92 protein-coding genes, 1 tRNA gene and 1 pseudogene (2 of these 94 cut by a window edge) are annotated in these 115,343 nt (G+C 50.5%); 38 read left to right on the top strand and 56 right to left on the bottom strand.

All coding sequences use genetic code 11. The annotated features are described in order from the left end of the window. From HWI92_RS10235 to HWI92_RS10220, 4 genes are all read right to left on the bottom strand, one after another. Positions 1-907 carry the 5' end (the start) of a SusC/RagA family TonB-linked outer membrane protein gene (locus HWI92_RS10235; protein ID WP_204663380.1) on the bottom strand. 2,171 nt of this gene lie to the left of the window's left edge, so 907 of the gene's 3,078 nt are visible here — the first part of the coding sequence; it begins with the start codon at positions 905-907; the stop codon falls past the left edge of the window. Next, entirely contained in the window at positions 900-1,769 is an 870-nt protein-coding gene (locus HWI92_RS10230) for a carbohydrate kinase family protein (protein WP_229249275.1), read from the bottom strand. The genes HWI92_RS10235 and HWI92_RS10230 overlap by 8 nt, the downstream gene beginning before the upstream one ends. A 127-nt stretch (positions 1,770-1,896) precedes the next feature. Next, on the bottom strand, positions 1,897-3,219 hold the full coding sequence (locus HWI92_RS10225) for a sugar porter family MFS transporter (RefSeq protein ID WP_204663376.1): 1,323 nt from the start codon (positions 3,217-3,219) through the stop codon (positions 1,897-1,899). 268 nt (positions 3,220-3,487) lie between these two features. Continuing rightward, positions 3,488-6,223: a substrate-binding domain-containing protein gene (locus HWI92_RS10220; protein WP_204663374.1), complete on the bottom strand. Its 2,736-nt coding sequence runs from the start codon at positions 6,221-6,223 to the stop codon at positions 3,488-3,490. 342 nt (positions 6,224-6,565) lie between these two features. Here HWI92_RS10220 and HWI92_RS10215 point away from each other — a divergent pair, with 342 nt between their 5' ends. Further along, positions 6,566-7,495 carry an alpha/beta hydrolase family protein gene (locus HWI92_RS10215; protein WP_204663372.1) on the top strand — a complete coding sequence of 310 codons (930 nt, stop codon included), beginning with the start codon at positions 6,566-6,568 and terminating at the stop codon, positions 7,493-7,495. Between the two features lie 23 nt (positions 7,496-7,518). After that, on the top strand, positions 7,519-8,421 hold the full coding sequence (locus tag HWI92_RS10210; RefSeq protein WP_229249266.1) for a helix-turn-helix domain-containing protein: 903 nt from the start codon (positions 7,519-7,521) through the stop codon (positions 8,419-8,421). Between the two features lie 123 nt (positions 8,422-8,544). Here the strand turns inward: HWI92_RS10210 and HWI92_RS10205 are convergent. Then, a tRNA-Leu gene (locus HWI92_RS10205) sits at positions 8,545-8,628 on the bottom strand. Positions 8,629-8,727: 99 nt separating this feature from the next. Then, the gene (locus HWI92_RS10200) at positions 8,728-9,972 is read right to left on the bottom strand and encodes an ABC transporter permease (protein WP_204663368.1); all 1,245 of its coding nucleotides are present in this window, start codon (positions 9,970-9,972) and stop codon (positions 8,728-8,730) included. A gap of 125 nt (positions 9,973-10,097) precedes the next feature. Between HWI92_RS10200 and HWI92_RS10195 the strand changes: the two genes are divergently transcribed. From HWI92_RS10195 to HWI92_RS10160, 8 genes are all read left to right on the top strand, one after another. After that, positions 10,098-11,360, top strand: coding sequence for an asparagine synthetase B (locus HWI92_RS10195; protein WP_204664450.1), 1,263 nt, complete (start codon positions 10,098-10,100; stop codon positions 11,358-11,360). A 171-nt stretch (positions 11,361-11,531) separates the two neighbouring features. Continuing rightward, positions 11,532-12,776: an efflux RND transporter periplasmic adaptor subunit gene (locus tag HWI92_RS10190; RefSeq protein ID WP_204663366.1), complete on the top strand. Its 1,245-nt coding sequence runs from the start codon at positions 11,532-11,534 to the stop codon at positions 12,774-12,776. Continuing rightward, positions 12,773-14,218 (top strand): TolC family protein, encoded by a 1,446-nt coding sequence (locus HWI92_RS10185; RefSeq protein ID WP_204663364.1) that lies wholly within the window; start codon positions 12,773-12,775, stop codon positions 14,216-14,218. The genes HWI92_RS10190 and HWI92_RS10185 overlap by 4 nt, the downstream gene beginning before the upstream one ends. Positions 14,219-14,420: 202 nt before the next feature. Next, on the top strand, positions 14,421-15,083 hold the full coding sequence (locus HWI92_RS10180) for an ABC transporter ATP-binding protein (protein WP_204663362.1): 663 nt from the start codon (positions 14,421-14,423) through the stop codon (positions 15,081-15,083). Positions 15,084-15,575: 492 nt separating this feature from the next. Next, positions 15,576-16,817 carry an ABC transporter permease gene (locus tag HWI92_RS10175; RefSeq protein ID WP_204663360.1) on the top strand — a complete coding sequence of 414 codons (1,242 nt, stop codon included), beginning with the start codon at positions 15,576-15,578 and terminating at the stop codon, positions 16,815-16,817. A 32-nt stretch (positions 16,818-16,849) separates the two neighbouring features. Continuing rightward, positions 16,850-18,016, top strand: a complete 1,167-nt coding sequence (locus tag HWI92_RS10170) for an ABC transporter permease (protein WP_204663358.1) — start codon at positions 16,850-16,852, stop codon at positions 18,014-18,016. Between the two features lie 35 nt (positions 18,017-18,051). After that, entirely contained in the window at positions 18,052-19,425 is a 1,374-nt protein-coding gene (locus HWI92_RS10165; protein WP_204663356.1) for a sigma-54-dependent transcriptional regulator, read from the top strand. Beyond that, positions 19,422-20,720, top strand: a complete 1,299-nt coding sequence (locus HWI92_RS10160) for a sensor histidine kinase (RefSeq protein WP_204663354.1) — start codon at positions 19,422-19,424, stop codon at positions 20,718-20,720. The genes HWI92_RS10165 and HWI92_RS10160 overlap by 4 nt, the downstream gene beginning before the upstream one ends. Here the strand turns inward: HWI92_RS10160 and HWI92_RS10155 are convergent. From HWI92_RS10155 to HWI92_RS10135, 5 genes are read right to left on the bottom strand one after another with little or no spacing between them, the layout of a single operon-like run. Beyond that, positions 20,717-21,751, bottom strand: a complete 1,035-nt coding sequence (locus HWI92_RS10155; protein ID WP_204663352.1) for a phosphotriesterase family protein — start codon at positions 21,749-21,751, stop codon at positions 20,717-20,719. The genes HWI92_RS10160 and HWI92_RS10155 overlap by 4 nt on opposite strands. Before the next feature lie 10 nt (positions 21,752-21,761). Beyond that, on the bottom strand, positions 21,762-22,898 hold the full coding sequence (locus HWI92_RS10150) for a site-2 protease family protein (protein WP_204663350.1): 1,137 nt from the start codon (positions 22,896-22,898) through the stop codon (positions 21,762-21,764). Next, positions 22,888-23,523 (bottom strand): HAD family hydrolase, encoded by a 636-nt coding sequence (locus tag HWI92_RS10145; RefSeq protein WP_204663348.1) that lies wholly within the window; start codon positions 23,521-23,523, stop codon positions 22,888-22,890. The genes HWI92_RS10150 and HWI92_RS10145 overlap by 11 nt, the downstream gene beginning before the upstream one ends. A gap of 33 nt (positions 23,524-23,556) precedes the next feature. Next, positions 23,557-24,513, bottom strand: coding sequence for an acetyl-CoA carboxylase carboxyltransferase subunit alpha (locus HWI92_RS10140; protein ID WP_204663346.1), 957 nt, complete (start codon positions 24,511-24,513; stop codon positions 23,557-23,559). 23 nt (positions 24,514-24,536) lie between these two features. After that, positions 24,537-25,961 carry an MBL fold metallo-hydrolase RNA specificity domain-containing protein gene (locus HWI92_RS10135; protein ID WP_204663344.1) on the bottom strand — a complete coding sequence of 475 codons (1,425 nt, stop codon included), beginning with the start codon at positions 25,959-25,961 and terminating at the stop codon, positions 24,537-24,539. A gap of 188 nt (positions 25,962-26,149) precedes the next feature. On the opposite strand from HWI92_RS10135, the gene dacB reads away from it, so the two are divergent. Further along, positions 26,150-27,610 (top strand): D-alanyl-D-alanine carboxypeptidase/D-alanyl-D-alanine endopeptidase, encoded by a 1,461-nt coding sequence (gene dacB / locus HWI92_RS10130; protein ID WP_204663342.1) that lies wholly within the window; start codon positions 26,150-26,152, stop codon positions 27,608-27,610. A gap of 47 nt (positions 27,611-27,657) precedes the next feature. On the opposite strand, the gene hslV is transcribed toward dacB, so the two are convergent. The 7 genes from hslV to HWI92_RS10095 all read right to left on the bottom strand — a co-directional run bounded on the left by hslV (position 27,658) and on the right by HWI92_RS10095 (position 36,031). Beyond that, positions 27,658-28,206, bottom strand: coding sequence for an ATP-dependent protease subunit HslV (gene hslV / locus HWI92_RS10125; RefSeq protein WP_310589529.1), 549 nt, complete (start codon positions 28,204-28,206; stop codon positions 27,658-27,660). 100 nt (positions 28,207-28,306) lie between these two features. Continuing rightward, entirely contained in the window at positions 28,307-30,019 is a 1,713-nt protein-coding gene (locus HWI92_RS10120) for a pyruvate dehydrogenase complex dihydrolipoamide acetyltransferase (RefSeq protein WP_204663340.1), read from the bottom strand. Positions 30,020-30,133: 114 nt separating this feature from the next. Then, on the bottom strand, positions 30,134-31,921 hold the full coding sequence (gene lepA, locus HWI92_RS10115; protein ID WP_204663338.1) for a translation elongation factor 4: 1,788 nt from the start codon (positions 31,919-31,921) through the stop codon (positions 30,134-30,136). Positions 31,922-32,069: 148 nt separating this feature from the next. Then, positions 32,070-33,092, bottom strand: a complete 1,023-nt coding sequence (locus HWI92_RS10110) for a zinc-binding alcohol dehydrogenase family protein (protein WP_204663335.1) — start codon at positions 33,090-33,092, stop codon at positions 32,070-32,072. A 4-nt stretch (positions 33,093-33,096) separates the two neighbouring features. Beyond that, the gene (locus HWI92_RS10105; RefSeq protein ID WP_204663333.1) at positions 33,097-33,885 is read right to left on the bottom strand and encodes an SDR family oxidoreductase; all 789 of its coding nucleotides are present in this window, start codon (positions 33,883-33,885) and stop codon (positions 33,097-33,099) included. A gap of 57 nt (positions 33,886-33,942) precedes the next feature. Continuing rightward, positions 33,943-35,196 (bottom strand): L-fucose:H+ symporter permease, encoded by a 1,254-nt coding sequence (gene fucP, locus HWI92_RS10100; protein WP_204663330.1) that lies wholly within the window; start codon positions 35,194-35,196, stop codon positions 33,943-33,945. Positions 35,197-35,281: 85 nt separating this feature from the next. Beyond that, on the bottom strand, positions 35,282-36,031 hold the full coding sequence (locus tag HWI92_RS10095) for a LytR/AlgR family response regulator transcription factor (protein WP_204663328.1): 750 nt from the start codon (positions 36,029-36,031) through the stop codon (positions 35,282-35,284). A gap of 288 nt (positions 36,032-36,319) precedes the next feature. Between HWI92_RS10095 and HWI92_RS10090 the strand changes: the two genes are divergently transcribed. Then, complete coding sequence (locus tag HWI92_RS10090; protein WP_204663326.1) at positions 36,320-36,610, top strand: hypothetical protein; 291 nt, start codon at positions 36,320-36,322, stop codon at positions 36,608-36,610. 2 nt (positions 36,611-36,612) lie between these two features. On the opposite strand, the gene HWI92_RS10085 is transcribed toward HWI92_RS10090, so the two are convergent. From HWI92_RS10085 to HWI92_RS10060, 6 genes are all read right to left on the bottom strand, one after another. Beyond that, on the bottom strand, positions 36,613-37,632 hold the full coding sequence (locus HWI92_RS10085) for a cytochrome d ubiquinol oxidase subunit II (protein ID WP_204663324.1): 1,020 nt from the start codon (positions 37,630-37,632) through the stop codon (positions 36,613-36,615). A gap of 548 nt (positions 37,633-38,180) precedes the next feature. Then, on the bottom strand, positions 38,181-39,506 hold the full coding sequence (locus tag HWI92_RS10080; RefSeq protein ID WP_204663322.1) for a cytochrome ubiquinol oxidase subunit I: 1,326 nt from the start codon (positions 39,504-39,506) through the stop codon (positions 38,181-38,183). 124 nt (positions 39,507-39,630) lie between these two features. After that, positions 39,631-40,620, bottom strand: a complete 990-nt coding sequence (locus HWI92_RS10075) for a 3-hydroxyacyl-CoA dehydrogenase family protein (protein WP_204663320.1) — start codon at positions 40,618-40,620, stop codon at positions 39,631-39,633. Positions 40,621-40,739: 119 nt separating this feature from the next. Then, positions 40,740-40,937, bottom strand: coding sequence for a CsbD family protein (locus HWI92_RS10070; RefSeq protein ID WP_204663318.1), 198 nt, complete (start codon positions 40,935-40,937; stop codon positions 40,740-40,742). A 181-nt stretch (positions 40,938-41,118) separates the two neighbouring features. Then, positions 41,119-42,387: a beta-1,2-mannosidase gene (locus HWI92_RS10065; protein WP_204664446.1), complete on the bottom strand. Its 1,269-nt coding sequence runs from the start codon at positions 42,385-42,387 to the stop codon at positions 41,119-41,121. Positions 42,388-42,428: 41 nt separating this feature from the next. Beyond that, positions 42,429-43,526 carry a Gfo/Idh/MocA family protein gene (locus HWI92_RS10060; protein ID WP_204663316.1) on the bottom strand — a complete coding sequence of 366 codons (1,098 nt, stop codon included), beginning with the start codon at positions 43,524-43,526 and terminating at the stop codon, positions 42,429-42,431. Between the two features lie 123 nt (positions 43,527-43,649). Here HWI92_RS10060 and HWI92_RS10055 point away from each other — a divergent pair, with 123 nt between their 5' ends. Continuing rightward, the gene (locus tag HWI92_RS10055) at positions 43,650-45,377 is read left to right on the top strand and encodes a DNA polymerase/3'-5' exonuclease PolX (RefSeq protein WP_204663314.1); all 1,728 of its coding nucleotides are present in this window, start codon (positions 43,650-43,652) and stop codon (positions 45,375-45,377) included. A 66-nt stretch (positions 45,378-45,443) separates the two neighbouring features. Here the strand turns inward: HWI92_RS10055 and HWI92_RS10050 are convergent, their stop codons facing one another. Further along, positions 45,444-46,376, bottom strand: a complete 933-nt coding sequence (locus HWI92_RS10050; protein ID WP_204663312.1) for a hydrogen peroxide-inducible genes activator — start codon at positions 46,374-46,376, stop codon at positions 45,444-45,446. A gap of 175 nt (positions 46,377-46,551) precedes the next feature. Between HWI92_RS10050 and HWI92_RS10045 the strand changes: the two genes are divergently transcribed. Then, positions 46,552-48,045: a catalase gene (locus tag HWI92_RS10045; protein WP_204663310.1), complete on the top strand. Its 1,494-nt coding sequence runs from the start codon at positions 46,552-46,554 to the stop codon at positions 48,043-48,045. Positions 48,046-48,213: 168 nt separating this feature from the next. Further along, positions 48,214-49,995: an STN and carboxypeptidase regulatory-like domain-containing protein gene (locus HWI92_RS10040; protein ID WP_229249264.1), complete on the top strand. Its 1,782-nt coding sequence runs from the start codon at positions 48,214-48,216 to the stop codon at positions 49,993-49,995. A 34-nt stretch (positions 49,996-50,029) separates the two neighbouring features. Here HWI92_RS10040 and alaS read toward each other — a convergent pair whose 3' ends face one another. From alaS to HWI92_RS10020, 5 genes and pseudogenes are all read right to left on the bottom strand, one after another. After that, the gene (alaS, locus tag HWI92_RS10035; protein WP_204663308.1) at positions 50,030-52,684 is read right to left on the bottom strand and encodes an alanine--tRNA ligase; all 2,655 of its coding nucleotides are present in this window, start codon (positions 52,682-52,684) and stop codon (positions 50,030-50,032) included. 231 nt (positions 52,685-52,915) lie between these two features. Then, positions 52,916-53,233 (bottom strand): hypothetical protein, encoded by a 318-nt coding sequence (locus tag HWI92_RS10030; protein WP_204663306.1) that lies wholly within the window; start codon positions 53,231-53,233, stop codon positions 52,916-52,918. Positions 53,234-53,288: 55 nt separating this feature from the next. Next, entirely contained in the window at positions 53,289-53,846 is a 558-nt protein-coding gene (locus HWI92_RS10025; protein WP_204663304.1) for an RNA polymerase sigma factor, read from the bottom strand. Between the two features lie 133 nt (positions 53,847-53,979). After that, positions 53,980-54,207, bottom strand: coding sequence for a T9SS type A sorting domain-containing protein (locus HWI92_RS25595; RefSeq protein ID WP_374757898.1), 228 nt, complete (start codon positions 54,205-54,207; stop codon positions 53,980-53,982). 357 nt (positions 54,208-54,564) lie between these two features. Further along, positions 54,565-56,589 (bottom strand): annotated as a pseudogene (locus tag HWI92_RS10020) (glycoside hydrolase family 9 protein); the annotation flags it as partial. Positions 56,590-57,331: 742 nt separating this feature from the next. Between HWI92_RS10020 and HWI92_RS10015 the strand changes: the two are divergent. From HWI92_RS10015 to HWI92_RS09970, 10 genes are all read left to right on the top strand, one after another. Next, positions 57,332-57,742, top strand: a complete 411-nt coding sequence (locus HWI92_RS10015; RefSeq protein WP_229249261.1) for a hypothetical protein — start codon at positions 57,332-57,334, stop codon at positions 57,740-57,742. A gap of 459 nt (positions 57,743-58,201) precedes the next feature. Continuing rightward, on the top strand, positions 58,202-61,339 hold the full coding sequence (locus HWI92_RS10010) for a SusC/RagA family TonB-linked outer membrane protein (protein WP_204663300.1): 3,138 nt from the start codon (positions 58,202-58,204) through the stop codon (positions 61,337-61,339). A 27-nt stretch (positions 61,340-61,366) separates the two neighbouring features. Further along, entirely contained in the window at positions 61,367-63,046 is a 1,680-nt protein-coding gene (locus tag HWI92_RS10005; RefSeq protein WP_204663298.1) for a RagB/SusD family nutrient uptake outer membrane protein, read from the top strand. Between the two features lie 145 nt (positions 63,047-63,191). Continuing rightward, a complete protein-coding gene (locus HWI92_RS10000) occupies positions 63,192-64,100 on the top strand; it encodes a sugar phosphate isomerase/epimerase family protein (protein ID WP_204663296.1) in 909 nt (302 codons plus the stop codon). Positions 64,101-64,207: 107 nt separating this feature from the next. After that, entirely contained in the window at positions 64,208-65,575 is a 1,368-nt protein-coding gene (locus HWI92_RS09995) for a 3-keto-disaccharide hydrolase (protein ID WP_204663294.1), read from the top strand. 28 nt (positions 65,576-65,603) lie between these two features. After that, positions 65,604-66,944 (top strand): Gfo/Idh/MocA family protein, encoded by a 1,341-nt coding sequence (locus HWI92_RS09990; RefSeq protein WP_204663292.1) that lies wholly within the window; start codon positions 65,604-65,606, stop codon positions 66,942-66,944. Positions 66,945-66,952: 8 nt separating this feature from the next. Then, a complete protein-coding gene (locus HWI92_RS09985; RefSeq protein ID WP_204663290.1) occupies positions 66,953-67,996 on the top strand; it encodes a DUF6807 domain-containing protein in 1,044 nt (347 codons plus the stop codon). 224 nt (positions 67,997-68,220) lie between these two features. Continuing rightward, positions 68,221-68,781: a DUF1697 domain-containing protein gene (locus HWI92_RS09980; RefSeq protein ID WP_204663288.1), complete on the top strand. Its 561-nt coding sequence runs from the start codon at positions 68,221-68,223 to the stop codon at positions 68,779-68,781. 9 nt (positions 68,782-68,790) lie between these two features. Beyond that, positions 68,791-69,210: a Dabb family protein gene (locus tag HWI92_RS09975; RefSeq protein ID WP_204663286.1), complete on the top strand. Its 420-nt coding sequence runs from the start codon at positions 68,791-68,793 to the stop codon at positions 69,208-69,210. 20 nt (positions 69,211-69,230) lie between these two features. Continuing rightward, positions 69,231-70,961: a glycoside hydrolase family 9 protein gene (locus HWI92_RS09970; protein WP_204663284.1), complete on the top strand. Its 1,731-nt coding sequence runs from the start codon at positions 69,231-69,233 to the stop codon at positions 70,959-70,961. A gap of 1 nt (position 70,962) precedes the next feature. On the opposite strand, the gene HWI92_RS09965 is transcribed toward HWI92_RS09970, so the two are convergent. Next, complete coding sequence (locus HWI92_RS09965) at positions 70,963-71,175, bottom strand: hypothetical protein (protein ID WP_204663282.1); 213 nt, start codon at positions 71,173-71,175, stop codon at positions 70,963-70,965. An 85-nt stretch (positions 71,176-71,260) separates the two neighbouring features. Between HWI92_RS09965 and HWI92_RS09960 the strand changes: the two genes are divergently transcribed. Further along, complete coding sequence (locus HWI92_RS09960; protein WP_204663280.1) at positions 71,261-71,707, top strand: GNAT family N-acetyltransferase; 447 nt, start codon at positions 71,261-71,263, stop codon at positions 71,705-71,707. A 65-nt stretch (positions 71,708-71,772) separates the two neighbouring features. On the opposite strand, the gene HWI92_RS09955 is transcribed toward HWI92_RS09960, so the two are convergent. Both HWI92_RS09955 and HWI92_RS09950 read right to left on the bottom strand, forming a co-directional pair. Next, a complete protein-coding gene (locus tag HWI92_RS09955; protein WP_204663278.1) occupies positions 71,773-72,165 on the bottom strand; it encodes a hypothetical protein in 393 nt (130 codons plus the stop codon). Positions 72,166-72,327: 162 nt separating this feature from the next. Continuing rightward, positions 72,328-73,071: a lysophospholipid acyltransferase family protein gene (locus HWI92_RS09950; protein ID WP_204663276.1), complete on the bottom strand. Its 744-nt coding sequence runs from the start codon at positions 73,069-73,071 to the stop codon at positions 72,328-72,330. A 138-nt stretch (positions 73,072-73,209) separates the two neighbouring features. Between HWI92_RS09950 and HWI92_RS09945 the strand changes: the two genes are divergently transcribed. After that, positions 73,210-74,196, top strand: a complete 987-nt coding sequence (locus tag HWI92_RS09945) for an acyl-ACP desaturase (RefSeq protein WP_204663274.1) — start codon at positions 73,210-73,212, stop codon at positions 74,194-74,196. Positions 74,197-74,277: 81 nt separating this feature from the next. Here the strand turns inward: HWI92_RS09945 and HWI92_RS09940 are convergent, their stop codons facing one another. From HWI92_RS09940 to iolB, 10 genes are all read right to left on the bottom strand, one after another. Further along, positions 74,278-76,263: a T9SS type B sorting domain-containing protein gene (locus HWI92_RS09940; RefSeq protein ID WP_204663271.1), complete on the bottom strand. Its 1,986-nt coding sequence runs from the start codon at positions 76,261-76,263 to the stop codon at positions 74,278-74,280. A gap of 167 nt (positions 76,264-76,430) precedes the next feature. Continuing rightward, a complete protein-coding gene (locus tag HWI92_RS09935) occupies positions 76,431-77,888 on the bottom strand; it encodes a S41 family peptidase (protein ID WP_229249259.1) in 1,458 nt (485 codons plus the stop codon). Positions 77,889-78,083: 195 nt separating this feature from the next. Then, a complete protein-coding gene (gene iolE / locus HWI92_RS09930) occupies positions 78,084-78,986 on the bottom strand; it encodes a myo-inosose-2 dehydratase (protein ID WP_204663269.1) in 903 nt (300 codons plus the stop codon). Between the two features lie 179 nt (positions 78,987-79,165). Beyond that, positions 79,166-81,031, bottom strand: coding sequence for a 3D-(3,5/4)-trihydroxycyclohexane-1,2-dione acylhydrolase (decyclizing) (gene iolD / locus HWI92_RS09925; protein ID WP_204663267.1), 1,866 nt, complete (start codon positions 81,029-81,031; stop codon positions 79,166-79,168). 15 nt (positions 81,032-81,046) lie between these two features. Further along, positions 81,047-81,985, bottom strand: a complete 939-nt coding sequence (locus HWI92_RS09920) for a class II fructose-bisphosphate aldolase (RefSeq protein WP_204663265.1) — start codon at positions 81,983-81,985, stop codon at positions 81,047-81,049. 21 nt (positions 81,986-82,006) lie between these two features. Then, positions 82,007-83,620 (bottom strand): sodium/sugar symporter, encoded by a 1,614-nt coding sequence (locus tag HWI92_RS09915; protein ID WP_204663263.1) that lies wholly within the window; start codon positions 83,618-83,620, stop codon positions 82,007-82,009. Positions 83,621-83,782: 162 nt separating this feature from the next. After that, complete coding sequence (iolG, locus tag HWI92_RS09910; protein WP_204663261.1) at positions 83,783-84,844, bottom strand: inositol 2-dehydrogenase; 1,062 nt, start codon at positions 84,842-84,844, stop codon at positions 83,783-83,785. A 256-nt stretch (positions 84,845-85,100) separates the two neighbouring features. Beyond that, complete coding sequence (locus HWI92_RS09905; protein WP_229249251.1) at positions 85,101-86,588, bottom strand: CoA-acylating methylmalonate-semialdehyde dehydrogenase; 1,488 nt, start codon at positions 86,586-86,588, stop codon at positions 85,101-85,103. 30 nt (positions 86,589-86,618) lie between these two features. After that, entirely contained in the window at positions 86,619-87,644 is a 1,026-nt protein-coding gene (gene iolC, locus HWI92_RS09900; protein ID WP_204663259.1) for a 5-dehydro-2-deoxygluconokinase, read from the bottom strand. Positions 87,645-87,896: 252 nt separating this feature from the next. After that, positions 87,897-88,760 carry a 5-deoxy-glucuronate isomerase gene (gene iolB / locus HWI92_RS09895; protein WP_204663257.1) on the bottom strand — a complete coding sequence of 288 codons (864 nt, stop codon included), beginning with the start codon at positions 88,758-88,760 and terminating at the stop codon, positions 87,897-87,899. A 127-nt stretch (positions 88,761-88,887) separates the two neighbouring features. Here iolB and HWI92_RS09890 point away from each other — a divergent pair, with 127 nt between their 5' ends. From HWI92_RS09890 to HWI92_RS09870, 5 genes are all read left to right on the top strand, one after another. Next, positions 88,888-89,919 (top strand): LacI family DNA-binding transcriptional regulator, encoded by a 1,032-nt coding sequence (locus HWI92_RS09890; RefSeq protein WP_204663255.1) that lies wholly within the window; start codon positions 88,888-88,890, stop codon positions 89,917-89,919. An 86-nt stretch (positions 89,920-90,005) separates the two neighbouring features. Then, positions 90,006-90,362, top strand: a complete 357-nt coding sequence (locus tag HWI92_RS09885; protein ID WP_204663253.1) for a type II toxin-antitoxin system RelE/ParE family toxin — start codon at positions 90,006-90,008, stop codon at positions 90,360-90,362. Continuing rightward, positions 90,353-90,643 carry a helix-turn-helix domain-containing protein gene (locus HWI92_RS09880; RefSeq protein ID WP_204663251.1) on the top strand — a complete coding sequence of 97 codons (291 nt, stop codon included), beginning with the start codon at positions 90,353-90,355 and terminating at the stop codon, positions 90,641-90,643. The genes HWI92_RS09885 and HWI92_RS09880 overlap by 10 nt, the downstream gene beginning before the upstream one ends. Positions 90,644-90,682: 39 nt before the next feature. Next, positions 90,683-91,570, top strand: coding sequence for a helix-turn-helix domain-containing protein (locus tag HWI92_RS09875; RefSeq protein WP_204663250.1), 888 nt, complete (start codon positions 90,683-90,685; stop codon positions 91,568-91,570). A gap of 87 nt (positions 91,571-91,657) precedes the next feature. Beyond that, the gene (locus HWI92_RS09870) at positions 91,658-92,671 is read left to right on the top strand and encodes an aldo/keto reductase (RefSeq protein WP_204663248.1); all 1,014 of its coding nucleotides are present in this window, start codon (positions 91,658-91,660) and stop codon (positions 92,669-92,671) included. 68 nt (positions 92,672-92,739) lie between these two features. Here the strand turns inward: HWI92_RS09870 and HWI92_RS09865 are convergent, their stop codons facing one another. The 6 genes from HWI92_RS09865 to HWI92_RS09840 form a co-directional block, all read right to left on the bottom strand. After that, positions 92,740-94,434: a RagB/SusD family nutrient uptake outer membrane protein gene (locus HWI92_RS09865; protein WP_204663246.1), complete on the bottom strand. Its 1,695-nt coding sequence runs from the start codon at positions 94,432-94,434 to the stop codon at positions 92,740-92,742. Positions 94,435-94,445: 11 nt separating this feature from the next. Beyond that, positions 94,446-97,388: a SusC/RagA family TonB-linked outer membrane protein gene (locus HWI92_RS09860; RefSeq protein WP_229249387.1), complete on the bottom strand. Its 2,943-nt coding sequence runs from the start codon at positions 97,386-97,388 to the stop codon at positions 94,446-94,448. Between the two features lie 548 nt (positions 97,389-97,936). Beyond that, on the bottom strand, positions 97,937-98,170 hold the full coding sequence (locus HWI92_RS09855) for a hypothetical protein (RefSeq protein WP_204663244.1): 234 nt from the start codon (positions 98,168-98,170) through the stop codon (positions 97,937-97,939). Between the two features lie 3 nt (positions 98,171-98,173). Then, entirely contained in the window at positions 98,174-98,635 is a 462-nt protein-coding gene (locus tag HWI92_RS09850; RefSeq protein WP_204663242.1) for a DUF6932 family protein, read from the bottom strand. A gap of 49 nt (positions 98,636-98,684) precedes the next feature. Next, the gene (locus HWI92_RS09845) at positions 98,685-101,228 is read right to left on the bottom strand and encodes an ABC transporter permease (RefSeq protein ID WP_229249249.1); all 2,544 of its coding nucleotides are present in this window, start codon (positions 101,226-101,228) and stop codon (positions 98,685-98,687) included. A gap of 8 nt (positions 101,229-101,236) precedes the next feature. Then, positions 101,237-101,923 carry an ABC transporter ATP-binding protein gene (locus HWI92_RS09840; RefSeq protein WP_204663240.1) on the bottom strand — a complete coding sequence of 229 codons (687 nt, stop codon included), beginning with the start codon at positions 101,921-101,923 and terminating at the stop codon, positions 101,237-101,239. Positions 101,924-102,090: 167 nt separating this feature from the next. On the opposite strand from HWI92_RS09840, the gene HWI92_RS09835 reads away from it, so the two are divergent. After that, entirely contained in the window at positions 102,091-102,774 is a 684-nt protein-coding gene (locus HWI92_RS09835; protein WP_204663238.1) for an arylesterase, read from the top strand. A 1-nt stretch (position 102,775) separates the two neighbouring features. Here HWI92_RS09835 and HWI92_RS09830 read toward each other — a convergent pair whose 3' ends face one another. The 3 genes from HWI92_RS09830 to HWI92_RS09820 form a co-directional block, all read right to left on the bottom strand. Next, positions 102,776-103,060 (bottom strand): serpin family protein, encoded by a 285-nt coding sequence (locus tag HWI92_RS09830; RefSeq protein ID WP_204663236.1) that lies wholly within the window; start codon positions 103,058-103,060, stop codon positions 102,776-102,778. 26 nt (positions 103,061-103,086) lie between these two features. Beyond that, positions 103,087-103,344, bottom strand: coding sequence for a hypothetical protein (locus tag HWI92_RS09825; protein WP_204663234.1), 258 nt, complete (start codon positions 103,342-103,344; stop codon positions 103,087-103,089). A 164-nt stretch (positions 103,345-103,508) separates the two neighbouring features. Beyond that, complete coding sequence (locus HWI92_RS09820) at positions 103,509-103,673, bottom strand: lmo0937 family membrane protein (protein ID WP_204663232.1); 165 nt, start codon at positions 103,671-103,673, stop codon at positions 103,509-103,511. Between the two features lie 213 nt (positions 103,674-103,886). Here HWI92_RS09820 and HWI92_RS09815 point away from each other — a divergent pair, with 213 nt between their 5' ends. The 5 genes from HWI92_RS09815 to HWI92_RS09795 all read left to right on the top strand — a co-directional run bounded on the left by HWI92_RS09815 (position 103,887) and on the right by HWI92_RS09795 (position 109,575). Further along, a complete protein-coding gene (locus HWI92_RS09815; RefSeq protein ID WP_204663230.1) occupies positions 103,887-104,702 on the top strand; it encodes an alpha/beta hydrolase in 816 nt (271 codons plus the stop codon). A 120-nt stretch (positions 104,703-104,822) separates the two neighbouring features. Beyond that, positions 104,823-106,067, top strand: coding sequence for an L-fucose:H+ symporter permease (gene fucP, locus HWI92_RS09810; protein WP_204663227.1), 1,245 nt, complete (start codon positions 104,823-104,825; stop codon positions 106,065-106,067). A 62-nt stretch (positions 106,068-106,129) separates the two neighbouring features. Beyond that, positions 106,130-107,029: an ROK family protein gene (locus tag HWI92_RS09805; protein ID WP_204663225.1), complete on the top strand. Its 900-nt coding sequence runs from the start codon at positions 106,130-106,132 to the stop codon at positions 107,027-107,029. Positions 107,030-107,185: 156 nt separating this feature from the next. Next, the gene (locus tag HWI92_RS09800; protein WP_204663223.1) at positions 107,186-108,376 is read left to right on the top strand and encodes an acetyltransferase domain-containing protein; all 1,191 of its coding nucleotides are present in this window, start codon (positions 107,186-107,188) and stop codon (positions 108,374-108,376) included. Positions 108,377-108,462: 86 nt separating this feature from the next. Continuing rightward, positions 108,463-109,575 carry a BamA/TamA family outer membrane protein gene (locus tag HWI92_RS09795; RefSeq protein ID WP_204663221.1) on the top strand — a complete coding sequence of 371 codons (1,113 nt, stop codon included), beginning with the start codon at positions 108,463-108,465 and terminating at the stop codon, positions 109,573-109,575. On the opposite strand, the gene HWI92_RS09790 is transcribed toward HWI92_RS09795, so the two are convergent. From HWI92_RS09790 to HWI92_RS09775, 4 genes are all read right to left on the bottom strand, one after another. After that, complete coding sequence (locus HWI92_RS09790) at positions 109,572-110,708, bottom strand: MFS transporter (protein ID WP_204663219.1); 1,137 nt, start codon at positions 110,706-110,708, stop codon at positions 109,572-109,574. The genes HWI92_RS09795 and HWI92_RS09790 overlap by 4 nt on opposite strands. Before the next feature lie 380 nt (positions 110,709-111,088). After that, positions 111,089-112,822: a GMC oxidoreductase gene (locus HWI92_RS09785; protein WP_204663217.1), complete on the bottom strand. Its 1,734-nt coding sequence runs from the start codon at positions 112,820-112,822 to the stop codon at positions 111,089-111,091. 35 nt (positions 112,823-112,857) lie between these two features. Beyond that, the gene (locus tag HWI92_RS09780; RefSeq protein WP_204663215.1) at positions 112,858-113,388 is read right to left on the bottom strand and encodes a gluconate 2-dehydrogenase subunit 3 family protein; all 531 of its coding nucleotides are present in this window, start codon (positions 113,386-113,388) and stop codon (positions 112,858-112,860) included. A gap of 537 nt (positions 113,389-113,925) precedes the next feature. Continuing rightward, positions 113,926-115,343: the 3' portion of a hypothetical protein gene (locus HWI92_RS09775; RefSeq protein WP_204663213.1), read on the bottom strand. The gene runs 295 nt beyond the window's last position; the window shows 1,418 of its 1,713 coding nt (coding positions 296-1,713); its start codon lies beyond the right edge, outside the window; its stop codon occupies positions 113,926-113,928.

Here is a 115,343-nt window from a genome sequence, read left to right as displayed (position 1 = left end):
TTGCCGCGTCGATGAAATCCGGATATTTAACCTGATTCAATGCCGGGCTGTTGAAGTCGTTATTCCAGTCGTATTGATAAATCTGGTTCGCATTCGGATCCGCTTTGTCATTGACTGCCGCCTGCCAGTAAGCCCGGCCGCGGCCGTCTGCATTCAAGGTTTTCAGCTTAGAAGCATAATCCTGAATGGAAGTGGAAATGTTTACATTCAACTTGGATTGACCGTTTTTCGCCTTTTTGGTTGTCACAATCACAACTCCATTTGCAGCCCGTGAACCGTAAATGGTTGCCGATGAAGCGTCTTTTAAAACTTGGATGGATTCAACATCGGCCGGATTAATTTCATTCAAACCTCTTTTTGTCGGAATGCCATCGATAATGTAAAGCGGATCATTGTTGCCCAATGTACTGCCGCCTCTGATCCTTACCGTGGCACCGCCGCCCGGCGCTCCATCCGTGGTGATCAACACGCCCGGCACTCTTCCCTGCAATGCTTTTGCCGGATTACCTACCTGGCTGTCCTTAATGTCTTTAATGCTCACCACACTTACCGCACCCGTGATATCTTTTTTTCGCTCAGACTGATAGCCGGTAACAACCACTTCGTTCAGGCTTTTTGAATCATATTGAAGTGTAACATCCATGACACTATTGGTGCCTGGAACTACTTCACTAGGGACCATGCCCACGTAAGAAAATACAAGTGTAGCGCCACTGTTAATGCTGATGCTATACTTTCCATCAGCATCGGATAATGTGCCATTGGTTGTGTTCTTTTCCAGAATACTTACACCGGGGAGCGTCACGCCGGCGCCATCTTTCACGGTTCCGGTAATGTTGGATTGCGCAACCGCAGTTTGCACCCAACAGAGTATGGCAAAAGCCAGAAGCGGTAGTCGTTTAAACATGATTGATTTGATTATTTGTTAAAAAATCAGCAATTTCTTTTTCGGCAATCACTGGTGTAGCGCCAGAATAGGAGGCAACCAATGCACCCACCGCGCAGGCTTTTTTTAGGGCTGAGGGAATAGACGAGCCGCTTATATATTCTTTGAGGAACATGGCCAGGAAGGAATCGCCGCTGCCAATCGTGTCCTGCACTTCCACTGCATATCCGCCTTGAGAATGAAATCCGTCAGCCGAAAGAACGACCGCGCCATCGGCACCGAGCGTTACGCAAACCAGTTTGAGGTTGAAGCGTTCGTAGAGGAATTTCATCTGCGTTTCCACTTCGGGCTGTATGCCAAACCAGGTGCAGACGGTGTGAAGCTCGTGCTCGTTTACTTTAACAATGTCAGCTTGTTCCAGCAAATATTCAGTTGTGGCTCTATCCAGATGCGGAGGACGAATGTTGACGTCGAACACTTTCAGTTTTGCGTCTTTTAGTAATTCAAAAAGCGTGTCGCGCGACTGCTGGCTTCGAACGGAAAGCGTGCCGTAAACAAACACATCTGAGTCCTTTACCAATTGCTTGTTCTCAGGTGTCGTCATAATGTAATCCCAAGCGACGGGCTGCACGATTTTATAGGTTACTTCGGTCTTGTCAGTCAGGTTTACCTTTACAATTCCGGTCAGGTGCGTGATGCCGGTTTGGATATAATCTGTATTAAAATCCTGATTATTAAGGTAATCCATAAGTTCAACGCCGAGGTCGTCATCGCCGACGCGGCTGATGAAAGCCGGGTTCATGCCAAAGTTTTTCAGGTGAATGGCCACATTCATGGGCGCTCCGCCGGGTTGCTTGCCGGAAGGCAGCATGTCCCAAAGCATTTCGCCGAAAACGGTTATTTTAGGTGTCATATAAATGGGTGTAAGTAGTAAGGAAAATCAGATTTGATATTATAGTCAGCAGCTAACAGGAAAGCCGACTGCCGACCGCCGAAAGCCGACAGCCATTTCAATGCAAAACCAGCGTCTTATCCGTTCTTTCCAGCGAGGTCCCTTTGGTTTCCGGCATAATGCGCCAAACGAAAATCAGCTGCAAAATCATCATGATAGCGAAGAAGGAGAAGGTGATCCCGCCGCCCAGATATTCGGAAATGATAGGGAAAGAGAATGCGATTACGGCAGCCATGAACCAGTGGGTAAAGCTTCCCAGTGCCTGGCCGTTTGCGCGCACTTCGTTTGGGAAAATTTCAGATATAAAAACCCAGATGACCGCGCCTTGTGAGAATGCGAAAAAGGCAATGTAGACGAACAGAAACACCGGAACGCCGGTAAAATCCTGGATAAAAAATGCCCTGGCAACCAATCCAAGTGTAATAATGACGCCCACCGAGCCAATCGCCATTAAGGTGCGTCGGCCAAACCGATCTATAAAGTTGATAGCCAGAAGTGTGAAGGCAAAGTTGACAAAACCAATCCCCGCAGATGATAGGAACGCAGCTTTTGCTCCCAAACCCGTCATTTCAAAAATGCGCGGACTGTAATAAATGATGGCGTTAATGCCGGAAACCTGATTGAAAACAGCAAACAAAATGGCCAGCATCACAGGTGTTTTGTATTTGGCAGAAAACAGCCGGGCAGAAGGTTTGTCTTTGGTTTCTTCGTTCGCGTTCATAATCGCAAACAATGTTTCTTCGCTGGTTTCGGTGTCGATAATGTTCAGGATCTCCCTGGCCTGCTGCACATCACCTTTTTTCATGATCAGCCAGCGCGGACTTTCAGGAACGTAAAGAATGGCCAGTAGGAAAATCAGCGAAGGCAGAGCCTGCACGCCCAGCATCCAGCGCCACGCATTGTCGCCCATATCCTGCATGAAGTAATTGGAGAAGTAGGCAATAAGAATTCCGAACACCACATTGAACTGGAACAGCCCAACCATTTTTCCGCGTGATTTGGCGGGAGAGATTTCGGAAATGTACATGGGTGCAGCCACGGAGGAAGCACCTACACCTAGGCCGCCCAGGAAGCGGAAGAATATGAACACATACCAGTCAGTAGCAAGCGCTGAGCCGAGGGAGGAAACCAGGTATAAAACAGCTATCCAGAATAAGGTGGTTTTTCTTCCCAGCCTGTCTGCGGGAATGCCGCCTAACATGGCGCCGAGCACGGTCCCGATCAATGCAATGGAAACGGTGAACCCGTGCTCGACGGCGGATAGATCCCATAAATGCTGAATGGCTTTTTCCGCTCCCGAGATAACGGCCGTATCGAATCCGAAGAGAAAACCGCCAAGCGCAACGACGATCGACCAAACTAATACCTTACTGTTTTTCATTAGTAGTTCTGATTTTTTTGTCAAAACTACCGCCACTCACCGCCCGGAATAACTAAATAATATCTCAAAAAAGTTAAACTTTGATACAGTGGTATTTCAGAAGTATATATTTTTGATAATCAGTGAATTAGCTTGATATTTAAAATTTGATACATTGGCGTTGTTTCAAATTTGATACATCGATTTTAAAAATTGTATCATTTGTTAAGCAGTCACCACATTAGAAATTGAATGATTGCGCGAAAATCTTGAATAAAATAACGCGCACTCATGATTTCTTATATTCCATAGGCGTTTGATTATATTTCCCTTTAAACGCCGTGGAGAAATAAGTAGGAGAGGAGAAGCCGACTTTATAGGCCACGTCCGCAATGGTCAGATCATCACGGCGGAGCAGAAACTTGGCTTTGTTAAGCCTGACCTGCTGAATGTATTCATTGACACTCATGCCCAGCAGCGCCTTCACTTTTCTGTACAGCTGCACCCGCGACATGCCCAGGTCCTTGCCAATGTCTTCCACGCTCAATTCCGAATTGTCGTAACGCTCCTCTATATATGCAGTGAACTGGGTGATGAACTTTTTATCCAGTTTGTTAGGGTTTGTCACGGAGGACGTTTCAATGGGCAGTTCACTGGTATAATGCTCCCGAAGCACTGACCGGTTTTTGAGCAATGTTTTAATGCTTTCCTGCACATATTGTAGATTGAACGGCTTGGTAATGTAAGCATCCACGCCCGTCTGAATGCCTTCGATCTGCTGCTCAATCGTCGTTCTGGCGGTCAGTAAAATCACCGGAATGTGCGAAGTCCTGAAATCTGCTTTCAGAATTGCGCTTACGCCCAGGCCATCTTTTTTAGGCAATGTCACGTCACAAACGATCAGGTCGGGAATGTGTTCAAATGCCAGTCTCAGGCCTTCCTCTCCATCATTGGCCACCAGGATCTGATAATTCACATTCAGTTTTTGTTCCAAAAGCCTTACCAGATCATTATTGTCTTCAATCAGCAGCACCGATTGCTCATGGATTGAAACCTCTTTTGCAGCATGGGCCGACGCCGGATCTTCCTCCTGAATTTCAAAATTCTGAACCATAGAAAAATCTTCCGCCTGCCCGGTTTGCAATTCGTCTTCCTGAAAATGTTTGTTACCCAGCGGCAGTTCAATGCTAAATGCTGTTTCTTTATTGGGCTGGCTGCGAACAGAAATTGTTCCTTTATGAAGCGAAATTAACTCTTTGGAAAGCGCCAGTCCGAGCCCGGTTCCCAATGCTTTATAACCGCTTTCGGCTTGGTAAAAAACTTCAAAAACGTGGGCAACCTCCGATTCGGTCATCCCTATTCCATTGTCTTCCACCGTGATCTGCGCCTGTCCGGAGGAAGTGGTTTTAATGTACAAATAAACCCTTCCTTTATCCGGTGTGAACTTGAATGCATTAGAAAGTAAATTGAAAATCACCTTGTCCAGCATCGTAGCATCGAACCACACCATTACTTCGGGATCGGAGGCGATCAATTGAAAATCAATTTTCCGTTTGGAAGCAATGCGTTCGAAAGCCACCATAATGTCCTTCACAAATGCCACCAGGTTGTGTTCGCCAGCTCGCACCTGCATTCTGTGACTTCCCAGTTTGCGGAAATCCATCAGCTGGCTTACCAGCCGGAGCAGTCGCAATGTGTTTTTGCGAATCAGGGAAAGTTCCTGTTTGATTAATGGATCACGGATTTTCTCACTGGCCAGCACATCCTCAATGGGTGCCAGGATCAGCGTGAGCGGGGTGCGGAATTCGTGTGAGATGTTGGTGAAAAATTTGAGTTTGGCCTCATTTTCGATTTCTGCGCTTTGGGCCAGCTGTTCGATCTGGTTTTTCTGGTCAGATATTTCGTGATTCTGCACTTCCAGCCGCTTGTTGATCTTACGGTTTTCACGTAAAGAATAAAAGGAAATGGCTCCGAAAATGAGCGCGAGGGCAAGCGTAATGGAAACCGTATAAATGACAATGCTTTGATTTTCAGAGATTGCGCGCTGCTCTTCAATTTTTTCCTGCCGCCGTTCAATGTCTTGCTGCTGGGCCACCAGCTTTTCGCTCTGCAATTTCATGATCCGGACATTGGTCGAGTCGATCATGGTGATTTGCAGGCGGTTTTCTCGTTTGAAAGCTTTTTTTTGTAAAATAGAAATGGCGGTCCGGATGGCTTCTTCTCCACCGGTTGGATAAAGAATGGTTGCATTCAGAATGTCCCTGTCAACAAGATCAATGCCGCCATTTGGCCCGGTCAGGCCGTCTACACCTATTAAACGGATCTTTTTTTCCAGACCTAAATTTTTACAAACCTTAAAAGCTGTGAGCGCGCGGCGATCATTCTGACAGAAAATAACATCAATGTCCGTATGCATTTCCAGCAGTTTTGTCAGCGGGGCTTCAAAGGAGTATTTGTCCCAATCACCATCCAGTTTCGCCGTCAGTCTGATGCCCGGAAAGCGGGTGATTGTTTCCATAAAACCTTTGTGGCGATCAATGTCAGCGGACGAGCCGGGCTTTTCACTGATCTCAATCACCTTTCCCTTCCCTTTCAAAAGCGTATTCGTATAAGCCCCGGCAACCTGCCCGACCTCCACATTATCCGCACCCACATAGGCCGTATATTGATCAGAATTCGTGCGGCGATCCAGAATAATGACCGGAATGCCACTTTGATAAGCTTTTTCTACAACGGGTGTAATGGGCTCGGCTTCATTGGGAGAAACGATCAGCAGGTCAATGTCTTGTTTGAGCAATTCTTCAATTTGCTTGATCTGTTTCTGGCTGTTTCCACCCGCGTCCTTCATCACAAAGTTGATCTCCGGATTGAAAGAAAGCTCGCGATACATGCTCTCCTGCATGGTTTTACGCCAGTTATCACTGCCCGTGCACTGCGAAAAGCCGATGGTATACTGCTTCGATTCCTTTTTGGAACAGGCAGTTACAAGCAAACAAACCAGAACGATGAGGTTACAGTATTTCAATTTTTTGTAGCATTTAAATCAGCGTTTAGCGTGTGGTAAATGTATCACAAATATGATTCTTCGTGCTGGCTTTTATAAGACCAGCACGCTCCGCTTAACTATTGTCGACCCGCCCGGGCTCGTTGTGTTAACTAGATCATTGTCGAACGCGCAATGGTCTAAATTCCTTGCAAACCGCGGTCAGGCGTGAATTTGGTCATGTGCTTTACCTTCCTCTGATACCCTCCATTCAATGATAAATTCCTTTTCCTGAGTTTGGCTATGCAATGCCCCGATTTGACTAAGCCGCGGAGGTGTAGGCTGATGACCTTTGCATATATCAAATTTAAAATCAATCACAAGATGAATCAGTCAAAAACACCCATCATGAGTTTTAGTCCGGTTGTATTAGAAGTTCCCGGACGTCACGTAGCCCTTGAAATGAAAGTTTCTGCGCCTGCCAGCGGAAACAACCTGCCGGTCATTCTACTTTCGCACGGACATGGCGGCTCCAACTTTTTGTCTTCGTACAGAGGATATGGTCCGGTTGTTGATTTTTTTGCGGCAAACGGTTTTGTAGTTATCCAGCCTACGCATCAAAATTCCAAGGCACTCGCGCTTCCCGCATCGCTTCCCGAAGCACCCTTGTTTTGGAGTTCGCGCCCGGCGGACATGACATTTATCCTGGATCATCTGGATGAGATCATTGCCACCGTACCAGGGTTAACCGGAAGAGTTGATAAGGAAAACATTGCTGCGATCGGCCATTCCTTAGGCGGCCATACCGTTGCTATGCTCGCCGGCATGGAAGTGACGGATCCTGCAACCGGCAAAATCGTGAATGTGACAGAGCCACGGATCAAAGCGCCTGTAATGATCGGCTTACCGGGCGGTCCCGAGGGATTGAACGGCGCAGCGAGGCACCATTATCCCGTGATGGCGGCCTCCGATTTCAGTTCTATGATTTTGCCAGCGCTGATTGTGAATGGGGATAAAGACAAAAACCTCATGTTCTCTGATCTGGATAACTGGCGTGCCGACGCTTTTTACCAAAGTCCGGGTCCGAAGGATCTGCTGACCGTATTTGGTGCGGAACACATCTTCGGTGGCATATCCGGTTACGATGCGCTTGAAACAAGTGATGAAGATCCGGAGCGTGTTGCTTTCGTATGTGAAACCATTCTTGCGTACATTCGGAGTACATTCGATCCGTCCGATTCAAGTTGGGAAGAAGCAAAGAAAAGCCTTAACAGCGTAGCGGGTGCATTGGGCAGCATTGAAAGCAAATCGTAAAAACAGACAATATGAAGGACGAAATGTCTAACCACAGATTCGATTCTTTATCAAGGTTGCATAAGGCGCTGGACATGCCGGCACCTATGCACCCGTTGGTAACTTTGATCAATAATGCCGGAGGGAACATTCCGCTGGAAAGGCTACCCAGTCCCCATATTCTGAATTTTTACAAAATTTCCTACAAGATGAACTTCCAGGGAAAGTTCAGATACGGGCAGCATTACTACGATTTCGACGAGGGCGGAATGTTTTATGTTTCACCCAATCAGATCACAGGAGGCCACCTGCCACTCAGTGATCAAACCGGTTATACACTACTTTTCCACCCCGACTTTTTACTGGGTTACGAGCTTGCCAGAAAAATCAAAGAGTATGGTTTTTTCTCCTATTCCACCAACGAAGCGCTGCACTTATCGGAAAAGGAAAAAACCATGATCATCTCTGTTTTTCAAAGCATTGAAGAAGAATTGAAAGACAGAATTGACAATTTTAGTCAGGATGTTGTTATTTCTCAGATCGAGTTGCTGCTGAACTATTCCAACCGATTCTACGCACGCCAGTTTATTACCCGCAAGGCGGTAAGCACCAATTTACTGCAAAGGGTAGAAGAAATTTTAAGCGACTGCTTCCAGTCAACCGACGTACAAAAGCAGGGGCTTCCAACGGTCCAGTTTCTTGCTGAGCAGTTGAATGTCAGTGCGAGTTATCTGAGTGATATGCTGCGATCCCTTACCGGGCAAAATGCACAGCAGCACATTCATAACCATCTGATTGAAAAGGCAAAGGAACAATTATCGACAACCCAGGCCTCGATCAGCGAGATAGCTTACGACTTGGGATTTGAACATCCGCCGTCGTTTAGCAAATTGTTTAAGCTCAAAACCAATATGTCGCCCCTGGATTTCAGGCGTTCTTTCAACTAGGCATATTTACCAAAAACCAAGTCGAACCCAAATTGTTGATTAATCGGGGAATTCCTACACTTAGTGATCATTGATTTCGATCAAAAAGCAAAAAGCCCATCAACTTTCGTTGAAGGGCCTTCGTACCCAGAGCCGGAGTCGAACCGGCACGAGTGTAACCTCATTGGTGTTTGAGACCAACGCGTCTACCGATTCCGCCATCTGGGCATTCTCGTATTTGTTGGGAGTGCAAAAGTAGACAGAAAATGGTATTAAGCAAGTCTGTTGCTAAAAAAACGATAATTATTCCGGCAGCTTTTTCATACTTTATTCATAACGAAGCGCTTCGATCGGATCCAGCCGGGAGGCTTTGATTGCAGGGTAAATGCCCGAAAGCACCCCCACCAGCACGCACACCAGAATTCCTATCGCCATCCAGAGCCAGGGTACCACAAAGGACAATTCAGAGCTGATCACTGCCGATATGACATTGCCCACTACAATGCCGAGTATAAGGCCCACAATTCCCCCGAGAATACAAACAACGATGGCTTCGATCAGGAACTGAAGACGGATCACCTGCGGCGTTGCGCCCAGCGACTTGCGGATGCCGATCTCCCGCGTACGTTCGGTTACGGAAACAAGCATGATGTTCATCAGCGCGATGGATGCGCCCAGCAGCGTGATGATGCCGATCCCAAAGCCGCCAATACGTAGGTAACCCGATATATCATCAAAATCTCTCGCCATGGCATCTGCCCGGTCGATGGTGAATGAATCTTCCTTGCCCAGTTCGTCCTTCCGGATCCTGCGCATAATGCCCCTGGCTTCTTCCACGATAAAATCCCCATCCGAAATGTTCGGGGCGGAAGCCGTCACGTTGTAAGTAAGTGCACGGTTGGCAGCCAGTCCGCGCCCGTTTGTAAGCGGGATGAGCAGCAGCCTGTCGGAATCATTGTTGCCGCCGAGAGATCCTTTTTTCTGCAATACGCCCACCACCTTGTACTTGCTGCCCATAAAGGTGATTTCGCGGTTCACAGGATTACGCCGCTCAAAAAGTTTCATGGCAATCTCCTGCCCGAGCACCACCACATTCAGCGACTTTTCCATATCATTCTTATCCAGGTTGCGTCCCTGGTCGATCTTGTAGCCATTGATTTGCAGGTACTGCTCGTCGGAGCCCACTACGCTGCTGTTCGGATTTGTTTTGCGCGAACCATAGTTTACCTGTACGGCCCCGCCTATATCTGCGGAGAGGGAGGCAGTAGCCTGGTACCCTTCCCGGAACTGATTTGCAAAGGAAAGTGCCTGCCGGAAGCTTACCGGCGGATATTGTTTGTTGCGCCGGCCTCCGTTCCGCCAGTTGTCGTCTTCACGGTTCTTCACGGTAAAAGTATTGGCACCCAGGTCTGCGAAGCTGGCATTGACCGAGTTACGGATTCCTTCAATCGCTGTAAGAATACCCACCAGCGATGTAATACCGATGGCAATGATGAGGGCCGTGAGGACGGTCCTGAGCAGGTTGGACTGGATCGAGCGGAGACCTTCCTCAACGTTTTCGCGGATGTTCATAGGGCGGGCAGCTTGCGTACGATAAACGGGATCGGGTCGTTTACCTTCGGGAATGTTTATTTATATTTATTGAATAATAAATGCCTTTTGTAAAGCTGCACATGAAAGAGGAAAGATTCAAACCGGTGAAGCGGCTGATTGTCCCGCTCGTCATTTTTTTGGGATTGTCATTGAACTGCATGGCAAACCGCCTGCTGATTCCCATGGACGAGAGCCAGAAGAACCACCTGAAAGCCTACGGAATCTCTTACTGGATCCTGAAAAACTTCGAAATGGAGATGGACTGGCTGCTCAACTACCGGGGTGGCAGCTTTATGGTACCTTATACCCAGCAGTTTGCATCCGAAATGACCGTGCGCGGCGTGAGCTTTGAAGTGATCTCCGAAGGTCAGGCAGGGCAAATCCTAAGCCAGATCAGTGCGCCGGATGTCAATATGGATGCCGTAAAATTGCAGAAAGCGCCTAAAATTGCCGTTTATTCCCCTAAGTCAAAGCTGCCTTGGGACGATGCCGTGACCCTCGTACTTACCTATGCCGAAATCCCTTACGATGTGGTGTACGACGATGAGGTGCTGACAGGCAAGCTGCCGGAGTACGACTGGCTGCATTTGCACCATGAAGATTTTACGGGTCAGTTCGGAAAGTTTATCCAGTATAAGGATTATCCCTGGTACCGCGAACAAAAGAGGGAAGCAGAAGAAACAGCCGGCAAGTTCCAGTTTAATAATGTACCTGCCATGAAACAGGCAGTCGCCAGGAAGATCGCCGATTTCGTGACCGGGGGTGGGTACATGTTTGCCATGTGCAATGCCACGGATACCTTCGACATTACGTTAGCAGCAGAGGGACTCGATATCGTGGAAACGCCCTATGACGGAACCCCGGCAGATCCTACCGCAAACAGTAAGCTCAACTTTGATAATACCTTTGCATTCAGAAACTTTAAAACCATTGCCACGCCGTACGATGTTGAGTTTTCTGATATCGATAACCAGCCAGAAGAACGGAATCTGCTTGAACCCAATGATTTCTTTTCCTTATTTCAGTTTTCGGCCAAATGGGACCCGGTACCCAGCATGCTTACCCAGAATCACCAGACCATCATCAAAGGTTTCCTGGGGCAGACGACGGCATTTAAAAATCACCTGATCAAGCCTGAGGTGATTATCCTGGCGGAAAATAAATCTGTGAAGGAAGCCCGGTACATTCACAGTACGCATGGAAAAGGCTTTTTTACTTTCTATGGCGGTCACGATCCCGAAGACTACCAGCACAGGGTAGGCGAGGAGCCCACGGACCTCAACCTGCACCCCAACTCCGCAGGGTACCGGCTGATCCTGAATAATGTACTTTTCCCGGCCGCCAAAAAGAAAAAGCTGAAAACATAAACAAGCCATTTCAAACAGTGCCATATCAAACGAACCGTGCGGAAACGCACGGTTTTTTGTTTGTCAAAAAACTGATAAAACTCTCTATTTCAGCTTGTTAACTACTGGCATAATATTCTAATAAACAGATGTAATATCAGCCATGAAAATCACCCGTTAACAAACACCTCCATGGATAGGGAAGTAGCCCCCGAATACGTGAAATCCGCCCGAAACAAACGATGGACTGCCGGCCTGCTCGCGCTGGCAGTCCTGGCAGCGGGCATTTTCTATTTTCGTAAATCACTCAGCGGCACCATTGAAAATGCACGCATACGTACTGCTGTGGTAGAAACTGGTGATGTCGAAAACACCTTAACTGCTTCCGGCGAGGTGATCCCCGCTTACGAGCAGGTTTTTACAAGTCCCATCCGTGCCAGCATCAGGCGCGTTCTGCTGACTCCCGGCAGCCGGGTAAAGCCTGGTCAGGCGATTGTGGAACTCGACAAATCATTGACACAGATTGAATTTGAAAAATACCAAGACCAGCTCGAACTGAAAAAGAACGGAATTGAGCAGCTGCGGATGAAGCTGAACAAGAACCTCTTTGATGCAGAGATCGTGGATAAAATCAAGCTGCTCAATATCAACAAGCTGCAAGCCGACTTTGAAGATGCCAAGCGACTTCAGAAAGTAGGAGGCGGCACAGCCGAAGATGTGACCAGGGCCGAAAACCAGCTGAAAATTGCCCAGTTAGAGAAAAAGCAGCTGGAAAATGACCTCAGCTACAACCGCGAGTCGATGAGTGCGAGCCTTAAAGAAACAGAACTTGGTGCACGCATCGAAGGGAAAAACCTGGAAGAAATGCAGCATAAGCTGAAAATGGCAGATATTGTTGCCGACCGCACCGGCGTACTGACCTGGGTAAACGAAAATATAGGTTCATCGGTAAACGAGGGTGAGATACTCGCGAAAGTGGCCGACCTGGGGAGCTTTCGTGTGGAGGGAAGTTGTTCGGACGTATATGCAGATCAGGTCAAGGCTGGACTGGCCGTAATCACCAGGCTCAATGACAATGATCTCCGGGGCGTGATTACGCAGGTGAAGCCGGCCGTGAAAGACGGAATCATCCAGTTTGTGATTCAGCTGGACAATGCAAAAAGCGAATTGCTGCGCCCAAACATGAAGGTTGAAGTGTATGTTGTCACCAGTAAAAGCACCCGTACGGTCCGCGTAGCGAATGGTCCTGCTTTTACAGGCAAGCGGAAACAGTATGTTTTTGTGGTTGAAAACGGGCGGGCGGTGCGCAGGGAGGTTGAAACCGGGCTCTCCAACTTTGATTTTGTTGAGATCAAAAGCGGGCTGCGGCCCGGTGACAAGGTGATCCTCACGGACATGAACAGTTACGAGCACCTTGAACAGCTTACGATCCAATGAAAAAACTTCTGCTCACCCTTTTGTTGCTGGCGGCTGTTTTCAAGATAAATGCGCAGCCGCTTACTTTGTCGGAAGTGGTACAGCTAGCACGCACCCAATCCATTGCATCCAAGCAGGCGAGTACCCAGAAGAAAACCAATTTTTGGCAGTACCGGTCTTTTCAGGCCAACTTCCGGCCTCAGCTGGCACTGAGCGGGACAGTGCCGGGATTTACGCGGTCGTACATTGAGGTGGTGCAGCCTGATGGGACGGTATCATTCCAGCCGGTTTCCAACAACAACTCGCTGCTCAACCTCGCACTCAGTCAGAGCGTTGCGGTAACCGGCGGTACTTTGTATGTGCAAAAACAACTGCAGCGGTTCGATGACTTTGTGCGCGATAATACCCGCTACAACGGCATTCCCGTAGAAATCGGATTCAGTCAGCCCTTGTTCCGGTTTAATCAGATGAAATGGGACCGCAAAATCCAGCCGCTGAAGTTCAGGGAAGGCAACCAGCAGTATGTTGCGGATATGGAGCAGGTTTCACTGGATGTTACTGCCTTGTACTTTGAGTTGCTTGTGGCGCAGGTTAACCTCGATATTGCCGAGAAAAACCGGAGCAACAATGATACGCTGTACAAGATCGCCGAACACAAGCTTGCATTGGGAAAAGTGTCCAAAAACGATCTTCTGCAATTGCAGATGGGATTACTTACCGCTCAGAAGGACTTGGCATCCGCTGACCAGGCTGCTGCGGTCGCTTCGCTGAAGTTGAAAATGTTCCTGAGTTCGAGGGACGGACGGGAGCTGGCACTCGCCATCCCCGCGGAAGCTGCCGAGTTTGAGATTGACCCGAAAGTGGCGCTCAGCGAAGCGTTTGAGAACCGGGCAGACGCCGTCGCATTTCAGCGCAAGCTCTTGGAAGCAGAGATGGATGTGCAGTTTGCCCACAAAGAAAACGGGCTGAATGCATCGCTGAATGCCACATTCGGTCTCTCCAATCAGGGGGTGCGACCTACGGATGTGTACAGGCACCCGCAGGACCGGGAGTTTGTAGAACTGAAATTTACCCTGCCCATCATGACCTGGGGACGTAACCGTGCGCGTACCGAAGTAGCCCGGGCCAATCAGGAACTCGCAGTACAGTCGGTGGAGCAGGAAAAGCTGACTTTTGAACAGGAAATATTTACGCAGGTTACCCTTTTACAAATGCTGCAGAAACAGGTCAGGCTCACGCGAACGGCAGATCTTATCGCGGCGGACCGATATCAGATTGCAAAAGAACGCTTTATACTGAGCGACCTCAGCGTTACCGACCTCGGGATTGCGACGCAGGAAAAAGACATTGCCCGGCGTGACTACATCATTGCCCTCCGCGATTACTGGCGATCCTATTACAGTCTCCGCCTGCTGACCTTATATGATTTTGAAGCCGGCAGGAAGTTATTGGCAGCGGAGTAGTTTTGAATGATTGAATGGGAGGAAGGAGGAAGGAGGATGGAGGATGGAGGAAGGAGAATGGAGGAAGGAGGATGGAAAATTTCACTCACACACCCACTCACTTAATCAAAAATTCACTAACCCAATAACTCACACATTCACTAACTCACTAACTCACACATTCAGTCATTCAGTCATTCAATCATTCAATCATTAAATTCCCATGATCAAACTTCAGAACGTCGAGAAAGTTTACCGCACAAGTGCTATTGAAACGCTGGCACTGAACAATATAAATCTGCATGTCAGAAAGGGAGAGTTCGTCTCCATTATGGGCCCCTCGGGCTGTGGTAAGAGTACACTGCTGAACATTATGGGCCTGCTGGATGCACCTTCGCAAGGGCAGGTTGAGATTGACGGCAGCCGGGTGGAGCGATACACCGACAAGGAACTCGCAAGCATGCGCAACCAGAAACTGGGTTTTATCTTCCAGAGCTTTCACCTGATCAATGATCTTTCGGTGATGGACAATGTTGAAATTCCCCTGCTTTACCGGAGCGGATCTGCCGCTGAGCGGAGACGGCTTTCCCAGGAGGCGCTTGAAAAAGTAGGGCTCAGCAACCGGATGAAGCATTTTCCCAAACAACTCTCCGGCGGGCAAAAGCAGCGTGTTGCCATCGCGCGGGCCATTGTAGGCAAGCCCGAGATCATCCTGGCCGACGAGCCGACGGGCAATCTCGACAGTGCCATGGGCAACGAAATCCTGAGTATTCTCCAGAATCTGAACCAGGAAGGCTCTACCATCGTCATGGTCACCCACGACGACGCCATGGCCAAAAAGACCCACCGGCTGGTGAGGCTGTTTGACGGGACGCAGGTTAGTTAGTTTTGAATGACTGAATGATTGAATGACTGAATGGGGAGGTGCGAGTTAGTGAGTGAGTGAGTGAGTGAGTGAGTGAGTGAGTGAGTGAGGGATCTAGTTAGCGAGTGAGTGAATTACTGAGTGAGTGAGTGACTGAGGAAGGTTGAGATAAGTTGAAAAAACAGATCTGCTTGACAAATCACCTTAATAAATTCAATAATCCAAACAGTTCCCAAACTCACCAATCCAACACTATAAAAACTCAATAATCCCAATCCAAAAAATCTCTCACCCCACCAATACTCCAAAAATCACTAACTCACTCCCTCACTAATTCATCCCCATTCAATCATTCAGTCATTCAATCATTCATCCCAACTCACTCACTCACTCACCCACTAACTTACAACTTCCCCCATTCATTCATCCCAACTCACTCACTAACTCACTAACTCACTAACTCCCAACTCCCCCATTCAGTCATTCAATCATTCACTCATTCAATCATTAAATATGCTCTCCAACTACCTGAAAATCGCCTGGAAAGTATTGCTGCGGCATCCTTTCTATACATTCATTACGTTGTTCGGGATCAGTCTTACACTGACCGTCCTGATGGTGCTGACCTCTTTTCTCGACCATCTTTTTGCGTCACATTATCCGGAGGGCAACCGTTTTCGCTCGCTGTATATTGCATTGGTGCTGCAAACTGATTCAAGCCAGACTACCATGTCGTCCGGACCGGCCAGCTTTGAGTTTTTGAAAAAATATGCCAAGTCGCTCAAAACGCCCGAGCGGGTATCGATTTTTTCAAACTTCAGTTTTTCAAATACCTATGTCCATGGGAAGCGCATCAAGCTGAACACCAAGTATACGGATGCTGATTTCTGGCGCGTAACCACATTCCGGTTCCTGGAAGGCAAACCCTACGATGAAAACCATATTGCCAATGCAGAACATGTAGTGGTGATTACCGATGCATTGCGCGACGAGTATTTTGAACCCGGCGCAGCAGTTACCGGCAAGTACATCAACATAGAAAGTATCCGGTACCGGGTAGTAGGTGTGATAAAAGGGAGCCCGCCGACACGCGTGTACACGTATTCGGACGTCTACTTTCCGTACACGGCGCCCAAGAGCAATTATGAAAACAAAGGCGTGCGCGGCCGGTATGTTGCGATGGTACTGGCGAAATCTGCCGCCGACCTGCCCGCCATACAGGCTGAATTTAACAATCATATCGCACGGATCCCGAAGGCAGAAATTCCCGACAGCAAGCAGTACCCGGTGCTGATCGTGCGGGCCGACAGCTTCTTCGACCATTTTCTCAATACGTTTGTACGGAGCGATGCGCAAAAGCTGATCTTTTATTCCGTTGCAGCCCTGGTTGTGCTGATGATCATGGGCCTGCCTGCCATTAATCTGGTAAATGTCAACGTCAGCCGCATTCTGGAACGCGCTTCTGAAATAGGTGTACGGAAAGCATTCGGGGCACCGGCAAAGGCATTGCTTTTTCAGTTTATCATCGAAAACATTTTTATCACTTTCATCGGAGGAACGTTCGCCCTGGCGCTCTCGGTACTGATCATTTACCTGATCAATTCCAGTGGCTGGATCGCTCATGCCGACCTCACGATCAACTTTACCGTTTTCCTCACAAGCATTGCCGTCTGTCTGGCTTTCGGACTTCTTTCCGGCGTGCTACCTGCATTGCGGATGTCCCGGCTCAAAGTAGTGGATGCCCTGAAAGCGTAAGTTATCTGACATTTTTTCAACTGAACATACCCATGATAAGGCATTTATTTAAATTGATCTGGAACAAAAAAGGCGCCCACTCGCTGCTGATCATTGAGATCTGGGCATCCTTTCTGGTGCTTTTCGGCGTGTTGGCTATGATTATTTTTAACCTGAAAAATTACCTGAGGCCCCTCGGGTTCCAATACGAAAACGTATGGAACATCGAACTCTCTGCCAATCAGGATACGGTGGCAGTGGGCGAAAAACTTGAAAGGGTGTTGAAGCGGGTGCGGTCCTACCAGGAAGTACAGCTGGCTTCCCAGTCCAGCGGTAATACCCCGTTTTCGGCTAATCAGATCGGTAATTCGGTGAGCTACAAGAATATTTCAACAGGGGGCGACTTTTACTATACCGATGATCAGTTTGCCAGAACGATTGCCATGCCGCTTACTTTGGGCAGATGGTTCAGCCACACGGACAGGGCGTCCAAGTACCAGCCTGTTGTCATCAATAAAGCATTGCAGGAAAAGCTTTTCGAGAATGAAAATCCATTGGGTAAACTGGTGAAAGTAAGCGACAATGCCACGGTACAGGTAGTAGGCGTCGTGGACATCTATAAATCGAGGGGTGAATTTATGTCGGACATTCCGGCGGTATTCCAGATGGTGGGCGAGAAAGATCCTTGGAATTCCAATATTCTTGTGCGCACCCGGCCGGGTACGGATGCAAACTTCGAAGCCCGAATGGTACGTGAAATTGCGGCCATGGTACCCGGCTGGGGTATTGAAGTAGGTTACCTGAAAGAGTCGAAAGCCAACCGGGTAAAGTTTACAGTGATCCCGGTGGTGATTTTTCTGGTGATCTGCGGCTTTTTGCTGGTGAATGTTGCCCTCGGGTTATTCGGTATCCTCAACCTGAACATCGCGCGCAGGAAAAGTGAAATCGGTCTGAGAAGGGCGATGGGGGCGACAGAAGGAAAAGTTACAGGTCAGTTCCTGGGTGAAATATGGGTTTTGGCTACATTTAGCCTGCTTTTGGGACTGATTTTCGCCATACAATTTCCAATCATGAACGTTTTTGATTTGAACAGTGACATTTACATCATGGCAATCGGGGCAGCAATCGTGGTGATTTACCTGATTGTTACGCTATGCGCCTGGTTTCCCAGCCGGCAAGCGTCCCGCATTCATCCAGCCACAGCCCTGCACGAAGAATAGAATTTAACAATTAACACCGAACAACCCGGTTGTCTATGCTCCTTCTTATCGACGACGATCCTGCCATCCGAACTTCTCTGACGCTGCTCCTGAAAAAAGAGGGCTATGCAACAAAAGGAGCCGGCTCGCCGCGTGAAGCGATGGAATTGCTGAAACTTGAAACGCCCGAATTGATCCTGCTGGACCTGAACTTTTCGATCGAAACATCGGGCGATGAGGGAATGCAGCTGCTGGGCAGGATTAGGAAAGCCGCGCCTGCCGTGCCTGTGATCCTGATTACGGGCTGGGGTACCATTGACCTGGCGGTACGCGGCATGAAGGAAGGGGCTGTCGATTTCATTACAAAGCCCTGGCAAAACGATTACCTGGTGCAGTCTGTACGTACCATCCTGAACCTTGCCGCACCCGCACCCGCTTCTGCCGGCCGCCGAAAGCTCGACCAGCAGTACCACTTTGAAAACATTGTAGGGCAGGATCCGAGGCTACTTGATATTTTACAAACCATTGGCAGAGTAGCACCCACCGATGCGCCCGTCCTGATCACAGGGGAGAGTGGTACCGGCAAAGAGCTGATCGCCGAAGCCATCCACCTCAACAGCAAGCGCAGGCAGTGCGCTTTTATCAAGGTGAATTTAGGAGGAATCTCGTCCACCTTATTTGAAAGCGAATTGTTCGGGCATGTGAGAGGTGCATTTACGGATGCCAAGACTGACCGTGCCGGCCGTTTTGAAATGGCGCATAAGGGTACCATTTTCCTGGACGAAATCGGAGAGCTCGACCTGGCCAGTCAGGTGAAGCTGCTGCGGGTTCTGCAGGAGCGTACGTTTGAGCCGCTGGGCAGCAGCAAAAGCCGGACCGTGGACGTCAGGGTCATTTGTGCTACCAACCGGAACCTCGAAGATATGGTGGCTCAGGGCACTTTCCGGGAAGACCTGTACTATCGTATTAACCTGATTACCGTTAAACTGCCTGCACTCCGCGAACGCCCGGAGGACATTCCGGTACTGTCTGAATTTTTTGTAAATAACCTGAAAACCATCTATCAGCGCCCCGGCCTGCAGCTTACCGGCGCCGCATTAAAGTGGCTCCGGACTTTGCCGCTGCAGGGGAACATCCGTCAGCTAAAAAACCTTGTCGAGCGTACCGTGCTGCTTTCGGGAAAGGATTTGCTGGACATTGCTGATTTTCAAAGCAACCTGCACGGCGGCCCGCAGGCATCTGTCCGGTCGCACTTTCCTGAGGTAGGAACGCTCACGCTGGAAGAAATGGAGTTTCAGATGATCAATAAAGCCATGCAGTTTCATCAAAATAAAGTAAGTAAGGTAGCCCGGTCGCTGGGAATTACGCGGTTTGCGCTTTATCGCAGGCTCGAAAAGTATGGTATCTCTTACGACGCTGAGGAAATATGAGCCTATCAACCCGCCTGAAGTACATCATCTACATCGTCACACTGCATGTAGTCCTGGTGTTTCTGGTTTATAAAATCCTTTTTCAGAACAAGGCCCTTTTTATTGGTTCCGAGGTGTTTTTGCTCTTGTCTGCCGTTGTTTCCATTCAGCTATACCGCAATTTTATGCAGCCCATTGAGTTCGTAAGGTCGGGGATCGAGGCGATCAAGGACCAGGATTTTTCAATCAAATTTGTGCCCACCGGAAAAGGGGAGGTAGATACCCTCATCGAGGTGTATAACCTCATGATCGACCAGCTGCGCGAGGAGCGTACACGCCTGCACGAGCAGCATTTCTTCCTCGAAAAGCTGATCGAAGCTTCTCCGATCTCCATTATAGTCCTCGATTTCGACGGACAAATTCAGTCCATGAACGAGAAAGCGCGGGTTCAGTTCGGGAAGGAACATTTGCTCGGTAAAAAGCTGGAAGATACGGGACATACCCTGCTGGCAGAGCTCGTTCATTTGCCCGATGGTGAATCGAGGGTGTTGAAAACCAATGGAATATCCACCTTTAAAGTACAGCGGTCGCACTTTATGGACCGCGGCTTTGCGCGCTCGTTTTTGCTTGTCGAGGAACTGACGAGCGAGCTTCTTGAGTCTGAAAAAAATGCATACGGAAAGGTGATTCGCATGATGGCACACGAAGTCAACAATACGCTGGGCGCTACCGACTCTATCTTGCAAACCGCACAGAGCTACTCCGGCACCGACGATTTTGACGACATCAGGGACGCACTGCAGGTAGCATCCGAGCGCAACCGGGAGCTGACACGTTTCATGCGCAACTTTGCTGACGTGGTCCGATTGCCGCTGCCTGTGAAAGCACCGGTAGAGGTGAATGGCTTCGTTTCGGATATGGGCCGGTTTATGGAGCCTATGTCAGCCCGCAAAGGCGTAAGTATCCAGTGCATGCTTGCCTCCGGCCGGGTAGTGGCCGCTATGGACAAGGGACAAATGGAACACGTGCTGGTAAATGTGATCAAAAATGCCGTGGAAGCCTGTGCGCCCGGCAATGAAGTGCAGATCCGGGTTTCGGAAGATGCCCTCGTGATCCGCAACAATGGCCGGCCCATTGATCCGAGTGCCGCCTCACAGCTTTTCAACCCGTTTTTTTCTACCAAACGCGATGGGCAGGGGATCGGTCTTACACTCACCCGGGAGATCCTCTTGCATCATGGTTTTGATTTTACATTGCAAACTGAGGCGGATGGCTGGACGGTCTTTTACATTGGTATTAAAACAAAGGTTGCCTAAACCTTCCTGATCCGTATTGAAAATGCTTCTGCCGGATTTTTGACGAGCAAACGGGTAATATCGCTGTCAGAAAACTTCTCTGCACGGAGGAGTGGAACAAGCTTGTCGGCGATGAACGTGTAGCCCCGGAATGTGCCGCCCTCCGGCTCTCCCGGCTTATACCATCCTGCATCATGCGAAAGCAGTACCTGCCCAAGCATGTTTTTTTCTTTCAAAAAAGCAATGCGGCGGACATCCTCTCTGATAGTCTGCTCACTGATGCCGTCCAGGCTGATCCAGCATCCCCTTTTTCCTGTTTTTAGAAAATCGTCGTCGGTACCGCTCGCATGTACCCAAACGAATGCGCTGGCAGCAACTCCGTTTTTCTCAAGAATCTCAATTTGTTCTCCGGCAGGCAGCGCCGGGCCGGTATGCGAGCAAATCGTTAAGCCAGTTTTCAAATGGGTCATCGCTGCCGCCGTAATCAGTTTTCGATGTATTTCCGACAGTCTGCCAGGATTTACACCCGTCTTGATAAAACCGGGTTTGATGGTGGTGTTGTCAATGCCATATTCGAATTCCCTGATCCAGCGCGCCGCAAGCTGGCCGGAACTTTCGGTAAAGGCGTGCCGGGGAAGATACTTATTATCGGAGGCGCCATAGTAGCCTGTGTTGGTCACAAGCTGTATGCCCGATTGTTCCGAAAGCTTTTGCAGCAGGCGCACGTCGCGACCCAGGTAGGCGGGCGTACATTCAAAGAGTGTGTTATAGCCACGATGCCTCAGTTCGGTCAGGTAAGGGAGCACTTTCCTGACAACTTCGTCTATATTCCAGCGGTCAGGATTGATTTTGTCGGCACCGGCAAAGTCAACCAGTACATGCTCGTGAATCAGTGTGGTCCCCAGCTGGCTGGCCGCAACCGGACCTTTTACCGTCTGGATCATACGCGGCGGATGCGGGATCAGGCAGGAAATTGTTGCCGCAGCAGCAGATTTAAGAAATTGTCTCCTCCCCGGATTGCTAGGGGTAAGATCACCTGCAAGCACCTCCATGCGATGGAATTTAATTCACGATAAAAGGCTGCGGACTGAAAGAAATGACGAAAATGATCAATGCGAAAATCCCCAGTATGATGCGCAGGGGATCCAGGGGCCGGTTGTCCTCCGTCTCGGGATGGCGGATTCCGAGGAAACGTCCGAGGATAAAGACAAAGGCCAGAAATCCTGGTGCTCCGTCGATCTGCGGGCGCACATAACACACGACAAACTGTGCAACCACGATGATCAGGGCTATCATCATGTTGGTAGGCTTGGCATCGGTGACTTTGTGAAGGCAAAGTGTGAGAAACCAGATGTAAATGGCAAGGTACAGGAGGCGTTTTCCGAACATCAGGTCGTCGGTCGTAGCAAAATACTCTGGTCTGAAAAGCCCCAGACCCGCATAAAACGCGAATATGCAGAAGAGCACCGGCGCTATCAGGTTAAACTTCTTTCTGCCGATCAGTCCGTACAAAATATGACCGCCATCTAGCTGGCCGATGGGAATGAGGTTCAAAGACGTAAAGAAAAGGGAAAGATACCCCGCAAAGATCCAGGGATAATGCACCAGCTCATTTGCGTGCGGCAGCCGCGCCGGATCGGCTATATAGGTTTTGAAAAACCAGAACAGAATATTGTCTCCCAGGGCAAGCGCACCTCCTGTATTTTCATAAACAAACTGCGGATAGCTCAGCCCGTACCGTGCGTATTCGGGATGAATTTTAAAAATATACTCTGCCGGGGGCAAATGTGTAAACCCGTACCAGAGTACGCCCAGTGCAGCAATAAAGCCTGCAAGCGGACCTGCAATACCGATATCAAAGAATTTAAGCCGCGACCGGACCACCGAGGTAATGCGGATAAATGCGCCCATTGTCCCAATGCTTTCTGCCAGACCAAACCAAAGGGGTATGTAGTAGGGGAGTGTGACACGTACCTGGTGAGCCCGGGCTACAAAATAATGACCGAACTCATGAATCGTCAGCACCGCCAGCAAGGGAATGGAAAACTGGAACCCATCGGTAAAGGCGCTCCAACCCAGAGGTTTGTCTGCAAAAAACTTGTTCCCATACATCCACTCGGCCCCGGCGAGTGTTGTGGTAATAATGGTCACCACAAAGAGCAGCGCCTGAATCAGGTAGGTCCGCGAATTAGGCTGCATAGTCTTTCAGGTATTCCAGGATGGTCAACGGTTTTTGTACATGGATTGTATCGATCCCCAGGGTAGCCGCACCTGCAATATTATCCGCATTGTCGTCCAGGAAAAGCGTTTCTTCGGCTATCAGACCTGCTTCATCCAGCACCTGCTGGTAAATCTGCGGATCTGGCTTCATCAGACCCATTTCGTAGGAGAGATATACTTTTTCAAAAAGGTCTTCCAGTCTTTCAATGCCCGTGGAAGCTTTCAGGATTTTGTTGACCTGCGTAATATGGATCGAGCTGGTGTTGCTGAGCAGGAACAGGCGGTAGCTTTTGCTCAGATTACGGATGAGCGAAACACGCTCAGGCGGGAGGTCGAGCAGGAGGCTGTTCCAGGCAGTATCTACGGCATCGTCGGAAAGGTCCGACAGGTGAATGATCTCGCGGATGTAATTCCGGAAGGAAGCCTCGTCGAGCAAGCCTGTTTCAAACTGCCTGAAAATTTCTTTTTCTTTAAAAATGGCAAGTACCTCCTGCTGCTCCTTACCGCTGAGCTTTGCGAATGATTGGGAAGCCAGGGGTACATCAATGTTCAGAATGACGTCACCCAGGTCAAAAATGATGTTTTTGATTTTATCGTTCTTCATCCGGCAAAGCTTGGTAAGAAAGTAGACAGTACGTTACGCTTCAATCACAACACCCATCGCGCAGAACTTCTCGATCCGCTCGTCGATTCGCTGCTGCGGCTCGATGGCTGTGAGCTCGGACACATTTTCCAGGATAATCCTTTTCAGCTCGGCTGCCATCCACTGGTGATCGAGGTGTGCACCGCCCAGAGGCTCCGAAATAATGCCGTCGATCAGCTGGTTGCGCTTCATGTCGCGGGCTGTGATCTTCATGGCTTCTGCCGCCTGCTCCTTGTAATCCCAGCTTCGCCAGAGAATTGCCGAGCAGTTTTCAGGAGAAATCACCGAATACCACGTATTTTCCAGCATCAGCACGCGATCACCGATGGCAATGCCCAGCGCACCTCCCGAAGCTCCTTCACCGATCACAATGCAGATCACGGGTACTTTCAGCATGAACATTTCTTTCAGGTTCCGCGCGATGGCCTCACCCTGTCCGCGCTCCTCAGCCTCCATACCCGGGAAAGCGCCCGGGGTGTCGATGAGGGTAACGATCGGTTTGTTAAACTTTTCAGCCAGCTTCATCAGACGCAGGGCTTTGCGGTACCCCTCAGGATTTGGCATCCCGAAGTTGCGGTGCTGACGCTGCTTGGTATTGCGTCCCTTTTGCTGCCCGATGAGCATCACCGACTGTCCACCAAGATTAGCCAGACCGCCGATAATAGCCGGATCATCCCTGACCTGCCGGTCTCCATGCAGCTCAATGAACTCGTCACAGATCAGCTCGATGTAATCCATTGTATAAGGCCGGTCGGGGTGGCGGGAAAGCTGCACACGCTGCCAGCGGGTAAGGTTCTCAAAGATTTCCTTCCGCAGATCCGTGATATTGCCTTCCAGCAAAGCAATGGCACCAGAAAAATCAACATTGTTTTCCTGCGCCAGGGCTTTCATTTCTTCGAGCTTACTTTCCAGCTCGGCCATAGGTTTTTCAAAATCGAGATATGTCCTCATGTTCAGTTCCGTGTTGATGGGGATTACAGTTCGTAGGTGCGGCCCCTCAATGGTATTTCCACCGTATTATAACCAAATTGTTGAATCTTGCTCTGGAACTCAGCCATGCTCTGTTGCTCTCCATGTACCAGAAAAAGCCCTTTCAGCTTTTCAGGATCCTGCGTTTTTACGAACCTGATCAGATCGTTCTGATCTCCATGGCCGCTAAATACGTCAATTTTTTCAATATTAGCCAAGACGGGCAATTGCTTTCCACGGATCGAGATCGTCTCCTGTCCATGCAGCAGCCGCCATCCCAATGTACCTTCCGAGGCATAGCCGATCATCAGGATCGTGGCGTAAGGATTACCGATGTTTGCCTCAACATGCTGCTCCACGCGCCCTCCCTGAACCATGCCGGAGGAGGAGATGATAATGCAGGGCTCATTGTAGTTGGACACCGAGCGGCTTGCATCCTGACTTTCCAGGTAAATCAGGTTTTCAAAATCAAAAAGCAGGTCATTATCCTCCTGGAAATCACGTGCCTCCTTGTTCAGCATACGTACAAAACGCTGGTAAACCTTGGTGCTGCTATGCGCCAGCGGACTGTCTGAAAACACCTTGATGTACGGGAAAGCATGTTTCAGGTACATTTTATTCAAAGTGAAAAGCAGCGCCTGCGTACGGCCCACACTGAAAGATGGAATAATCAGCCGGCCCGGTATGTCCACGCAGGTACGTTTGATCACGTCAGCCAGTGCGTCCATCGGGGCTACCGTATTCTCATGCAGGCGGTTTCCATAAGTCGATTCGCAGATCAGGTAGTCCACCTGCGGAATCGGCTGCGGGTCGGTAAGTAGCGGGTAATTAGCGCGCCCGATATCCCCCGAGAAGCCGATTTTTTTCTTCTCCCCGTTTTCAAATACCTCCACCACAATATGCGCAGCGCCCAGTAAATGGCCTGCCGGGTAGAAGATCACCGACATATTATCGGCAATACGGTACCGCTGCCCGAAAGTCACCGGAACAAAGTTCTCCATGGCTTCCTTTACGTTCTTTTCGACGTAGTAGTCCATGGGTACTTCCCGTTTCTTCTTTCCGCCCTTCTTTTTGCCGGAGCCGGTGCGCGCATTCAGGCGCTTCTGGTGAAGATTGGCCGCATCCTGCAATAGCAGCGATGTCAGCGCCATGGTAGGTTCTGTACAAACAACCCTTCCCTCAAAACCTTCTTTATACAGGTTCGGGATGTTTCCCGAGTGGTCGATGTGGGCATGTGTTAAAAGTACCGTGTTGATGAGGCTGGGGTCAAATGGAAAAACGCTTTTCTGTTCTTCATACCTCGTCTTCTTGCCGATCTCGTCCAGATCAAAGTCTGAACCGCAATCGATCAGCACACGGTAGTCGTCCGATTCGAGCAGGAACATGCTGCCTGTCACCTGCTGGGCGGCTCCCCAGAATGTCAATTTCATACTTCAAAAAAGGGGTGAAAATGCATATTACTATTTTTCTCTCAACGGGAAAAATCAATATCACTATGTGGTCTTTTAGATACCAATATCGGACAAAAGTATCAAAAAACAGGTTGACATTGCCTATAACTTCTTAGATTCGGTTCGAAATGATTTTTTAAAGGTTTGTAATTTCTGCTAAACTTTTTATGAAACTACCGGCGGTATTTGCGCTTCTGCTACTGTGCTCCTCATGCCCTGCCCAGGTAGTGGACAGCTTAGCGCTCAGCAACTTAAAAGACGCTGTTGCCGAGCTGGGCAACAGCGAGCTGTTAAGAAGCGGTACCCTTGCACTGAGTGTAAAATCGGTCAGGGAAAATCAGCCGGTAGCTGCGTTTAATTCCGAAAAGTCGCTTCCCTCAGCCTCTACCCTCAAACTGGTCTCTACCGCCACCGTGCTCTCCGTATTCGGAGGCGACTACCGCTTCCAGACTTTCCTGGAAAGTGACGGGCAGGTCAAAGGGGATAGTTTATTGGGTAACCTGTACATCCGCGGCACCGGCGATCCTTCCCTGGGAAGTGACCGCTTCAAAGGCTACCTGAGTACCAGTGCATTGCTGGACCGGTGGGTGGCGGCCGTCAAAAAAGCCGGTGTGCGGGTAATTACCGGCAGGGTCATTCCCGATGCATCTTACTTCGATGGTCTTACGGTCGCCAGTACGTGGATCTGGGGTGATATCGGCAACTATTATGGCGCAGGGGTAGAAGGGCTGAACATCAATGAAAACCTGTACCGGGCCAGGTTCAGGCCGGGAGCTGAGCCGGGCGATCCTGCTGCTTTTCTCGGTATTGAGCCCGACATTCCCTACCTGCAACTGACCAGCCAGGTAACCACCGGCGAGCGCGGGTCGGGGGATAAAACGATTTTTTACGGCAACCCGCTGAGCAATTCGGTCATATTTACCGGTACGATTCCGGCTGGTGTTCCGCTATTTACGGTCAAGGGATCCCTGCCCGGAGCCGCATTATATGCCGGATATGCATTGCAGCAAAAATTAACCACATCGGGCATTACTGTTCTTGAAACGCCAAAGTCGGGCAGCGTGCCCGCTGGTACACGCCGCAGCCTCGACGAATATCAGTCGCCCCCATTGCGGGAACTGTGCCAGCAGACCAACTTCTGGAGTATTAATCTTTATGCGGATGCATTTCTCAAAATGGCCGGCAAGCGACTTGGCGGCAGCTCCGACTACGACCATGCAGCGCAGGCGGTGACCGCATTCTGGCTCGGCCGCAATGCGGATGTCAGGGGATTTTACATCAAGGACGGAAGTGGTCTTTCTCCCTCAGGTTCTGTGACCACCAGCAGCCTGACCGACATCCTTAATGCGGCTTCCAGAGAAAAGAGCTTTGATGATTTTTATAAAAGCATTGGGATCCTGGGAGTTAATGGTACTGTCAGGAATCTGGGGAAAGGTTCGAGGGCAGCCGGCAATATGCGCGTGAAAAGTGGTTCCATCGAAGGTACCCGTGCGTATGCGGGTTACGTAACATCACGCTCCGGGGCGCTTCTGAGCTTTTCTGTCATCGCCCACAAGTACCTGCCCGGAAGCAACCGGCTCATCACGGACGAGCTTGTGCGCATGATGAAGCTGATAGGGGAGTTATAAAAAAAGCCGGTGCATGAGCACCGGCTTGCAGGTAATGATTGCCTTTTTCAGGCAACTACTTTCTCAATAACAAAGTTATGATTGGTATAAATACAAAGGTCTGCCGCTACCGTAAGTCCTTCACGCACCATTTCTTCTGCCGATAAATGCGGGGCATGTTTTTTCAATGCCTGTGCCGCCGACTGGGCGTAATTTCCACCCGAGCCAATTGCCGCAATGCCGTTTTCCGGTTCGAGCACGTCGCCGGTTCCGGAGATCACCAGCAGTTCGTCTTTGCTTGCGGTAATCATCATGGCTTCCAGTTTGCGTAAGTAGCGGTCGGTGCGCCAGTCTTTGGCGAGCTCAATGGCCGCCCGTTTCATGTTGCCGCCGTATGCATTCAGTTTTTCTTCAAATCTTTCGATCAGGGTAAATGCATCCGCCGTGGAGCCTGCGAAGCCAGCCAGGATTTTACCTCCCATCAATGCACGTACTTTCTTTACATTTCCTTTCGCAACCGTATTTCCCATCGTAGCCTGACCGTCGGCTCCCAGCGAGACAGTTCCGTTATGCAGTACGCCCAGTACGGTAGTTGCGTGTATTTTTTCAATAGCCATAAATATCCGATTGGTTTTTGGGTGTGTTTAAAACAAAAGTGCCAGGCTCTCGACCTGACACTTTGTTCACTTTTATCTTAAGTAATCACTGATGTTGTCATTAAACCAGCATGCTCATCGGCTCTTCCAGCAGTTTTTTCACAGTGAGCAGGAACTGGGCAGCCGTAGCGCCGTCTACCACACGGTGGTCCGCCGAAAGGGTTACTTTCATGATGTTCACCGGGTAAACCGTGCCATCTTCTTTGAAAGCAGCCACCTTTTTGATGCCGCCGACAGCGAGGATACAGGAATCAGGCGGGTTAATGATGGCAGTAAATTCATCTACACCAAACATGCCCAGGTTAGACACCGAGAAGGTATTTCCTTCCCAATCCTTCGGCTGCAGTTTTTTGTCTTTGGCTTTGCCGGCCAGGTCTTTTACTTCGCCGGAAATGGCTGAAAGCGTTTTCTTGTCTGCGTCGCGGATTACCGGAACCAGCAAACCTTCGTCTACTGCCACGGCTACACCTACGTTCACATAATTATATTTGCGGATCTTGTCGCCCAGCCACGCAGAGTTTACAGCAGGGTGCTGCTTCAATGCAACTGCACAGGCTTTGATCACCATATCATTGAAAGAGATCTTCGCAGAGCTCACTTCGTTCAGCTGCGGGCGCAACGCCATCGCTTTGTCCATGTTAATTTCCATGGTTACAAAGAAATGCGGCGCGGTGAACAAGCTTTCGCTCAGGCGACGCGCAATGGTCTTGCGCATCTGGCTGATCGGCGTATCCGTAAAGTCGCCCGTGGCTGGTACGCTTGGTGCGGGTGCAGGAGCAGCAGCTTCGGACTTCTGAGCCGCAGGTGCAGGTGCTTCCGCAGCCGGGGCAGCAGCAGCTTTTGCAGCCGGCTTAAACTCGTCTACATCGCGTTTAACAATGCGGCCATTATCGCCGGAACCTGCTACCTGGTTAAGGTTGATACCTTTTTCATCGGCCAGGCGTTTGGCGAGGGGCGACGCTTTGATGCGGTCGCCGGAGTCTGCTACCGAAGTTGCTTTATCTGCATTGTCAGCACTTGCCTCTTTGTTTTCAGATGGCTGAGGAGCAGCTGCTGACTCCGCAGGTGCTTCACCGTTTTCACGGGCGAGTAATGCTTCCACATTTGCACCTTCTTCTCCGATGACAGCGATAATACCATCAACAGGTACAGCTTCGCCTTCTTTGATACCCGTATAAAGCAGGGTACCATCTTCATATGCTTCGAGCTCCATCGTAGCCTTGTCTGTTTCGACTTCGGCCAGGATATCACCTGATTTTACCTGGTCACCCACTTTTTTCTGCCACGAGACGAGCGTACCTTCCTCCATGGTATCGCTCATTTTCGGCATGCGAACAACCGTGGCGTTGATTTTCTCTGTTGAAGCTGCGGGTTTTGCTGCCGCTACTGCCGGGGCAGGGGCCGGATTTTTGGCTTCCTGCTCGGGCGTTACCGTTTCCACGGGAGGAGCTGCCTCAGTGGATGCAGCCTTGGACTCTTCTTTCGGAGCTGCACCGTTGCCGGCACCGCCGCCAAGGAGCGCATTATAGTCTTCACCCTCTTCTCCAACCACTGCCATCACCCCATCTACCGGAACAGAGTCACCATTTTTTACGCCGATATATAGCAGTGTACCGTCATAGTAAGATTCCATTTCCATCGTAGCCTTGTCAGTTTCAACGTCAGCCAGGATATCTCCGGATTTGATTTTGTCACCTACTTTTTTGTGCCACTCCGCGATCACCCCTTCTTCCATGGTGTCGCTCATTTTCGGCATACGAATTACTTCCGCCATATCGCTTGTTCAGGTATTTTAGTTCTTGGGTCTAAAACTAGATTTCAGTCAAAATTACAATAAAAGGCCAATTGTGCACCCGGTTTTGAGATAAATCTGAAACCTGTCAGCCGATTAATTGATCTTCAAAACAGCCATAAATGCTTCCTGCGGAATCTCTACGCTGCCCACCTGGCGCATTCTTTTCTTACCTTTTTTCTGTTTTTCAAGGAGTTTGCGCTTCCGGGAGATGTCACCACCGTAGCACTTCGCGAGAACGTCCTTCCGCATGGCTTTCACCGTTTCGCGGGCGATGATCTTTTGTCCGATCGCAGCCTGGATCGCGATCTCGAACATTTGTCTCGGGATCAGCTCACGCAGTTTTTCGCAGAGTTTTTTACCCCACTCATACGACTTCGAACGGTGAACAATGGCGGATAATGCATCCACAGCCTCCCCATTGAGCATTACATCCAGCTTTACCATATCCGACTCCTGGTAGCCCGCCAGATCGTAATCCAGTGAAGCATAGCCTCTTGAAATTGTTTTCAGCTTATCAAAGAAATCAAAAACAACTTCTGCCAGCGGTATCAGGAATTGCAGCTCCACGCGGTCGGCCGTCAGGTACACCTGATTTTTCAAAATCCCGCGCTTGTCCATACAAAGGTTCAGGATAGGACCGATGTACTCTGCCTTGGAAATGATCTGGGCATTAATGTAAGGCTCCTCAATGATTTTGATCAAGTTCGGTTCCGGCATTTCGGAAGGCGCACTGATATTGAGAAGCTTGTCTTTTGTATTGATCACCCTGAACTGTACCGAGGGAACGGTGGTGATCACTGTCATGTCAAATTCACGTTCGAGGCGCTCCTGCACAATTTCCATGTGTAGCATACCCAGGAACCCGCAACGGAAACCAAAGCCCAATGCAGCCGATGTTTCAGGTTCCCATACAAGCGCCGCATCGTTCAACTGCAGCTTTTCCATCGCCTCGCGCAATTCCTCAAACTCGCTGGTATCCACCGGATAAATCCCCGCAAATACCATAGGCTTTACCTCCGAAAAACCGACGATGGCATCCTTGGCAGGGCGGTCTGTGTGCGTGACTGTATCTCCGACCTTTACCTCTTTGGCCACTTTAATACCTGAAATCAGGTAGCCTACGTCCCCGCATTCAACAATTTGCTTCGGTATCTGCTGCAAACCCAATGTACCGATTTCGTCGGCAATGTATTCCTTTCCGGTGGCCATAAACTTGACCTTATCACCTTTTCTGATGCTGCCGTTTTTAACCCGGAAAATTACTTCAATACCCCGGTACGAGTTGAAAACCGAGTCAAAGATCAGCGCCTGCAAAGGTCCGTCGGGCTCGCCGGCTGGCGCGGGAATGCGTTCTACAATTGCATTGAGAATGTCTTCTATACCAATACCTTCTTTACCGCTGGCAGGGATAATATCCTCCCGTTTGCAGTCCAGCAAGTCCACCATTTCATCTTTAATCTCCTCCGGCATGGCGCCCGGCAGGTCAATTTTGTTCAGAACCGGAATGATCACCAGATCATGGTTGATCGCCAGGTAAAGGTTTGAGATTGTTTGCGCCTCAGTTCCCTGTGATGCGTCTACCAGCAGCAATGCACCTTCGCAGGCTGCAATCGAGCGCGACACCTCGTATGAAAAGTCGACGTGGCCCGGCGTATCAATCAGGTTGAGAATGTATTCTTCGCCTTTATATAGGTAAGACATCTGGATTGCGTGGCTCTTGATCGTAATACCGCGCTCACGTTCCAAATCCATATTATCCAAAAGCTGCGCCTGCATTTCGCGCTGGGTCACTGTTTTGGTAAATTCCAGCAGACGGTCGGCCAGCGTACTTTTGCCGTGGTCAATGTGGGCAATAATGCAAAAATTGCGGATGTTCTTCATGTAGGAAGCTACTGTTCAAATGCTCTGGGTGTTTTTGTACAAAGCACCTGCAAAATTACGGAGGTAATTAATATTTCAACCAGGTTTTCTCGCCGAAGTTGGAAATGCGGGCTAGCAGACCCCTGGATAGCGATTGGATGCCGGACTATTAAGCCCCGCCCAGGCTAACCATTGCTTTGATCACGCCATTTGCAGGATCAAGCCAGCTGGCAAAATGCTCCTTCACTTCACCGAAAGTGACCCGGTGGGTAATATAGGTTTTGGGATCGACCTGGCCTTTTTTCATACAGGCAATCACATGCGTAAAATCTTCGCGCGTGGCATTGCGGCTGCTCATCAGGGTAGCTTCACGCTTGTGAAAATCGGGGTGACTGAAAGAAATTTCCCCTTTCTGCAAACCCACAAGCACATAGCGCGCACCGTGAGCGAGGTATGCAAATGCAGTATTAATCGCACGCAAGCTGCCGGTTGCATCAATCACGACCGTGGGCATGTCGCCGCCCGTTATTTCGGCGAGCCGCGCAGGTACATCATCGCTCAATGCATTGACGGTATATTCAACGCCCAGTTTTTGTCTACAGAAGTCCAGCCGGGAATCATTGATATCAAGTGCAATCACCTTTCCGCCTGCAATGCGGGCAAACTCCATTGTTCCCAAACCGATAGGCCCTGCACCAACCACGAGCACAAACTCGCCCGGCTGTACACCTGCGCGTCTCACCCCATGAGCGCCAATCGCGAGTGGCTCAACCAATGCAAGTTCGTCAAAGCTGAGCCCGTCGCCGTGTACCAGCGTATGGGAAGGCACCGAGTAGTACTCGCACATGCCACCGTCGATATGCACACCTGAAACTTTCAGGCTCGTGCAGCAGTTGGTTTTTCCATTGCGGCAGGCGATGCACTCGCCACAGTGGAAGTAGGGGAGGAAAGTAACGGCCTCACCAACTGAAAAACCGGGGGCATTGTCCATTTCAACAATTTCTCCCGCCAGCTCGTGGCCGAGGGTTCTTGGATAGTTGAAAAAAGGCTGGGTACCTTCAAAAGCATGCAGGTCGGTGCCGCAGATGCCTATTCTTCTGATCTTTAAAATGGTATGATCCTTTTGCAGGACAGGCTTCTCGGCCTGCTGGTATTCAAATGTACCGGGCGTAATGCAGGATAGTAGTTTCATAGCTTTATGAATTGGCCAGAGCGCGGTCAAGGTGTACATATCCGCCATCAACATAAATCAGCTGACCGGTTGTATGGCTGGATTTTTCTGAAAGGAGAAATGCGGTCATGTTCGCGATCTCTTCGGCGGTTGTCATGCGGTTTTCAAGAGGGATCTTCGAAACGATTTCTTCCAGCTTTTCTTTGGGGTTCGGAAGTGTTTCAATCCACTTTTCATACAGCGGAGTCCAGCATTCCGCCACGATCACAGAATTGACGCGTATGCCATATTTCAGAAGCTCAACGGCCCACTCACGCGTCAGTGCATTGCGTCCGCCATTTGCGGCAGCATAGGCGGAAGTACCTCCCTGGCCGGTATCAGCCGTTTTCGAACTGATATTGACGATTGATCCTTTCGACTTTTTCAGTGCCGGCAAAGCGTGCTGGGCCATGAGATAATAATGAACCACATTCTTGTGCAAGGAAGCGATAAACTGGTCATAGGTGCCATTTTCCAGCCCCACACCATCATTGACACCTGCATTGTTTACCAACCCGTCGATACGGCCATACTGCTCCAAAATAGCAGCAACTGCGATTTCGGATGCTTTTGGGTCCGTAAGTTCGGCTACAACGTGGGAGGCAGCCAAACCCTGGCTCGTCAGTGCCTCCACTACTTTAAGGTTATCACCTTCATTCCGGCCTACAATCACCGGAATAGCACCTTCCGACGCGAGAACCTGAACAATCCCCTCACCAATTCCCTTGGCTCCGCCGGTTACAACAATCACTTTATCTTTTAATCCCAAATCCATTTTAAAATCATTTATCTGAAACAACACAAAACCAAATTATGCCACCAAATTCCTTCATCAATGTGCGGTCCCCAGCTTCACCTGCTTCACGGAATTATTCCGGACGGCAAAATACAGCACTACCAGAAAGCAAACCGCCGGCACAACGTAGGAAGTCTGGATGGACGACATATCCGACACCTGGCCCATGATCACCGGGAAAAAAGCGCCGCCGACAATCGCCATAATCACCAGCGAGGAGCCTATTTTGGTCTTTTCACCCAGTCCGCGTATGCTCAGCGCAAAAATGGTAGGGAACATGATCGACATAAAAAACTCCACACCAACCAGTGCGTACACCGCGAACATACCCTGGGTCGTAACCGCAATGATCAGAAGGACTACATTGATGATGCTGTAAATGGCCAGCAGCCTGGGAGGTGCAACAAAGCGCATCAGGTAAGTGCCCACAAACCGCCCGATCATAAAGGCAAGCAGCGCCACTGCGAGGAAATAAGCGGCTGTCTTTTCTTCAATACCGGCTACTTTATCGGAAAAACGAATGAAAAAACTGCTGATACAAACCTGGGCGCCTACATAAAAAAACTGCGCGGCAGTACCCAGTATAAGGTTCTTTTCACCCCAGATAGATCCCCCGGCAGCTTCGCCGGATTCTTCTTCGTCCTTGATTTCCGGCAAGGTTGTGCGCCAGATCATCACGGCAACAAAAAGCACGACCAGACCAATGATAACAAACGGTAATTGTACCGAAGAGGCTTCTGCATCGAGATAGGCATCGAGCTGGGTCGGCGACATGGCTGCCTGCTCCTGAGCGGTCAGCGTTTTTCCTGAAAGTATAAAAGTGCCACCCATCAAAGGAGCCAGAAAGGCCGCCAATCCATTGAAGGACTGCGCGAAGTTGAGCCGCTGGGTTGCTGAATCCGGGTCGCCGAGCACGGTAATGTACGGGTTGGCGGCTGTTTCGAGCATGGTGAGTCCGCTGGCAATTACAAACAGGGCAAAGAGGAAAAAACCAAAGTGCCGCATTTCGGCAGCGGGATAGAACATGAAGGTGCCGATGGCAAAAAGCACCAGCCCAAGTGTAATGCCGGATTTGTAACCATACCGTTTCATAAAAAGTCCGGCGGGCAGTGCAATCAGGAAGTAGGCGATGTAGGAAGCAGAATCAATGAGTGCAGACTGGAAGTCGCTGAGCTGACACGCTTTTTTTAAATGGGGTATTAAAATCGGGTTCAGATTGAGGGCAAATCCCCAGAGAAAAAACAGGGAGGTAATCAAAATGACGGCCAGGCGCGTCTTGCGATCGGACATAAACCAGCGGGTTCAGGGTTCAGGATTAATTCGCCGGCAAATTAAACAAAGCCGGTGAATTATATTCCTTTTGCCTGAAATAGGCCTATCTCAAATATAAATGCAGCTGTACTTCGTCTTTTTTTCTTCTGGAAATCTCTACCTGCGACCCGTCGGAAAGCACAATGAACTCGTTGCTGTTACTGATGCGGACGATGTGTTCCGGGTTGACGAGGTGCGACTTGTGGGTACGGATAAATTTGAACTGGTCCAGCATTTCTTCAAAGTGTTTGAGCGTCTTGCTGGCTACAAACGGACGTTTGTCTTTCAAATGGATGACCGTGTAGTTGCGGTCGGCTTCCAGGCGCACAATTTCGGCGATGGTAAAAAAGAACACACCCTCGCTGGAAGGGACCGCCAGCCTGAACTCCTTAATTTCCTTTTTCTCAATGTTGGCGACCAGGTTTTCGTAGAGCTGCCGCTTGTGGCGGTAGGATTCGTGCTTGCTCATGTGGCGCTGCACAGCCTGGATCAGCTCATCGGGATCAACCGGTTTCAGCAGGTAATCCAAAGCACTGAAACGAATGGCCTGGATCGCGTAATGATTGTAGGCGGTGGTAAAAATGATGTCGAAGGATGGGGTGTCCAGGTCTTGCAGGAGGTCAAAGCCATTCTGATGCGGCATTTCAACGTCCAGGAATACAATCCCCGGATTGTAACCGACGAGGATACGACGGGCTTCCTCGACGGAAGCTGCACACCTCACTTCTGAAATTTCCGGAACAAAGCTTTCAATATAATGCTGAAGAACGTTCCTGGCTTTGAACTCGTCATCAATGATCAGAACCTTTACCATAATGTTGCTGGATTTTCACGTTAAAGTATTTGCCTACCGACTTGTGTAGTAAGTACAAAGTAGCCCAAATAGAAGACAGAGACGCTTCTTAATAATCCTCCGGCTGGTCACGATTATTTAAAGGTAAAAATATGGATATGCTCCTCCTTTCCGGTTGAAAATTCAGCTGGTACACAATGCTTTTTACACAGGATAATTCATTGCTGCCAGACGAAAAACGAGCCGTGCGGCCAAGCTGCAAACAAACTACTTTGAGGCCTGTTTTTTTTCGCTTTAAAATATGAAAATATGAACTGGTTTATTGCAGGTGTTGTGGTACATGTCTGTGGCATTATCCTGGTGGCAGCCAATGCATTGATCGACCATTTTAACGGTTCGTCGAGCGACAATGCGGCGGTTAATCTGCTTGGGTTGGCGATGGTCGTAATCCTTGGAATTGCATTTGCCCTGAAAAGCTCAGGCATGCTGGCAGCGGCCAATATCCTGCTCTGGATACCGGGTTTTCCGATGGCAATCCTTTTTCTGTTCTTCCTTTTTTACCTGATATTGTCGTATTGCTCAGGCACGGGTTGGCAGTAGGTTCAATAATGCTCTGCATCGAGCGGTTTTTGCTGGAAGCTGTAAATGAGGTAAATCAGCGCGGGTAATATCAGCACGCTGCCCAGCAGCAGCGCCATACCCAGCGCCTCAATCGTTTTTTCGTGTCCGCTGTGTTCGAGGAGTGAAAGGTAGCCACCGCCTCTCAGGATCACAATGTTCGGAAAGTGCCGGTACGTAGTGGTAAGCAGGATCATGGTCACCTGAAATCCGGCCAGAATGCGCAGCAGGCCGATCTGGCCCCGGTACAGCAACGACCACATCCAAACCAGTGACAAGGTGGCAAACAGGATTGCAAGCCTTCCCACCCAGTTGCCGAATACCCAGTCTATCAAAGGTATTTTTTCAAAATAGGCAGCCGCAAATACGAGTATGCCGCAAATCACCGCTGCAATGTTGAAAAACTGGGCTTTGTGCGCGAACCGCAGCCGTTCTTCATCGCTATCTGCCTCGCCGATGAGGTACACCGATGCCAGAAAGCCGCATATCGAAACCGTGAACAAGCCTACTGCAGCCGAAAACCAGTGCAGCCAGCTGAAAATGTAGGCTGAAAGAAAATCACGTGCATTGGGATCAATGTGCCCGGAAACCGCACTGCCTGCAATGATGCCGAGAAAAAAAGGCGTGGTGAAGCTTGAATAAACGAAAATGGTATTGTACAAACTTTGTGTGTCATCCTTGACAGCATCATAATGCCTGAAAGTGAAAGCCGTACCCCGGGCAATAATGCCGAGCAGCATGATCGTCAGCGGAATGTGCAGATTGACAGACATCGTAGCGTAGATCAGCGGAAAACCTACAAACAGGATCACAATGGCAATGATCAGCCACATATGGTTAGCCTCCCAGATCGGCCCGATGGCAGCATACAGGGTTTTCCGCGTGATCGCCTTGTTTTTTCGTGACGTAAAAAGTTCAAGAATCCCCGCCCCGAAATCCGCACCCCCCAGCAGCAGGTAAAGCAGAATAGACGCCCAGAGGAATGTGATGACAACGTAGAGCATGGGAGGGAGTTTTAGTTTTAAATGATTGAATGATTGAATGACTGAATGATTGAGTTGTGAGTTAGCGAATGTGTGAGTGAGTGAGTGAGTATATAATTTTGAATGATTGAATGACTGAATGACTGAATTGTGAGTTGGCGAATGAGTGAGTGAGTGAGTGAGTATTTAATTTTGAATGATTGAATGATTGAGTTGTGATTTAGTGAATGAGTGAGTGAGTGAGTATTTAATTTTGAATGATTGAATGATTGAGTTGTGATTTAGTGAATGAGTGAGTGAGTGAGTATTTAATTTTGAATGATTGGATTCTGAACGGCTGAATTAGGGATTTAAAATGATTGGGTATCCTGATCAAAGAATCTGCTTTAAAAGTCAATTGAAAACCCTTTGCCCCACTCGCTAACTCACTCCCTCACTAACTCACAACTCAGACCATCTGCTAGCTCACTCATTTACTAACTCAAACATTCAATCATTCAGTCATTCGGTCATTCAAAATTAAAACTTGCTCACTCACTCATTCACTAACTCAAAACTCCCCCATTCAATCATCTAAAACTCTCCCCCTCCTCATCGTACAACTTCCCGACCATCTTAATCTGCCGGTAGAGCATGAAAATCACAAAAAGTGCCAGGGAAACGTATACGGCCGTGAAGAGGTAAAATGAGTAGGCAATGCCCGGCATGGGGGTGACGGCGTCGGCAGTGCGCATGACGTTGTAAATGATCCAGGGTTGGCGGCCAACTTCGGTGACGGTCCAGCCTGCTTCCACTGCAATGAATCCCAGCGGGGTCGCCAGCGCAAAAAGCTTGAACAACCAACTTTTGGTCAGCCATTTTTTATGTTTAAACAAAGCCAGCAGGTACACCGCAGCGATGCCCATCATGATCATACCCATCCCCACCATCGTTTGGAATGCATAATGCGTGATAGCGACCGGCGGGTGGTTTTCTTTGGCAATACGATCCAACCCTGTTACTTCGGCCTCGAAGTTGCCGTGAGCCAGAAAACTCAGAAAGCCCGGCAGCCGCAGTGCATATTTTACCTCTCTCGCTTCCTCGTCGGGTATGCCGCCTACAATGAGCGAGGCAGACTTTTCGGTTTCGAAATGGGCTTCCATCGCGGCAAGCTTGGCAGGCTGGCGGGTAGCCACATCCTTGGCAGAAATGTCGCCGCTCAGTGGCTGAACAAGCGCGGCCACACATCCGAAAATAGCAGCGATTTTGAATGATCGGGTATGGAAAGCGATATGCTGTCCGCGGAGGATCATAAGGGCATGAATGCCCGCGACGGCAAAGCCTGTGGCGGCAAAAGCGGCGATGGTCATGTGCAAGGCCTGTGAAAACCAGGCTCTGTTGAACATAGCTGCAATGGGATCAATGTTCAAGTATTGTCCGTTTACAAAGTCAAAGCCCGCAGGGCTGTTCATCCAGGCATTGGCAGCCACCACGAGTATACCCGAGGCCAGCCCGCTTACGCCCACAATCACCCCGGTAAACCAGTGAAACCAGGGATTAAAGCGTTCCCAGCCATAAAGAAAAAAGCCAAGCGCGATCGCTTCAATAAAAAATGCAGTTCCTTCCAGCGAAAAAGGCATCCCGAAAATGGGACCCGCATGTTTCATAAACTCCGGCCACAAAAGTCCGAGCTCAAAGGATAGTACCGTACCGGAAACAGCGCCTGTTGCAAAGAAAATGGCAACTCCTTTGCTCCACGCCTTCGTAACGTTCCGGTAAACAACGTTATGGGTGGTGAGCCAGTAGTAGTGGGCCACGGCCATGAAAAAGGGCATGACCATCCCAATGCAGGAAAACACAATATGGAACCCCAGCGATAGGGCCATTTGCGACCTGGCGGCTATAAAATCATTCATGGCGTAGTGTCAACCAAGGGTGTAAACTGTCGGATCAAGTGCATGTGCGGTTCATTCAAAGCTAGTGAAGTCTGGTGAAAACCTGCACTAAAAACCCACATTTATGACCGCCAGCATTGGTTTTTCAGCCCTCGTTTCCTTCTTTCCCGTGCAACTTTCTCTTAACCAGATCCCCCGGATATTTCAGTGCGAGCTGACGCACATCGTAGGTGAACTCTTTGAATGTTTCCTCCCACATCTCGGGCTCGCCGGGCTCGTATTCGTAAAATCCATGACCATTGAGCACGCCCTTGCCGCCTTCCCGAACCACTTTGTCGATCAGTTCGGGTACTTCCTGACCGTTGAAGAGGGTAGGAAGGAGGTTTTTCATCACCGTATGGTAGGCCGGTACACCCGTCAGGTCCATCCATCTGAAAATGCCCACAAAGGTCATGAAGTAGCCCGCATTATTCCGGCATGAGCGGTCCACATCTTCAATGGTTGCATAGCCGTTCTCCACCAGGTTGATCGCCTCACGGTACATAGCGTACATAAGCCGGTTGGTGATGAATCCGGCAATGTCTTTCCGCACCAGGATCGGCTCTTTTTGCCACAAATGTGAAAGTTTGTACAGGTATTCGCCGTACTGCACATCCGACGCGTCGCCGCAGATGATTTCCAGAAAGCGCGTGGTGTGTGCGGGTTCTGTCCAGTGAAGTCCCAGAAAACGTTCGGGATGACGGGTCAGGTTTTGCAGTGTACTGATCGGGATGGCCGAGGTATTGCTGCTCAGGATCGCATCAGGCGCAATCACATCCTCTATTTTCTTGTAAACCGAAGCCTTGATGTCGACGTTTTCAATGGTGCATTCATTGACGATCCGGCAGGGCCGGAGCTGGCCGTAATCTTCGGAGATCACCAGATTTTGGAGGTAATGCTCCGGGTCAAACCCGATCAGGCCTTTGTCGCGGGCTGTTTGCAGGTGCTCGCGGATGCGGTTACCGGCAGTACCCATATCCGCGCTGATCGGTGCGATAGCTACGACCGGATGACCGGCAATAAGGAGGCAGGTAACAATGCTGCAGCCCATCAGTCCGAGGCCGACGATGCCCACGGGAATTTCATTGGTGTTCATATTTACAGGTCAGGATGTTGGTTCAATGCAATGGAAACCAAAGGAGCCATCCTGACTGATTTACTACCAAAAAAGCCCCGGAAACTGAATTCCGGGGCTTTTTTGATAAGCAATACTTGTTATTTCGACCAGTTGGAAACTTCTGTTTCTACCTCTTCCCTGGTTTTGCCGAGCTTCTGCTGCAGGCGGCCAAGAAGCTGATCTTCCTGTCCTTCTTCATACAGCAGGTCGTCGTCTGTAAGATCTGCATACTGGGCTTTCAGTTTTCCTTTCAACTCATTCCAGTTTCCTTTTACTTGTTGTGAGAACGCACTCATGATATGTGGATTTTAGTTTGAACAAAAATGCTCCCTTCAGAAGCACCTATTTGCCGGTAACTATCTCAATAATCGTTCCTGCATCTATTCCAAAGCATTCCAGGGTTGGCGCGCAAAGGATGAGCAAAATATTTCCCGGTTGCAGAAAAGGCCAATGATATGCAGCATTAATCCAGGATCGTCATGCATTCAGCAGTTTGTCCAGCCGCACAATTGCCTGCACCATGGAGCGTACCGAATGGTAATTCACTTTCCATGAGTGGCTCATATGTTTCCAGATCGGCTCGCCCTGCCGGGTAAGCAGCGGAAGCCACTCGCCGACTTCCGAGTGGATCATATGGTCAAACACAAAGCGGTGGGTGGCATGGTATGCTTCCAGGTATTTTTCATCCTTGTAAACGCGGTACGCATCGAGCATCCCGATAATCACTTCCGCTTGCTGCCAGAACTCTTTTTCCCGGTCGTAAACCTCGCCGGAATGTGAACCTTCCACATACACGCCTCCGTACTCCCAGTCTATCCCATAGGCTACCGCATGGTCAAACGAAGCGCGCAGCTGGTCTTCAAAGTGGCTGTATGGAATATCCAGGATATCCAGCGCATGCATCAGCAGCCAGGCAAACTCCACATTGTGCCCGTAACTGGTATTGTCCTCCGCCGCCGCCTTCATCCCGTCTTCCGAAAAACGGTCCCAGCCCCAGATGATGTCAAACTTGATCTGGGGTGCGACGGTCCAGTCGGCCCAGAACTGCGGAATGCCCGTCTTGTACTCGGGATGCATGATCCGGTGAATCAGTAATTCTATGATTTCGAGCAGCTTGCGGCGGTGTACCTGCTTTCCGCTGGCCTCGTACAAGGTTGTGAATGCCTCCATCAGGTGCATGTGCGCGTCCAGCGTTTTCCGGTCACCACCGGCCGCTCCCGGTCCTTTGAGCTCCCAATTGCGGTGGAACATTTCAAAATATCCGCCATAATAAGTATCTGCACCATGTTTTTGAAGCAAGTCAAAAACCTTCTCAGCATATTCAAGGCCGCGCGGATCGCCCGTAGCCAGTGTGTATTCTGCCAGGCTGTACATGGCGAAACTATGTCCGTATATGATCTTCTCGTCAATCTTCACATTCCCTTTCCGATCCATGAGCCAGTAAAATCCGCCATTTTCTTCATCCCACATTTTGCCGATCAGAAAGTCGACTCCATGCCGGGCAATGTCTGCATAGCGCCCCTCACCATATCCTGCCCGGTGAGCAGACGAGAATGTAAAAACCGTCCGCGTTTGTGCAATCAGAGATTTTTCATCCTCGCCCGAATCATTTCCGGCATTGTCAAAGTGCGTGATAAATCCGCCGTTTTCTTTATCTACACAACGATTTTCCCAAAATGGAAGGAGCTCTGTGGTCAAATGGTTGTAAATTTCCTTGCGGTAATCGTGAAGCTGTGCTGCATTCATGGAGGTGGACATGCTTTTGGTTTTGTTGGATAAATGATTGTTCAGGCAAGCTTTACGGTACCCCCCGATTTTGCCGCCTGATAAATGGCCTCTACAATGCGGATGTCGCGCATGCCTTCCTCGCCGGGTACCAGCTGCGGCTTGTTCTGCATAATTGAAAGTGCATCTTCGTCCATTTGCTTGGCTTGTTGATTGTCAACCGGGAAGTTGATCTCGCCCAGTGTACTTTGCCCTTTGTTGTTTTCGTAGGCTGAAAAGTTGTCCATGTGCAATGAGCCTTTATCGTAATTGACTTTCAGAAAGTTCGTGTTGATGCCGTGGCTTCCCGTGCAGCTGGCTACTGCCCCGCTGGGAAAGTGCAGCTGAAAATGCGTGATCTCATCGGCCTCCCTGAAAATCTCGGGTCGGTTCACCACGTGCTGGGCAGTAAGGCTTACGGGCTCCTCACCGGCAGCCAGCCTGGCTCCCTGCAATGCATATACGCCCATATCATACATGGCGCCGCCTCCCATGGATCGTCGTACTTTCCAGTTGTCGGCCCTGCTTTCCTTATAGCCGGCTGCGCAGGAGATCAGCTGGACCTTCCCGAGTGATTTCTCCCGCGCAATCCGCATAAATTCCTGCGTATTGGGGTCGTGCTGGCACCGGTACCCGATCGCCAGGCTCCGCCGGTTATCCTTGCAGGCCCTGATCATCTCTTCACATTCCCGTACGTTCAGGGCCATCGGTTTTTCACAAAAAACATGTTTCCCGGCTTTCGCTGCCCGGATGGTGTACTCCTTGTGCATGGACGGCGGAAGGACTACATACACAATATCAATGTCGGGGTTGTTGGCGATCTGGTCGAAATTGGCGTAGGTGTAAATGTTTTTATCAGGAATGCCGTACTTTTTCTTCCATACTTCAGCCTTGTCCGCAGTCCCCGAAACAATCCCTGCCAGGTAGCAATTTTTGGTTTTTTGAAGCGCAGGAGCCAGGAGATCGGTGCTGTAATAGCCCAGTCCCACAAGTGCGACCCCCAGTCTTTCCTTGGGTTTTTTAAATGCAAATACATGGGGTGAAAACGCTGCGGCAGCCAGTCCGGTACCCGCCGCCAGAAAGTCTCTCCGCGTAACCGGAGTGATGATTTTTGTCTGCATCGTTCAGTTTTTTCTAGTTAAGTCAATAAATTTCCAGAACTACTTGAAGCGGCAAAAAGGCTTAACATTTGCAAATAGGCCTGCATACGTCTTACTTCGCAAAGAATATTAACCGCTGTTTTTATGAGCAATCCCGAAATTGTCGAGATACTGGAACTCACTGCCAAGCTGATGGAGCTGCATGGCGCCGACCCTTTCAAGATCAAGGGCTACTCCATTGCCGCTTTTTACCTCGACAAATACAAGGAGGGCGAGTTGCAGCACATGACGGAAGCTGAGCTGGTGAAATTGCAGGGCATTGGCAAAAGTACTGCGGGCAAAATCATGCAGATCACTCAGACCGGCACCTTTCCTGAACTGGAACAGCTCCTTGCCAATACGCCGCTCGGCGTGATGGAAATGTTCAATATTAAGGGAATAGGTGCAAAAAAGATTGCTTTGCTCTGGAAAGAGCTCGGGATCGACAATCTGCACGAACTGGAACTGGCCTGCCTCAATGGAAGCGTGGCCAAGCTCAAAGGTTTTGGCGGAAACATACAGCAAAAAATCCTCGATTCACTGGCATTCCTCAAAGACCAGGCCGGAAAGTTAAGGATGGACAAGGCCGCGATAGTGACCGATATGATCTGTCATGAGCTGAAAAAAACATTTGAAATGGTGGAAGTAGCAGGGGATGTACGCCGCCGCACGGAAACCGCGGAAAGCATTGTGGTACTTGTGGGAACGGATTCGCCTGCGCTCCTGCAGACGATCATCGGAGAAACACCATTGCTGGTACAGGACGAGAAGCGCTCCTCGCCCTTTGTGTGGCGCGGACATGTGCAGGACTTTGCGATCGAGATCGAGATCTTGGCCGTGCAGCCTGACCGGATGGTAAATGAACTGTTTCTGGAAACGGCTGATGCGGAGCACCTCGGGTATGTCACAACAACGGGTAGTACCCTCTGGAAAAAAGCCTATTATGAGCCTGCCGAAAGTGAGCAGGCGATTTATATCAATGCAGGCCTGCCATACATTGTGCCCGAAATGCGCGAAGGAGCCGGGGAATTTGCCTGGGCCGAGCGTCATTCCCCCGACCAGCTTGTGACCTGGAACGATCTGCGCGGCATCCTGCACAACCATAGTACGTACTCGGACGGCCAGCATACGCTGGAACAAATGGCGCGGTATTGCCGGGATCTCGGATTTGAGTACTTAGGCATCGCCGACCATTCCCAGACAGCGACCTACGCGCAGGGATTGAAAATAGAAGATGTGCTTCGCCAGCATGCCGAGATTGATAAACTGAATGCCCTGTTTGCTGCCGGGGATCCTGTAAAACCATTTAAAATCCTGAAAGGAACCGAGTCGGACATCCTGGGCGATGGTTCGCTCGATTATCCTGCGGAAATCCTGGCCAGCTTCGACTACATTGTGGCTTCGGTGCATAGTAACCTGACCATGTCGCAGGAAAAAGCCACTGCACGGCTGCTGAGGGCTATTGAAAATCCGTACACCACTATTTTAGGACATCCCACAGGCAGACTGCTGCTTTCTAGGGAAGGTTACCCGATTGATCATAAGGTTATCATTGATGCCTGCGCGGAACGTCAGGTTGTGATTGAGATCAATGCATCTCCCTGGCGCCTCGACCTGGATTGGCGGTGGATTTCATATTGTATGGAAAAAGGTGTACTGCTCAGCATCAATCCCGACGCTCACGCCATGGAGGGCTATCACGACATGCATTATGGCGTAGCCGTAGCCAGGAAAGGCGGCCTGACGGCCGAGAGTACCTTCAATGCATTTTCGCTGGACAAGATGGAGTCCTACCTGGCCGACCGCCGGAAGCTGTTTGGCTCACCGGCATAGCCTGCGGGTGGTTGTATTTTATAGTTGGTGATTGTATTTGACAAATGCACAATTACCCTGCATTCGTCAGAGTACCCGGATCCCGGCCTCGTCGCCCGCCATTTTTACGGGCAGGTGGCCGATGATCCCCGACTTCAATGCATCAATAAGGCGGCTTTTCATTTGCTCCCTGCTGACTACCAGGCACACTTCGCGGGCGGGCTCGGGAAAACGGAAGTTCCGGATATGCCTGCGCCGCTCCTCGGAAAGTTCGTGGACGGCCATCTCGGGCAGGATCGTGATCCCGCCGTTTTTCTCCACCAGGCGGATCAGTGTTTCGATGCTGCCCGAACGATAGTTAAAGCTGCTGCCGAACTGGCTGTTGCGGCTTAGTTCACACAAGCGTTGGATCTGGGTGCGGAAACAGTGGCCCTCTTCGAGCAGCCAGAGCTCATTGGGCTCAATGTCGGATGGCAAAATGTACTGTTTGGAAAACAGCCCCGTGTTTTCGGATACAAATGCAAAAAAACGCTCCTTGTACAGCGGGATCTCATATAAGCTGCTCTCTTCTGCCAGGGAAGCAACAATACCCGCATCCAGATTCCCCGTTTTCAGGTCGGTGATGATCCGCTCTGTGATCATTTCGGAGACGTGCAGGCGAATTTGGGGATATTCCGTTATAAATGGATTGACCACGTGCGGCAGCAGGTACGGCGCGATGGTCGGGATGACACCGATCCGCAGCTCGCCCGACAGGTCACCATTGAAATGCTTTGCAATCTCCGACATCCTTGACGCTTCACGCAGCACGGTTTTAGCCTGGTCAATCACTTCGCGGCCAATGCCGGTAGGTACGACCGGCTGCTTGGTACGATCGAAAATTTTGATGGAGAGTTCCTCTTCCAGCTTGCGGATCATCATGGAAAGGGTAGGTTGGGTCACATTGCAGTGCTCCGCCGCCTGAACGAAATGCCGGTAATTATCTACTGCAACAATGTATTCGAGTTGTTGAATGTTCATCAGGGTTGTAAATGGTCACTAAAAGCTTGTGAAGAAAACCAGCCGGGTTAGCCGCTTCAACTTGCAGGTAAATAGATTGAATTTATACAAATATAAAAACAATCATTTTGATTTATTATCCTGAACCCGCTAGCATTGTGACATAATTTTTTTCACCAGTTAAAAGCACATCACAATGTCGGACGAAAAGAAAAAGCTGACCACAGCTTCGGGAAGGCCGTATGCTGAAAATGAAAATTCCATGACTGCCGGTCCGCGTGGGCCGGTTTTGTTGCAGGATGTATTCCTGCACGAAAAAATGGCCCACTTCAACCGCGAACGTATACCGGAAAGGGTTGTCCACGCAAAAGGTTCCGGCGCCTATGGTACCTTCACGGTCACACATGATATTACGCAGTTCACCAAAGCGAAGCTTTTCAGTGAAGTAGGGAAGGAAACAAAGGTCTTTCTGCGCTTCTCGACGGTGGGCGGTGAAAAAGGATCGGCAGATACCGAACGTGACCCGCGGGGTTTTGCATTAAAGTTTTATACGGAGGATGGCAACTGGGACCTGGTAGGGAACAATACGCCTATTTTTTTTATCAAAGACCCTAAGAAATTTCCTGATTTTATACATACCCAAAAGAGGGATCCGCGCACCAACTGTAAAAGTGCAACCATGATGTGGGACTTCTGGTCGCTCAATCCCGAGAGCCTGCACCAGATCATGTTCCTGTTCAGCGATCGCGGCACGCCATACAGCTACCGCCACATGCACGGTTTTGGAAGCCATACCTTTTCGCTGATCAACAGTCAGCATGAGCGTGTATACGTGAAGTTCCACTTTAAGACGCTGCAGAAAATCAAAAACTTCACGAATGCAGAAGCGGGCAGGATGAAGGGTATGGACGCAGATTGGGCGCAGCGCGACCTCGTGGAGTCTATCGACGCGGGTGATTTTCCAAAATGGGCAATGAAGATTCAGGTCATGACGGAGGAGCAAACCCGTACTTTCCGCTGGAATCCTTTTGACCTGACCAAGGTGTGGCCGCAGGGCGAGTTCCCGCTGATCGACGTGGGTACGCTCGAACTGAACAAAATTCCCAATAACTTCTTTGCAGATGTGGAGCAGGCTGCATTTGCGCCGTCGCATGTAGTAGATGGTATCGGCTACTCGCCCGACAAAATGCTGCAGGGCCGCTTGCTCGCGTACCCGGATGCGCACCGCTACCGGCTGGGCGCCAACTTCGAGCAGCTGCCGGTAAACCGGTGCCCGTACGCGACGAACAATTACCAGCGTGACGGACAGATGCGGCTGGATGGAAACGGCGGTGACGCCCCCAACTACTTTCCAAACAGTTTTGATGATATTGAAGTAGATCACAGTTATAAAGAGCCCGCTTTGCAGCTGGATTCACTTACTGCTGACTGGTACGACCGCAATGGTGAGCATGAAAATGACCACTACACCCAGCCGGGTGTGTTGTTCAGGCAGGTATTTACGGACGAGGAAAGGACCACGCAGGTCAACAACCTGCTGGCTTCCCTCACCGCCGTCAATGGCCCCAAGCGCGAGGTGATCCTTAACCGGCAGCTATGCCACTTTTTCCGCGCCGACCCGGAACTGGGTGCACGCATTGCAGAAGGGCTTGGCATTGAGATAGATGCGTCGATGTTTGCCCACCACTGATCTGGTGCCTGGTTTGGAAAGGCGTCTTTATTGCGCTCTGCATTAAACAGATTTATCATTCCACATGGGGGTAAGAGCCCGGTCGGTTGTCCAAGTAGAGCAACCTGACCGGGCTTTTTTCATGCCGCTTGTCTGAATGCATTTTTCAAATACCATTTAACTTTCGATATGAAAAAGATTTTCGGACTACCAGCCTTGCTAAGATATGCTGTCTTGCTCCTGTTTTTTCCGGCGATGTGCCAGGGTCAGCACCTGCTCAACAGGATTGTAACTGTGAAAGTCAAACAGGAAGCGGTTTCGTCGGTGCTGAAAATGATCAGTACTCAGGGCAAATTCAGTTTTTCCTACAACAGTAACCTGGTTCCCGGCGACAGCCTGGTGAGTCTTAATGTGAGTGAAAAAACCGTAAAGCAGGTACTGGGGCAGCTTTTTAAAACCAATTACCAATACAAAGAAAAAGGGGAGTACCTGATCATCCTGCCGCCGGCGCGCGAAAAGTCCAACTTCATCAACGGGTACATTTATGATGAAGAGACGAACAATCCGGTGGATTTTGCCAGTGTATACTCGCGCCAGCTGCTCATATCTTCCCTCAGCGGCGAAGACGGACATTTTCAGCTTAAAGTGAGGGAAAGTGCGTATCCGGTTTCGCTGAGCATCAGTAAAATAGGATATGGGGATACGACGCTGGTTCTGGAAAATGCCCGCCAGGAACCAGTCAGGATAAGTATCCGGCAGCACGTTGTGAACCTCGATACGCTGATTGTCAGGCAGTCGGGCAGTGCGTCTACCTGGCTCGGACGTTTGCTGCTTTCCGCCCGCCTTCAGGCGCAGGGTCAGAATATTAGACAATTTTTCGTGTCACTCCCATACCAGGCTTCCCTCACACCCGGCCTGAGCACGCAGGGCAGAATGAGCTCGCAGGTAATCAACAAGTTTTCATTGAACCTGGCAGGCGGCTACACCGGCGGTACGGATGGAGCCGAGATCGCGGGCGGATTTAATATTTCAAATGGAAACGTGCAGTACGCACAGATCGCCGGTGGCTTCAATCTTGTTTCGGGAGATGTAAAAGGCGCACAGATTGCCGGTTTGCTGAACCACGTGACACAGTCGGTTATAGGAGCGCAGGTAGCAGGCTTTGCCAACAAAACAAAAGGATCTGTGCATGGCGCACAGGTAAGCGGCTTTGCCAGTACAGCAGCAGAGAAAATAACCGGCGCTCAAATTTCAGGCGCCTATAACCAGGCTTCGGATGATCTCGACGGATTGCAGGTATCGGGTGCAGTCAACCTGGCCAAAGAGGATGTTTCAGGCGCTCAGATTACCGGCGGGGTGAATATTGGTAAAAAGACGGTGAAGGGTACCCAGATCGGAGTTGTAAACTACGCGCACCGGCTGAAAGGAGTACAGATCGGAGTAATCAACGTGGCCGACAGCTCTTCCGGAGCGAGTATCGGGTTGCTGAATTTCATTAAAAACAGTACCTCCAATGTGTCTGTGTATACCAATGAAATTGTGCCTGTGAATGTTGCCTGGAAGCTGGGGACGCATCATTTTTATACAGTACTGCAGGCAGGGGCTTCGTGGGAGGAGGGAAGTAAGGCATATACCTTTGGCGCAGGGATAGGCAGGGAGTTTTTTCCGTTCAAACGGTTGGGTATGACGGCGGAGCTGGGAACACAAAACATCTACCTGGGCAACTGGGATGATATTTCTTTTCTGCACCGGGTGCAGCTCGCAGCAACGTTGAAACTGGGCAAAAGGCTGCTGTTGTTTGCCGGTCCGGCCTTCTCGTTTTACCAGTATGACGATGATCAGAAGTTGAAGGACGGGTATAAAAAATATCCTGCAAAAGGGTACCGGACTTACCGCATCGCGGATGAAATGACCTCGTGGATCGGCTGGCAGGCAGGCGTGAGCTGGCGATATGGAAGCGGCCTGAGGTAATCAGGCCGCCATGCAATTATTCGGTTGAATTTTGTCAAAAAAGCCCTTTGGCTTTTTCCAGCGCAAGGTCCAGCCCGGATGCATCCGAACCTCCCGCGGTGGCGAAGAAAGGCTGCCCGCCGCCGCCACCGCGAATTTCTCTGGCCAGTTCCTTTACTATTTTACCGGCATTGAGCCCGGTTTCCTGTACGATATTTTCAGCAATGAAAACAGATAGCTGAGGCTTGCCGCCAATTTCAGTCCCAAATACAGCGATCAGGTTCTCGACCTGGTCGCGCAACTCGTAAGAAAGCTGCTTCAACGAATCTGCTGTTGGCACCTCCACTTTTTTTACGATCAGGTTAAAAGTGCGGTGCGTTTCCATACTGTTGATCAGTGCCGTTTTCAGCGTCTGGATCTTTTCATTTTCCAAAACGGCAATCTTTTTCTGCAATGCCGCCCGCTCTTCGAGCAGGCTTTCCACAGACTTCACCAGGTCCGTTGGATTTTTCAGCAGGTCTTTGATCTTATTCAGGGTTTCTTCCTGCCTGCGCATGATTTCAAGCGCTTTTTCACCCGTTACTGCCTCTACCCGGCGTACGCCCGCCGATACAGAGCCTTCCGAAATAAATTTGAAGACGCCGATTTCGCCTGTGGAAGGGACATGCGTACCACCGCAAAGTTCAAATGAATATTTAGGGTCAAAGATGATCAGACGTACAAAGTCGCCATATTTTTCCCCGAAAGTAGCCGTCGCACCCTCGGCAAGCGCCTGCTGGATGGGCACGTTCCGGCGTTCTTCCAGCGCGATGTTTTCCCGGATCTTTTCATTTACCCGATCTTCAATCTTTTCAAGTTCTTCATCAGTCACTTTCGAAAAGTGGGAGAAGTCGAAGCGAAGCACCTCGTCATTCAGGAACGAACCTTTTTGCCCGACGTGGCTTCCCAGGATTTCCCGCATCGCAGAAAGCATAAGGTGCGTGGCGCTGTGATTGGATTTGATCCTGTTGCGGCGTGCCGTGTCGATGCGCGCTACTACCGGCCCGGCCTGCTGCAATGCTTCGTCCAAATGCTGGTCACGCGAAATATGGACAAACAGATCATTTTCCTTTTTGGTATCCACAATCCGCACCGACTTTGTTCCATGCGCTTCTGAATTCAGAATGAGCTCACCCGTATCACCAACCTGACCACCCATTTCTGCATAGAATGGCGTACGGTCGAGTACGATATGGTATTCTTCTCCCGTCTTGGTCTTCACCTTCCGGTACTTTACAATATGGCTGTGCGTTTCTTCAAAATCGTATCCCAGAAACGCGATGTCGTCGGCATCACGCAGCTCAATCCAGTCGGTGGCTTCTTTGGCCGCATCCTGGCGTGAGCGGTTTTTCTGCGCTGCCAATGCATTCTGAAAACCTTCTTCATCGATCTGAAATCCCTTTTCCCGTGCGATCAGCGCGGTGAGGTCCACCGGAAATCCGAAGGTATCGCTGAGCTCAAAAACCTCCGTCCCTTCAATCACCGTCAATCCTTTGGCAGTGAGCGTTGAAGTAATGGTGTCAAGCCTTTTCAATCCCGATTCCAGGGTTTTCAGGAAGCTTTTTTCTTCTTCCAGAATCACTTTTGTTACAAAATCTTCCTGTGCTTTCAGTTCAGGGAACACGTCTTTAAACTGATCCGCAATAATAGGGATCAGCTTATGGAAAAACGGTTCCTGGAAGCCGAGGTAAGAATATCCGTACCGCACTGCCCTGCGCAGGATCCGGCGGATCACATATCCCGCCTTTACATTGGAAGGAAGCTGTCCGTCCGTAATGGCAAATGCCACAGCCCGGATATGGTCGGCAATCACGCGCATGGCAATGTCTGCAAACGGCTCGATATTAGCGCCGTACTGTTTGCCTGAAAGCGTTTCCAGTACTCCAATGGTATTCCTGAAAACGTCCGTATCGTAGTTCGATGTTTTTTGCTGTATAGCCATACAAAGGCGTTCAAAACCCATTCCGGTATCCACATGTGTGGCTGGCAGCGGTATGAGCGAACCGTCAGCCTTGCGTTCAAACTGCATGAAAACCAGGTTCCAGATCTCCACCACCTGCGGATGGTCGTTATTCACCAGGGATTTGCCGGACACTCCGGCGATGTCAGCCTCCGGCCGCAGGTCAATGTGTATCTCTGAACAGGGACCGCATGGACCGGTATCGCCCATTTCCCAGAAATTATCCTTTTTGTTACCGAGAATGATCCGATCTTCTCCCACAATGCCTTTCCACAAATCCCAGGCTTCCTGATCAAAAGGAACTCCGTCTTTTTGATTTCCTTCAAAAACGGAAACGTAGAGCCTGTCTTTGGGCAGCTTGTACACTTCGGTAAGCAGCTCCCATGCCCAGGTAATTGCTTCTTTTTTAAAGTAATCACCAAATGACCAATTGCCGAGCATTTCAAACATGGTATGGTGATAGGTGTCAAAACCAACATCTTCCAGGTCATTATGCTTACCGGATACCCGCAGACATTTTTGCGTATCTGCAAGCCGCTGGGAAGGCGGGGTACCATTGCCAAGAAAAAAGTCCTTGAACTGCGCCATACCCGAGTTATTAAACATCAGGGTAGGATCGTTTTTGGCCACCATGGGCGCCGAAGGGACAATCAGGTGTTGTTTGCTGCGAAAAAAATCAAGAAAAGCCTGTCGGATTTGATGCGAGGTCATTGTAGCTGCTTTGATACCTTTATCTTCATAAAATGAGCGCAAAGGTAAAGAAAATCTGCTAAATGGGGCTAAGAAGCAGACAGTGGCAGCATGTGCTCCCGGCATCCGTAAAATAACATAGGCTAGTCGGATGGATTGTCATTTTCATAATTGTCGCATTGAGGTGTGAAGAATTTATGGAAGGGCAACTTCCAATGCCGGGTTCATATGCTGTGAGAGCAGGTTTTTCTGCTACTCTGTCTGGTAGTTTTCAGCATGATGTGCCTTGTCTGTGAGCCCTTGTTTTCCGGCAACAGCATTGGAAAAAAACCGCTCAAAAAGCCTGTTGCACATTCTTGCTTCCAGGTCGGCGAACTGCTGGATGGTCCGGTTGGGGGTCAAGTCGGGCGGGGAGTCTTCACTTTCGTAAATAGCGTCATCCATGATGTCGGACATCCATTGAAGTACCTCCTCATTTTTCATGGACTGAAACAAAAACCGGAGTTCATGCTCATTGCAGGTATTGTCTGCAAAGCGGCGGATGATGGACTTGATGTAAATTTCCTCCATATAGTGAATTGAGAAAGGGTGATATATAGCGCCCGCATTGCGGATAAAACTAGGTTCAGATGCCGCGGCGCAGCAGAAACTCCCGCACACTGCGCGTAGCTTTTACAATATGATCGTTGACAGTGCCCGGCGAAATATGCAGCTCAGCTGCTACTTCCTCATAGCTTTTTCCTTCCAGCTTGACCAGCTCATAAATTTGCCTGCGACGTGGCGGAAGTGCTGTTATGGCCTCTTTCAGGCAATTTTCATATTCCTGCTGCCGCGCACCTGCCTCCGTGTCATCATGAAACGTGGTCGCGGCCGCGATGATCTGTTCGCGGAGCCGGGTATCGCGGGCGGCTTTGGCCAGCATATTGAGCGCCATGTTTTTACAGGTTTTATACAGGTAGCTTTTCAAATGCTGCACCTGAGCCAGCGCATCCCTGCGCTCCCAGATTTTGATAAAAACTTCCTGCGCAATGTCCTCAGCCAGCTCACCGGCTTTGATAAACCGCAATGCATAATTGTAAATACGCTGAAAATAAGTGTAATACAGCTGCTGAAATGCATCCTCGCTGCCATTTGAAATCAGCACAGCCAGGTCTTCTTCCGGAAACTTTGCCTTTTTGCTCAAAAAAGTATGTGTATGGTGTGTGCCGGCAAATCTATCTGAAATCACTGCCTGAAAAAGCCCGCTGACCCTGGTATTGATCCTGTAACCTTTGCGGGTATGCAGGCGGCTGGCCTGGCTGAATATACGGCAGGTTTTATTCCATCAGCAGCTTGGAGGAATGGTACTCACCATCACTTTCAACATGAAGAATGTAAATGCCGGGCGGCAAAGCGGCTCCGTCTAGTACTGCTTGGTTTGCGCTCTTTTGGTGCTCAACCATAATACGTCCTCGAAGATCAAAGAGCGTGATATGCAAAGTGCCACGGCTGCTATTTTCCGCACTGATCAGAAACTGACGGCGTGCTGTTCTGGCAATGCGCACCGGCAATGCACGGCAGGGCGGCGTGGCCGCAACAACTTTGGAGAATGTCTCAGAGCTTCCGGTATCTGTCTCGTGTATGCGGTAGTAGTTTCCGGGTTCCGGCAGTGAATCTGTGAAGGTGTATGCGTGCATTCCCTCAGCCTCATTAGCAGCCGGTACGCTTCCGATTTTCGCAAAATGCACCCCGTCCGTACTTCGCTCGATAAGATAGTAAGCTGCGTTGTCTTCCATAACAGTACGCCATTCCAGGATCACCCTGCATTCACGGGCAGTGGCGGTAAATGAGGCGAACTTTACGGGCAAAGGGGTACTTACGGTGCTACTGAAAAACGCGAAGACGGCTGCTGTAACTGCTATTTCCTGAATCGTGAATTCCGACATTTCTACGGCTTCGCGCGCATCGGTATACCGGCGGAGGACCGGGTAGGGATCGTCTTTAAGGTAGCCAGCAGGATATCTGTTTGCCGAATCCTGAATGGCCAGCGACGAAGGCCTGTTCATCAGGAGCGAGGCAGCCGGCCCGAAAACAGGTACACCGGGCACAGGTTCAGGAAACACGCCCGTAGCAGTAGACCAATGCAGCGGGTGCTCGGGCGGGTGCACGCCAAGCCCTGTAATGTAGCTTTGCCCGAGCGGATTGTTGCCCAGCGGAATGTCAAGTTGTACCCGTGCGTGGTCCAGGAGCGCCGGATTTTTAAACAGAAAGCTGAGCAAAATATAATCGAAAGCATAGCTCTGTGCCATTCCAAACGTACCGTAACCTACAAAACCCTTGTAGGGATGATAAGCGCCCCGGTAGGGATGTACCTGCCATGTTCTGGAATTATAATTCGCCAGCAATTCATTGGTCAGGGCTGATCTGAATTCATCCACAATCTCATTCTGTATGGGATGGCCTGCCGAAGCATACGCCCAGGCTGCCTTGAATGTGTGCTGCTGCCAGCTCATCGTCGCATGAAACTGATGCGGAATCTGCCCGTACCACTTGCGGAAATCTGCTTCGTAAACCGGGTTGCCCGTCGTTTTATAAAGTTCAGCCGCAGCCCACGCCCGGTTATCACGGTCTTCCGGATCCGGGTATGGACCTGCTGAAATCCCCGGAACGTTCACTGGTAAAGAAGCTTGTTGATGCATTTGCAGAAAACCCCAGGCACGTTCGGCCGCGGAAAGGCAGGAGTCGGCATAGCCGGGCCAGACAGCTTGGAAGTTGCGTGCAGCCATCGCCATTGCGGCGGAGAATAAGGCCGTGGACTGGGTGGTTTTTTCCGAAATAAACAGCGTGTTCTGCTCCTGCTCGGGTAAACCCTGCGACCAGCTGGCGGGTGTGACACGAAAGTAGACCCCGCCGTCAGGTGCCTGCATCTGTATCAGCCAGTCGGTTTCGTACCGGATTTCATCCAGCCAGTCGGGAACATTATTATTTTGCCCGGGAATGTTGAGCTGATTGTCGGTGAATTTTGTCGGATACAGCTCCCATGCGGTGAACAGAATAAAAAGGGCGCTTGCGGCAGTGGGAACGTACCGGCCGTAATCGCCGGCGTCAAACCAGCCTTTGCTCATCGGCAGCATGGTGCCGGGAGGATAGTCGGATGGGGTGTATAGGGGAGAGTTGTTGTGTGAGATGTGAATCACGGCCTTTGAAGCAGGTAATCCTTTCCTTAACCACGCGCCTGCAAATGCCGCATCCAGGTTCCCGGTACGCTGGTAGTACAATGCCCTGGCCGTGTGATAGGCGGCTTCGTCGTACGCCGTGGTAGCTATTGCAAAATTGGGTGAGCGGCCATAGCCGGGCACATAAAGGTAATAGTTGCCGGAAGTCGTCAGGGCTGTAAAATCGAGCTCAAATACCCGTTCGCCGCTGAAAGCCGTATCCGCCTTCAGGTATTTGCAGGAACCTTTGAATGCGACTGCACCCTGAGCATTCCTGACCTCAAAAGCAGGCGGATGTACGGTGTCAACGGGCATAGACCAGGCGTCGCCCAGAAAATTGCCGAGCTTGCCCAGCTTTGGTCCGGCGGGCTGGTAACCAAGCTGGTTTACTTTTACATTTCCAGAAATATGCTCGTCCGTGAAAGTAAAGGATGTATCAATACCCGTACTATTTCCAGCGAGATCTTTGACAACAGGTACCGTAAGCTGGTATGCTGAGCCGCTCTTCAGTTTATCATTGAAAATAAGGTACAGAGCATACGCAACCTCCGCCGCCCCGGAGCCGGGCCTGATGCTTTTTACAAAATAATGCCGCCCGATTCTGGCGGGGTGTATCGGGCCGTGCTGCTCATTTGCAAGCAGGTAATGCTCCACGTTGTACAACGCTGCTGTATCCGGCGCCTCGCTCAGCGTCAGGCAAACCACCTGGTCAGAAACAAGGCTCAGCTGCATAGTGGGTGGCCTGGTATCTGCTACGCTGATATCATCCACATAGAAGTTGCCCTGAGTACCGGGCACTGTGCCAAATTCCAGGTACTCTACGGAGCTCAGGTCATATGCCGGGGTCCGCATGGAATCTGCGGGAATTATTACTTCACGATAGCCGGAACCGTCGGCAGCAGCTGCATAAGAGCTTACATCAACCCACTTGCCGGCAGCAAAGTAGGTGGTGAACCGTACCCTTAATGATGCTCCGGCTGTTGCCGCTTTGACAAAAAAACGAAGCTCGTTGAAATTGCTGAGATCGGAGCGCCATTTGCCCGAACAGTTGAGGCCCAGGCGGCTGGCATGATTGCCGTCTGGTTTGGCCAGGAAGCATGAGCTGCCGGAGTGTGCTTCTATAGCCGAAATGACCAGGCCGTAAGCCGTACTGCATATGGTGCCGGAGGCCTCTCCATTCCACAGCACTATATCCTGACCCATAGCCGGAAGGTGGATCAACAGCATCAAAAAATGTGTGTATAGTGTGAGGCGCATAGGCTGAAACCGGCTGTTTGCAGCACAGACAATCCGCTGGTTTGCGGCATATGCTGTTTACATCAAACAGTTTGCCCGGTATGTAATATCCGCCGGACGGCCTGCTTGCTATATCTTTCAGAAATTGAGTATAAACCGGTTGCCGGGCACTTTTTTAAACCAAAGTGTAGGATAAAATGGCTGCTGTGCGTGTTGCAGGGCACTATTGTTAACCTGAATGCATAAACTTACTAATGTGCCAGAAATGAAACCGTTTTCGGAGTTATCGGCTGAGGAGCTTGCAATGGAAAACCTGTTCATCAGATGGGTACGCTTTCCCGACGATCCTTCTGTGCGATCGTTTTGGGAAGGATGGATCAACAATTATCCTTCCTGCAAAGAAACCGTGGAGCGGGCGCGGGAACTTGTGCTGCTTGCCTCAGACTGGAAGCCCGACACCCTTACCAACCAGGAAGTCAATTCGCTCTGGGGACGGATCCGTACCTCGCTGGACATCCGCACGGACAAAGATTCGGGGGAAGCATCGGTAAAGTGGATGAGTAATGCCCGGTTCGAAGGACTCATTCTGCTCATTATGTCGCTCACCGTACTGGTGTTCCTTATTTTCTTTTTCTTTAAAAATTACTGATGCACCTTCTGCCAGCCGCATTCGTGGCGGGGCATTTCTCCGGTAGGACACATACCAATATTTTCTTTCTATAATACAAAATACAGCTGAATGAACATACCCTGTTCATTCTTATCAACTTTGCATTTGCTGCAAGATGCTATCATTATTTTGAGATAAATTTTCACAATGGCATCGTTCCCGACAACGGTTGCGGAAATAAAATTTGCCCTGAGCTTCCAATTGATTGTTCAAATCTCTATCCTGAACCACAGATATAAATTGCAGAATAGTACTAAATAGTATGACTAAAGAAATTGTTCAATTCTGCGCAATGCTCCTGCCCAACAAACTTTTCTTTGCGTCTCAGTTGTATATTATTTAAATATTTACAGAATAAATATAAGGTAATCTTGTAAGGGGACGTGCCTCATTTCACGTCAGGGTTTAGAAATCAGCAACTTCAAAAAGTCGGAGCTTATGAAACAAAGGTTTACGAATGCATGCTATGGTCTTGTCCAACTATCTTTTGCGGGTGTCGCACTATGCGGGGCACCGGACATAGCCCTCGCCAAAAATCCTGACCTTGCCGTAATCGTCGCAGGGATCGACAAAACAGTTTCGGGCAGGGTCGTTTCTGCCGAAGACAATACAGGCGTTCCCGGCGTGTCCGTGGTACTGAAAGGCAGCCGGTCGGGTACCAACACCGATGTCGATGGCAAATTCACCATGGAGGTGCCCGACAACAATGCAATACTCGTTTTTTCCGCGGTCGGATTCACAACCCAGGAGGTTGCCGTGGGCAGTCAGAGCATGATCGATGTCACACTCTCAGGCGATATGAAAACGCTGAGTGAAGTCGTGGTGGTGGGGTATGGTACCCAGAAGAAAAGCCAGCTAACCGGCGCCATATCGTCGGTGACGTCCAAGCAGATCAATGAAATGCCCATTACCAACCTTGGACAGGCCATGCAGGGCCGTGTTGCCGGCGTCGACGTGGCGCAGTCGGGCAGCAAGCCGGGCACTGTCCCGAAAATCCTGATCCGTGGCCGCAGATCCTTCAATGCGGGCAACAACCCGCTTTATGTCGTGGATGGTATTCCCTTATCCGGTGACCGGAATGAGCTCATGGCGACGCGTCCCTTCGACTTTGTGTCGGGCGGGTATGAAGATATGAACCCGAACGACGTGGCTTCCATGGAAATCCTTAAAGATGCCACAGCGACAGCTATTTACGGCGCGAGAGGTGCGAATGGGGTGGTACTGATCTCCACCAAGCGGGGTGCTACCAAGGGCAAAACGACCGTCAGCTACGATACCTATGTGGGTTTTACGGATGCACTGGATAAAATAAAACTCCTGACCGGACCTGAGTATGCCGAGCTGAAACGCGAGTCGAGGCGTACACTGGGTACTTACAAGGATGCCAACGGAAATCCCGTAGCGACCGGCGTGATTGATACCTATGCGGATTCCAAACTGTTTGAGCCCATCGAGCTGGACGGTATTGCCCAGAATCGGACGACCGATTACCAGGAAATGATGATCAAGCGCGGTTTTCAGCAAAATCATTCGATCGGCGTGCAGGGCGGAAATGAAAAAACGCAGTTCTACTTTTCGGGTGGTTTTTTCAAGGACAAAGGTGTCATTCCGGGACTGGATTTTACACGCACGTCCATCCGCGTCAACATTGACCATAATATCAACAAAAGGATCAGGGTAGGCATCTCGTCTTATGGCATGTACAGTCTCCGGAACGGAGCCAACCGCAATCCATATGGGTACACCATCGGTCAAAATCCGCTTGCAAGAGCCTACGACGATGCCGGTAAGCTGATTTTCGCACAAACTACCGATGCGCTTCTGACCAATCCCATGGCTGAGCTTGTCAAAGGCGCCCAGATTGACGAAACACGCAAGTACCGGATTTTTAACAGCCTTTATGCCGAAGTAAGTATTCTGCAGGGTTTGAAATACCGGGTGAATTTTGGTCCTGATTTCAGTTTGTCCAGGGCGGGCCGGTTTATAGGGGCGCAAACCAATGATATCAAAGGAGGCAATCCTACGGCAGCTACCAACAGCCAGTTTGGGTTTAACTACACCGTCGAAAATATTTTGACCTACAACAAGACCTTCAACAATGGCCACAGCCTGAATGTGACGGCATTGCAATCACTGCAGCATGATAATTTCGAGTTCAACAACGTGTCCGTACAGGGTGTACCGGTAGAGGGGCAGGAGTTTTACAATGTAGGAAATGCCAATACGGTGCTGGGCGTAGGCAGTAACCTGATCCAATGGACGCTGAATTCGTACATGCTGCGTGTTAATTACGATTTCAAAGACAAGTATTTGCTGACGGTTACTGCCCGGCGCGACGGCTCTACACGGTTCGGTGAAAACCATAAATATGGTACTTTTCCCGGCATAGCCCTGGCCTGGAACCTGAGCAATGAGGATTTCCTGAAAAGTGTATCCTGGCTCGACCAGCTTAAAGTGCGTGTGAGCTACGGTTTGACGGGTAATCAGGGGATTTCACCTTATCAAACCCAGGCTTTGCTGGGCCGCACCTCGTACGCCTGGGGTACTACCGCAGCCTACGGGTACCGGCCCAATACCATCGGCAATCCCGATCTGAAATGGGAATCTTCCGCAACCCGGAACGTGGGAGTTGATTTCAGCTTGTTTGCAGGCCGCGTTTCCGGCTCCGTGGAACTCTACCAGACCAATACTACCGACCTGCTGCTGTCCGACCAGCTGCCTACCTCGATCGGTTTCAATGCCGTGACGCGGAATGTGGGTGAAACGCGCAACCGGGGTGTGGAAGTAGGCATTTCGACAGTAAACGTAAATACCAAGTCGGGCTTCAAGTGGACGACGGATTTTACGTTTTACAAAAACAATGAGGCAATCATTTCACTCTACAATGGAAAAGTGGATGATACGGGTAACAAATGGTTTATCGGCAAGCCGCTCAACTCTTTTTACGACTATAAAAAACTGGGCATCTGGCAAACGAGTGAAGCAGACCAGGCAAAGGCTTATGGCTTTGCGGTAGGTCAGGTCAAGTTGCAGGACACGAACAATGACGGCGTGATCAGTGCCGATGACCGGGTGATCCTCGGGTCCGATATTCCAAAGTGGCAGGGTGGTATCACCAACCGGTTTAGTTATGCGGGATTTGATCTTTCATTCTTTGTTTTTGCAAGAATCGGGCAGAAAATTGTCAGCAAGTTCCACCAGAACAGCCTGACGCTGCAAGGCCGCTACAATCAGATCAAAGTGGACTACTGGACACCCAATAACCCCACCAATGAGTTCCCAAGGCCAAACTTCAACCAGGAATTCCCGGTGTACAACACATCCTTTATTTACTTTGATGGCTCGTTCGTGAAGGTGCGGAACATTAACTTCGGCTACACTTTCACGCCCAAGTTTGCGCAGCGGATCGGTATAGAGAGTCTGCGTTTGTTTTCCAGTGTACAGCAGCCATTTATTTTTTCCAAATACCGCTCCAAGTACAACGGTATCGACCCAGAGTCTGCTGACGGAAACGTAAACAACGATGTGACCCCGGCTACCCGCATTACTACATTCGGGCTGAACGTGAAATTCTGATCCTTCCAACATTCAACATCTGATCCAATGAAACTGACCTATATGACCAGGACTTTAAAGTATATCGGACTTGCCGTGCTGCTCCTCTCAGGACAGGCATGCAAGGATATCCTGGACGAAGACGTAATTTCCAGCATTTCCGACGATTACATGAACTCCGCGGCCGGGTTCAACTCGGCAGTCAATGCAGCATATTCCTCACTGCGGAGCTACTATGGCACCGAGCGCGGCCTCAGCATGACCGAGTTCGGCACCGATCTTTACACCACCGGAGCCGACGGCAGCTTCAAAGGTTTTCACCTGTACGATTCGCAGCTCATTGGTACCGTCAGTATTATCCAGGAGCTTTGGGAGGAAACTTACAAAGGCATCAACACCTGCAATGCCGTTATCGACCGGGCGCCTGGCATAACAGGGGTGGCAGATGCGGTAAAAGCGCAGCGCGTGGCCGAAATGAAATTCCTGCGTGCCCTGTACTATTTTAACCTCATGCAGCAGTTCGGAGGGGTTGACCTGCGCCTCAGTGAGACGGTGAGCGCTACCAAGGCAACTACCCGCGCCAGCGAGGACCAGATGTATGCTGCCATTATCGCCGACCTGGAAGCAGCCTTGCCCGTGCTTGAAAATAAGGCGAAGTCAGCCGATTACGGACGGGCTACCAAGGCTGCGGCGGAGCATTTGCTGGCCCGGGTTTACCTGACCAAAGCTACTTCCACAGCCAAAGCTGCCGACGATTACGTGAAAGCTGCCACCTACGCCCAGAATGTGGTGACCAACTATGGATTCAGGCTTCTGCCCGATTTCGCTAGTGTCTTTGCGCAGGGTGCCGGCGAGATTAATGATGAGGTGGTTTTTTCAGTCCAGTACACCGCAGATGCACTCACCAATGGTACCGGAAATACCCTGCACCTCTACTTCGGCATGCAGTATGACGTACAGGCGGGCATGCAGCGCGACATCACTTATGACCGGCCATTCAAGCGGCTGCGACCTACTACTTATACATTGGAAACGGTTTTTAAAGATCGGGTAAATGACTCCCGCTACCAGAAAACCTTCCGGTCGACCTGGTTGTGCAACACGGCCGGAGGAACTTTCACGAATGTTTTTGACAACTCAAAAGCTTCCGTGACCTTTAAGCCGGGCGATACGACGATCTACATTCCGGGAGTAGAATGGACATTGGCACAGCGGGCGGCAAAGCCTTACCAGGTGCTTGTACCCAGCCTTTATAACAACTCCCTTTTCCCGACGCTGATTAAATTCATGGACCCGATGCGGCCCGACAAAACCTGGGAACCCGGCAGCCGCGACTACCTGGCATTCAGGCTGGCGGATACTTACCTGATCCTGGCGGAGGCGCTTCTGAGCCAGGGCAAAACGGTGGAAGCTGCTGCTGCCATCAATATGGTGCGCCGCCGCGCTGCATTTCCCGGCAAGGAAACAGCCATGGAAATCAAGCCCGCGGACCTCACTATGGAAGTATTAATGGAGGAAAGGGGCCGCGAGCTTTTGGGCGAGCAAACGCGCTGGCTTGATCTGAAACGCTGGGGCGTGCTGGTGGACCGTGTAAAGAAATATAATCCTGATGGAGCTGCCAACATCAAGCCTACCCATGTACTGCGACCCATTCCGCAGACACAGATTGACCGGAGTGACAAGGCCTCTGACGGCAGTGCGGGTTTTCCGCAGAATCCGGGTTACTAGGCCGGCTTTTACCAAAAGCGCAAGTCACCGGCGGACAATCCCGAACGTTTTTTAAGAGTAAGTAAAACGGCCCGCCGAGCTTTTAATATCAGGCGGGCCGTTTTTTGGCTTAGCAGACCTTTGTTTTACATTAAACAAAAAATAAATGAGCTCCCTTTACACCAGACGAACCTTTATCCGGACCGCCTCATTTGCCTCGGCAGCACTCATGGGCTCGCCGCTCCTGGCCGGGGATTTGGTAAAAAAAGGTGATATCAAAATCGGTTATTCCTCCATTACCTGGGGCGGAAAAGACGAGCAGGCGATCACCGAGCTGGCTGGTCTTGGGTTCCGGGGCGTGCAGCTGCGCGCCAATACATTCGGGCCTTACCGGAACCGGGTTTCGGAATTGAAAGATGCCTTGCAGAAAAACGCTCTTACGCTCTGCATGTTTTCGAGCGGGAATGTGGATACCGATCCCGCCAAACTGGAAAGTACCATTGATACGCATGTGGCACATGCCAGTTTTGTTAAAGCCCTGGGCGGCAGCGCGATTCAGCTGACCAACAGTTTACGCCCCAAAGAAGGCAAGCCAACAATGGAATCGCTGAAAAAGCTGGCAGAAGTAATGAACCAGATCGGCAAGCAGACGGCGGATCTCGGAGTACAGGCTGTATACCACAATCACATGCACCAGCTGGGTGAAACGCCCGAGGAAGTGGACGTGATTGTACAGGCTATGGACCCCAGGTATGTGAAGCTATTGCTGGATATTGCGCATTACAAGCAGGGAGGCGGTGAACCGCAGGAAGCAGTGGTCAAATACAAAAGCGTGCTGCATTCGCTGCATTTGAAAGATACCAAGCCTGCTGATACTAAAAACGGCTACAAGTTTGTGGAGCTGGGGCAGGGGAGGGTGGATGTGCCTGCCGTATTTGCAGCCCTGGACAAAGTTAAGTTCAAAGGCTGGGCCGTGGTGGAACTGGATGGCGTACCGGATCCCGAAAAGTCACCCCTCGTTTGTGCCGAAATCAACAAGAAATACATTACCGAGACACTTAAGTACCCGATCTGAGGCTTAAAAGAGATAGTCTGATGTGCGGCTGTAAGGGTAGTCATGCAGGTACGTCGTTATGCTAAACAGCAGCTGCACTGATTTTTTTTGAATATAATAACTTTTGTATGAACAAGCTTGGAGTGCTTTTGATTGTCAGTCTTACCGTTTTTGCTCAGCATCTTGCATCGGCCCAGGCCGGGAAGGATGGGTGGACAATGCTTTTCAATGGGAAGGACCTGACTGGCTGGAAGCAGCTGAATGGTAAGGCAAAATATGAGGTAAAGGACGGGGCAATCGTGGGAACTTCCGTGACGGATACCCCCAACTCTTTCTTGACTACCGAGAAAAATTACGGTGATTTTATACTGGAATGCGAGTTGAAAGTGGATAATAAGCTTAACTCAGGCATTCAGATCCGCAGCCTGTCCACGCCCGACTACCAGAATGGACGCGTGCATGGCTACCAGGTGGAAATAGATCCCAGCGACCGTGCTTATTCGGGAGGCATTTACGACGAGGCCCGCCGCGGCTGGCTGTATCCCCTCGACCTGAACCCGGATGCGGGGAAAGCATTTAAAAAGGAAGCCTGGAACAAATACCGCATTGAGGCGATAGGAAATTCGATCAGGACGTTTGTCAATGACGTACCGGTTGCGCACGTGATCGACGACATGACGGCGAGCGGATTTATTTGTCTGCAGGTGCACGCGATCAGCAGCAAGGAGCTGGAAGGTACCCAGGTCAGCTGGAAGAACATTCGTATCAAAACTACCGGCCTGAAACCGTCGCCTGCCAGCAAAATCCGGGTTGTGAACCTTATTCCTAATCAGCTTTCGGATGCTGAAAAGTCACTCGGATTTTCCCTGCTTTATGACGGTAAATCTGCCGATCAGTGGAAGGCTTATCAGGGCAACGACTTTCCGTCGAAAAGGTGGAACTACCAGGACGGCACGATCACCGTTTCCAAGTCCGACGGCTCAGAGACGGGCAATGATATCGTGACCCGCAAGATGTACGGTCCAGCGTTTGAATTTGCATTTGATTTCAAACTGACGGAGGGTGCCAACAGTGGCGTAAAATATTTTGTTGATCCGAAATTCAATGCAAATGGGAAGTCAGGCATAGGCTGCGAGTACCAGGTGCTCGATGATGAAAAGCACCCCGACGCCAAGCTGGGCAAAAACGGGAACCGTACGCTTGCTTCATTTTACGACGTGATCCCTGCAGAGCGTCCCGGAAACTCGGTGAAGAAAATCGGGGAATGGAACCAGGGCCGGATTGTGGTACAAAAGGATGGTACGGTCCAGCATTTCCTGAACGGTTTCAAGGTGGTGGAATATGTGCGCGGCTCGCAGCAGTACAAGGATTTTGTGGCCGGGTCCAAGTTCAAGGGATTCGAAGGTTTCGGACTTTCACAGGAAGGTTACCTTCTCTTGCAGGACCACGGAGACAATGTGTCATTCAGGAGCCTTAAAGTGAGGCAGATTTTGTAAAAAGTATCAAAATAAACCATTTTACATCATGACCAGCAGGAGGGATTTTATCAAAACTGCAACACTGGCCTCAGCAGGCATTGCCGCCGGGTCACAGGCTTTCGGGGCAGCCAGCTACCGGCGCATACTGGGTGCAAATGACCGCGTGCGGGTGGGTATCATCGGGTTTTCGGACCGTTTCCGCAGCTCCCTGGCACCTAGTTTTTCCGATCATGCCAAAGAACTGAACTTTGAGTTTATGGGCGTATCCGACCTCTGGAACCGCCGTCGCGATGAGGCGGAAGCTTTTATGAAGTCCAAGGGGTGGTCCGGCAATGAATTTGTAAAAGCACGCAACAATGAAGAGCTGCTCGGCCGCAAGGATGTGGATGCAGTGATCATCAGTACCGCCGATTTCCAGCACGCGCTGCATTGTGCAGAAGCGGTAAAGTCGGGCCGGGATGTGTATGTGGAAAAACCTTTTGCCGAAACCATTGAAGACGCAAAGGTTGCACTGAAAGCGGTTGAAAGCTCCAAGCAGATTGTACAGGTAGGCTCACAGCGGCGCTCGGCACCCAATTACTGGGCTGCTTATGAGTATATTAAATCAGGCAAATTCGGGGATATTACCACCGTGGAAATGACATGGAACGTAAACCAGCCAGGCAGGTGGAGACGCAAGGAGCTCGTGGAGCAGATCCGGAAAGAGGATACAGACTGGGACCGTTTCCTCATGAACCGCCCCAAAGTAGCCTGGAACCCGCGCTACTATCTTGAATTCCGCCTTTTTTATCCATACTCATCCGGTATTCCCGGCCAGTGGATGGCCCATCAGATTGATACGGTTCACTGGTTTTCGGGTCTGGACGCACCCCGGAATGTGGTTGCGAATGGTGGCATTTACACCTGGAAAGATGGTCGTACCAATGTGGACACATTCAGTGCGGCTTTCGAGTATGGTCCGTTTGATGATAAATCCAAAGGTTTTCAGGTCATTTATTCATCCCGCTTCAACAACGAGGCCGGCGGCGTGAAGGAGTACTATTATTCCAATGGAGGTATGATCAACCTCGACACCAACAAGATAACTTCCGAAGGCGGCTTAAAGGAAAAAGATGCCAAAGGAATGGGCTTACAGGCTAATCTGCTGCCCGAAATGTCGCTGAAAACAGGGGACAAAATTGCTACCGATGCCAACACCGGCGCCGACCCGATGACTTCCCTGCACATGCGCAACTGGATGGAATGCATCCGCAGCCGCAAGGAAACCAATGCACCGGCGCGGGTCGGATTTAACCACTCTGTCGCCAATATCATGGCCACGCAGGCATTGCATACCGGCAAGCGGGTTACCTGGGAGCCAGGCAAAAAGGAGATTCTTCTGAGCTGAAAACGAATATGATAAAGCTGAAACAAGCAGGCGCCGCCTTGCTGGCACTCGGCCTGACCTCAGGACTGGCAGTGGCGCAGAAGGTGGAGCTCGTCACCAATGAGAAGGAGAAAAAGGTAGAGGTCAGCATTGATGGTAAACCATTTACCGCCTACTACTACCCGGGTCCCGACGTTCTGAAAAAGGCCGTGCTGTACCCGGTACAAACCGACAAAGGAACAATCGTAACCCGCGGCTGGCCGCTCGATCCCCGCCCGGGAGAGCGCGTGGACCATCCCCACCATGTGGGCATCTGGCTCAACTATGAGGATGTGAACGGTAACGATTACTGGAACAACTCCGACGCCGTAGACCATAACAAGCGGCCATACGGAACCATCATCCATACCGGTATTAAATCCGCGAAGGGGGGGAAGGACAAAGGAGCGCTGACGGTTACTGCCGACTGGGTAGACAAGGACGGCAAACTTACGCTGAAAGAAACCACAACCTACGTGTTCAGCGGGAAGGGTAGTACCCGTACCATCGACCGGGCGACCACGCTGACCGCCGTGATGGATGAAGTAGCGATGCCCGATGTGAAAGACGGCATGTTCGCGATCCGAGTCGCGCGTGAACTTGAACTGCCCTCCGACAAGGCCGAGATTTTCACCGATGCCAGCGGCATTGCCACCAAGGTTCCTGTAATGAACAATGCAGGGGTTACGGGCAACTATCGCAACAGCAACGGGATCACGGGCGAAGAAGTTTGGGGTAAAAGGGCAATCTGGTGTAATCTGACCGGAAAAATAAAGGATGAGAACATCAGCATCGCCATGATTGATCACCCTGCAAACGTGGGCTACCCGGCTTACTGGCATGCCCGCGGCTACGGACTTTTTGCAGTCAATCCATTGGGCATGAAAGCATTGAGCAATGGAAAGGATGTTTTGAATTTCAAGCTTAAAAAAGGAGAATCGACCACCTTCCGCTACCGGCTGGTGGTGGCTTCGGAGCACCTGACAGATGACGCGCTGAATGCGCAGGCTGCGGCCTATGCCAAAGTTAAGTAACCTGTACAGTTTGGGAAAAAAGGCGCCGGAACTCATCCTGGCGCCTTTTTCAGCGTTTGGGTGCATCCGCGAAAATTCAGCTGATCTCAGGAAAGCTGGCGTTAACCGTCACTAATGCAGGGTGTATTTTGGGAATCAGCACCAGAAAAGTTGAGTGCGTCTGCCTGAAAGCAGTTTTTACCTGGTATTTTGCACAATTTGTACAATGTATTTCAAACCTGGATATGATGAAGCAGAAGGTGTGGCTTGCGCTGCTCAGGGGTGTTAATGTAAGTGGTAAAATGCTGAAAATGCCTGCTCTGAAAAGTGCCCTCGAACAGGCTGGCTTCAAGCAAGTAAAGACCTATATACAAAGCGGGAATGTACTGTTTACGCATTCTGAGCAGGATCCTGCGAAGCTCTCGGCAGCTGTCACCGGAGTAATCCGGGAGAATTTTGGTATGGACGTGCCTGCAATCATGGCCGACGAAGCGTACCTGCGTGAGGTATTTGAAAATAACCCTTTTTTGAACGGGAGAAATGAGGATATCACCCGTTTATATGTAACTTTTCTGGCCGATGTACCTACTTCCTCACTGGTGGACGCACTGGACAGGCAGAAGTACCTTCCCGAGGAATTTGAGACCGGAACACGGGTGCTCTATTTTTACAGTCCGCTCGGATATGGAAATGCCAGGATGAACAACAATTTTTTTGAAAATAAACTAAAACTCACCGCCACCACCCGCAACTGGAAATCGGTTTCAGAACTGCTGAAAATGTTGGGTGAAATGAACGTACAATAACCAATTTATATGGAAGATCAATCGAGAAGACAGTTTTTACAGAACGCAGGTCTGGCTGGCCTGGCCACGGTGTCGCCCCTGGCGGCTGCGCCGGAAAAAAGCAAGGAGCTCTTTATCCACCATGTGTACTTTTACCTGAAAGATCCCAACAATGCACAGGACGAAGCCAAGCTGCTCGAAGGTCTGCACAAGCTGTCCAAAGTACCCACGATCCAGTATGTGCATATCGGCAAGCCGGCAAGTACCAACCGCTCCGTAATCGTCCGGGATTATACATTTTCATGGATGTGTTTTTTCAAAAATATCATTGAGGAGGAGATCTATCAGACGCACCCGATCCACCTCGACTTTGTGAAAAATTACTCGCATTTGTGGGAGAAAGTACTGGTATATGATTCAGTAGGCCCTAAAAACGCCGACGAAGCCTGATCCTCCCAAATCCCGACGCTATGTTCCGAAACTACTTCTTGGCTGCTGCTGCGGCCACACTTTTTTTTACGGCCGCTACCGCACAGGAGTCCGTCCGGCTCAACCAGGTAGGTTTCTATCCCAATGCTCCCAAAATTGCGGTGGTTGTGGGCGGACAGGAAGGTGCATTTACCATCAAGGATGCAGTGTCGGGCAAAGTTGCATTCAGAGCGGAACTGGGGAAGGAGGGAGCCAGCCAGTATTCGGGTAAAAAAAGCCGGATCGCTGATTTTTCGGCATTTAAGAAGCCCGGGAAATATGTGGTTGAGGCCGCGGGCGGCAAGTCACATCCTTTTGAAATCAAAGAAAAAGTACACCGCCCTGTCGCCATCGCGGCATTGAAAGGGTTTTACTACCAGCGGGTGTCGGCAGGCCTTCCCGAAAAATATGCAGGAAAATGGGCGCGTAAAGCCGGCCACCCAGATGATAACGTGCTGATCCATGCTTCGGCAATATCAGATTCCCGGCCCGAAAATGCGGCCATCAGCTCGCCACGCGGTTGGTATGATGCCGGTGATTATAACAAGTACATTGTCAATTCGGGCATTACGATGGGTACCTTGTTGTCGCTTTATGAAGATTTTCCTTCGTTTTTTGAAGACTTCAATGCCGGTATCCCGGAGAGCAACAATGCCGTGCCTGACCTGCTCGATGAGGCATTGTGGAACCTGCGCTGGATGCTCACCATGCAGGATCCTGCGGACGGCGGTGTTTACCATAAACTCACGAATCCGCGCTTTGACGGCATGATCATGCCCGACGCCGCAACCAAGCCACGGTATGTAGTTCAGAAAAGTACTGCTGCTGCATTGGATTTCGTAGCGGTTATGGCGCAGGCTGCACGGGTTTTCAAAGGTTTTGATAGTCAGCTTCCCGGCCTGGCCGACTCCTGCTCGGCCGCCGCTGTCAGGGCATGGGCGTGGAGCAAACAAAACCCGGCTGTGCTTTACAACCAGGAGGAAATGAACAAGCAGTTTGAGCCGGACATCGTGACAGGTGCCTACGGTGACCGGGATGTAAGTGACGAGTGGATTTGGGCAGGATCGGAAATGTTTGCGCTGACCCACAATCAAGAATATCTTAAAGGTATCGTTCTGCCGGCCGGACAAGTACTTCCGCTGCCTTCGTGGAACCAGGTGAAAGCACTCGGGTACTATACGTTGCTGCGTCACAGTGAAAGTGCAAAGCTGGAAAGCCAGCTTGCGACTGCGGTGAAAAAAAGCATTATGGACCTGGCGGATCAGTTGCTGGATGGTGCGGATCAGCAGGCTTACCGGATGGTGATGGGAAAAAATGCCCGGGATTACAGTTGGGGAAGCAGCTCTGTGGCGGCCAACCAGGGCATTGTGCTGTTGTATGCACACAAAATCAGCGCCGACCGCAAGTATGTACATGCCGCCCTCGGCAACCTCGACTACCTGCTTGGGCGCAATGCAACGGGCTATTGCCTGCTCACAGGCTTCGGCTCCAAACAGGTGATGCATCCGCACCACCGGCCTTCGATTGCAGATGGTATTGCCGAGCCGGTACCCGGATTGCTGTCTGGCGGCCCCAACCCTGGTCAGCAGGATAAATGCACTACTTACACGAGCAAATTTGCCGACGAATCCTTTACAGACGCTGATTGCTCATACGCCTCCAATGAAATCGCTATTAACTGGAATGCCCCTATGGTATACCTGGCGGCAGCCATAGAGGCATTGATGAAGTAAACTATTCTTTTCCTTTTTGAACTGGCACCGTCGGCGGAGTCTCATTGTAGCCTTCGTTGTCATTCATATTCTTTTGTTCGGAGTCGCGTACGGCTTCTTTTTCCAGTGTTTTGGGAGGAACCATGCTGTCGTCTTCCTGTTTTTCCTTGCCTTTTGGCCCGCTGTGGGTGGGAGAGCCGCCTTCCACGTGCTTGGTATTTGGTTCAGTCTTCATGATCGTATATTTTGTAAAAACAATGACAAATTTCAGGCCAGGGATCTGAGATCGTGTATTTTCATCCTATAAACAAAGCGCATCGATGGATATCAGTCGTACAAGCATCAGACAGGCTACGGCATTCGACAAGGAAATCATTTACGAAATGATCTGCGGACTCGAAAATGCAAGACTGGACAGCACAGGCTTCGGGCGCGCATTTGACCAGAACATTGCCAGCGACCATATCCGGTACTTTATCGCTGAGACAGACGGTCAGCCTGTTGGAATGGTAAGCTGCCACATTCAGCCGCTGCTGCATCATGCCGCATTGGTGTCCGAGATACAGGAAATGTACGTGGAGCCTGCATACCGTTCACAGCAGATCGGCAAATTGCTGATGCAGCACGTTGCGGATTATGCAAAAAGCAGGGGTGCCATTCAAATGGAAGTTACGTCGCGTGCTACCCGGGAAAGTGCCCACCGTTTTTACCAGCGGGAGGGCTTTGCCAAGTCGCACGTGAAGCTGGTCCGTTACTTTGATCAATAAAAAAAACGTCCCGTCAGCGACAGAACGTTTTCTGAAATACCCTAAACCTTCAACTGTCATTCATATCAGTAGCGGCGGCGTGGCTCACGCGCCCATTCATCCCCGCGGCGGCCACTCATGTTGCGGGTGTCAGCCATCAGTTGTTCGAGGTCGCTGCGCAGGATGCGGGCTTCCCTGGGCGATAGTCTTCCCCGGTGCGACAAGCGGCGCTGCTTCATCTCAATGCCCTCATACCGTCTCATCAGCATATGCGCATCACGCCGGCTGAGCGAGCCTCTTTCCACACCCATGTTGATCTGGCGGCGTGCTTCTCTTTGCATGTACTCAATGTCCATGGTACGGTCGGAGCGTACGTGACCTTCGTAGCGGTAGCCGTAATCGTCCCGTGGACCATACTGCGCGTGAGCCATTGAAAAGCTGAAAACAAACATCGCGGCGGCAACAAGTATCTTTTTCATGACCAATAAATATTTAAAGTTCATGGGTTAGAGATACACGGGCTGCATTGGTTTAAACGCGGTTTGTTAACGATTGTTAAGGCAAATAAAACCCCGCACAGCACCTGGTGGAAGGCTCAGGATTTATGCGGGATATAGAATTGTAAATGAAGGAATTGTGCCTCAGGAAAGTGGTAAGGTAAGCTGCGAGCGAATCGCCTCCTGAGCTTCCGCCAGCACTTCGTCGACCTTGCGCCCGGCCGGTTCAATGCCGGGTAATATGGTCCACCTGAGGGTTGAAAAGGATCTGAGGGGAAAAATTCCTTTCGGGTTGAAGGTGCCGGTGCCGTCAATAGCGACCGGGACAACGAGCGCCCCGGGAGCACGTTTCAGCAGTGTGGCTACTCCTCCCGAAACAAAGGGCTTCATGATGCCGCTTGCCGTGCGGGTACCTTCGGGGAAAATAATGGCGGAAGATTTTTCCTCCTGGATGAGCTTGCCCAGCCTGGCTATTTCACTGATCGCCTGCTTGCCATCCTTGCGGTCGATCAGCGCGGCACCGCTTTTTCGTAAGTTATAGGAAATGCTTGGAACGCCTTTTGCAAGCTCAATCTTCGAAACGAAACGCGGCCGGTATTTGCGCATGAACCAGTAAACGGCTGCAATATCAAACTGACTCTGGTGATTGGCAACGAAAATAACAGGACGGTGATGAGGCAGGACTGCTCTGTTTTCAAGTACGATACGGGCGCCGGTGAGGTACATCCCGAAAGTCAGGGAAAAGTTGAGTGCATTGACGACCCGGCGGTGCGCTTCACTGCCAAACACATTAAATGCAATTACCTGGGCAACATGGAAAATAAGAAGGGTTAAGCCGAAATGGATGAGGTAAAGGGCACTTAAAGGGTAATCAAGGATTTTTCTCATTCTTATTTTTTCTGCAAAAATAGTTTAAAACTGCTTTGTTTTATTCTAATTTGTATGCCTCAAAATGATTAAAGTCATAACCGGATTGGTTTTATTTTGCGACTTTTGTAAAAATTTCAGAGTATAAAACACGAACAAATGGACACCGCACTTTCAGCGCAGAGGCTTGAAGTAATGCAGCATATAGGCAGGGATCTGGACGGGCTTATGGTCGAATATCTTAAACCCGTAGATACCAACTGGCAGCCTTCCGACTTTTTACCCGACTCCCGGGACGAAAACTTTGTAACCGACGTAAAGCTGCTGCAGGAAAGCTGCCGCGACCTGCCTTACGATTACATTGCGGTGCTGATCGGCGATACAATTACCGAGGAAGCATTGCCTACCTACGAATCGTGGCTGATGGACGTAGTTGGGGTGGACCAGGTAGGAGAGCCGCAGTCACCCTGGGTAGGCTGGGTGAGAAGCTGGACAGCCGAAGAAAACCGTCACGGCGACCTGCTTAACAAATACCTTTACCTCTCAGGCCGCGTCAACATGCGGGCTATGGAGGTTTCCACCCAGTACCTGATTGCCGATGGTTTTGATATCGGTACAGACCGGGATCCTTACCGCAACTTCATTTACACTTCCTTCCAGGAGCTGGCGACCAATGTATCGCACCGGCGTACCGCTACCCTGGCCAAGAAGTTCGGAAATCCTCATTTATCGAAAATATGCGGCGTAATTGCTTCGGACGAGATGAGGCACGCCAAGGCTTATAAGGCATTTGTAAGCCGGGTATTGGCCGTAGATCCTTCGGAGCTACTGCTGGCGCTCGAAGATATGATGCGTAAAAAAATCGTCATGCCGGCCCACTTCATGCGCGAAACCGGAATGAAAATGGGCGAGACGTTCTCACACTTTTCTGACGCTGCCCAGCGACTGGGTGTTTATACTACCAACGATTACATTGAAATTCTGGAAGATCTACTGCTCGAGTGGCAGATTGGCTCAGTGCGTGACCTGAACGAAAAGGCTGAAAAAGCGCGCGATTACCTGATGGCACTTCCGGGCCGCCTGAAAAGGATTGCGGATCGTACCCGCGTTCCTGATCTTCAGTATGAATTCAGCTGGATCAGCTAAATTCCATCTCAGGTACTTAAAACATAAAAGTCCGGATTGCACTGTGCAGGCCGGACTTTCATGTTTATAAATAGTCACAAATCAGCGTATCAGCAGCACGGCGCCCTTTTTGCGGATTACTTTTCCTTCATTGGAGGTGCCCTGTATTTCCCAGATGTAATCCCCGCCGGCAGCAATTGCCCCCTTGAAGTAGCCGTCCCAGCCCTGATCCATTTGTGTGGTGTGGAATACCACCTGCCCCCAGCGGTTGAAAATCGTAAATTTTTGAATGGAAGCAATACTCCGGAGTATGGGCATGAAAATGTCGTTTTGCCCGTCTCCATTAGGCGTAAATGCCGTAGGCAGGCTGATTCCTTCGTTTTGTCTGACGGTCAGGGTAACGCTGCCGAGCGCTCCGCAGCCGCTGGCAGTGGCAACCTGCACGCTGTACGTCTGGTCGTTTTCCAGTGTAGCTCTCGGAGTGCGGCTGGTAGGATCATTCAGGCCTTCGGGTGGAGACCACAGGTACGTGGCGTCCGCCGGATTGGTGATTTGCGGGGACGAAACGGAAAGCTGAAATGGGATGCCTGCAATCACAGACGAATTGGGCGTAACCACCAGCTGGATCTGATCGGTCACCGTAATCGTCACCGTGTCTCTTTGCGTACAGGCACCTTCCTGGGCTATTACAATGTAGGTGGTAGTATTGGCAGGCGTGGCCCTAGGGTTTTGGGCGCCGGCATTGTCAAGACCGTTCAACGGTGACCATGAGAAACCTGTTGCATTACTCGTAGTCGCCAGGGTAATTGTCTGCCCTGCACAAATCGTCGCATCCGCAATCGTTTTTACCGTAATATCACTGGCAAACTCCACGCTTACCGGCTTGCTGACCACACATCCGTTTCCATCTTTTACATAAACCTTGTACTCCGCAGGCATGACCTGGAAAGTATTGGCCGCCTGGAAAGTCAGGGAGTCAATCGAGTACTGGTAGGGGGCAGTACCTTTTTGTCCGGTAACCGTGAGCGTGCCGGCTTGTCCGGTAGTACAGTTCCCGGGTGTGAGGGTTGAGGCTACCGTCAGGTCACTGACAATAATCTGCTTCGTATTGGAAATCGTGTTTCCGCAGGCCACATTGGTAATATTCAGTGTCACCTTTTTTTCACCGGTCGTATTCCAAACAACCTTGTAAGGCCCCATGCCGGTGCCGGAAACCACGCGGCCCCCGCCCCAGTCCCACTGGAAAGTATAGCCTGTACCAGGTGCCGGAATGTTGCCGGTATATTTGATCTCCACTTCCTGGGCATTATTGCAGGCCGGGTTCGGACTGATCGAAAAGTCCGCATACGGATTGATGTTGGCTGTGGCGCAGATGTCCGCGTAATCCTTATCAAGGTCGCCCTGGGACGAATAGTTGTCTCCAAACGACAAATAAGCCAGGTTGAACTCGCCCGACTCGCAGCTTACTTCCTCATCGTCGCGAAAAAGGTGCACAGGATTGCCTGGCAGGCCTACATACCGGCCATCCTTGTCATTATAGGTCTGGTAAAGTGTATTGTTGATGTAAATATCAAAAGTATTGGTAGCTCCATTCCTCGTAAAAGTGATCAGGTTGTAGCTGTCAGTATTTAAAAAAGGAAAATCATCTCTTACCCCGAAAGGATAGAAATCGAAGCGAAACTCGTTGTTATCCTTTTTTTCAAAGTAAATACCCTGGTCTGAAACTCCATTGGAAAAATCTATGATCCTTGCCCACTGTGCGCCCGAAAAGCGCGAAAGTTTGACATACATCTGGATGGTGTAGGTATCTGCAATCGCATTGTCGGTATTGGGGTAGGTAAGGCCCCAGTTCAGATTATTACGGTAGACCTTCCGCTGAACAGAGCAGGGAAGCACATCCTGCACAAAGCTGCCGCCGCTGCTTGCGCCTCCGCATGATCCCGCAGCTCTTACGGGCGTAAGTGCCGGTCCGCACTCCGGTTTGGCCACTTCCAGATCCTCGAAAAAGCGGTAAGTATGCTTGATCTGTCCGAAAGAGCGGGAAGAAATAAGAAAAAGAAGAGGGAACAGCAGAAGTTTTAATTTCATAAATCCCGTGGCCGCGGTCTGAACATGAATATGAAAGTGCTTGTAAAAATAGGGTAAATACGCATAAAATGCGGTCGCTGCACAAATGTTTTAATCTGACGGTCAATACAAAAAGAGACCGGAACACCCGGTCTCTTCCACGTTTGCAGCCCGCATGTAAGCTATTTTTACGGGTTCAATGTTTTGATAGCTCCTGTTTTGATCATCAAACCCGGACGCACCTGTAAATTATCGCGCAGCTGTTTCCTGAATGTACCTACCTCCCGGGCAGCAACCACACGCTGGCGGGTGCTTGCCGGAATGCCCATTACATCCAGTGCTTTTCTGAAAAGCGTTTCGTTTTCATCTGCAAAAGGCTGGTAGGGAATCACATTGTCTTCAACGGCATAATTGGGTGTCATCCCATTGACTGTACCGTAGTCCGACTCATCATTGGCATTGGCAGTTTGCCCGAGCATGACATACGCGCCCCACTTCCAGCGGTTCTGGTCGTCGCTGATCAGCGAGCCAAACAAATTTTTGCCCGCCGTATGCTCCCCGATCGTTACTACATCCATATAAGGTTTCAGCCCATTGATGACCAGTTCGCTCGCCGACGCAGTACCATTGGATGTAAGGACAAAAACCCGGCTCAGGTTGCTCCCGATGTTATTGGCTTCATTTAAAAATGGGTACTTGAATGCATCCGTACCCTTTTGCTTTTCCCAGTAGGCCGTGTACTTATCGTTCCATTGTTCCTTGTAAAAGATCTTGGCATCGGACACACCTTTCCCGATCAGGGAAGCCAGCGTTTTGGCTGAGCTGATGTACCCGCCGGAATTAAAGCGAAGGTCAAGCACAAGCTCGTTCACTCCCTTGCTTTTAAAGTCAGCGAATATCTGCCTGAGCTCATTGTCATATTTGTTCTCACTTGCCGCAGTACCCGGTACAAACTGGGTATATACCAGGTATCCGATTGTTTTCCCCTGCTGCGGTTTTGAAACAACCGTGGAGAATGCAACAGGGTCCTCGCTTACTTCTGCCTTGGATACGCTGACTGTCGTGGCGCTGGCTGTAATTGCAGACCCGCTCAGGATTCCCAGAGTGAAGGTGGCTGTCTCGCCGGCATTCAGCAAAGTCGTGTAGTTGGAAGAAGTGAGCTGGGTACCATTGATCTTCACGATAATATCTCCTCTTTTAAGACCTGCCGATTCTGCCGGGCTGCCTTTTACCACATAATTAAGAAAAGCCGCAATATTGCTTTCGCCGGCATCCGTGTAAGAAAGCGTGTAGCTCATCCCGAAAACCTTACTTACACCATTAAATTCATTTTGCAATGCATCAATGTCGTTGGTGACCATAGAAAACCGGTCCACCGTCTGGCGCTTGTAAATCAGCTTTTCGAAAAAATCGGTGGGCTCAGCAGCATTGTCGAGCGACGACTGCGCAGGCATGTCTTTGTACCAGAAGTACGCATCGTTCATGATCTCGAACAGCCAGTTATTAACGTCCTGGTATTTGGCAATACCCGTAGAGTCCGTCGCAGTAACTTCTGCCTCTGGCTCAACGTCCTTGTTCTTACAGCCTGCAACTACAATCCCGAATGAAAGAAGAAAAAAATAAAATAGCCTTTTTGAATTAAACATAGATAGTCAGTTTGGATAATGGGGTAAACGGATGAGCATAGGCCGTCTTTATCTAGTTTGGATTTGTTAACGAATCTGTTTTCAAATACGTATCCCTCGGAAGATGTGTGGCGGATTAAAAAAGTTTTAATCACGCCCATAAAAAAAGGCCCCGAAGGGCCTGAATCAGATTATAACATCTATGGGTTACAGCACTCAGATGCCGGTCAGTTCCCGGAAATAGCGGCGGGCAATCATGGCATATTCGAGCGGGTTAGCCTTTGCAGGATCCTGCTCTGCTTCCAGCACAATCCAGCCGTGATAGTCGCTCTCCCGGATCGTCGCAAACAGGGAAGGGAAGTCAATGCAGCCTTCAGGATCGCCGGGGACGGTAAAGACACCCTGCTTTACGGCGGTCAGGAAGCTTAGTTTTTCATCATGTACCCGCTGCAAAACAGGCTGCCGAACATCTTTCAGGTGAATATGGGCCGTACGTCCGATGTATTTCTTCAAAGCAGCCACGGGGTCTTCGCCGGCGAAATGGAAGTGCCCGCAATCATAGTTCAGGTACACATTTTCCGGATCAGTCTCATTCAGCAGCCGGTCTGTTTCCTCCATCGTCTGCACGCAGGTACCCATATGGTGGTGAAAAGCCAGCCTGATGCCGCGGTCACGCGCAATCTTGCCAAGCTCATTCAATCCGAAGGTGAAACTATTCCATTCGTCGGCAGTGCGGAGGACGCCTTTTCCTTCAAATACGGGTACGTTCATCTGCCCCTGGCAGCTGTTCCCTGTTTCGCCTCCACCAATTACCTTGGCGCCCATGGCATCCAGGAAGTCGAGCAGGGCCGTAAAGTTCTGGCGGTTTTCCGCGAAGCTTTTGGTGGTAAGCTCATAGCTGTTCCACTGGTTGCAAATACGCAGTCCCCGCAGGTCCAGCGCTTTTTTCAACACATTGATCTCGCGCGGAAACTTGTTCCCGACTTCGCAGCCGGTAAAGCCCGCAAGCGCCATTTCGCTCACACATTGCTCAAACGTATTCTCACCGCCCAGCTCGGGCATGTCATCATTGGTCCAGTTGATAGGCGCTATGCCCAGATGAATGTTTTCGAAGTTCATTTTTTTTCGCTAGAAAGGGGGAAAAAGGAGAAAGGGAGGAGGGAGGAGGGAGGAGGGAGGAGGGAGGAGGGAGGAGGGGAGGAAGAAGGAAGAATCAAATAGAACGCTGATTTTTTCCTTCCTCCTTTCGTCCCTTCCTCCTTTCCTCCGTTTCTCCCTTCCTCCTTTTCTCCTTCCTCCTAAAGAAATATCCTCTGCGTCTTCTTGTTTTCCTGATATGTTTCAAATGCTTTTTGTACCGATTCCGATTGGGATACTTCTGCTACCGGGACTTCCCACCATGCATTGTAGCCTTTCACAGTGCGGTACAGGCTTGTTTCGATGTAAATGACCGTCACCCGCTCGTTGGTTTTTGATTTGGCCAGTGCTGCTTCCAGTGAGGCCTGGTCTGTGGCGCGGATTACCTCGGCGCCGAGGCTTTCGGCATTTTTGGCCAGGTCCACAGGCAGAAACCCGCCCGAAAGCTGCCCCGAATTTTCTTCGCGGTACTTGTACATCGTCCCAAAACGCTCGCCGCCGATGCTCTCGGATAGACCGCCGATGCTGGCATAACCATTGTTGTTCAGAAGTAGGATTGTGAACCTGACACCCTCCTGGATCGCCGTCACAATTTCATGGTTGTTCATCAGGTAACCGCCATCGCCGCAGAGCACATAGATCTCACGGGTAGCGTCTGCCAGGCGTGCGCCCAAGCCCGCAGCAATTTCGTAGCCCATGCAGGAGAAGCCATATTCAAGGTGGAAGTTTTTGGGATCGGTAGCCCGCCACAGCTTGTGCAGATCGCCCGGTGCACTTCCCGAAGCATTGATCATCACGTCGCGGTCGTCCATGAAGCTGTTCAGCGTGCCGATCACCACGGCCTGGTCAATGGGCGGGACGGTACCGTTACCTTCGGCATAAATCCGTGTTACCTCCTCATCCCACGACTTGTTCATACCCGCTATTTTGTCACGGTAAAATGCATCCACTTCGTAGCCGCTCAGCAATTCTGAGAGTTCTTCCAAGATAGCGCGCGCATCACCTACTACGGGCAAGGCAGCCTGCTTGAATGCATCAAACTCATTGATATTGATGTTGATAAAACGAACATCAGGATTTTTGAAGATCGACTTCGATGCGGTAGTGAAGTCACTATAACGTGTCCCGATGCCGATCACCACGTCGGCCTCATTGGCAATTTCAATGGCGTACTTGGTACCCGTGGCACCCAGGCCGCCAATGCTGTAAGGCGCATCATAGCGCACGCTGCCTTTGCCTGCAAACGTTTCTCCTACCGGTATGCCTGTTTTCAATGCAAAATCATGCAGGGCGTCGGTTGCTCCGCTGTATATCGCACCGCCTCCTGCTACGATCACCGGTTTTTCCGCATTGTTGATCCACTCGGCAGCCTGCAGAATGGCATTCCGGTCCGGCCGGGGTCGTCCTACGTGCCATACCCGCTTACGGAAAAGCTCCTCGGGGAAATCGTAGGCGTGGGTTTGTACGTCCTGCGGCATGGAGAGCGTCACCGCACCCGTCTCCGACTGGGAAGTGAGCACGCGCATCACCTCAGGCAGTGAGTAGATCAGCTGCTCGGGACGGCTGATCCGGTCCCAGTATTTGGAAACAGGCTTGAAACAATCATTGACTGAAATGTCCTGGGTATACGAACTTTCCAGCTGCTGCAAAACGGGATTAGGCTGCCGGGTGGCAAAAATATCGCCCGGTAAAAGGAGCACAGGCAGCCGGTTGATCGTCGCCAGTGCAGCACCTGTAATCATATTGGTAGCACCCGGACCAATGGAGGTTGTACATACAAATGCACCCAGCCTGTTTTTAACTTTGGCATATGCTACGGCTGCATGTACCATGGACTGTTCATTCCGGCTCTGGTAATACCTGAAATCAGGGTTTTCATGCAGAGCCTGACCGAGGCCGGCCACATTTCCATGTCCGAATATCCCGAAGCACCCGCCAAAAAAAGGCTGCTCCTCTCCATCGCGCTCGATGTACTGGTTTTTTAAGAAAATAATGGTAGCCTGGGCTACGGTCAGTCTTCGTGTCATTTTGTAAAACTGATTTTAATGAAAATCAACAGCCCGCCCGCTGCAACCCAGCAGGTCAAACTTTTCCTGCATGAATTTCCGGTAGGTATCCATGAATATTTTACCCGGTGTTGTAGGGGCAAATTCTTCAGGTTTGTCCCTGAAAAATTCCCGGTTCACCATCGTCCAGAGGAGGCGGGTATCCGTCGCAATGTTAATCTTGCAGATCCCCAGCGGAATAGCGCGCCGGATCTCGTCATCCTGCACACCCTTGGCATCCGTTTTCAACTGTCCGCCAGCCGCATTGATGCGTTCAACTATCTGCGGGTTCACATTGGAACCGCCGTGCAGTACAAGCGGGAAGCCGGGAAGCCTTTGCCGGATTTCCTCTAAAATGGAAAACTGAAGTCCCTGCCCGCCTGAAAACTTGTAAGCGCCGTGGCTGGTGCCTACCGCAATGGCGAGGCTGTCGCAGCCGGTGGCTTTTACAAATGCTTCCACTTCGGCGGGGTTGGTGTAAAATGAATGTGCGGCATCTACGCTCAGGTCGTCCTCAACACCTGAAAGTACCCCTAGCTCAGCTTCCACGCTGATGTTTTTTTCATGTGCACGCGCTACGACTGCCCGTGTTCGTGAAACATTCTGATCAAAATCATCATGGGACGCATCAATCATGACTGAAGTGTAGCCACTATTTTCAATCGCATCATAGATATGTTCCTCATAACCGTGGTCGAGGTGCACGGCATAAACTACGCCGGGATAGATGCGTGCTGCGGCACCGATCATCGCCAGGAGCATTCCGGCATGCGCATAGTCGCGGGCGAAAGGGGTTGTTTGGACGATAATAGGCGCCTGCGCTTCCTCGGCAGCTGCGAAGAGGCCATGTATCTCTTCCATAAAAAACACGTTTACCGCCGGAATGGCATACCGGCCGTAACATGCCTTAAAGAGTTGTTGTGTGGTCAGGAGCATGGTGTAAGGATTGTTGGCAAGCTACCAGAATACGGTGTAAAGAGCCGCGATAACGCCGCATATAATGATTGAACCCAGTACAAAGCTTCTGCCGGGGCTGAACATGCTGCTTTCGATTTCAAGCCCTTTCGGATTGTTCCTGCTTTTCGGGTCGGCTAGCGTAATAGTGATCATGATTGCGGACAGGATCAGAAAAATGATGCCCATACGGTCCAGAAATGGAATATCGGGCAGCAGAAACTTGCCTGCGGTCGACAGCGGAATGGTCAGCAGGGCTGCCGTGAGCGCGGCTGCCGAAGTCGTACGTTTCCAGAACATGCCGAACATGAAAATTGCAAATACACCCGGCGTAATGAAGCTGCTGTACTCCTGGATAAACTGGTACGCCTGGTCGAGTACCCTGAGCTGGGGCGCAATGACCATGGCGATCAGCATGGCGGCATAAATGGTATACCTGCCGATTCGCACCAATTGGCGCTCACTGGCGCCCGGAGCTATGTATTGCTTGTAAATGTCGAGGGTGAAAATCGTGGAAATGCTGTTTGCTTTTCCGGCCAGGGAAGCAACAATGGCGGCTGTCAATGCAGCAAAAGCCATTCCTTTCAGCCCGGCAGGCAACAGGTTGAGGAGTACAGGATAGGCGTGGTCAGGCTTGACAACCCCCGCAGCATCCATCATCTCCTTTTGAAAGACACCATTTTGATACAAAACAAAAGCAGCGATGCCGGGAATAACCACAATAATCGGGATCAGCAATTTCAGCAATGCGGCAAACAGGATGCCTTTCCGTGCCGTAGGAAGGTCAGCACCGAGGCTGCGCTGGATAATGTACTGGTTGCAGCCAAAGTACGCAAGGTTGTTGATCCACATGGCACCAATGATCACCGTCAGGCCGGGAAGGTCTTTGTAAAAAGGGTTTTCCTTGGGCAGAATCATGTGAAAATGGGTATCGGCCTGCTCGCGCAGCAAAGCCAGTGCATTGAAAATCCCGGGTTTGCCAAAATGCTCGGAAACAAGGTCGAGGGCAAGGTACGTGGTTGCGAGTCCTCCGAGTACAAGTACGATCACCTGCACCACATCAGTATAGCCGATGACCTTCATACCCCCGATGGTAATCACAACCGCAAACAGCCCCAGCCCGATAATCGCGTAGGTAAAATCAATGCCCGCGGTGACTTCCAGCGCCAGGGCACCCAGATAAAGAATGGACGTAAGGTTAACAAAAACGTACAGCAGCAGCCAGAAAACGGCCATAATGGTTGCCACCGTAGGGTTGTACCGCTCCCGCAAAAACTGCGGCATGGTGTAAATGCGGTTTTTGAGATAAACCGGCAGGATAAACACCGCCACGACAATCAGGGAAGCCGCTGCCATCCACTCGTAGGACGAGATAGCGAGACCAATCGCGAAGCCCGACCCGGACATGCCGATAAAGTGCTCAGCAGAAATGTTGGATGCAATGATGCTCGCGCCGATCGCCCAGAAAGTGAGCGAGCCCTCGGCCAGAAAGTAGTCCGTAGCGCTGACTTCCCGGGTCTTTTTTCTTTGGTAAATCCAGTAACCGTAGGCGGAAACGCCGATCAGATAAATGAAAAATACGATATAATCGAGCGATTGTAATCCGGTATTGGACATTCAGTTAAAAGAAATAAGGTAAACGAAAAATTGAAACTGCAACCGCCGGAAATGGCCTGTACTTACTCCGGAATTGTCATTTTTCGCATCAAACTTAGAAAGTTTCAAAGCAATTTGCTGCATTACCTGCCATTTCTGCCTGCCGTGCCGATGGCTGGTATCTCAGGCTTTTACCGTCGCTTCCGATATGGGCTCATTCACAGCCGATTCCTGCACCACTTCCGAAATCTTCACCGGCCGGCCCTCAGTCAGCGATCTCATGGCTGCAATCCCGATGGCAGTTGCCATAAGGCCATCATGAGCGTTCACCGGCGACGGTTTATCATCGAGTATGCAGCGGATAAATGAGCGCAGGCACACGCGGTAGGCATTTTCGTACCGTTCCAGGAAAAAGTGGAGCGGAAGCGAGCTGTGGCCGCCTGCATCATCAAAATGGATCAGTGAATCGGCCGTATTGTTCTCGGCTTTGGCCATGCCTTTTGAGCCGAATATTTCCAGGCGCTGGTCGTAACCATACACCGCCTTCCGGCTGTTGTCAATCACGCCGAGGGTGCCGTTTTCAAACGTAAGTACAATAACTGCCGTATCAATGTCGCCAAACTCCCGGATTTCGGGATGGATCAGCGCATCGCCTTTTACAAAAACTTCCGTCACCTCGCTGCCCACCATGTAGCGGGCCATGTCGAAGTCGTGAATGGACATGTCCAGGAAAATGCCGCCCGACACTTTCAGGTACTCTACGGGCGGAGGAGCCGGATCGCGGCTCGTAATGCGCAGGATATGCGGCTCGCCGATCTTGCCGGCCTCAACCAGTTGACGGATGTTGCTGAAATTGGCATCAAACCGCCGGTTGAAACCCAGCATGAGCTTCACGCCGTTTTCTGCCACTACCTGCTCGGCTTCCCGGATGGATTCCAGGGTCACATCCAGCGGTTTTTCACAAAATACATGTTTACCCTGTTTTGCGGCCGCAATGGTATAAGGTACGTGATACGGGGTGGGGGAGCAGATGATTACTGCTTCCACCTCGGGATGGTTGAGCACATCTTCGGCCTGGGTAGTTACATGAGGCACACCGAGGCGCTCGGCAAAAGCATGGGCTGCCGGCGACACGTCGGAAGCTATAATTACCTCGGCGTCGGGCATGTGGTGGACCAGGTTTGCCAGGTGGATCTGGCCAATCCTGCCCAGACCGATGACGCCGGTTTTTAGTTTTTTGGACATGGGGATGATGGTTGAATGACTGAATGACTGAATGATTGAATGGGAGTGGGTGAGTTAGTGAGTTAGCGAGTTAGTGGGTTAGTGAGTTGGTGATTGTTTGGGTTGTAATGGGGTTTTGGCTTTTTGGATGGAGATGGGGATTTACCTGGTTGTAAAATGCATGTTATCATGTTAGAGCTAATTGCTACAAGCTGATGGCTGATGGCCGACAGCCGACTGCCCAAAGCCGACTGCCTTTCCAGCCGCCCAAGTCCCCCTAAAACTTCCTTGTCCATTCCTTTAACCAGCGCTCGATAACTACCTTGGTTTGTGTGAAAAATTCGATGGCGTGCATGCCCTGGCCGTGGAGGTCGCCGTAAAAGCTGTCTTTCCAGCCTGAAAAAGGGAATTGCGCTACGGGTGCTGCCACGCCGATGTTGATCCCGATATTACCAGCTTCGGCTTCGTGCCGGAACTTGCGGGCGCTGGCACCGCTGCTTGTAAACACACAGGCCATGTTGCCGTACTTTCCTGCATTGATGAACCGGATCGCCTCGTCGATGGTATTGATATGAACCAGACTCATCACCGGTCCGAAAATTTCCGTCGCGGCCACCTCGCCATCCAATGGAATATCCTCAATAATGGTGGGAGCAATGAAGTTGCCGTTTTCAAATCCGTTTACCTGAGGATCGCGCCCGTCTACCAGCAACCGCCCGCCTTCGTGAATGCCTTTTTCGATGAGTTCCTGCACCCGGTTTTTACTGGCTTGGGTAATTACCGGACCCATCTGTACATCATTGTCCAGCCCGAAGCCTGTTTTCCGTGTTTTTGCGGATGCTACCAATGTTTCCGTAATATCCTTGTGCTCACCCACGGTAATGATTGTGGAGGCCGCGAGGCACCGCTGTCCCGCACAGCCATATACGCTGTCGATGACGATCTGGGAAGTCATTTCAAGATCGGCGTCGGGGAGGATGATCACCGGGTTTTTCGCCCCGCCCTGTGCCTGCACCCGCTTTCCGTTTGCGGCACCTTTGGAGTAAACATATTTTGCTACCGACGAGGACCCTACGAAGCTGATGCCTTTGATGAAGGGATGTTCCAGAATGGCATCCACGGTTTCACGGCCTCCCTGTACCAGGTTGAGCACGCCTTTGGGCAGGTCGAGCTGCTCCATCAATGCCACGATTTTGGTCATGGTAAGAGGTACCTTTTCCGATGGTTTGATGATGTAGCTGTTGCCGCAAGCCAGCGCATAAGGCAGAAACCAGAAAGTGATCATGGCGGGAAAGTTAAACGGGGCAATGCAGGCGCACACGCCCAGGGGCTGCCGGATCATGTACTCGTCTATGCCTTTCGCAATATCTTCAGAAAACGCACCCTGTATCAGGGCAGGCGTTCCGCAGGCATTTTCGACGTTTTCAATGGCACGCACCAGCTCCGCTTTTGCCTCCGCAAAGGTCTTGCCCGATTCCAGCGTAATCGTACGGGCAATATCATCAGCATTGTTTTCCAGTAATGTTTTTAGTTTAAACAGATACTGGATACGCTTGCTGACCGGTGTACTTTTCCACTCCTGAAAACCGGCTTGTGCAGCCTCGGCCGCATCCGCCACATCCTGCGCATTGCCTACCGGCACCTGTGCCAGTACTTCCTGGTTGGCAGGATTCAGTACATTGTCAAATGCTTCGGACCTGCTGTCGACCCACTGGCCGTTGATATAGTTTTTGAGTCTTTCCATATTGGTAAATAAATGCAGCATGAGGCTGCATGTTTGTTGAATAAATCTTTTTTACAATCCTTCGTAACCGGCAGTAAACGCCATCACCTCCTCATAGGTCGGCATGAAGTTGGCGCATCCTTCGCGCGTCACAATGATGGCGCCGCAGGCATTACCCATGCGCACACTTTTGTACAAGTCCCAGCCGCTGAGCAGGCCGTACGAAAACCCTGCACAAAAAGCATCCCCCGCGCCTAGCACATTAAGTACCTCCACCGGGAAACCGGGTATTTTCATCTCTTCCTTCCCGGACTGAAATATCGAAGCCCCGTCCTTCCCGCGCTTGACCACCAATGTTTTTACCCCTGCGGCCAGAATCTGCTGAATGGCCGTATCAATGTTACCGCGGATTTCGGGTGCGGATATCTGCTGATGTTTGATCAGGAGTTGTTCTTTGTCGGTCAGGAAAGTGGCCAGAATTTCTTCTTCGGTACCCACCACGATCTCAAAACTGCTCAGCGCAGCCCTGATGGTTACGCCAAATGCGCGCGGATCAAACCATTGATCCGCACGAAAATCAATGTCGAGCAGCGTGGTAACTCCGTGTTCCCTGGCCTGTTCAAGCGCGAAGAACATGGCAGTACGGCTCGGGTCCTTGCTGAACGCCGTCCCTGAAAAAGCCGCTGCCCTGAAATCGCCGAAGGGTACTGCCGCGACATGGTCGAGATTGAGGTTGATATCTGCACAGTTTTCACGGTAATACACGAGCGGAAACTTATCCGGCGGCTCAATGCCGAGCACTACCGCTGAGCTTCTTGTGCCGGGAATGGTAGCCACCCAATTGGTAAGGATCTGTTCCTGTTCAAGAAAATGTTTGATAAAATTTCCCACCTGGTCGTCGCCGATCCCGGTCAGTATGGCCGTAGCCAGTCCGAGGCGGCGACTACCGGTAGCGATATTCAATGGACATCCACCAACAAATGCGTTAAATGCTTCTATCTGCTCAAACGGCCTCCCCACGTTCGCAGAGTAAAGGTCAATGGAAGACCGTCCAAGGGTTAAAAGGTCGTAGGGCCGGGGTGTATCTGGGTTGGTCATCTTCGTTCAGGTATTATTTGGTTTTGTTGGCCGCATCTGCCCTTCGACTGCGCTCAGGGTGACAAAGGTGAAGTTGCCCTTCGACTCCGCTCAGGGTGACAGAGGGGGAGTTGCCCTTCAACTGCGCTCAGGGTGGCAGAGGTGGAGTTGCCCTTCGACTCCGCTCAGGGTGACAAAGGGGGATTGCGATTTATCTTTTCTCTTTTTCGCTTCTTCCTTCCTCCTTTTCTCCGTCCTCCTTTCTCCTCCTTCCTACCCATTCATCTCCGCCGTCACGATCGGCAGCCTGGGATCCTGTCCTTTCCAGGAGCCATAGATCCAGTCGTGATCGGGGTCGGAGGTGTTGGCCAGGGATTGGTCGCTGCCGGCGAGGAAGTTGAGATAATACACATTATAGCCATGGCCCGCTACGACTGGGTGATAGCCCCTGGGTACAAGTACTGCTTCATTGTGCCTTACCCGCACGATCTCGTCCAGCGAACGGTCTTCGGTATACACCTGCTGAATGGCATAGCCCTGAGGCTTGTCGATTTTGTAAAAATATATTTCTTCCAGGTTGGCTTCGAGCAGCGTACCGTCCTCGGCCACCTTACGGTCGTCGTGCTTGTGGGCGGGGAATGAACTCCAGTTGCCCGAAGGCGTATACACTTCCACGCACACGATCTTGTGGCAGTCAAATCCCGGTTCGAGCAAACTGTTGATCTGCCGGTTGGCATTGTCGCCTCCGCGGTACTCGATGGCGGCTTCTTCCGGGCGCTTCATGCGCGGCGGGTGATCCTCGTCGCTCTTGACCTTGCAGATGGCAATGTCCGTATGGTCCTGCTGAGCCGTGAGGGTGAACTCCGTATTTCTTGATAAATACATCGCATGACCAATGCCGCTGAACACATCCTTACGTCCGTTGCCCGTTTCCCAGGTCTGACCGGCGGCCTCTACCTTGAAGTTGCCTCCCAGGAGCACAATGCAGTATTCGTACGCACCGGTTTGGCCGGTTAATACTTCATCTTTGTCCAGCAGGCGGGCCTCAAAGTTCAGGTATGTCCATCCCGCCTGGGCGGCGGTAAGCGAGTGGTAGGTTTTCTGGGCAGGATTCGGCTTGACTAGCAGGTTACTCATTGCGCTGTTTTCAATTACATTTGCGCAATGATAGTCTTGTATAAATTAAACACAAAATGTAAATATGCTGATAACGAATGCAAACGTTTGAAAAAATTTCTAAGTTTTAATTGCTTTAATTCAAAGAATGAATCCTTCCCGTCCTGTTACCATAAAAGACATAGCCCGCCGGTTCAGATGTTCGCCTTCCACCGTTTCCAGGGCGCTCAACGACCATCCTGCTATCAATGAAGATACCCGCAAGAATATCCAGGAATATGCCCGGGAAGTAGGTTACCAGCGTAATGAGGTATCCCTGAGTTTGCTCAATAAAAAAACGGCTTCCCTCGGTGTGGTGGTACCAACGATCAGCAACTACTACGAAACAGCCGTGATTGAGGGCCTGCACACGGTACTTCAGCCGATGGGTTACACGCTCAATATTTGTGTGACCAATGAAAATTACCTGCTCGAAAAGGAATATCTGTCCAAGCTGCTTTCCAACCGGACCGAAGGCATATTCCTGTCCGTGGCCCAGGAAACGTACGATTCCGGCTACTATGAGCACCTCGAAAATGTGATCCAGCGCAAAACCCCGCTCATTTTTATTGATCGCGAGTACGAGGACTTTCAAACCAGCCGCGCGACCGTGGACGATTACCACGGAGCATTTGCCGCCGTGGAGCATCTGATCAACATCGGGTACCGGAACATTGCGCACCTCAAAGGTCCGAACGGGCTTACCGTATCGGAACAGCGCCTGAAAGGGTACATTGATTGTTTGAAAAAATACGAAATGCCTATCCTTGAAGAGCTGATCATCAACACCAATTTCAATGTGGAGAGTGCTATCGTGCCTACCAAAAGGCTGCTGGACATGGGGTCGCCGCCGGACGCCATTTTTGGGGTCAATGATCAGGTAGCTATCGGGGCCATGCGGGTGGTGAAGGACAAAAACCTGAAAATCCCGCAGGATATCGGGTTTGTTGGTTTTGATAATTCCCCGATTTCAGCCTACATGTTTCCTTCGCTGACCACGGTAAGCCGCCCTGGCCGGAAGATCGGAATGGAAGCATCGCGCCTTTTTCTGAACCAGGTCAATGGATCGGGTGATTTCCTGCCCGAGCATATCGTATTGCCCTCGGAGCTGGTGATCAGGGAATCGTCGCTTCGGATTTGAGGGTAAAATCAAGCGTTACTTTTTCAACTTATACTGTCACAATCAGGTCGAACTTAAATTGGAGTAATCTTTAAGTTACCTTTATTGTGGATAAAATTAGAGAAGTTGTCGCTTTCGGGCCCTACTTTGAAGCTTTTCTGAGTGCACAGCCTGTAAAGGTGCAGGACAAGATCTTCAAGGTAATCAACGCAATAGAAACATTGCAGCGCGTACCAGCTAACTGCCTGAAACATATAGCAGGTGCCCAGGGGTTGTATGAAGTACGCATTCAACTGGGATCCGACATTTGGCGCATATTCTGCTTTTTCGAGAATGAACGCATGGTAATTCTTTTAACCGGATTCCAGAAAAAAACACAAAAAACGCCTCGCTGCGAAATTGATAGAGTGGTTAAGCTGATGAATGATTTTCATAGATTAAAAGACCAGTCAGGATGGAAGTAAAACCTTGGGATAGTATTAAGGATGAAGTATACGGTTTGAAGGGCACAGACCGGCGGGATGCTTTGGAGAGAGATTTTGAGGGCTTTAAAGTAGGACTACTTCTCAGAAAAGCAAGGGAAGAAAGGAAACTGACCCAATCGCAGCTCGCAGCAATCGTTCAGAAAAAACGGGAATATATTTCGAAAGTTGAGAATGATGGTGCTAACCTGACCTTGAAAACGTTGTGTGAAATTGTCGAAAAGGGCCTCGGAGGTAAAGTGCATGTCCAGATTACTTTGTAAGGTTTACATCGAAATCCTTTGAAATCCTTAATTTCGCTTATGGAGCAAACATTGATTTCGACAGCGAAAGAGGATCGGTTTGCGGGATTGCCGCCGGGTGGAGCCCAGTTCCGGGTATCCGGGATCGGGGAAGATCAATGCGGGCTGGCTTCCTATAACCGGCGTGATTATTATAAAATAAGCCTCATCCTTGGGGGATCGAGTGAGCTGCTTTATGCCAGCCGGGGTATCACCATCGACAGGCCCGCTCTGGTACTTACAACACCCATTATACCTTATGCCTGGGAAGCCCGAGACGGTTTGCCCCGTGGCTATTTTTGTCTATTTGCAAACCAATTTCTATATACCCCTGACCGTGCCGAGAGCCTGCAAGAGGCCAATTTGTTCAAAGTCGGCGCCGATCCGGTGTATTTTATAGACGATCAGCAGATTACCTATCTGGAAAGCATTTTCCAGCGTATGCGCATGGAGGCAAATAGTGAATATCTATACAAATACGACATTATCCGCAGTCAGCTCAACCTGATCATCCATGAGGCGATCAAAATGCAGCCTTCAGTTGCTTACTTCAATCCTCCCAATGCCGCAGCGCGTATTGCCAGATTATTTCTCGATCTGCTGGAAAGGCAATTTCCGGTAGATGCTCCTTCCAGTACCATTCTTTTTAAAAAGGCAGGCGACTTTGCAAGCCAGTTGTCTGTACATGTAAATCATTTGAATGCAGCCGTGCAGGAGGTTACCGGGAAGTCTACCACTACCCATATCAATGAGCGGATTTTGGGTGAAGCGCGGTCGCTGCTGCATTATACCGACCGCAGTGTAGCGGAGATTGCATACAGTCTTGGATTTGAGTACCCATCGTACTTCAATAATTTTATAAAAAAACACACCGGCTCTACTCCTCTCGCACTCCGTAAAATACTTTGAAAACTATAATTATTGCTTTGAAAGCATTACCAGCCGGCTAAGCAGCACCGCATACCTTTGCCCATGTAAAAACTTAACAAGTAGAACATGAGCAAGGTAAAACGTATAAAACTGGGTTCTCAGGGTCTGGATGTCGCTGTTGAAGGTCTTGGCTGCATGGGAATGACGCCGATTGCCGGCGGGGATATTTATGGAAAAGCCAATGAAGCTGAGTCGATCGCCACGATTCACAGGGCATTGGAGCTCGGCATTGATTTTCTGGATACGGCCGACTTGTACGGCCCCCTGCTGAATGAGCGGCTTATTGCGAAAGCCATCAAAGGTCGGCGGGATCAATATACCATTGCTACAAAATTCGGTTTCGAAGTAGGGGATGATGAAAAGCTGACCTGGAAGTTCAACGGACGGCCTGATTACGTGAAGAAAGCTGCCGAACGATCCCTTAAAAACCTGGGTACCGACTACATCGACCTGTACTACCTGCACCGCATTGATCCCGAAACCCCGGTGGAGGAAACCGTAGGTGCAATGAGCGAACTGGTTCAGGAAGGTAAGGTCAGGTATATCGGGCTTTCCGAGGTTTCCGGCGACACGATCCGTAAAGCACATGGCGTGCACCCCCTGTCTGCCGTGCAAACCGAATATTCGCTTTTTGAAAGGGAGCCGGAGGTCAATGGGGTGTTAGCGACCCTGGATGAGCTCGGCATCGGGTTTGTTGCATACTCGCCGCTGGGCCGCGGCTTTATCACAGGCGACCTGCAAAGTCCTGATGATTTTACAGCAGATGATTTCCGCAGGCATATCCCGCGTTTTCAGGGAGATAATTTTTACAAAAATCTGGAATTGTTGAAGCAAATCCAGGAGCTGGCCGCAGAAAAGGGAGCTACTCCATCACAGCTGGCCCTTGCCTGGGTACTTTCCAGAAAAAATACGGTGGCAATTCCCGGGACAAAGCGTGTCAGGTACATTGAAGAGAATGCCGCTGCCGCAAACCTGGTCCTGGATCAGGCAGAAATCGAGAAACTCGAATCGGTCGTGCCGGTAGGAAGTGCATCAGGAACGCGCTACGATGCAGGCCAGATGCAGTTTGTGAACGTTTAATTCATGTAAAACAAAAGACCTGCCCACATAAATTACGGACAGGTCTTTCGTTTTTATTTAAAACAGGATTAATATCCTGCATTCTGCACCAGATAACCAGGGGAGTTGGATGCACCGTCGATCGCTGTTTGCGGGATTGGGAAAAGACGTTTTTTAACGTCGCTGTTTGATTTCTCCGTCCATTTTCCCTCGTATTTTCCAAAGCGGATCATATCCGAGCGGCGCAGCATTTCCCAGTAGAATTCAAATCCTCTTTCACGAAAAAGCAGGTCAAGGCTCATGCTGGTGAGTGCAGGAGGTGCCAGCGTTTTGGTGCGTGCTGCCCGCACCAGATTTACATCGGCCAGCGCACCGGCTGCATCGCCGCCTTTGCGCAGCTTTGCCTCGGCCCGCATCATGTAAATGTCAGCCAGACGCAGGATCACGATATCCGCTTCTCCTCGGTTACGACCGGTGTTGGATGAGCTGCTGAACTCATACTTTTCTACGCGGTACCCTGTATTGTAGTTGCTTCCTGCCGTCGTGAAGTCGATCAGCTCCGAGAAGTTTACGGCCAGATCTGCCTTGTTGCGCGTTACGTAATTCAGCTTGCCCACTTTCAGTTTTCCATCCGCACACCTCACAAATGCACCATTCACACGGAGAGCACCATATTGCTGCCCGCGCAGGATACCGCGGTTGATCTTATAGTCGGCGTCATTGATGCAGGTATCAGCTGCATTGGTGTAAACAGACATGTTTTGCTGGTAAAAACGCGGGTCACGCGCGGGATCCACAGCCCCGTAAGCCTGTACCCAGCTCTGGTAGAAATCAGACGTGATACCCGGACCATCAGTTCCATTCGCAGCAGGGAATGCCGCCAGGGGAAACTGGTCACCGGAGATCGAGAAGTAGGCCATCCGGTTGTGACCATTGAGTTCCGGCCGCTGGTCTACCGCGAAAATGATCTCGTCATTCGTATGGTTGTTGTTTCCGAAAATGGAGAAGTAATCCGCCGATAGTTTCGCCTGACCGGAGTTAATGATCTTGTCAGCATACTGGATCACCTTGTCCATTTCATCTGCTTTGAAATCGAAACTTGTACCATAGATATTGCGGTAAACGGCCGCATTCAGGTACAGGCGCGAAAGCAAACCCCAGATCGCAGCCTGGTTCAGGCGGCCCGGCCCTACGGTTGCTTTGGATTGCAGCACAGGCTCTACGGCCAGGAGTTCGCTTTCAATGTATTTCACCGCCTCGTCACCGCGCAGGATGGTCGACGTTAATGCCGGATCATCTTTGACAAACACAATGCCGAAAAGATCGAGCAGCACCATATTATAGTACGCCCGCATCCCGCGTGCCTCCGCCGTGTACAAGGCCGCATTGGCCGAAGTCGACGTTTTCAGACCATTGATCGCGGTAATGCATCTGGAAATTGACTGTACCAGCTGGTTCCACGTATTGAGCACATTGGGGTCCGTACTGGTGGTATTGTGCTGGTGCAATGCCAGGTAAATTCCATTGTCGCCCCAGTCCGTGCCACCGCGGTAGGGAAGGATGGCTTCGTCGGTCGAGATTTCCTGCAATGCAAAATAAGTCGTATGCTGGAAAAGGTTGGGCAGCAAGGCATAGCTGGGCGCCAGGAGCCCGTTTGCAGCTTCCTCTACGGACAGGTTTGCAGTAAGGGTTTCGTCCAGTACTTGCTCCTGAAGGTCGGTACATGCATTGCTGAACATCAGCAGGGCTACTCCCGAGAATATGAGTGATAATTTCTTTTTCATTGATACAAAAATTAAAAGCCGAGGTTGATCGCAAAAATGACCGTTTTTGCTTTGGGATAACTCAGGTAGTCGATACCATAGGAAGTAATTCCGTTTACCGAGCGGTCGTTATTTACCTCCGGATCGTAGCCGTTATACTTTGTCCAGACGATCAGGTTCTGGCCGGTTACTGAAATGCGCGCGGTTTGTATCCACCTGTTGATGCCAAGTTTCGAGGTATTGAGGTTATAGCCCAGCACAAGATTGTTCAGCCTCAGGAAAGAACCGTTTTTCAGGTACCGGGTCGATACAGGCGCCGAGTTGTTGACAGACTCAGCGGCATCGGCAAATGCTTCCCGCGTTACATTCACACCTTTCGACAGTTTCAGTTTGTAAAAGTTGGAGTTGGCTGTATTGTCGTACACCTTGTTTCCCGCCACACCATTGAAGTTGGCCGTCAGGTCGAACGCTTTGTAGTTGATGTTTCCGCTGAAATTGTACATGCGGGTCGGCAATGCGGTACCCGCAGCCACGCGGTCTTTGTCGGTGATAATACCGTCTCCGTCTACATCGCGGAAAGTACTGATACCATTTTCATCAAAACCTGTAAACTCTTTCAGGAAAAATGTGCCGATCGGCTGGTTGTTGAGGTAGCCGTTGATCGTCGCCGAAGTTAAACCCGAACCCTGGGCTGAACCCGAAGGAATGACCGAGTAGGGCGAGTTTTTTACTTCATTTTTGATAAAAGTAATATTTCCTGCAATGGAGTACCGAAGGCCGTTTTCCAATGCATTACGGTAATTCAGGTCCAGTTCCAGGCCCTGGTTGATAATGCGCATATTGGGTACATTGGTCCAGAAAGTACCTGCCGGCTGCACGGGATCCGCAGGAATTACTTCGAGCAGGATTTTCTCCGATGTTTTTCTGAAATAATCAATCTCACCGCTCAATGCACCTTTGAACAATCCGAAATCGAGACCCAGGTCGGTCTGTTTGGAAACCTCCCACTGGATATCGGGGTTGGCCAGACGGGTGTTGGTAGTACCTGCAGGGTAAGTCCCGGATCCGCTGAGCGGGTAGCTGGTGGTTCCGGATACCACTGAGGTAAACCTTGCCTGTGTGATTTTTGACGGGATTTCCTGGTTACCCGTTGATCCCCATCCGGCGCGGAGTTTCAGTTCCGAGAATGGGGAAGATTTCATGAAAGACTCTTCCGAAATGCGCCAGCCGACAGAGAACGACGGGAATGAGCCGTACTTGTTGTTGGTACCGAATTTGGAAGAACCATCCACCCGCAAAGTCGCAGTTACCAGGTATTTATCCTTGAAACCATAATTCAAACGTCCAAAAAACGATTGCAGCTCATTGATTGTGGCAAAGCCGCCCGGCTGGTTCAGTACGAGCGAAAGATCCTGTCCGAGACCCGGGTTGTATATGGGCTCAATGTCGGAAATTGGAAATTTGTTAATGCTGAAATTTCTGCTCTGAAGGAAAATATGCTGGTACGAGTGCCCTATCAATGCGTTGAAACTGTGGGTCTTGTTGTTCAGCGTGTAGGTAAGGTAGTTTTCGATCAGCTTGTTGGTATTGCGCAAACCATAATTTTCCAGACGTCCTACCTCAGCAGGTATGGTGCTGGGCAAAGTCTGCCGGTCCTGGGTAGCCGTGGAGTTGTCCAGACCAAAGTTCAGCTTGTAAACCAACCCTTCAATGATCTTGACAGAGGGGGAAATGCTGGCAAGCACCCGGTTGGTTGTCAGGAGCTCCTTGTATTGCCGCAGCGTAAACAAAGGGTTCGTGAAATCCTGATACTGAACAAGCTGCCCGTTTTGGTCATAGGGCGCGTAGGTGGGGTTGATGGTCAGCGCACTGCCGATCATACCCTGAATGTTCGGGCGTTGATTTTTGGTGTTGGTCGCGTTCAGGTTTACATCCAGCGTTACACGGTCCTCAAACAACTTCTGCGACAGGTTAACGCGGCCTGTATAGCGATCCTGCTGGCTGCCTTTGAGTACGCCTTGCTGCTTCTGCGCACCGAACGAAGCATAGTAGGTCATTTTTTCAGTACCACCGCCAATGGAAATATTGTGGTTATGCGTGGTAGCCGTACGCGAAATCTCCTTCTGCCAGTCGGTGTCCGCCTTGCCGTCGATGACGGGCGCGCCGAGCTTGGCTGATTCTGCCAGAAATTCAGGCCCTGAAAGTACATCCAGCGGACGTGCCAGGGTCGACAGTGCGAGGCTTCCCGAGTACGTCACGCTTGCCTGGCCTGATTTTCCTTTCTTGGTGGTAATCAGGATGACGCCATTGGCACCGCGTGCACCATAAATGGCCGTGGCAGAAGCATCTTTCAGCACGTCGATCGATTCAATATCCTGCGGATTCAGGAAGTTGAGCGGGTTGACGTCGCCTCCCGTGCTGCTGTTGTCCAGAGCCAGTCCGTCCACCACAAATAGGGGCGTACTGCCTGTACGCACGCCGCCAGGACCACGCACGGTGATGTTGGTTTTACCGCCGGGCTCGCCGGTAGCCGAGGTCACGTTCACTCCGGACACTTTACCCTGCAATAATTGCTCGGGTGAGTTGATGATACCGGCATTGAACTCCGCACTTTTAAGGGATTTGACAGAACCTGTAATGTCTTTTTTGGTAGTACTGCCGTAGCCTACCACTACTACTTCGCCCAGGTTGGAGGCGGATTCTTTTAGTTTGATTTCAATGGAGCTGTTGTTGGACTCGGTCAGCAGGAAATCGGCCAGGGTTTGTTTTTCATAGCCGATATAGCTGAATTCCAGGTTATAACGCGTTCCGGTTTGCAGGTTGGAAAACGTGAATGTGCCTGACTCATTGGTGGTTGCCCCCTGTTTGTTGGCACCATTTGCTTCTGAAATTACGACAGTTACGCCAGGAAGGCCGTCGGCCGTACCATCAGTTACGACTTTTCCGGTAAGCGTAATTTCTTTGGTGATCTGCATGGACGGCCTGGTGCGGCCGGATGCAAGCGGTTGGCTGGCGGCACAAAGGCCGGGGATACAGCAGGCAAACATGGCGTGCATCATCCCGTTTCGCAAAGCTCCGTTACCGATTTTCAGGGTCGAAGATTTTCCCATAATTGGATGGTTGGATTAAACATAAAAAATAAAAGCAATAAGAAGGGCAGGGCATCAGACACACCCATACAAGAATACAAATTGTATTTTTAAAATAAATAATTGCAAGTTTAGGTAAGTATTATGCAAACGTTTGAAATTGTGTGCAAACGTTTGAAAAAATAAGGGGATAATACAGGATTAAACCTGTAAGGCTAAGGTGGAGCAAGGGATCGTCAGAAGTAATCATGCAAATGGTGCCTGCCGGTACACGCTCAAAACGCATTCCGCTCCCAAAAGTCGGACAATTTGGAAGAAGGAAGAAAGGATTTTGTTTTAAGGAATTGTTAAAAATGGATCTGGGTGCGTCAGGATTTATAATAGTCTGGTAGCCGAAAAAGCGTGGCATTAGCAAAAAACAGCCATGCCGGATGCTATGCCGCATGATCAGGCGGCAGAATCTTCAGCGTTAATCCATGTGTCTGCAACAACGTATCCAGTTCGTGCTGGTGTTCAGCAAGCAGGCGTTCATATTGCTTGATCTGGGAGGGCGTATCATCCAGCTCACGATGCAATTGTAAAGTCTTATTTGTGAGTGCCATAAGCTGGACAAGGCGGGATACCCGTGCTCCCCATTCTTGCAGTTCTTCAAAGATCTGTTTGTCCATAACTTAGTAATTTAGTTGTATAAAGCCCTTGCGTGCTCCGGTTCGGGACGTGCAAAATTGCGTATACCATTGAACAATATCCATTTGGTAAAGAACATTCTTACGGTGAAGTTCAGGATAATGTTTTACAAAGTATTCATCCAAACCTGTTTGATGATCACGGTTATAATCTCTCAGCAGCTGAATACCCTGCTCGCATTTGTTATAAACATCAGCATCAACAAAGGTAACGACATCAATGTCACGCGGGTCTAATTTTCTGGTCACAAAGCTCCCATCTATCCACTGGTAAAAGTCCGTCCCAATCAGCGCAGTAAGCTTTTCTATATAGCCGGCAAAGTTTTGGAAGATATGCTGTCTAGTCCTGGAATGAGGAAATGCATCGACCAGTTCCCTCTTGAACGTAGCCAGATCCGTATAGATAATTTCATAGGGCATCAAATTGCCCTTAATATCAAATTCCAAGTGTGCGATGTTTGATTTGGAGGTCTAATATAAATAAATAACAAGGATCCTACACATCCTGCCGAAGCACTTCCAGCGGAGGGCGGGAAAGGATGCCGCGGCTGTTGATGAGCCCGATGAGGACGGTAGTGCATGTTACAAACAGGAATATGCCCAATATCGGAAGCAGATCAGGGTGGAAGTCGGTCTTGAAGCTGAACACTGCCAGCAGCCAGCTCCCCACCAGTGCCAGCAGGATGCCCGTAAATGCAGCCAGCGCCCCCAGGAAAAAGTACTCCATGGATGTAATGGCAAATATCTGCCGGCGGCTGGCGCCTAATGTTCTCAGCAGAACACTCTCCTGCAGACGCTGGTATTTGCTCGTCAGTACCGACGCGATGAGTACGATCAGCCCGGTAAGAATGCTGAAACCGGCCATGAAGCGGATCACAAAGCCGATTTTACCAAAAATATCATCCAGTACTTTCAGCACAAGGGCAAGGTCGATGATGGAAATGTTTGGAAATCGCCGTACAATTTCCGTCTGAAAACGCGCGGATGCCTGTGCGTCCGGAACGTGGGTGAGCATGACATGAAACTGCGGCGCCTCTTCGAGCACCCCAGTTGGAAAAATGACAAGAAAATTGGTTTGTACTTCGCCCCAGTTCACGTCCCGGATGCTTGTTACGACAGTAGGCATAAGGGTACCCTGTACGTTGAACATCATCGTATCGCCAAGTTCCAGCCGGCTGCGTTCGGCAAAGCCTTTTTCCAGGGAAATCGGGACTGGTTGAGCATTACCGGTATATTTTCCTACCCATTGACCCTTGCTCAGCTTCTCCGTAGACGAAAGTGAATCGCGGAAGGTAACGCGGTACTCCCGGCCAAATATCCGCCTGGATTGTCCGGCACTGGTATCGGCTTCAAAGTCCGAGGCGGTACGGCCATTGACCGCCTCGAGACGCATATTTACGATGGGTACATTCTGGTTTACGGGGATACGCTGCGCTTTGGCAATCGCCAGTACCGCTTCTTTCTGGCCGCCTTGTATGTCAAAAAGTACAATGTTGGGCTGGTTGCCGCTCGACGACAGGTTTACCCTGTCGATCAGGATTTCCTGTACCAGAAAAAGGGTACATACCAGTGCAGTACCCAGGCCGATGGACACGATGAGGATGCCCGTCTGGTTGTTGGGACGGTAAAGGTTGGCCAGTCCCTGACGCCACAGATAGCTCCATGAAACCGGGAAAAACCGCCGCACGAGGTACATAAGCAGTTTAGCGATCCCAAACAGGATCAGGAATGCAGCCAGGATGCTGACTGTGAAAACCACGGCTTCCAGCCAGGTGCCCATCTGCAGTCTTGAAAAACCAAAAATGAACAGGATGATGAGACCATACAGTGTCCAGGTGAGCGGATCTTTGCCGGTGGTGTCATCTTCCGTTGATACACGCAATACGTTCAATGGGGATACCTTGCGGATTGCAACCAGCGGTGGCAAAGCAAAGAGCACCGAGATCAGCAGCCCGATGACGATTCCCTGTCCGATTGCAGGCCAGGAAATGTGCGTATTCAGCTCAAATGGAAGAAAGTCTCTGATCACAACCGGCAGGAAATGCTGGATGACTGCTCCCAGCGCCGTCCCTATCAGCGTACCCAGTAGCCCGATGCCCGCTATCTGGATCAGGTAAATCATAAAAGCCTGGGTTTCTTTCACGCCCAGGCAGCGGAGAATGGCGATTGAGTTGAGTTTTTCTTTTACATAAATATGCACTGCACTGGCCACACCTATGCATCCGAGCAGCAATGCAATGAAACCGACCAGCGACAGAAAGCGCGTAAGGTCATCAAACGACTTGCCGGTGTCCTGTTTCTGGGAAGCTACCGTTTTATAGTCGAGGTCATAGGTTTCAAAGCGCGGTTCCAGGTTTTTCACTAGCGCTTCCACATCGGTTTTTGCAGGAAACTTGAAATAGTACCTGTAACCTACACGGCTGCCTTTTTGCATCAAACCTGTTTGTGCGAGGTACTTCATAGGAATGTAAATGGCGGGGGCCACCGTACTCGTAATTCCCGTGGATCCCGGCGCTTTTTCTAAAATTCCTGCGATTGCAAACTTCACCTCACCAATGCGGATGGAGTCGCCCACCCTGGCACCGTATTGGAGCATGAGGGTTTGGTCTACGAGTGCATCCTGTCCGGTACGAAAGGTTTTTTCAGCCTCCACCGGCACAGTTTCCAACTTGCCATAGTAAGGGTAGCCTCCGGATAGTGCCTTGACCTGTGCCAGCCTGTTGCCGCCGTTTTTGATAAAATACACCATGGACGCAAAACTGCGCTCCTCGGAACGAATCCCTCCAAGAGAATCCACCAGCTCCTTTGCCTTGCCTTCAATGGGCTTGCCGCCGTACAAGGAAAGGTCTGCCCCGATGAGGCTCGCTGCCTGCTCGTCGATATTCTCGCGCAGGTTGTCGCCCAGCGAGTAGATGCCTACCAGCGCCGCAATTCCCAGGATGATGGAAGAGATGAAAAGAAGCAGGCGCGAGCGGTTTTTGCGGCTGTCACGCCAGGCCATACGGAACAGCCACGCGAGGTCAAAACGTTGATTTTCCATGTTGCAGGTCAGATGTTGTTGAGCTCGTCGGAGGTAAGCTTTCCGCCTTTGATGCGGACAATGCGCTGCGTTCGGGCAGCCAGTTCGAGGTCGTGTGTTACCAGCACGAGGGTAGTGCCTGCTTCTTTATTGAGGTCAAATAAAAGTTTAACCACCTTCACGCTGGTATCGGCATCGAGGTTGCCGGTAGGTTCGTCTGCAAACAATATGCGCGGCTCATTGGAAAATGCGCGCGCCAGCGACACCCGTTGCTGCTCGCCCCCGCTGAGCTGGGTAGGGTAGTGGTGGCTCCGCTCGGCCAGTCCTACTTTGTCGAGGAGGTCGAGTGCGCGCGGTCTGATGTTTTTTTCGCCCCGGAGTTCGAGCGGTACCATCACATTTTCAAGGGCTGTAAGCGTGGGCAGCAGCTGAAAGTTCTGAAAAATAAATCCTACGTACTGGTTGCGTACTGCCGCCAGCTGGTCTTCGCTGAGACCATTGAGGCGGGTGCCATGCAATGCCACCGTCCCGGAAGTAGCCCGGTCGAGGCCGGCGCATAAGCCCAGCAATGTTGTTTTGCCGCTGCCCGACGGGCCCACGATCGACATGGTGGAGCCGGCGGGTATCGAAAAATTAATATCGTCAAGAACGGTCAGGGAGCGGTTGCCACTTTTATAAATTTTACTTACTTGCTGCAGATCGAGTATGGTATCCATTAATGGTGCTGTATTTGAATGCGAAAAGTGGCCTGGGAGCCTTTAACTAAATTGGAGGTTTTTTGGCCCGGGTTACCAGAAAATATAGGTAAGTGGTGGTTTATACAAAATGAATGGTCGTTCCGGCCGGAGTCAAAGAATTGTTCCAAGTAAAGATTTTTAAAGATATGAACCGATTTGCAAACCTGGCTATGATATTCACACTGGTTGCCGGGCTGATTTCCTGTAACACAAAAGAAAAAAATGCCTCGGAAGCAAAGGCAGATACGGCTGCTGCAGCCGCCGCGCCGCCGGCCAAAAAGAAGACGATAGTTTTTTTTGGAAACAGCCTGACGGCCGCCTACGGTTTGGATGATCCATCGCTGGGATTTGCCGGGCTGATCCAGAAGCGCATTGACTCATTAAAGTTGAATTACAAGGTGATCAATGCCGGTGTGAGCGGTGAGACTACCGCCGGCGGCAACGGCCGGATCGACTGGCTGCTGAAACAGCCACTGGACATTTTTGTGCTCGAACTGGGCGGAAATGACGGACTGCGCGGGATACCAGTTTCAGAAACGAGGAAAAACCTTCAGGCGATCATGGACAAGGTAAAAGCCAAGTACCCCGCAGCCCAGATCGTACTGGCCGGAATGCAGATACCGCCCAATATGGGACAACAGTATGCATCGGACTTCAGGCAGGTTTATGCAGCGCTGGCCAAGGAAAATAATGTCAAACTGATCCCGTTTCTGCTGGAAGGGGTAGGAGGCGAGTCAAAGCTCAACCAGCCCGACGGCATTCACCCTACTGCCGAAGGTCACCGCATCCTGGCCGAAAACGTATGGGTGATCATCAAGGACCTGCTCTGACTCACGAAGGCCTGATCCGCTCCCAGAGCTCCATTTTGGTTTGCAGGATCTCTTTAGGTGTCACGTAATTATCAAAAGTGTCCATTTTGAGGCCGTCTTCAAATTTCGGAGTCATAATGCGCATGATGTAATCCTTGTCACTGAAAGGATCAAACCAGCGGTCAGAATCCGCTTCCTGAACCAGAATGACATAACCCCAGTTGGCCTGGGCCTGATGAACATATAACCAGACACTTACTTTTACCTGACTTCCGTCCTTGCGTTTAAAAATTTTTTCGTGCGTCATCGCTGCTGCTGAGGCGTCGTGCCGGGTTAGGCGGTATAATTTTCGTTTCCATGAAGAAGCTGGGCGCCGAGTTCAACCCAGGCAGTTACAACTTCCAGCCTGTCTTCCACCGTGCGGGGTGTAAACGAAAGGATGATGCTGGTGCCGTCGGCCTTATAGCTGGTTTCTGATTCTTCATAACCCCTGTAAGTAAGCTCATCAAATGCAAGCTGGGCCTTCTCCTTATCGGTAAATGCCGCATTGACCATCGTCGGCATGTCGTAATCTTCCGTGTGCTCCGTCATAGTGCCTCGTTTTTTAGCTCCTTTTTACAATACTTGTGAAAAAACATTATGCCAATAAGCAAAACAGGCAGCCTTTTCGGGGCTGCCTGTCAGATGATCACGATGGATAAGGTAATTCTTTAAACCCTGCGGTCCTGCCTGTTTGCACGACCTTACAATGTGTACTACACGACCCTGTCGCCGCGGATCACACGGAGGATAATCGCAATCACGGCGATCACCAGAAGAATATGGATAACGTTGCCCAGGCCGAAGCTGGCAAAACCAAAGTAGCCGATCAACCAAAGAATAACCAGAATGACGGCGATGGTGTACAGGAGATTTCCCATTGTCTTGTTTTTTTGAGTTAGCAGGATTAATAATATCGATGATACTATCAATTAGAATGCCAGCCCTGTCAAAGGAGCTTCAGCATGCTGCAAGCGTGCGGATTCTACAAAGTGTTTTGGCTGCATCATGACAAAAGGTTTAAGTTGTAGAAAAATTATCTCAAACCCGCCTGGCCACTTTGCTGGTACAGGCCCTCAATACCCATTCCGTTTATGAAAAAAGCAGTTCTATGCCTGAGCTTCCTGATTTCCTGTTCCCTGCTGGCCCAGGCCGCCATCGTTGATACCGTTGAGACGTACAGCAATGCCATGAAAAAGTCGATCAAGGCAGTGGTCGTCAGACCCGATAACTACAATACGGCCAGTGCCATGCCCGTGGTGTACCTCCTGCACGGGTACAGCGGCAACTATGCCGACTGGATTACCAAAGCAAACGATTTTAAGAGTGCCGCAGACCGTTACCAGATGATGATCGTGTGCCCGGACGGCGGATTCGGAAGCTGGTACTGGGACAGCCCGGCGGATAATCAGTGGAAATACGAGACCTATTTGTCCGGAGAGCTCGTGCGCTGGATAGACAGTAAATACAAGACGATCAAAGACCGCAAAGGCCGCGCGATTACCGGGCTGAGCATGGGCGGGCACGGGGCATTGTACCTTGCCATGCGTCACCAGGACATTTTCGGCGCGGCGGGCAGCATGAGCGGGGGAGTGGATATCAGACCTTATCCCAACAACTGGGACATGGCCAAAAGGCTCGGTACCTACGCCGAGCAGCCTGAGCGCTGGGAACGTAACACAGTCATCAACATGCTGCACCTGCTTACGCCCAATGCCCTGGCACTCATGATTGATTGCGGGACCGAGGATTTTTTCTTCAAAGTCAATGAAAAACTGCATGAAGAACTGCTGTACCGCGGCATTCAGCATGACTATGTGACACGTCCCGGTGCCCACAACTGGCCGTACTGGAACAATGCAGTCAAGTACCAGCTGCTTTTTATGAGTGAGTTTTTTAGCCGGAAGTAAGTTTACGCGCACATTGCGGCCCGCGTGAAAATGTTTGGGCCCATACCGATTTTACATTTCTCTGGTTTACATTTGTTAAAAATAGACCTGACCTTATATTTATTTTTATTATTCAGCTAAATGAGCAACTTCCCACCTCCCGGTACTGTCACCGCTCCCCGATTTACAGACAAAAAATACCTCGTTACACTCGTCTTCGTCACCTCTCTTTTCATGTTCTGGGGAATTGCCATTACCATGGGAGATGTACTTAACAAGCATTTTCAGCATGTACTGAGTCTGACCAAAACTCAGTCTGCATTCGTGCAGTTTGCCATTTTTGGGGCCTATGGCGTGATGGGCATTCCAGCCGGACTTTTCATGAAGCGGTTTGGGTACAAAAACGGGGTGCTTTTCGGGCTGGGGCTTTTTGCACTGGGCGCGTTCCTGTTTGTACCTGCGGCAGCGGCGGCTTCCTTTCCGTTTTTCGGCGGCGCTTTGTTTATTCTGGGTTGTGGCATTTCCACGCTCGAAACCGTCGCGCACCCATTTGTGGCATCCCTGGGCGACCAGCGTACCAGCGATATGCGGATTAATTTTGCCCAGGCTTTTAATGCATTGGGTACCATCATCGGACCGGCCGTAGGATCTTATTTTTTGTTGAGAAACAATGTTGAAGGCAGTACCGACCTCACTTCCGTCAAAACACTCTACATCGTGATTGGCAGCGTAATCGCTACCATTGCCGTGTTGTTTTCGTTTGTCAAGGTTCCTGCATTGATTGACCCTCACGTAAATGTAGATGCCGCTTCGGCCAATGTTGACACGCATCCTGAAAAAGGCCTTTTTGAGCACCGGCATTTCAAATGGGCGGTACTTGCGCAGTTCTTCAATGTGGCGGCGCAGGCTGGTACGTGGGCATTTTTTATTAATTATGGCCACGAGAAAATGGGTTTTTCAGATGCCACCGCGGGTAATTACATGATCCTGTTCTTTGTGCTGATGCTCACCGGACGTTTTGTGGGTACCTTCCTGATGCGTTTCATCGCACCGCATTCGCTCCTGGCGATATTTGCAGCCTGCAATATTGTGATGTGCCTGATCATCGCGCAAAGCTGGGGCTGGCCTTCTTTCATTGCACTGCTGATGCTCAACTTCTTTTTCAGCATCATGTTCCCGACGATTTTTAGTCTCGGACTGAAAAACCTGGGTGCACATACGCAGCAGGCTTCTTCCTTCATTTCAATGGGAGTTGTAGGTGGTGCGTTTTTCCCGTTTGCCATGGGTGCGGTTGCCGAGCATGATGTTGCCTCCGCGTACTATCTGCCCATTATCTGCTACACGGTGATTTTCTTTTTCGGATACAAGTTTTACAAAGTTCAGTAACATACGGGCCGCCTTTGAGGCGGTCTTTTTTCTTTTTTAACCAATCCTTTTAGTATAAAATAATGAAACTCTGGGGAATTGACCTGGGAGGGACGAAGATTGAATGCGCTGTCCTGGATCCCGACCGTAATCTGGAAGTAGTGGTGAGAATGCGGCTGCCGACGGAATCTGTTAAAGGATATGAACATATCATATCGCAGATCAAACGCCTGATCGACCAGGTGGCGGAACAGGTAGGGGAGCAGCCTGCAAGGATCGGTTTTGCCACCCCCGGCGTGCTGGAACCCGACACCCAGCTGATGAAAAATTCCAACACAACCTGCCTGAACGGTAAGCCGCTCAAAGCTGATCTTGAAAAAATACTGGGCGTACCCTGCCAGCTGGCCAATGATGCCAATTGCTTTGCACTGGCTGAGGCGCTGATGGGTGCCGGCAAGGATTACCCGCGGGCCGAAGTGGTTTTTGGGGTTATCATGGGTACCGGCGTGGGTGGCGGACTGGTCGTCAATAACAAGATTATCGCCGGACATCACGGTATCGGCGGCGAATGGGGCCACAATATTCTGGAAGAGGGCGGCGAGCCCTGCTACTGCGGTAAGGCCGGGTGTGTGGAGCAGGTGATATCAGGACCTGCGCTGGAACGGTACTACGAGCACGTGAGCGGCCGGAAGGTTTCCCTGAAAGACATTTTGCAGCATTACCACGACAGCTCCGACGAGTATGCCACGGCAACCATCGACCGATTGCTTGAATACTACGGAAAAGCGATTTCAACGCTGATCAACGTACTCGATCCCGGGCTGATCGTCATTGGCGGTGGCGTGGGGAATGTGGACGTACTCTATACGATCGGCTACGAGCGGATCAAAAAATACATTTTTAACCAGGGCGTGTGTACCACCCCCATCCTGAAACCCAAGCTGGGCGACAGTGCAGGCGTATTCGGCGCAGCATTGCTCTGATCATTTCTTATCAATACCTGTAAAGATAAAGCCGCTCCCGACAGAGCGGCTTTTGTTTTTGGGGCCAAAGCGGTTGTAGGTAAGCGGCAGTAAATGGATGCGCAGGTGCACTTTTATGGAATAGTTTTCAAAGACAACAAACCCTTATTAACGAGCATGGTACTGAGCGAAACGAATGCAAGGATCCGGTCTGTTGATACGGTTCGCGGACTGATCATGGTGATCATGGCGCTCGATCATGTACGTGATTTTTTCCATGTCGGGGCATTCACCTCCAATCCGCTCGAACCCGCTGCTACCACACCCGAACTGTTCTTTACGCGATGGATCACCCATTTTTGCGCGCCTTCGTTTATGCTGCTTTCCGGTATTTCGGCATTCCTGGCAGGACAGCGGCGCAGTACTTCGGAAACTGCTTCGTTTCTGATCAAGCGTGGTTTGTGGCTGATCGTTGCGGAAATTGTGTTCATGACGTTTGCGTTCTCCTTTGATCCTGCTTACAAAACCATTTATCTGGCCGTGCTCTGGGCATTGGGTACCAGTATGCTGCTGCTAGGTATAGCTGTAAGGTTCTTTTCGGCCCGGACGATACTGATAATTGGCCTGCTGATTGTTTTCAGCCACAATTTGCTGGATTATGTAAAAGTCCCGCAAGGTTCAATGGCAGATGTTCTCCTCGGTATTTTCCTGACCGGTGCCGGCAGGTTTATTCCGCTGGGAAATGGTGCCGCGGTTGCATTCCTGTATGTTATTTTGCCCTGGACGGGCATCATGCTGTCCGGTTACGGGCTTGGTCAGGTTTACAAGCCCGGCATGTATGCGCCTGCCCGGCGGCGACTGCTGCTGACACTTGGCATATTCATGCTGCTGCTATTCCTTGTGCTCCGGTACCTGAACGTTTACGGCGATCCGGTTCCCTGGACTCACCAGACTGGCTGGCAGCGTACGCTGTTTTCTTTCCTCAATGTTTCCAAATATCCGCCATCGTTGCTTTTTACGCTCCTCACACTTGGCCCTGCGCTTGTGGCGCTTGCGCTGACGGAGCAGTTGGAAAATGGCATTACCCGCTTTTTTACAGTCTATGGTAAAGTGCCGTTCTTTTATTTCATGCTGCATTTTTACCTCATTCATTTGATGACAATGGTGGCTGTACTCTCGTCGGGTTATACCTGGGAGCAGGCGACAGATGACCAGCTTTTCTTCAAGTTCCGGCCGTTTGATTTTGGATACGGGCTGGGCGTGGTGTACCTGATCTGGATCTTCGTGGTAGCTGTGCTGTACTTTCCGTGCAAATGGTTTGGTGCCTACCGCGCACGCACCCGCAAGTGGTGGCTGAGCTACCTCTGAGGCCCATTATCTGTATGGCTTGATTTTTGTTTGACTGAAAAAAACGGTACTTCTCATTTTTCAGGGTGTTGAAAAAAATCAGGTTAATGCTGGTCGTGCTGATAGCGGGACTGGCAACTACGGGCGCACATGCACAGGACGGCTGGGTACGGCGATTTATACAAAAAACAATTTCAGACACAACGGAGCCCGGCAAGCCCAGCTTTCGGATTTACCCTACACTGGGCTACGCACCCGAGACGAGTGTAGAGGTAGGGCTGTCGTCCCTTTTTCTTTTTCAGGCCAAAGGAGATACGGTTAACAGGCTGAGCGAGATACAGGCTTTTACGTTTTTTACCTTTCAGTCCCAGTATGGCATCTGGCTGGACAATGCAATCTACGGTGATCAGGACAAATGGTTTTTCCTGGGGCGTGTCCGGTTTCAGCGATTTCCGCTGATGTACTACGGCATTGGTCCCGATGTCCCCGACAAAGAACCCGCCCTCGTGGATGCCAACTATATACTGGTACGTCAGCGCATCTTACGCAGAATCCGCAAAAACCTTTTCTTTGGTCCTGAGGTCGACTATCAGCAGTTGTATAATACGCAGTTCAATCAGCCCGAGGATTACGTGCATGATGAGCCGCTCGGCAGCAATGGTACGCGCAACCTCGGACTGGGTGCTGCATTGGTTTACGACAACCGACACAATGTGCTCAATGTACGCAAAGGCTTTTTTGGTGAATTATCATTTTTGAGGTATGACAAAGACTTCGGCAGTCATCACAGCTTTCAGGGCGTAAACCTGGATGTGCGCTCATTTCACCCGCTCAAAACAAGGAATGTGCTTGCATGGCAGGTGTATGGTTTTTTTTTTACAGGTAATGTCCCCTTCAACCAGCTTGCATTGATGGGCGGCGAAATGATCATGCGTGGCTACTATACCGGCCGGTACCGCGACAAAAATATGATTGCAGCCCAGGTGGAGCATCGCTGGCTGCCTTTCAGCTTCAGTCAGCGTTTGGGTGGGGCCGTATTTGCCGGAGGCGCAGTAGTAGCACCTACCATCACCGGGTTCAATGCAAAGCACATCCGGCCGTCGGGCGGGGTAGGATTGAGGTACCTGTTGTTCAGGAAGAAAGACATTTACCTGCGGCTGGACGTAGGCTTTACCGAAGACGGGCCCGGATTCTACCTTTTCACCGGCGAAGCTTTCTAATTGCGGTGACGGTACCCGAATGCGACCAGAAAAAGGAGCAGCGCTACCAATCCGAGCGCCATGGAAAGCGAGGTTACGTCTGCAATAAAGCCGATCATGGCGGGGCCGGCCAGCTGTCCTGCATAACCCAATGTAGTGACTGCTGCAAGCGCAGCGGCAGGGGGAATGTTGGGGATCCGCCCGGCAGCTGTAAAAAATACGGGTACTACATTGGCTGCGCCCAGTCCCACCATCACAAATCCCGCCAGGGCTGCGGCGGGTATGGGAACAGTCACTGCCAGCAGTAATCCTGTACCAGCCACGAGCATGCCGTACAGTACCACTTTCGGAGCTCCTAACTGGTGAATGATCTTGTCGCCGGTGAGCCGCATGGCAGCCATGGCGACAGAAAAGGACGCATATCCCAGCCCGGAAAGCGACGGGTCAAAACCCCGTGAGAATTGCAGGAAAACGGCACTCCAGTCGAGCATGGAGCCTTCTGCCAGGAATACAATGAAGCACATAATGCCCAGCCAGAGCGTGGGTCCCTGCGGCAGCGAGAGGCCATGACTATCCGTTTTGGCTTCTTCGTGACGGGGAAGGAGATGTTTGTACTGGGTAAGGGTGATCAGGATCAGCGCAGCGGAAATGCTGACCGCCGCCACCGTGGCTGACAGTCCGGCCCTGATCAGGAATCCGAGCCCTATGGATCCCAGTAATCCGCCCAGGCTGAACATGCCATGAAATGACGACATGATGTGACTTCCGTATTTGTCCTGAACAAGTACTGCCTGCGCATTCATCGCCACATCAATCGATCCGATGCCTGACCCAAATACAAACAAGGCAAGTGCGAGCTGGTATGCCGATGAAGCCATCAGCAGCAACGGAAGCAGGGCTGCGATTACTAATGCAGCGCATAAAGCCACGCGGCGGCTTCCATACTTGTTGATCAAAATACCGGTAAGCGGCATGGTAAAGATCGCTCCCGCACCGAGTGCGAGCAGCACAACACCCAGGTCAGCCTCACTGAGGCCCAGCGCAATTTTGGCAAATGGTACCATAGGCGCCCAGCTCGACAACCCTATTCCGCAAACCAGAAAAATGAGAAGGACAGCCCTGCGGGCAGAAGAAATACGGGGATCAGGTTGCACGATTGTAGACTTGGAAATAGCTTGAATAATTGAAATAAAGGGTAAAAGTAAATAGCATGCAAAACTGACAGGAAAAAATCACCATCAATCACGAAATTCCCCTGGAAAACCATGTATCAAAGGTGCCGGGATTGTTGTTTTGGAGTCCTGCCTGGCTCGCAGCCGGATTGCGTTAGGAAGAAGTAAAGGTGGATTTGTACCTGATGTTATTTCTGGTCATGAAATTCAATGACGCGCAGGTAAAAGCAGCCATTTTCATCCGAAAAAGGGAGTATATCTCTAACTTTTCCAAATCAGGAAATCACGAACTACCGGACCTATTGTAAACGAACAAGCCCGGAACGATGTCCGGGCTTGCCGATTATTGAAATTCTGGAAAATCAGATGTTCTTCTTTTTGGATTCCTTCACGGCAAAGTCCACCGCCCTGGCAGTAAGCGCCATGTAGGTGAGCGAAGGGTTCACACACGAGGCCGAGGTCATCGCCGCTCCATCCGTAACAAAAACGTTTTTGACGGAATGCAGCTGATTATTACCATTCAGCACGGAGGTTTTCGGATCGCGTCCCATGCGCGCGGTACCCATTTCGTGGATCGCCATACCGAGGTATGATCCGTTATCGTAGGTTTTAACGTTTTTCACACCCGACTTTTCAAGCATTTCCGCGGCGTCGTTCATCATATCTTTCCGCATCTTTTTCTCATTGTCGCGCAGGTCGGCGTCAAAAACAACGGTCGGGATACCGAACTTGTCCTTTTTCTCCTTGTTCAGGTACATATAGTTTTCGTGGTACGGCAATGTTTCACCAAAACCGCCGAAGCCCATTGTCCAGTTACCCGGAGTAGTCAGCTCTTCCTTGAAATCTGCCCCGAATGCCAGCTCAGCGACGTTGCGCTGCCAGCCCTGCCGGCCGCCGCCGCCCTGATAGCCAAACCCGCGCAGATAGTCACGCTTGTCGGATCCCACGTTGCGGTAGCGCGGGATGTAAATTCCATTGGCACGACGTCCGAAGTAATATTTATCAAGGTCACCCTCCCAAACCCCGCTTGCGCCGGTGCGGAAGTGATGGTCCATCAGGTTATGTCCCAGTTCTCCCGAATCATTACCCATTCCGTTTGGAAAACGGTCGGAGGTTGAGTTGAGCAACAAGGCTGTTGAAGCCAGAGCACTCGCACACACAAAGATCAGGTTGGCAAAATATTCTTTTTCCTGCAGGGTCACCGAGTCAACCACGCGCACGCCCGTTGCCCGGCCATTGTCGCCGGTACCTGATTTTTTTGCATCGTAAATGATTTCACGTACCACGGTATCCGGGCGCAGTGTCAGCAAACCTGTTTTCACAGCCGCCGGCAAAGTACTGGACTGGGTACTGAAATAGGCGCCATAAGGACAGCCCAGTGCACAGCGGTTGCGGTACTGGCATGGAGAGCGGCCGCCTTCCAGCTGGATTTTTGTCGGCTGCGAAAGGTTGGCAACCCGGCCGATGGTCATAGTCCTGCCCGGAAATTCCTTTTCAAGTCTTTTACGTACTTCTTTTTCAACAAAGTACATATCCATCGGTGGAATGAAATCGCTGTCCGGCAGTTGCGGCAGGCCGAGTTTCTCCCCTGAAATACCCACATGCTTCTCTACGTACGAGTACCATGGAGCAATATCTTTATAGCGGATGGGCCAGTCGACAGCAATGCCGTCTTTAAGGTTGGCCTCAAAATCAAGGTCGCTCAGCCGGTACGACTGTCTTCCCCACATGATAGACTTGCCACCCACGATGTTGGGCCTGAACCAGTCAAAACGTTTTTTTTCTTCGTACGGCGAATCCATATCATTCATCCAGTACTTCTCCGTCATTTCATTATACGGATAGTCGCGCGACAGGAACGGGTGGGTCTCTTTTTGTTTGACGGTCAGCCGGCCGTTGTATTCCGTTTCCCAGGGCGCTTTCAGGGCATAGTCGTACCCGGTAACGTGTTCCAGGTTTTTGCCTTTTTCAAGCATCAGCACTTTAAGGCCTTTTTCGGTAAGCTCTTTGGCAGCCCAGCCTCCGGATACCCCCGATCCGATCACAATCGCATCGTAGGTTACTTCTTTCTTTGCATCAATATTTAAATTCGCCATGTCAGGATCTTGTCAAAATGGGTAAGGGGAGAGGATCAGAGTGCCCAGGTTTTTTGTCCTTTGGGCATGGGCCAGCTGCCTTCAAAGCGGCCGGGGATGGGCAGGTAGTCCAATGCCTGCGTAGCACCGATCTCGGAAGTGAAATAACCGGTGACTGCAAGACCTTTCATTTGCAGGAAAAATGGCTTGTCCACGGTGGTTGTCCGCTTGATTACGTCGTTTTTCTGAGTGGCATTCAGGGATATGAAATCTTTTCCGTAAACCTCCTTGCTCAGCTTATCCACGCCGTCCAGGCCTGCGTAAAACTTTTTCTGATCATCAAGCGCATAGCAATCCTTTATAATACGGGTGATGAACTTGTCGGCACCGGCCGCTTTTGCGCCGGGGGTTCCGGTAGTGGGGATAATTACGTCGGCAACCTCTGCAAGCAATGCCTGCTGGTCGGCCGAAACTTCCGCCGACGGCCCGAAGTTCAGTTGCTCGCCCATAATACCGGCCATGAGCGGAGCAGAGATGGTTCCTCCGAGGAGGAAGGTAATTTTTTGAACAGCTTCTCTACGGTTCATTGGTAGGGTTTGTATTAAAATGATGAATAAACATATAAATATAACCATGATCCGGGACGATCGATAGCAGTTCTTCCAATTATAACCCTTTTGTAGTACTTCTTTACTACTTCATTCAGTACAAAATGGTCAAAAACGAATGCTATTTCCGAAGACTCAATGAGCAGTGCCGCTGGATCACTACATTCTTTGCAATCCGGCGCCACCTATGATATTTGAAGCATATTATAAGACAAAGGCAAGTGCACAACTACACAGATGCTGCTTAGTCGAGGTTAAGTAATAGAGGAACGTTGAGTAAATAATGCGGATATCTTTCCTGAACATTCGGGAAAGATATTTTTTTAAAGTTTCCAGAATCACAAACCTAACTAATCATTCAAAATAGTTAACCATCAGCCTGATTCTGACCTCAGGTTGCATTGTGTTTCTGTCGAAAGGTGCGGGAAAGTTTTCCTGTACCTTTTTTGTTTTACCTCCGCCAGGTAGCACATTAGCCACCAGCCTGAGCATACAATCCTGGATCAAGTACTTACATTACCTGATATAAGCCGATTGTGAGGGTATTTCTTCGGCTTTTGAAAATGCCCTGGCATATTGCTGTTTATACGGCGCATCGGGTTTCAGCTTGCCCTGGGCAGCAAGGCTTTGGCTCAATCCCACAAGCGACCACCCATTTCGCGGGTTATGTACCAGATCCATCCGGTATACTTTTTCAGCCTCGGCAGCTTTTTCTTTTTTCAATAAAAAAGCACCTAAAAACTGGCGGGCAGGCAGGGGCCAGTCATTGGGTTCTGTGTAAATGAGCGCATCTTCTGCTTTGATAGCTTTGTTCAGGCTGGCGTAGGCATGCTCATAATCGTTCTTGTAAAAAGATACCGTTCCCTCCAAAATTCCTCCTGCTACGACTGCCATGGACGAAGGTGCATTAAATGGAATGCGATGTTTGGTTAGGACTGTATGGGTGGCTTTGCTTTTCAATGCAGCAAGGCACGCTGTGGCTTTTGCCAGGTTCCCTGTGTTGGCGTAAGCCATTCCTTTTGCAAAATCGTCCAGCAGTGAAGCGTATATCCAGCCCTGGTCAGGCGAGGTGCTGTCTGCCAAGATTTCATCCCATTTACCCAGCCGCACCAGCGTCATGGACGGAAGCATATACAAGTACTGGTCATAATTATTCTCGGCCGTGGGCGACACGCTGTTCCTGCACCGGATCGCATCGCGCATGCCGGTTTCGTACATGCCTCCCGTAAGTGCGCAATAGGTTTGCACGGCGAAATAATGCGGGCTGTGCTTCACCAATGCAAGATTTCTGGCCAGCGAGTCATATAGCAGCAGGTTTTTGTCTGCAAGGTCGTTCACTTCCACACCTTCTGCATACAATCCGTTGCGCTGGTACTCGTGGCTCGCCATGTGTACCATGTGTGCTACACCCGGGAACAGTTTCCTGAGCTTACCGGCATTAGCCAATGCCACAGAAGGTATATGCGAAGCTTCGGTCAGGTGGATGTGGTAATGCAGGGCAGCCGGATGGTCGGGCGACTTTCGCAAAATCTCCTCACTCAGCCGCACAAGTTCGGGTGTCCAGGCTTTGGGGGACCCGTCGGTTCCCCAAAAGTCCCAGGCATGGATCAGCATCATTGCGTCCACATACAGCATGCTGATATCATGATCCTGGGGAAACTGCCCCGCCAGCCGCTTCATACCTTCTGCATAGCTGAGGTTTAATGCCTGGCGCTTTGCATCGGAAAGGTCCTGGGTGTACCGGCTTTGCATCACCGCGGCCAGTGCTTTTTCTTTGGGGGTGGAATTGGCCAGGTTCTGGTTCATGGCCGTGAGTACGGGCAGGACTTCGGCCGGCATCTTGTAGGTGTGTGCAGCATTGTAGTACGGACCCGCTGCCAGTGCCTGGCCCCAGTAAGTCATCGCCGATGACGGGTCGTGCCTCGAAGCCTCCC

Source organism: Dyadobacter sandarakinus (genome assembly GCF_016894445.1).
GTDB lineage: Bacteria > Bacteroidota > Bacteroidia > Cytophagales > Spirosomataceae > Dyadobacter > Dyadobacter sandarakinus.
Note: the sequence above shows the minus strand (reverse complement) of the source record. Positions and strands in the feature narration are given on the sequence as shown.

Excerpts from the sequence above, each read along its gene's own strand:
- HWI92_RS10170 (WP_204663358.1), top strand. The coding sequence starts at position 16,850 with ATGATAAGGCATTTATTTAAATTGATCTGGAACAAAAAAGGCGCCCAC.
- HWI92_RS09835 (WP_204663238.1), top strand. The coding sequence starts at position 102,091 with ATGAACCGATTTGCAAACCTGGCTATGATATTCACACTGGTTGCCGGG.
- HWI92_RS10200 (WP_204663368.1), bottom strand. The coding sequence starts at position 9,972 with ATGAACATCCGCGAAAACGTTGAGGAAGGTCTCCGCTCGATCCAGTCC.
- HWI92_RS09845 (WP_229249249.1), bottom strand. The coding sequence starts at position 101,228 with ATGGAAAATCAACGTTTTGACCTCGCGTGGCTGTTCCGTATGGCCTGG.
- HWI92_RS09980 (WP_204663288.1), top strand. The coding sequence starts at position 68,221 with ATGATGAAGCAGAAGGTGTGGCTTGCGCTGCTCAGGGGTGTTAATGTA.
- HWI92_RS09815 (WP_204663230.1), top strand. The coding sequence starts at position 103,887 with ATGAAAAAAGCAGTTCTATGCCTGAGCTTCCTGATTTCCTGTTCCCTG.
- HWI92_RS10175 (WP_204663360.1), top strand. The coding sequence starts at position 15,576 with ATGCTCTCCAACTACCTGAAAATCGCCTGGAAAGTATTGCTGCGGCAT.
- HWI92_RS10045 (WP_204663310.1), top strand. The coding sequence starts at position 46,552 with ATGTCGGACGAAAAGAAAAAGCTGACCACAGCTTCGGGAAGGCCGTAT.
- HWI92_RS09820 (WP_204663232.1), bottom strand. The coding sequence starts at position 103,673 with ATGGGAAATCTCCTGTACACCATCGCCGTCATTCTGGTTATTCTTTGG.
- HWI92_RS09890 (WP_204663255.1), top strand. The coding sequence starts at position 88,888 with ATGAATCCTTCCCGTCCTGTTACCATAAAAGACATAGCCCGCCGGTTC.
- hslV (WP_310589529.1), bottom strand. The coding sequence starts at position 28,206 with ATGGCTATTGAAAAAATACACGCAACTACCGTACTGGGCGTACTGCAT.
- HWI92_RS10120 (WP_204663340.1), bottom strand. The coding sequence starts at position 30,019 with ATGGCGGAAGTAATTCGTATGCCGAAAATGAGCGACACCATGGAAGAA.
- HWI92_RS09800 (WP_204663223.1), top strand. The coding sequence starts at position 107,186 with ATGGTACTGAGCGAAACGAATGCAAGGATCCGGTCTGTTGATACGGTT.
- iolD (WP_204663267.1), bottom strand. The coding sequence starts at position 81,031 with ATGACACGAAGACTGACCGTAGCCCAGGCTACCATTATTTTCTTAAAA.
- HWI92_RS10040 (WP_229249264.1), top strand. The coding sequence starts at position 48,214 with ATGAAAAAGATTTTCGGACTACCAGCCTTGCTAAGATATGCTGTCTTG.
- HWI92_RS10075 (WP_204663320.1), bottom strand. The coding sequence starts at position 40,620 with ATGAACACCAATGAAATTCCCGTGGGCATCGTCGGCCTCGGACTGATG.
- HWI92_RS10135 (WP_204663344.1), bottom strand. The coding sequence starts at position 25,961 with ATGAAATTGACATTCTGGGGAGCCGCCCAGCAGGTGACAGGCAGCATG.
- HWI92_RS09945 (WP_204663274.1), top strand. The coding sequence starts at position 73,210 with ATGGACACCGCACTTTCAGCGCAGAGGCTTGAAGTAATGCAGCATATA.
- HWI92_RS10085 (WP_204663324.1), bottom strand. The coding sequence starts at position 37,632 with ATGCTCTACGTTGTCATCACATTCCTCTGGGCGTCTATTCTGCTTTAC.
- iolC (WP_204663259.1), bottom strand. The coding sequence starts at position 87,644 with ATGACCAACCCAGATACACCCCGGCCCTACGACCTTTTAACCCTTGGA.
- HWI92_RS09855 (WP_204663244.1), bottom strand. The coding sequence starts at position 98,170 with ATGGACAAACAGATCTTTGAAGAACTGCAAGAATGGGGAGCACGGGTA.
- HWI92_RS10110 (WP_204663335.1), bottom strand. The coding sequence starts at position 33,092 with ATGAAACTACTATCCTGCATTACGCCCGGTACATTTGAATACCAGCAG.
- HWI92_RS10185 (WP_204663364.1), top strand. The coding sequence starts at position 12,773 with ATGAAAAAACTTCTGCTCACCCTTTTGTTGCTGGCGGCTGTTTTCAAG.
- lepA (WP_204663338.1), bottom strand. The coding sequence starts at position 31,921 with ATGAAGAACATCCGCAATTTTTGCATTATTGCCCACATTGACCACGGC.
- HWI92_RS09840 (WP_204663240.1), bottom strand. The coding sequence starts at position 101,923 with ATGGATACCATACTCGATCTGCAGCAAGTAAGTAAAATTTATAAAAGT.
- HWI92_RS09825 (WP_204663234.1), bottom strand. The coding sequence starts at position 103,344 with ATGACGGAGCACACGGAAGATTACGACATGCCGACGATGGTCAATGCG.
- HWI92_RS10065 (WP_204664446.1), bottom strand. The coding sequence starts at position 42,387 with ATGAATGCAGCACAGCTTCACGATTACCGCAAGGAAATTTACAACCAT.
- HWI92_RS09865 (WP_204663246.1), bottom strand. The coding sequence starts at position 94,434 with ATGAAAAAGAAATTATCACTCATATTCTCGGGAGTAGCCCTGCTGATG.
- HWI92_RS10090 (WP_204663326.1), top strand. The coding sequence starts at position 36,320 with ATGAACTGGTTTATTGCAGGTGTTGTGGTACATGTCTGTGGCATTATC.
- HWI92_RS10000 (WP_204663296.1), top strand. The coding sequence starts at position 63,192 with ATGAGCTCCCTTTACACCAGACGAACCTTTATCCGGACCGCCTCATTT.
- dacB (WP_204663342.1), top strand. The coding sequence starts at position 26,150 with ATGAAACTACCGGCGGTATTTGCGCTTCTGCTACTGTGCTCCTCATGC.
- HWI92_RS09985 (WP_204663290.1), top strand. The coding sequence starts at position 66,953 with ATGATAAAGCTGAAACAAGCAGGCGCCGCCTTGCTGGCACTCGGCCTG.
- HWI92_RS09950 (WP_204663276.1), bottom strand. The coding sequence starts at position 73,071 with ATGAGAAAAATCCTTGATTACCCTTTAAGTGCCCTTTACCTCATCCAT.
- HWI92_RS10070 (WP_204663318.1), bottom strand. The coding sequence starts at position 40,937 with ATGAGTGCGTTCTCACAACAAGTAAAAGGAAACTGGAATGAGTTGAAA.
- HWI92_RS09785 (WP_204663217.1), bottom strand. The coding sequence starts at position 112,822 with ATGGCGAATTTAAATATTGATGCAAAGAAAGAAGTAACCTACGATGCG.
- HWI92_RS09935 (WP_229249259.1), bottom strand. The coding sequence starts at position 77,888 with ATGTTTAATTCAAAAAGGCTATTTTATTTTTTTCTTCTTTCATTCGGG.
- HWI92_RS10010 (WP_204663300.1), top strand. The coding sequence starts at position 58,202 with ATGAAACAAAGGTTTACGAATGCATGCTATGGTCTTGTCCAACTATCT.
- fucP (WP_204663227.1), top strand. The coding sequence starts at position 104,823 with ATGAGCAACTTCCCACCTCCCGGTACTGTCACCGCTCCCCGATTTACA.
- HWI92_RS10055 (WP_204663314.1), top strand. The coding sequence starts at position 43,650 with ATGAGCAATCCCGAAATTGTCGAGATACTGGAACTCACTGCCAAGCTG.
- HWI92_RS09965 (WP_204663282.1), bottom strand. The coding sequence starts at position 71,175 with ATGAAGACTGAACCAAATACCAAGCACGTGGAAGGCGGCTCTCCCACC.
- HWI92_RS10210 (WP_229249266.1), top strand. The coding sequence starts at position 7,519 with ATGTCTAACCACAGATTCGATTCTTTATCAAGGTTGCATAAGGCGCTG.
- HWI92_RS10150 (WP_204663350.1), bottom strand. The coding sequence starts at position 22,898 with ATGCAGCCTAATTCGCGGACCTACCTGATTCAGGCGCTGCTCTTTGTG.
- HWI92_RS09955 (WP_204663278.1), bottom strand. The coding sequence starts at position 72,165 with ATGAAAAAGATACTTGTTGCCGCCGCGATGTTTGTTTTCAGCTTTTCA.
- HWI92_RS09880 (WP_204663251.1), top strand. The coding sequence starts at position 90,353 with ATGGAAGTAAAACCTTGGGATAGTATTAAGGATGAAGTATACGGTTTG.
- iolB (WP_204663257.1), bottom strand. The coding sequence starts at position 88,760 with ATGAGTAACCTGCTAGTCAAGCCGAATCCTGCCCAGAAAACCTACCAC.
- HWI92_RS10225 (WP_204663376.1), bottom strand. The coding sequence starts at position 3,219 with ATGAAAAACAGTAAGGTATTAGTTTGGTCGATCGTCGTTGCGCTTGGC.
- HWI92_RS10060 (WP_204663316.1), bottom strand. The coding sequence starts at position 43,526 with ATGCAGACAAAAATCATCACTCCGGTTACGCGGAGAGACTTTCTGGCG.
- HWI92_RS09995 (WP_204663294.1), top strand. The coding sequence starts at position 64,208 with ATGAACAAGCTTGGAGTGCTTTTGATTGTCAGTCTTACCGTTTTTGCT.
- HWI92_RS09905 (WP_229249251.1), bottom strand. The coding sequence starts at position 86,588 with ATGCTGCATTTATTTACCAATATGGAAAGACTCAAAAACTATATCAAC.
- alaS (WP_204663308.1), bottom strand. The coding sequence starts at position 52,684 with ATGACCTCGCATCAAATCCGACAGGCTTTTCTTGATTTTTTTCGCAGC.
- HWI92_RS10145 (WP_204663348.1), bottom strand. The coding sequence starts at position 23,523 with ATGAAGAACGATAAAATCAAAAACATCATTTTTGACCTGGGTGACGTC.
- HWI92_RS10230 (WP_229249275.1), bottom strand. The coding sequence starts at position 1,769 with ATGCTTTGGGACATGCTGCCTTCCGGCAAGCAACCCGGCGGAGCGCCC.
- HWI92_RS09975 (WP_204663286.1), top strand. The coding sequence starts at position 68,791 with ATGGAAGATCAATCGAGAAGACAGTTTTTACAGAACGCAGGTCTGGCT.
- HWI92_RS09795 (WP_204663221.1), top strand. The coding sequence starts at position 108,463 with ATGCTGGTCGTGCTGATAGCGGGACTGGCAACTACGGGCGCACATGCA.
- HWI92_RS10015 (WP_229249261.1), top strand. The coding sequence starts at position 57,332 with ATGCATAAACTTACTAATGTGCCAGAAATGAAACCGTTTTCGGAGTTA.
- HWI92_RS09990 (WP_204663292.1), top strand. The coding sequence starts at position 65,604 with ATGACCAGCAGGAGGGATTTTATCAAAACTGCAACACTGGCCTCAGCA.
- HWI92_RS10095 (WP_204663328.1), bottom strand. The coding sequence starts at position 36,031 with ATGGTAAAGGTTCTGATCATTGATGACGAGTTCAAAGCCAGGAACGTT.
- HWI92_RS10105 (WP_204663333.1), bottom strand. The coding sequence starts at position 33,885 with ATGGATTTGGGATTAAAAGATAAAGTGATTGTTGTAACCGGCGGAGCC.
- HWI92_RS09860 (WP_229249387.1), bottom strand. The coding sequence starts at position 97,388 with ATGCAGATCACCAAAGAAATTACGCTTACCGGAAAAGTCGTAACTGAT.
- HWI92_RS10180 (WP_204663362.1), top strand. The coding sequence starts at position 14,421 with ATGATCAAACTTCAGAACGTCGAGAAAGTTTACCGCACAAGTGCTATT.
- HWI92_RS09870 (WP_204663248.1), top strand. The coding sequence starts at position 91,658 with ATGAGCAAGGTAAAACGTATAAAACTGGGTTCTCAGGGTCTGGATGTC.
- HWI92_RS10005 (WP_204663298.1), top strand. The coding sequence starts at position 61,367 with ATGAAACTGACCTATATGACCAGGACTTTAAAGTATATCGGACTTGCC.
- HWI92_RS10165 (WP_204663356.1), top strand. The coding sequence starts at position 18,052 with ATGCTCCTTCTTATCGACGACGATCCTGCCATCCGAACTTCTCTGACG.
- HWI92_RS10155 (WP_204663352.1), bottom strand. The coding sequence starts at position 21,751 with ATGGAGGTGCTTGCAGGTGATCTTACCCCTAGCAATCCGGGGAGGAGA.
- HWI92_RS09940 (WP_204663271.1), bottom strand. The coding sequence starts at position 76,263 with ATGAAATTAAAACTTCTGCTGTTCCCTCTTCTTTTTCTTATTTCTTCC.
- HWI92_RS09915 (WP_204663263.1), bottom strand. The coding sequence starts at position 83,620 with ATGTCCAATACCGGATTACAATCGCTCGATTATATCGTATTTTTCATT.
- HWI92_RS09970 (WP_204663284.1), top strand. The coding sequence starts at position 69,231 with ATGTTCCGAAACTACTTCTTGGCTGCTGCTGCGGCCACACTTTTTTTT.
- HWI92_RS09875 (WP_204663250.1), top strand. The coding sequence starts at position 90,683 with ATGGAGCAAACATTGATTTCGACAGCGAAAGAGGATCGGTTTGCGGGA.
- HWI92_RS10215 (WP_204663372.1), top strand. The coding sequence starts at position 6,566 with ATGAATCAGTCAAAAACACCCATCATGAGTTTTAGTCCGGTTGTATTA.
- iolG (WP_204663261.1), bottom strand. The coding sequence starts at position 84,844 with ATGTCCAAAAAACTAAAAACCGGCGTCATCGGTCTGGGCAGGATTGGC.
- HWI92_RS10160 (WP_204663354.1), top strand. The coding sequence starts at position 19,422 with ATGAGCCTATCAACCCGCCTGAAGTACATCATCTACATCGTCACACTG.
- HWI92_RS10030 (WP_204663306.1), bottom strand. The coding sequence starts at position 53,233 with ATGGAGGAAATTTACATCAAGTCCATCATCCGCCGCTTTGCAGACAAT.
- HWI92_RS09830 (WP_204663236.1), bottom strand. The coding sequence starts at position 103,060 with ATGACGCACGAAAAAATTTTTAAACGCAAGGACGGAAGTCAGGTAAAA.
- HWI92_RS09920 (WP_204663265.1), bottom strand. The coding sequence starts at position 81,985 with ATGCTCCTGACCACACAACAACTCTTTAAGGCATGTTACGGCCGGTAT.
- HWI92_RS10050 (WP_204663312.1), bottom strand. The coding sequence starts at position 46,376 with ATGAACATTCAACAACTCGAATACATTGTTGCAGTAGATAATTACCGG.
- iolE (WP_204663269.1), bottom strand. The coding sequence starts at position 78,986 with ATGAACTTCGAAAACATTCATCTGGGCATAGCGCCTATCAACTGGACC.
- HWI92_RS09960 (WP_204663280.1), top strand. The coding sequence starts at position 71,261 with ATGGATATCAGTCGTACAAGCATCAGACAGGCTACGGCATTCGACAAG.
- HWI92_RS10080 (WP_204663322.1), bottom strand. The coding sequence starts at position 39,506 with ATGAATGATTTTATAGCCGCCAGGTCGCAAATGGCCCTATCGCTGGGG.
- fucP (WP_204663330.1), bottom strand. The coding sequence starts at position 35,196 with ATGTCCGATCGCAAGACGCGCCTGGCCGTCATTTTGATTACCTCCCTG.
- HWI92_RS10140 (WP_204663346.1), bottom strand. The coding sequence starts at position 24,513 with ATGAGGACATATCTCGATTTTGAAAAACCTATGGCCGAGCTGGAAAGT.
- HWI92_RS10190 (WP_204663366.1), top strand. The coding sequence starts at position 11,532 with ATGGATAGGGAAGTAGCCCCCGAATACGTGAAATCCGCCCGAAACAAA.
- HWI92_RS09780 (WP_204663215.1), bottom strand. The coding sequence starts at position 113,388 with ATGAACCGTAGAGAAGCTGTTCAAAAAATTACCTTCCTCCTCGGAGGA.
- HWI92_RS09805 (WP_204663225.1), top strand. The coding sequence starts at position 106,130 with ATGAAACTCTGGGGAATTGACCTGGGAGGGACGAAGATTGAATGCGCT.